An 86,418-nucleotide genomic window follows, 5' to 3' on the forward strand; every position below is an offset into this window, starting at 1 on the left:
GTCAAGATTGAATTCCAGAAACACTCATCGCTTACGCGTTGAGGGTTTTTGTTTAAGTAGAAGTCACCAAAATTCGCTGGAACGTTACCTGCTAACGGATCAGCAACAGAATTTCTTGACGACCATAGAGCATTGGAACCACCTGATCCCATCCCGAACTCAGCAGTGAAACGATGTATCGCCGATGGTAGTGTGGGGTTTCCCCATGTGAGAGTAGGTCATCGTCAAGATTGAATTCCGAAACCCCTCATCGCTTACGCGATGAGGGGTTTTGTCGTAATGGGTCATCAAACAAAAAAGCCCGCTCAGGCATTCGCTCCGAGCGGGCTGCTGTGATGCAGCGTCAATCAGCCAAACAGGCTGCGCACGTTACTCATTGCGCCATCTGCAAACCCCTGAAGAAACGCCTCGAATGCATCCCCTTCAGGCCCTCCCTCAACAGGGTCGGCAACAATCGTCCAACTGGCGATGCAGGTATCGCCATCACCACTGGCTTCAACGGTCATTGCCGCCCACAGATTGCTGACCGGCAAGCTGGTGTGGATCAGTGACCAGGTCATATAAAGCGCCTGATCGTCCCTGGAGTTCAGTTGTTCGATGGCCACGTTGCCATCCTTGAACAGCTTGCTGCGGACCGAGCCTGGACCTTCACCGGTGACCTCGATGCTCTCCAGCGCCGGTATGAATGCCTGGAAGCCGCCGAAGTTGCCGACAATAGCCCACACGCTGGCCGCGTCACCGGAGACGTCCACGGCGGACACCACTCGGCACGCCACCGGGTTCTTGATAAGGGTGTCGGGTTTCAGATTGCTGTGAAGTGTGTTCATGTCGTTCTCCATTTATCTCAGTGGGTAATGGCTCAGATGAAGTCGATTTCTTTCAGGTAATCGCAGCCCCTGCGCAGCAACGCTGGAGTTTTCTGCGGGTATTGCTCGCCCATGCAACGAATGCCGTTCAGGGTGTTGCGGTGCTCGATCATCGAGATATCGCCGATGTCTTCTTCAAACCCGTCGAGGTAGAACCCCAGCACGCCAAACAGCGCGTTCTGGCTGTCGACGCGTCGGAGTTGCGCCTGCCATTGCTCGACGCTGACCAGCTCGAACTGACGCCCTGCCTCGCGGAAGGCGTGCACGTAGTCGCTCCAGCTCAAGGGCTCGGGGTTATGCAGATTGAACACCGCGTGTTCTGGTTGGTAACGGCTGGCATGGAAGCCGATGAAGCGCGCCAGAAAGTCCACCGGCATCAGGTCGAAGTTGATGGCGAATGCCGGAACCTGACCCAATTGCAGCGAGCCCTTGAGCATCAGCATCAAACGGTTTTTCTTTGGCTGACACACACCGGTAACGCTGTTGAAGGCGATGTTGCCGGGGCGATAGATATTCACCCACGCACCTTGGTCGCGGGCACATTGCAGGATGCGCTCAGCCACCCACTTGGAGAGGTTGTAGCCGTTCTTGATGTAGATCGGCGGGGTCGCGGCAGCGGGTTGTTCAAGCACATTGCCGACGGCATCGATGGCACTGCAGGCCGACAGCGTCGAAACGAAATTGAAGACCTTCTTACTGCGCCCCTCACACAGCTTCAGGCATTCAAAAACCGGGGCCACATTGTCTTTGATCAGGGTTTCATAGTCCTGAACATGGTTCACATTGGCAGCGTTGTGCACCAATGCACCAAACTTGAGATCCAGTCGTTCATACACGGCTTCACTGAGCCCCAACCGAGGCTTGGTCAGGTCAGCGGGGTAGACCTTCACGCGACTCAGGTCAAGGTGATCCAGGCGGTTTTCCCGCAGGGCATGTTCGAAGCGCTGCTGCGCGCTTTGTCCAGAAGTCTCGCGCACCAGGCAGGCGATCTCGGTTGCCCCCCAGTCGAGCAGCGCTTCGACGATATGCACACCCAGGAAGCCGTTGGCACCCGTGACAATCACCTTATGAACATCACCCATTCTGCTGACAGGCAATGTAGCCAGCTGAAAGTCCGGGTTCGCATCCCGCAGGGCCTGAGCACTGAGGACTCCGGTAGAAGTGCCGTCACTGTAGATCAGGCTGGCCAGTGTCAGCACCGTCGGTGCTTCGATAAAACGATTGATCGGAATGCTGCGCCCAAAGCGTTCACGAACGCCCAGCAACAGGCGTGACAGCAGGATCGAGTGGCCTCCGAGATTGAAAAAGCTTTCATCAGTCGAGATGTCGTCTGGCGGCAGCTCCAACAGCTCGCCCCATAGCTCCAGCAGCGCCCGTTCCTGCTCCGTCTCGGGCTGGCGACGAGTGTGCTGCCCGATAAAGCTCAGCGGTATTTCCAGAAGCGCTTTGCGATCGACCTTGCCGTTGCTGGCGAACGGCAGGCCGGGCAACATCGTGTAGACGGCGGGATGCATGTAATCAGGCAACAGGCGTTGTACATGCGCCTTTAACGCCTGTTCGTCATGCTCAAGATACGGTTGAGCGAGAAACGCCAGAATTCGCCGCTGCCTGTCGATCACCACGGCGACCTGTCGATACAGTCCACTGTCGCGCAGGCAATGCTCGATCTCTTCTGGCTCGACCCGAAAACCGCGAATCTTCACCTGATTATCACGGCGTCCGCTGAGGACGATGCCGTCAGCCGTCCACTTGGCCATATCGCCGGTACGGTAGGCACGCATCAGTTGCCCATCCGGTTTCGTCAGCCACACATAACGCTCGGCGGTAAGCTCGGGGTTGTTTACATAGCCCAGGCACACACCGGGTCCGACGATGTACAGCTCCCCTTGAGTCTGCTCGGCCACGGGCTGCAGTTGCTCGTCCAGAATCCACGCCTGGCTGTTAGCGATCGGTCGGCCCAGATGGCGGTTGCTGCTGGACGGACTGAACTCGCAGGCGGTAACCAACACGGTGGCTTCGGTGGGGCCGTACAGGTTGTGGAAATGACATTGGCCGGTGAGTTGCGCAATCACATGCGGCTCACAGACGTCGCCTCCGGTCATGACATGCTCAAGCCCCAGCGGCTGGTCCAGCGGCAGGATGCTCAACAGCGCCGGCGGCAGGAATGCATGGGTGATGCCTTGTTGCAGCACGCGGACCAACTGCAACGGATCACGTCGCTGATTTTCATCGGGGACCACCAGTTCGGCACCACTTAGCCAGGTGGGGAAAATGTCGATGATCGACGAGTCGAAACTCAGCGTAGAGAATTGCAGCACCCGGCTGTGTTCGTTCAGGCTCACATGCTCGGCGTACCAGGCGGTGAAGTGGCTGAGATTGCGCTGGCTGAGCAATACGCCTTTCGGCTGCCCGGTGGTGCCCGACGTGTACAGCGCCATGCAGGGCGCATCCTGATCGACAGCGGCGCATGTATGCGCTGAAGCTCCATCCTCGACAGGCACCGCCGCGATATCCAGCGCCGGAAACTCCGCAGCCGCCAGCGGGTGCGAGCCATCGTGCAGCAACAGCATCGCCCCCGAGTTTTCCAGAATGTACTGCTGACGCTGCACGGGCTGGCCGGGATCAAGCGGCAGGTAAACTGCACCGCAACCCAGAATCGCGAGGATGCCGGCATACAGCTCGGCTGACTTGCGCAGGCAGATACCAATCACCGGAGGTGCGTCGGCTTTCGCGTGCGCCAGCAACGGCCGCAGCAAGCGCTGGATAGCAAGGCTGTGCGCGTGCAGTTGCCGATAGCTGAGCGTCTGGTTGCGAACGGTCAGTGCCGGGCGTTCGGCAAACGTGAGCAACGCCTGCTCCAGCCGCTCGATGATGGGTATTTCGGCCAGTTTCAGCAGGTGCGGTTGATCTGTCTGATTGAGGCGATGCTCGAACAGCAATTGATCAATCGCCTGCAAGCCATGCTGTCGATCGCTCTGGGCGGGTGTGGCGCTTGTCAGACCGTTGAAATAGTCGTCGTCTCTGGATAAACGGCTGATCTGCAATGTCGCCAGATCCACCATGGCTACGACAGTGGCATCCCGCAGTACGCGACCGTTGCCTGATTCCTCGACCGGCAGCCACTCACGAACGATCAAGCGTCGGGCCTGGGCAGCGCCATGCCAGCACAGCAGCTCCAGCCGAGGTAACCCGTACTCCAGCGCATTGCCGAAACCGACCCGAAGGCGCAGATGCGTGCAGTGGCCGAACGCATTCAGTTGTTCCTCGTAAACGTCCAGGCTGCCGTCTTCGATCAGCACGCCGCCATCAGGCATCTTCAACGCGTCCAGCGCCTGCTGATCAGACAGATGCCGCACGCCATGCCCGTGGTCCAGCAGCTCGGCATTCAGTTCACTCAAGGTCAGGCTGTGACCGATGAGCACAATCTCCAGGCGCTTCATTGCAGCGTCCCCTGCGCAGGCAGATAGTCCGCCAGCGCACGCTGTACACAAGGATCGTCCAGCATCGAGCTGTTCTTGAAGAAGCGCACGATGTTGGCCACCAGTGGGTGATGGCGGTTGACTGGAAAACTCACAGCCCTGGTCTCCTCCCTGAGCGCGTGCTTGATGGTGTCCGGCACCTGCAGGTGGTCGATCAGGGTGAAGTCGAAGCCATTCTGAATATCGTTGGTCAGGTATTGAGCGATGAACACCGGCATGATGCGGGCGATGGCCGCCCGGTCCTGCTCGGCTGCGGTGTGCCAGTAGATGCGTACCAGCCGCGCCCAGAAACCCGAGTGACGACCCTCGTCCAGCAAGTGGTCGGCCATCAGACCCTTGACCGATTGCTTGACCGATTCGTCCTTGGCGAACGCCGCCACGTCATTGGTCACGGTGTTCTCCGCGATGGCGACACAGATCAGCTCCACTGCGCTGCGCAGATGCTCGGGGGCCAGAGCCAGTGCGGCGGGAATGGCCCGGCTGAGTTCAATCTCGTCCGGCAACGGGATAGGTTCTATGCCCGTCAGGGCAATGGTCTGTTGCATGAAGTCCATCGCGACCAGTGCGTGATAGTCCTCATCGACCACCACCGTCATCGCGTCATAGCGACAGGCAAACGGGAAGCGAATCGTGAAGTGGTCCTTGGCGATGCTGCGCGCGGTCCTGTCGACGATTTCGGTCTCGAAGATCACCACATCATTGATGAACTTGTAGAGGCTCTGCACCAGCGCGTAATCGCGCAAATGCGCACACTCGCGGGTGAACGTGTCGCTGAGCACCAGCGGCTGGCGGCTGAGGGGGTAGATCAGTTTGTCATCGTTCTCGACCATCCTGCGTGGGCGAGTACGAATGGTGGCGCGACCTTCCCACGCATCGATGAACGACATGTAGTCTTCTGCTTTCATGATGGCTTCCTTGTAAAGGCTTCAGGGTGTTGCGGGCGGGTCTTACGCGCTGGCCTGCACGAGCGGCGTTCGCATGCTCAGGCGCAGCGTGTCCCACAGCTGGATCCTGCTTTCCACAGCGGCGATGGCGGTCTGATAAACCTCTCGTTCGCGCTGCGCGTCGCCGGCAACCAGACGAGCCAGCAACTGCTCTGCTGCCGGACCGTGGTCCTCGGCGTCCACTTCGATGTGGCGCTCCAGGTAGTAGCGGAAGGTGGGTGCCTGGTGGGCGGTGATGCCCCAGTCATCGAGGATGGTCTGGAACATCTGCGGGATGACGCTCTCGCGTCCATGCAGAAAGGCCGCAGCAACGCTGTGTGCCGGCGCATGCAGGGCGATGTCGAGGGTGTGTGTCACGAATGCCGTCGCCGCCTGCCCCGCGTCGACGTGTTGCAGCGCGCTTGTGTAACGCATGCCCTGTCTCTGCAGTTCGATGAAGCGCTCGATCTGTACCGTGCTCGCGCCAATCTCGCGCATCGCATCCAGATACAGCTCGAAGTGGCTGTAATGACCCGCGCCCAGTCGATTATCGGATTCCTCACCCAGAACGATCTCGTTGATCAGGCGGGCAGCGGAAGCATCTGTCGGCGGCAGCCACGGCAACTGGGTGCAGGTCAGCTCCTGTTGCAGGCGCTTGGTCAGCGACATGAAATCCCAGACAGCGAATACGTGGGTCTCCATAAAGCGCCGGAGTACATCCAATGTGGTGATTTCTGCAAAGATCGGATGACGGCCAAGTTCAACTTTCTTGTGTGCGAGCAGCGTTTTTTCACAAGGCATGATGACGGTCCTATTGAAAGAGGGCGGTAAGTAGCACTGCAGTTTTCTACGATATAAACGTGTCGCCAGTGCCGCGATAAAACGCAATGAAATGCCGAGTGCGAGGCGAACACGGGCCTGAGTGTGAGGGGCCTGTTCGCCGCAAACACGCATCGGTTATTTCAATTCGAGACACCCTGCCGCGTTGGCTTTTCGAGCGCCAGCCCTTGTATAGCAAGAGGTCCCGCCCGGTGAGCCGCCGACATCACTGACGACGAAGAAAACTTAAAACAAACTTATCAAGGGCTGCAATCATTTTTTAATAATATTTAATAGGTTGTTTTTTTAGCATGTAAGTTGCCATATAAAACGGCGTGAATACGTTTTATAGGCGTGCAGACAACCCTCCCGACTGATTAAGTCAGAATTATTAATAATGAGCGAATGCCTCGCCCAGCGTTGCCGATGTGCTGAATAATCAGGGTTCTGGATTTTTTAATGGGCGAAGTTGGAAATGACTTCCAATGTCTGTTTGCCCCGTTCAACAACTCCTTATCCATTGAGTTCAGATGAACAGAGAACCGCTCCAGTCCTGTGCGAGCCGTTCAGCCGTAGCCAGGGAACATCCTCCGGTTGGTTTCCTCAGCGCCACGGCCGAGTTTGCCTCATTCCGGCGTTGTGCCATCCGGCAGATCAGGAAAATAGCGATAAAAACGCCATGCCGAGGTTGAGCCTGGCAATGCGTCGAGGAGGTGTGAAGAGGAGGGCGGGAGGTGCAAGCGGCCAATCCGCAGACGTTGTGTCATCGCCTGCTGGATAGACCGCCTTGATGATTCAGGCGGGGTTTTTCTTTACTGCACGGGTCGACTTGGCCGTAGTGGCCTTTTTGCTGTTCAGGTATTGAGTGACGGCCTGAACACCACGGTTGAGGTGATGCTGCAGTGCTTCGACACAGGGCTCGATCGCTTTCTGCTCGGCGAGGCGCAACAGCTGCCAATGGTCATCCTGAGAAAGCTTGCCCAGGCCCATGTCGGAAAGATTGAAACGCAGGAAGCGTTCTTCTTCGTTCAGGCCTTCTTCAACCAGACGCATGAGACGCTTGTTGTGGGTTTTGGCATACAGCGAAAGGTGGAACATCCGGTTGAGTCTGCCGATCTGGCCGAAATCCGTCTCGACCTCAAGCTGCTCGATATAGCCCTTCGCCGCCGCCAGATCATCGGCGTCCAGCAATGGGATAGACAGGCGCAACGCTTCGGATTCCAGGAGGATGCGCAAGGAATAGGCATCCACCGCGTCTTCGGTGATCAACGGTGCGACCACCGCGCCCTTGTGCGTTTCGACACGCAGCAGCGACTGCGCCTCGAGCTGGCGCAGTGCTTCGCGCACAGGCATGCGGCTGACGCCAAACAGCGTCGCCAGTTCCTGCTGGCGCAATGCCGTGCCGCTTGGCAGGCTGCCATCGATAATGGCGTTTCGCAGCTTTTCTTCAATCACGGTTCTGGCAAGGTGCGCCGGAGGCTGCTCATTGCCCAGTACGGAGCCCAGAAAGGCTTCTCTATCTGATTTGCGCATTGACCTACTTCTTCATCAACCCTGGCTGGACAACGTCCAATTAATCGCTTTGTTGCCGACAGACTAGCCAAGACTTGCCAGTCCGTCGCGAAAATACAAACATCATTATGTTTAACGGCGAGCGCCGGACCGCGCTGCAGCCCGGTGAGCTCGACAAAATAGGCGTCTATCTTAGCGCTCATCGACCCCACGTACCGAGTTCGCATTCATAGGTAACAGGAGTTTCACGTGTTGTTTTTATGACAGCGCGCTCTGAAACGACCGTTCCAGAGCGCAACAGTGATGCGCTCGCGGCATAAGGCCGCAGGCGTGATCGTCTCAGCGCGTCAGGCGGCCGGAAACGAAGTGCTGAACGTCATTGAAGCCTGGCGTCGACGCATGGCCGGGTGTCACCAGCGAATCGATGAACGCTTCGTCTTCAGCGGTGATCTCCACCGTGAGTGCCCTGGTATAACCGTCCCACTGCTGCTCGGTCCTTGGTCCGACGATGGCTGAGGTCACGGCCTGGTTGTTGAGCACCCAGGCAATGGCGAACTCGACAATGCCGACGCCTTTGTCCTGCACATACGCCTGAATTCGCTGCGCGATACGCAACGACTCCATGCGCCATTCGGTTTCCAGCAGCCGCTTGTCCTGACGTCCGGCGCGGCTCTCGCTGTCGGGAGCGATGTCCGGAGCGTACTTACCGCTGAGCACACCGCGGGCGAGCGGGCTGTAGGGCACGACGCCCAGGCCATGGTGTGCGGCAGCGGTGATCTGCTCGACCTCAGCCTGGCGGTTGACGATGTTGTACAGCGGCTGGCTGATGACCGGCTTGTCGACGCCCAGGCGTTGCGCGACGTTGACGATTTCGGCAATTCGCCAGCCGCGGAAGTTCGACACGCCCCAATAGCGGATCTTGCCTTGCCGGATCAGATCGCCAATCGCCGACACCGTCACTTCCAGCGGCGTGTCGTGATCTTCCTTGTGCAGGTAATAGATATCCACATAGTCGGTATCCAGCCGCCGCAGGCTGTTCTCGATGGCATTGAACATGTGCTTGCGATTCAGGCCGGCGCGGTTGGGCACGCCGTCGGCCGGGCCGATGGCGACCTTGGTGGCCAGCACCCAGTCACTGCGCTGCGCCGCGATGGCCCGACCGACGATTTCCTCCGAGCGCCCGGCGTTGTAGACATCCGCCGTGTCGATGAAATTGATGCCCTGATCCCTGGCCTTGTCGATGATACGCAGCGACTCGTCGGCGCCGGTCTGCTCACCGAACATCATCGAGCCGAGTGTCAGTGTGGAAACCTTGAGGCCGGACTGGCCAAGGGTTCGATAATTCATGCTCAGCATCTCCATGTCATTCAGACGAGCTCAGGCAACCCCCACGCCTTGAGCGGGAAATCGGCCAGCGAGCCCAGCAGCAGGTCCGCATGCTCGTACTGCTCGACCGGCATGTGCGAGTCCGGCACGGCGACGGCGTACATCCCGGCAGCCTTGGCGGCGGTCACACCGAACGGCGAGTCTTCGAAGACCAGGCAATCGGCAGGCGAGACGCCAAGACGGCGGGCGGCGACCAGAAAGATGTCCGGGGCTGGCTTGGCAGCGCCGACTTCCGGGTCGTCGGCGGTGACGACGGTGTCGAACAGCTCGAACCATGCGCGGTGCAGAGTGGTCTTGGCCTCGAAGTAATGCACCGACGAACTGGTGCCCACAGCGATCGGAATATTATGCGCAGCCAGATGGCGGACCAGCGCTTCGGCACCGGGCATGGCTGCGGCGCGCGGGAAACGCTCTTCAAGCATGGGCTCCCTGACTTCGAGAAACTCGTCGATCGACATCGGCAGCTCCAGCGCCTTGATCACGTAGTCCGAGAAGTCCCGGGCACCGCGGCCAATGGTGTGCTGCTTGACGGACCAGTCGAAGGTGCGACCGTGGCGACTGGCAATCAAGTGGGTGACTTCGGTGTACACCCCCTCGGTGTCCAGCAACAGGCCATCCATGTCGAAAATGACGGCCTTGATCGGGCCTCGTTGTGTTTGCTGCTCGCTCATGTCATCACGTCCTGTTCGCAAATTCGTTTCAGCCTAACGTTTCCGGGAAGGCTGTGGCTAGGGTCTGTTTCAAAACCTTTCCGCGGGATTGGCGTGCGCAACAAAAGGCACAAGGCCATGTCCAACGCGCTTACAGAAGGGCGACGCGCCCACAGAAATGGCCATGAAGGCTGGGCTGTCGGGATCTGCCGATGATAGTCTCTCGCGGCTTTCAATCGGCGCTGCCGGTCCCGGTACGATTTTCCCATCATCAGAACGGATATCTTCACGTCACTATGAATAAATCAGCAGGTATAGCGATTGGCGTCATCGTCGTAGCGGGCGCACTGGCTACGGCCGGTGCCTGGTACACCGGCAATCAACTGGAAGGCGCGCTGAACGACTCGATCAGCAAGGCCAATCAGGAACTGGCGAAGTCATTCAAGGGCACGGACACCAGCGTCAAACTGGAAATGCTCTCGCTCGATAAGCACTTCTTCAGCAGCACGGCGCACTACCGCGTCGACATCCAGAACCTGTCCGATAGCACCCAGGGCGGCCAGTTTCTGTTCGTCGACCATATCGAGCACGGCCCCATTCCGCTGTCGCATCTGAAGACCCTGAACCTGCTGCCGGTCATGGCCCTGAGCAATTTCCAGATGGAAAAAAGCCCCAGCGCCGAGAAATGGTTCGCCATGAGCAAGGACGTTCCACCGCTCACAGGCCAGGCCAGCATCGGCTATGACCGCGCCACCAAAGGCACGTTGCAGATGGCCCCGCTGGAGATGACCGACGTCGACGGCACGTTCCGTTTTTCAGGCCTCAACCTGAATGCCGAGTCGTCGGCCGACGCGGAAAAATTCAGCCTTGCGGGCAACATGGACAATTTGCAACTCAATGTCGCGTCGCCTGACGGTCCGGTCAGCATCGAGATCAAAGGCATGACCTTCGACACGGGCGGCACCAAAGGCAAGTCCGGTTTCTATCTGGGCCACACCAACATGAAAATCCAGAACGCGGGTTTCCAGGTGGTGGGCAAGCCACAGGTACAGATCCGCGATTTCACCAACACCAACCTGGCGCAGGAAGATGCCGGTAACCTCGCAGCGCAGATCAACTACGATGCCGGCATGATTGCCTACGCGGGCAAGGACGTCGGTTCTGCGCACATGGGCTTCAAGATCGCCAATTTCGATGTGCTGGCGACTCAGGCGCTGTATCAGTTGTATCAGGATAAAATCCTGCCTCAGCAGCAAGAGGCCGCGCAGGAGAAGCGTCCGTTCCGCCTGGAGCTGAGCCCGGCTGATCAGGAGCTGATGAACACCCAGATGAAAACGCTGCTGGCAGCCAAACCGCACATCGAGCTGGAAAAGCTCTCGCTCAAGACCAGCAACGGTGAAAGCCACATGCGTATCGCCGTGGACCTCGCCGATCCAGGCACGCTCGATCAGCCTTCCGATGCGCTGCTCATGAAGAGCCTGGGCGAAGTCAACGCCAGGGTCGTCCTGTCCAAACCGATGATTCGCGATCTCGCGACCCAGCAAGCCATGCGTGAAGGCCAGACCGACCTCAAGGTCATCGCCGATCAGGCCAAGGCCGCTGGCGACATGGCCAGTGCCATGGCCGAGATGATGCAACTGGCCAAGGTCGACGGCGACAACATCGTCTCCGACCTGCATTACGCCAACCAGATGGTCGACTTCAATGGCCAGAAAATGACCGTGCAGCAGTTCATGAGCAACGTCATGGGCAAGGTCGGCGTGCTGGGTAACCAGTAAGCCGCCTGTAACACGGTCTGCTGTCAGGACGGGCCATTTGCCGTCCTGACAGCAGGCGCTGCTACTGAGTCAGGCCCCGCAGGGTGTCCGCCAGTTGCCGGGTACGCTGCGAGGTGCCCGCCGTCATGTCACTGGAGCCTTCCAGCTCCGACAACAGCCCCGTCAGCGTTCCGACTTCAAGGGACTGCTCCTCGATGTGCTGCGCCACCTTACGAATTTCCTCGGCCAGGCGCTCGATATCGGTGCCGATGTCGTTGGCGTTCTGCGACGTCTTCTGCGCAAGCTGGCGCACTTCATCGGCCACCACGGCAAAGCCACGTCCCATTTCACCCGCCCGTGCCGCCTCGATGGCAGCGTTGAGCGCCAGCAGGTTGGTCTGCCCGGCGATCTGCTGGATCGTCTGCACCACCGACTGAATACGCAAGCTGGACTTGGCCAGCTCCCGCGAGCCCAGCACCACCTCGTCCGCCTGACTGACCAGGCTTTTGACGGTGTTGCCCGCTTTGTCGATAACCGTTTCCTGCTGGGTGATGGTCTGCGACAGCTCGTCCATCGAAACATGCAGCTCGCCAGAGTAGTGGCGCAACTGAGCGGCGATTTCTTCCTGATCATGATGGGCCTTGACCAGCACATCGCCCAGGTCGCTCAGGCCACCGAACACCGGACGGATCTGCTCGTCCAGACCGCTCGGGTCAATGGTTTGCACGAAGTTGCGCTGCTTGAACTGATCGATCTGCTTGACCACCACATGGCTCAGACCGGCCAGCTTCTTGATCTGCCGACGCAGAAAGAACGCCTTGAACTCTCCGTAATAGGCGATGAAATTATCGATGTAGTCGTCGCGGAACGGCTGCCCTTCGGGCACCTTGAAGAAGAACACGGCGGTGAGCGTCTGGTTGAGGTTCAACCCCAGAATCTCGCCAAAGGTCGAGAAACCCACCACCGGCGTCGCACCGAACACATCGTTCATCCGGCCCAGTTCACTGCCGTTGTTCAGGCGCCGCAGGATGCAGTCGCTCAACAGGCCGAGCAGCGGCTTTCCGGACTTGCCCTGCAGAAAGCGCGCGAAGTCCTTGCGCGTGGTGTCGATCATGGATGTTCGTTTGACCATCACCAGCTCTTCGCCGGGCGCCACGTCGCAGAACAGGTGAACCCGCTCGCTTTCATAATCGATGCGCGCAATCGAACGCACGAACAGCTCCTCGCCTACCCGGATGGCGAACGAGTACTGCGCCAGCTTGCCTTCCAGCTCATGCCGCTCGCACTTGAGCGCGTCACACAGCGCCGCAACCATCGTGGTGATCTCGCCTCTGGCGTTGACCACCTGGCTGATGTAACGCTCCTCCAGGGAGGCCGTCAGCACGCTAAGGCTCAATGGCGTCGGCTCGAAGTTCTGGCTCTTGAAGACACCGAAGCGCACGTTTTTCGCGCTCTTGAGAAACACCACCTGGGCATGATTTTCGTAGCTGCGTTTGCCGTCGTGAATCAAGGTCTTCTTGAAGTCGCCTTTGCCACCCGCAGAACCGCCGACGAACAGGCACGGAAAGCGCCCCGACTCATACAGCGCTTCCATGAAGAACGACTCCGACGCCGACAGCCCGTCGAACGTAACGTAGGCCAGCGTATCGCGGTGGTCGATGGGGGTGTTGATCTGCGTGCGCTTGATCGAATCGGTCAGGCGCGCAATGCGCTCACGCATCGACAGTCGCTTGCCCGCGCCGCGAATGTCTTCGCTGTGCAGCGGAATGTGCACCACCTCCGCACTCTTGATGACGCTTGAGTCGAACAGCGCGAGGACAATCCGGTCCCACTGGTTATCTGCCGCGCAGTACAGCGAATCATTGCCCGAGCACAGTTCGCCTGACGTTGTGCACAGGCTGATCTTCGCGTTGGGAAAGCGCGCAGCGACAGACTTGGCCACCTGATCGAAGTCGACGTGCGGCGAAACGAAACCGGTCAGATAGACCGGATCGAAGTTCAGCGCAGACAGCTTGGCGTTCAATTCTCGGGCGGACGTAATGACACTGATGGCGCCTTCGGTCCGCGATGTGCCGGCCCGAAAACGAGATAAAAGGCTCATGGTTAAACCCGTAAGGATAAAGAGCAGAGGCCACGCGGAATATGGACCGATCCTTATTGATCGGCTGCCAACAGGTTCGGGTGAGCTTGAAGGGCGATGAATTTTGCCTATGCGTGCCGCTCAGGACAGGTGCAGCATCAACGCTCTGATGAGTGCAAGGGTCTGGCGATGCACTGAATCATAGTGATCATTGTGGCAATAGGGCCGTACCGACAGGGTGATGGAGTCGGCTGTCGTAGAGGACAGGTGCACATCCACTGCAGGGCTGCTCAGTACGTTGGGCAGGCGGGCTATCTGATCCTTGAGACGCGGGATGATCTTCTGCTCGTCGGCGCTGCCGGGCAATATCGCGGTCAGTTCGACACTGCGAAAGGCATTGCTGGAAAAATTGACGATCGTGTCAGAGAAGATCTTGTTGTTGCCCACCAGATTCAGCACGTTTTCCGAAGTATTGATCGACGTGACGAACAAACCGATTTCGACCACAGTTCCGGTCACGCCCGCCGCCGAAATCAGATCGCCGACCTTGAAGGGCCGCAGCACGATGATGAAACCACCTGCGGCCAGATTGGCCAGCAAACCCGACCAGGCCATGCCGATCGCCAGCGCCACGGCCGCCAGCAGCGCCGCAAAGCTGGTGGTCTCGATGCCGCAATAGCTCAGAATGGCGATCACCAGAATGATATTCAGCGTCACCGTGATGAACGAGCCGACATAGCGCAGGACCGTCGGATCAAACCGCTGCCGCGTCAGCGAACGCTGCGCCATCCTGACCAGCACACCGATCAGCCAGCGACCGACAATCCACAGCAACGCGGCGATCACCAGTCTCAAAACAACAGTCGCTCCGTACTGCATAACAGTGTTGAACAGCGAGTTGATTCCGTCAGTGTCGATATTGATGACATTCAGCGCATCCATCACCGCTACTCCCGACTGCTGGGCTCGCCCGGCAGATGGCCTGACGAGCGGAGCCGTACATTGAAGGGCAAAGCGGGTTGGTGGCTACTGGTAGTTTTGACTGGAGGCAAAGGGCCTTTACGGTGTCACGCGCAGCAGCGCCCGGCATCCACAGTGAATCGAGCCGCAGGCAAGGGCGGCGGTATTAAGCCTGATGAGTTATCGCTAAACTCGCCACCTCACAAGGACGACTCAAGGACCTGGTATGCCGCTCTCTTCTGACACCCTGCGCCGTACGCTGGTGATCTGGCTGTATGCCGTCGCAGTTGCGCATGTGCTGGGCAGTCTGGTGTTCACCTGGGCAGGCTTTTCCGGCTTGCTCGATGGCTATCTGACTAGCCTCGAGCAGGCGTTCTGGACCGAGGCGGTTCCCGCCGCTGCCCGCGCGCAACAGGTCTGGTGGATGGCGCTGTTTGGCGCAACCTTGCAAACGTATTCCGTGTACATGCTGGCGCTGGTGCACCTGGGCAATCGCCTGAAAAGCGCCATGCCCTGGGGCTGGCTGATTGCGGGCCTGCTGCTGTGGGCGCCTCAGGACATTCTGATTTCCGTACGTGGGGGCGTCTGGTCGCACGTCTGGCTCGATCTGGCGGCGCTGCTGGCGTTGTTGCCGCCGCTGATCTGGCTGTATCGCCATGATCGCCGCACTTCGGCTGTTCACGCGTCGAAGGAGCCTCGTCATGTCTGACTTGCCGCTGCTGTATCTGCTGGCGGGCAACGGCAGCACTGCCGAATGGTGGGACGACGCGCTGCCGCATTTTCAGCAGCATCAGGTCGTGCCGCTGGAGCTGCCAGGCTTCGGCAACAATCCTCAGCCACCCTGCGAAGACCTCGCCGCCTACGCCGATGCGCTGTTGGCGGCTACCGTGAAGGGCAGCGCCATCGTCGCTGTGGGGGTCAATGCCTTGCTGGTCATGCATGCGTTGCAGCGCCAGCCGGGGCACTTCTGCAGAAGCGTGCTGCTGGCCCCGGTGGGGGCTTTTCTGTGGCAGCGGCGCTTGCCTGCGCTGATGTCGCCGCTGCCCATTCGCAAGACCATTCACTGGCTGCTGGCCAACAAGCCCACGCTGTTTGCGCACAAGTTTTCCAGGCAGACCTGGCCTGCCGCGCACTACCAGCGCATGGGTTCCGGTTACGCCCGCTGCCGTGCTTTCGTGCCGTATTGGGACCTCTTGCGGGCCGACACCGCGCTGCCGCTGCTGGAGTGGGTGCAGGATCCGATAGAGCTGGTCTGGGGCGATCAGGACAAGGTTCTGGGCATCGAGCAGGCAGCGGCGTGGTCCGCCATTCTGGCGCGTGCCGACCTGACCATCAGCCTGAAACCGGGCTGGGGTCACTACCCGTGGATCGACGCGCCGGCCGAGTTTGCGCAGTGGCTGGAGTCGGGCGAGCGCGGCTTCGTTGCGCACACCAAAGGCGGCCGTCTGCGTCTGGCGGCCATCGCCGGGCAACCGGTGCCCGAGGCACTGTCTCTGGAACAGGGCGATGACTCGGCCTTGCCCGCGTTTCTGGCCCGTCAGCCTGACGCTATATGGGCCGTGCGCTCGTCCAGCTTCGGTGAGGATCAGGCCGATGCGGCCAATGCCGGTCTGAGCACCACTTTTCTTCGCGAGCCCGACCACAACGTGCCCGCGCGCGTCGCAGAGCTGCACAACGCTGGCGTCGAAGAGGTCGTGGTGCAGCGCTTCATCACGCCGGTGCTTTCCGGCATCGCTTTCGTGCGTCACCTGTCGGTCGAGCTGGAGTGGGTGCAAGGGCATCTGGAGTCGCTGGCCGACGGTCAGGCAAGCCCTGAGCGAGCAATCATTTCCCGCCTCGGCGCGGCCTGGAGCAGCGGCAACTTCAAGCCATCCCACGGTTTGACTGAGGAGGCGCTCTGGGACTTCCTGCAGGGCGTTCTGCGCGTATTCCACTACGTGCCGGGCGACGTCGAGTGGGCCTGGGATGGCCGCCAGCTGTGGCTGCTGCAGTACCGACCGATCAGTGACTACGGCTGGCGCCGCCACCTGACCGCCGCCAATATTGCGGAGATCCTGCCGCCACAGCCCAGCAGGCTGGTCGAGTACGCACAGCGGCGTGCCGCAGGCAGCATCCCGGCGATCATGGCGCGTTGGGATTCGCGCGTGTTGCAGGACAACGAGCCATTCACCGCACTGTTTGGCGCAGCTTCCTACATCAACAACGATCTGTTTCTCGCACGCCTGGCTGACTGGGGCATCGCCTCCAGCAGCTACGCCGATGAGGTCGGCGGTGCGACCCCGCATCTACCGTGGCGACCGCTGCGTCTGGTGCGCTCATTACCGGTGTTTCTGCGGATGCAGCGTGTCGCGCGCGGCCACTTGTTGACCCTTGAAAAGCAACTGCATCGCTTCGACCGAGAGCTGCACGCCCTGACGGCCCAAGGTGCTGACGGCCAGCAACTGGCTGACTGGTTCACCCGTTTCTACGTATTCGTCGTGCAAGGCAACCTGTGCATCGCCACCTCGCTGGCCAGCAGCGGCGGAGACCTGCTGGGACGTCCGCCGACCGCTTACGACGACCTGGAGCACTGCCCGCACCGGCTGCCCTGGGAAACCGACCCCGCGACCCCGCGCCCGGCAGCCACTGACCTGCCTTTACAGGCCTTCCCGACCTGGCCGGGTTTCATACGCATCGCCCACCGCGCAGGCCTGCCGGGCATGCGCGGCTACTACCTGCAAGTGCGCGAGTGGTATCGCGACAACCTGATGCGCCTGTTCTTCCGCCTGCATCACGCCATGCCCGGCGCCGACCGGGAACACTGGTTTGCGCCCCATCCGGACATTCGCAGCCGTGCCGGCAGCTTCTGGCAGGACGGCCGCGAAGGCACCGAGCAGGCCACCGGTTTCATGATTTATCCTGGCCAGGTCCAGGGCATTCTGGGTGACGACATCCTGCTGGAAGACACCCTCGACCCCGGACGCCACGCGCACTACCAGAACGCCCGCGCGGTGATCGCGCGCATGGGCGGACGTCTCTCGCACGGCTCGACATTGCTGCGTGAACTGCGCAAACCCTCGGCCGTGCTGCCGCAGGTTGATCTGGCGTGGGTGGGGCGTGAAGTGCTGTATGTGGATGGGGAGTTGCGGCTGGTAGAAGGGCAGGCATGCGATCAGGTCCGCGTCGACAAGGTATAGCCAAACGCTTACACGCGGTGGAGGGATTTGGCCATTTCCGAACTGGTCCTTCCTCCGTATTATTGGATCCATCAAGTGGTGAGCAGGAGTTCACCAGGATCAAGGATGATCGACCATCGCCTCGGAGGCAGCCGACAGGAAGTCGGGATGGTCTTGGAAAAACCCGCTTCGGCGGGTTTTTTGTTGGGCGCGATAAAGTCCTCGTCGATCTCGGATCATGTGCGCGGTGCCTTCCGCTTGCGCAGGCCCTGACGATGTTTCTCGAGGTCTTTACGGCGATGCATCTCCCGACGGATCTCCTTGCGCTCGCCCCCAATGCACACGCAATTCGCGACCGTGCCGGCTGTTGAGCGATAAAAGGCCCAGCGATGGGAAAAGCAGACAAACAATATCAGTGCGGTCATGCCAGAAGTCACAAAGCTTCTGGCTCTGAGTTAGTCAGGTGATGTTCGTCACCTGCGTGTCCTGCCCCATACTGCGCAAGAACTTTCGCTGCTGCCTGAGCAACTCACGGTAGTCGATGCAGCGATAGTGCAGACCGTGGCGGGGTGCCAGGTCGGCGATGATGTTTGCCAGCGCCGGGTAGTGTCGATGACTCCAGCCAGGGAACAGGTGATGAGTCAGATGAAAGTTCAGCCCGCCCACGGCATGGTGCAGCCAGCGTGGAGAGGTTTGCCAGTCGCAGGTTGTCGCGAAGTTATGTCGATACCAGCCGTGTGGCATCAACGGGCTGTCTGATGGCTGATAGAACTCCGCTTCTGCCCAGTGCGTACCGAGCAGCAGAAATACCACCCAGAGAGAGGCGAGCATCTGGCTCAAAAAATACGCGATCAGCACCGTCGTCCAGCTGCCCTCGAATATCACCAGCGGCACTATCAGTACCAGCAGCAGATGGCATGCCTTGCTGGCCAGAAATACCGCCCAGCCTTTGTTTCCCGGAAGAATGCTTTTGGCTTTGAGCGGCGTCTTCCCAAGGCGGTCCGACCAGTCGAATATCCATGAGATGTAGGGCAGCGACAACGCCGCGACCATGGGCCAGTAAAGATGTTGATAACGCATGTGCTTCCGCCAGCCCTGGAAGGGCGTCTGTCGCAGGACGCCATTTTCCTCGGTGTCCAGATCGTAATGTTCAACGTTGGCATAGGCATGATGAAACTGCACATGCCTGACTCGCCAGTAATCCGGATCAATCCCGAGCGGCAAGGTCATCAATCTGCCCACCAACCGGTTTGCCCAGGCCGCCCTAAAAAAAGCATTGTGGGCGGCGTCGTGAAACACCATCACGTTGAGTAGCATGCCTGTCAGGACAAACAGGAAATAGCAGCCCACGAATGCCCACGCATTGTGTTGCATAAGGCTCGAGGCATAAAAACCGCCGCACAGCACGATGAGGAGCAATGCCGTCACCTTTTGCCGAATGCTTGCGTAGCGATGGTCGTCTGCCAGGTAGGCGTGGGCCGCCTGCTTGAGGGCGTGATGAAATGCCTGTTCGCCATCGGCAGGAAATGACAGGGGGGCAAGTGACTCAGCCATGATGTTTTTCCACCGGATTTGCGGCTGAAAGGTTGTAGCCGCGAGAAGACACGGCCACCCATGCGCCGTGCAGGGCGAGGGCGACCATCGGCAATTGCCAGTAAACCTGCGACCAGCCGTAATAACCCAGAAACAGCAACGCCAGCCCCAGGCTGACTATCAGCCAGACGGGAACACTCCAGGTCCTCGCTTCGGTCATTCCTCCCAGCGCCACCGAGCCCGCCACGAGAAAAACGAACAGGACGACCTGCGGCCAAGTGATGTCGCTGTAGCCATAGCCGTATTGATAGATATAGCCCACCACCAGCGCGAAGAGCAGCAACGCGCCACTGAAAATGCTCAAACCCGAAATGCGCGAGCGGGTAGGTTCGTTCGATTTTATCGACAGTCGCAGGTAATGCAGAAAAGGTACGTTGCTGGCCCAGAACGGGTTCGCGGAAGAGCGAGGCCCTCCGATTCCAAACGTATAAGGCACATCGGGCAGCCTGGAAAATGTGCCGAACAGCTTGTCCCAGAAAATGAAAGTACCGCCGAAGTTCTTGTCTGAGTAGGCCCGGTCTTTGACGTGATGCACGCGATGATGGGTCGGAGTAACGAAAATCTTTTCCAGCACACCCAGCCTGGGTGTCAGCGCATTATGGTTAAAGAACTGCATCGAGTAATGCAGGATCGACACTGCGACAAACACATGCAGGGGCACCCCCAGCACGGCCAGCGGAATGAAGAACGGAATCGAGGTGAGTGACGAATACCACGAATTACGCACGCCCAGGGACAGGTTGAAGTGCTCGCCCTGATGATGCACCACATGCACGGCCCAGAGCACGCCAACGTGGTGATGCAGGCGGTGCAACCAGTAGAAACAGAAATCCCAGGCCAGCAATGCGAACGCCCAGACCCATAGTGGCGGCCATGTATCCAGCAGGCCAAGGCTCAAGTACGTGGCGACAAGTCCGTAACAGATGACTTCCAGTCCACGGAACAGCCACAGCATGAGGTGGCCGGAATTCAGATTGAACACCACGTCATGCCAGTCAACCGGCTTGCGCTGCATCCACTGCAGAATGACGGCCTCGCCTGTTACGGCCAGCAGCATGATGATGATCGGAATGGCCAGATCGCTCATTGCATATTCCCTTTGAGTGCGACTGGCCTGCTTCGGCCGAGCGCATCGACCAGCATACCCGCCACCAGTGCGAGCACGGCGCCACTGACCACGTCGATGAACAGATGACGGCGCAATTGCAGGATCGAATAGGCAATGGCGGCCACCCATAAGACAAACACTGCAGTACGCGCGCTACGCCTTGCTGCACTGATCCCCCAGACTGCCAGCACCATCAGGGCCATGTGCAGGGATGGCAGGCAATTCTGGGTCGAGTCCACATAGGTCAGTGCTGCCAGCAGTGTAGAGCTTAACGTTGTGCCCTCATCGACTGGGTAAACCATCGTTGTCGGCCACAGCAGATAGACCGTTCCGGCACCCAGTGCGGTAAAACGCATGGCGCGAGACAGCCAGCGCACCCGATCAAGCGGGGTCATCAGATAGCCCAGTGGAACAACCGCGAAGAACGACAGGTACAGCCAGATTGCGTGCGGCGTGAATGCGATCATTCGGTCGAGCGGCGAGGGTGTCATGACCTGGCCGGTGCTCTGCAAATGGTCGGTCAGCGTATAGATCAGACCGACCGAACCCCAGCCAAGCAGCATGTGCCACAACCGAAACATCATGGGGTTGTTCATGCTTCTGCCTGCCGGACAATACGGCGTCGTTTTCGATCGAAGTTCGGCATCACGTTCTGCACCGTCAGTTGCCATTCAAGTTTGTCAGTGGCAATACCCTGTTGTGTGAACAGGGCGACAAGTTGTCTACGGCTGTGCTCCAGTTCGGTTTGCGTACAGTCTGCAATCAGCTGCAGCCGGGTTTTCGAAAGCTGAATCAAGCGGTAGTCACTGGTCAGTGGCAGTGCATTGGCAATTGCCCGACTGCACAGGTCGGCAAAGATAATCTGCATCTCACCGTGCTGGTCGGGCAGCGAAAGCTGATCGTCGCGGCGACCTTCTATTCGGGAAATTGCCATCGAATGCTGACCGCACGGGCAGGGCTCGGATTGCCTGACCAGTACATCATCCAGTCGGTAGCGTACGATAGGTTGGGTGCTGCGAGTGAAGTCGGTGATCAACGGCGTGAAGCGCTGCTCATCAAGCCACTGGGGCTCGATATGCACGAACTCTTCGTTCAAATGCAGTGTGCCATGAGAGCACGTGGCCGCCAGAAAACCTTCAGTTGCCTGATAGACCTCGCCGACCTCGCGGAACACCGTGTTCAGCAACTGGCGATCCTGCGCATCCAGGACTTCGGCGACGGAGATCACTTTCTTTACTTCGAGTTGGATCTGCCCGCCCAGAACGGCCAGGGCCAGGGCGCGCAGCACCTGTGCTGGCGCAACGATAATGGTCGGCGCCTGTGCTTGTAAGCGAGGCAACTGCTCAGTGAACGGCGCGAAGAGGTCATAAAAGGCCAGGCTCAGCCAGCGATTGTCGACGCTGTGGTACAGGTTATTATCCGCACGTAAAAACAGCGCGACTCGCTCACCCGCGAAAATACCGTCTGGCAGCATCTTGGCAAGCATCCCGCCCGCCCAGATCTGCTGTTCCTGCGGGCTCACGACGAAAACGCCGCGCTGCCCTGACGTGCCCGAGGACAGCCCGACGCTAAAGCGGCCGATGCGTGGCGTGAAGTCGCGTTCGGCTTCGCCGCGCCTTGCGCAGGCCAGCAACTGATCACGTTGCAGACCTGCGGTGTTCATCTGGTCGAACTGCGTCATCATCAGCGCTTTGTCCATCAGCGGCCATTCGTTGAATGGCAGAGCGCTGTAAGCCCGAAAATAGGGACTTTTGGCCAGCACCCTACGGGCAAAGCGTTTCAGTTGCCTGTCCTGAAAATGCTCCAGTGCCTGGCGACTGGAAAAGCGCAGGCGACGCGCTCGCCAGTAGTGCCAGAGCGTCATTACCGGGATCATAAATCGCCCTCGTGGCACAATCGGATATCCACATGGCCTGCTGCCCACAACAGGTTCAGACGGTTCAGCGTCTGATAGTAGGCCTTGCTGTCGTCCATCAGCACGTTGGCAAGCACAGAAGGCCCGCGCAATTCTTGATAGCTCAGCGGCGACCATGCGGAATCACTGGCCAGCAGTGTCCAGCCATCGTCGGTGAGAATAAATGCACCCAGGTGTCCAGCGGCATGACCTGGTAGCGGCACCAGAACAATCTGCCCGTCACTGCCCGGTAGTTCGTAGCCATGTGTAAACGGCGCCAGTTGCTCGGTCAGGCTTACCAGCTCAAAGCCCTCGACGAACTGCAACGCTGCCTCGAAACCTTCCGGAATCAGTCCCGGTACGAAGGCGCGCTTGAGTGCGGCGATGCCACGTAATGAGCGGGTTTTCTGCCAGCCTTCGCCCGAGCAGATAAAGTCGAGATGACTGAAGTCCCGCAGGCCGGCAATGTGATCGGCATGAAAGTGGGAAATGATCAGCGCCTGAATATCGTTGGCCGCGTAACCCGCATTACGCAGCTGATCCAGCAGCGTTTCACCCGCATCCAGGTATACCGGGGTAACCTGGCTGTAGATGCGGAACACCCCCGACCGGGTATGCTCCTGAAAATGGTTGGCGTAGCCGGTATCCCATAACCAGCGGCGATCGCCAACCTCCAGCAGATACGCTCTGGACGGAAATTTGCAGACTCGCAGGCCCGCGCCTTGCAACGCCATACAACCGATATGCGTGCAGTAACCCACTTCAAAGGTGGTAATGCTAGCCATGGGGCTTCACCGCATGAGACTTAAGCCACTCTCCCGTAAGCTGAACGCCTTCTTCCATCGAGTACCGAGGCCGGTAGCCCAGCTCTTCAATGGATCGCGTCTGGCTCAGGGTCATATCGAAGTTCACCGCCGCCACACTGTATCGGGTCAGCACGGGCTCCTTGCGCGTTATACAGGCCAGCAGCTCGAGTGCCGTCGCCAGCGAGTGCAGCAATCGATAAGGCACGCGCTGCACACGATATCGAATGCCGAGTTGTTCGTGCAGTAACAACTGTAAGGTATCCACCAGTCGCATGGGCTGATGATTGGTGACGTTGTAGGCGGCACCTGAGGACAAAGAATTGTTATGGCTGGCCAGGTCCATGGCGTGCACAACGTTCAGTACAAACGTCAGGTCCAGTACCGCCTGACCACCACCGGGCAAACGCAGCACGCCGCGGTCGCGTTCTATCTGGCCCAGAATCCGGGGCAGAATCACCCGGTCATGGGGGCCGAACAAGCCACGGGGCCGCAGGATAATAAATGTGGTCTGTGGATAAAGCGGTACCAGCGCCTTTATGGATTGTTCTGCCTGGTACTTGCTGCTGGCGTAGTGATTGGCGAATCGTCGGGCACGGTATTGCTCGTCGATACGCTCATGGTCTTGAAAGTCGAAATAGATCGCAGGCGTGGATATGTGCACGAAGCGCGAAACGCCGCAGCGGCCCGCTGCCTCGGCCAGCTTTTCTGTGACGACTACATTGGCCTCATGAAACTCGGCCTCGCTACCCCAGGGAGAAGACTTTGCCGCGCAGTGCCAGACCACGTCACTGCCGAGCATCAATTGCTCGCATTGCTGTGCTGTAGCCCGGGTCAGATCCAGGGCGGTGAACGCCGCTCCTTGTTCTCGCAGCAGATTCCCTACTGCCGGGTCACGTCCGGTGGCATGTACCCTATGGCCCGCGTTCAACAGCCACTCTGCCGCATTGCGTCCGAGGCCACTGGTGGCGCCGGTCAGCAGAACCTTCATGGCAGCAGCACCATGCCCGCCAATGTCAAACCGGCGGCGGTACCGATCAGCATCACGGGTTTGCCGGGTGTAAAGCGGCCGGTGGTAAAAGCAGTATGCAGCGCCGTCGGAATCGATGCCGAGACCTGGTTACCGTGATAGCGATAAATATCCACCAGTACCTCAGGCCGTACTCCAAGCCTTTTCCGCATGTGCTCAAGCGAAAGATGGCTGGCCTGATGGGGGACCACGGTGGCGATCTCGGCAAGCGTCAATCCGCTCCTTTCCAACAAACGTGCGAGGTAGCCCTCGATCAACGCGGCAGCCTGACGAAACAGCTGCTTGCCCTTCATATGGAACAGAAAGTCGCTGTCAGTCATGCCGGCACGTGGATTGCGGCGTGTACCGCCTGCTTGAATCTCGCACAGGTCGCTGCCCTGTGGATAAGTCTCGGACAGGCTGCTCAGAATGCCGCTGCTGCCGTCACCGCGTTCGACAATGGCGCAGGCTGCTCCGTCGCCGAGGATCAGCGAGCTTTCTTCGTCATTCCAGTCGATACCGCGCGAAACGAGATCTGCCGACACGACCGCAATGCGTTTGTAGATCCCGGCATTGAGCAAGCCGGCAGCGACCTGTAGCGCCGTAATGAAGCCGACGCAACTGCTGTTGATATCAAAGCCGGGCGTACCCGATGGCAGGTGGGCCGCTTTGAGAATCAATGCTGCCGTGCAGGGTAAGGCCTGCATGGGTACTGCCGAGGCCGAGATCAACAGATCGATCGAACTCGCCGGGATCTGCTCTCTTCTCAAGGCATCCTGAAGTGCTTGTGCTGCAAGTTCGGCCTGGCTGGCATCGAGTGTTGCGTGAAAACGGCAATGCACGCCCGAGCGCTTTTCTACATAACCCGCAGGCTTGTTCAATAACGTGTCCAGCGCAGACGAGTCCACTCGATTTGCTGGCACCGCTACGCCAGTCGCAATAATTTTCAGTGGCAGCAAGGCTGCGGGGGAGTAGGGCGCTGTCATTGGAGTCCTGGCTTCGCATCCATGTGGCAATTACCTGAATGACTGATTCAAATATAACGCTGGCTGAACATGGCATGGGTCGATGCACCGCGAACCCTCATGCTCGGCAAGAGGACGGTGTCATCGGTTATCTTTTCGGGTTAAAGGCGCATGCCTTTGAACGGGTTCCAGCCTTGCTCGCCTTTTACTTCTTTGAGGTAGTACGAATAATTGACGGTCAAGGCATACATCAGCGAGAAGGCCACATTCAAACCTCCCCCCAGCGCGTAAGGAACCTCGGTTCCCAAAAGCGTGCATACCAGAAGGATCAAGGCGTTGGTCGCGAGCATTATGCCAATCAACGCAATGCCTTTTTTCCACAGGCCCAGCACGAAGAAATAAATGGGGCCAAAGAAATACGCGATGACGTTGAAATTGATCCGCATTTTCTTCCTGAAGCCAGGAAGTGACTTCAGGCCAGCCTTGAAGCGTGGATCGTTCGGCGCACCATACGTCTCGAAGAAATTGAAGCGCTCCTGCCACTTGGCGCTGTAGGTGCCAGTGTTGCGCGTCTGATCTGCTGTGCTCATGGTGCTGCTCCTGATGTTCCATTGGGGTGACGTCTTTCTTCCGGGAAATCCTGTGTTCTGGCGTTTTTATGATCAGGGTGCTGAGTGTATGGAGTTTTCGGGTGGTGTACTACGCAACCGCGTAACCTGGGCGCTAAATCGCCACAATTCTTTATCTGGTCAGCCTGATAGGCAGCCATTGACTGGAGTCGCTCGTTTTTCTGGTCAGGTTGCGGCCAGATTATCGGCTGTCGTGGCTGGTCCGTCCCCATGGCTGGACGCGCCTAAAGCGTCTTGCCAAGGGATCCGCGCCACGAACCCCGCTTGGCAAAAATGAGTATCTGGTTTACCGAGGCATCCCTGGCGAGCAGTTCTAAGGCAGTCGGGCTTCGTAATATTTTACCGATGCAGCATGCTGCAAACGCTCAAGTACGTGGCGCAGCCACGTATAACTCTCCTGAGCGTTGAGTTTGGCGGTCTCTACCCGCTGTAGATCTGGGCGCTGGCAGTGGCGCCTTTGATTGTGTCGCTGAACCGCCAGGCTTTTCGCACGATGGCGTACGGTCGGATTGCCGTAGGCGTCGTAGTCGTAGTGTCGGTCGCCCTGCATCAGCAGGCGGTTGCCTTTGACGTTGGCCAGGTTTGCAGCCGGTTGGTCGCCTTGGCCGAGCAGGTTGCCTGCGGGGTCGTGGGCGAAGCTTTCCGGGGTGGTGCCACGCACGTTGATCAGACGGTCGAGCGGATCGTAATGATAGCTGCGGTTGCCTTTTCGGCTGTCGTTGACGCCTGCCAAGTTGCCGTTTGCGTCGTAAGCGTAGTGGCGGTGGAACAGATGTCGGTCCTGTTGGCTGACGCTGTGCGCCTGCAAGCGGCCTTGTTCATCGTACTGGTATTGGCTAAGCAACAGCCCCTGTTGGCGCAGCTGTTCGCGGCCTGCGCTGAACTGGTGGGTGGTCAGGCGCGAGCCGTTGAGGTCGATGCTGCTCAGCTGTCCGCCGCGTTGGTGGTGGTAATCAAGCTTGCTCCCGTCCGGGAGGCGGCAGTGTTTAAGTTGGCCGACAGTGTCGTACTCGTAACGCAGCGTGCCCCAGCCCTGATGCTCGGTGATCAGGCGGTCTTGCAGATCGTATTCGTAGGCGAGAGGCCAGTTTCCGTCATCAACGTTCACCAGGCGCCCAAGCGCGTCGTAGCGGTAGTGGATTTCCTCGCCATCGGCGAGGGTTTTGACCAGCAGACGGCCAGCGCTGTCACGCTGATATTCGGTAACGAGTTCGCTGCCGTCGTCGCCGAATTCGGTTTTCTTCAGTAACTGGCCGTTGAGGTCGTATTCGTAGGCGGTACTGCGGCCGTCGAAGCCGGTTTCTCGCTGGATCAGGCCATTGCTGTAGTAGTCGAGGTGATAGTGCTCGCCGCGCTCGTTTTCGATCTCGGTAAGCAGCAGGCGGGCGTTGTTGTAGCGATAACGCAGTTGGCTGCAATCCGGGTTGATGCGACGGCTGACCAGATGCAGGTTGTCGGCGTATTCGTAACGGGTAATGCGGCCCAGTTCGTCGCGCTCGGCGGTGACTTTGCCGTAGGCGTTGTAGGTGAACGCGCGGGTGGCGCCGCCGGGCAGGGTGATCTGCGCCAGGCGGTTGGCTGCGTCCCACTGGTAATGGGTGATGGCGCCGGTTTCTTCCTGACGGGTGATCTGCCGGCCAAGTGCGTCGTAGCGGTATTTGCGCTGGCCGCCGTCAGGCAAGCGTTCTTCGAGCAACTGGCCAAGGCCGGTCCAGCCCAGCGTGTGACGACTGCCGTCGGGGTGACGGATTTCCACAAGGCGACCGTGCAGGTCGTAGCTGTAATGGGTTTCGTTGCCGTCCGGATCGATCTGGACGGTGATGTCACCTTGACGATTGCGATCGTATTTCCATCGCGCTTCGCCGCGTTCGACGCTTACCAGTTGGCCGTCGAAATAGCCGTAATAGGTTGGAAGTCCTTCAGAGGGGACGAGGGCGATCAGGCGTCCGGCGTCGTTGTAGCGGTATTCAGTGACGGCGTCGAGTGCATCTTTTTCTGCAATCAGACGCCCTTGTTCGTCGTAGATTTTCTGTGTTTTTGCGCCATCAGGATCGGTCTGGCTGACCAGCCGGGCATTGGTGTCATGCACGTAAACCTGTTCGCTGCCGTCGGAATTGACGACCGTGGCTGTGCCGTTGTCATCCCAGACGTAGCGTATGTCCATCTGCGAGTAGTTGGCCCACTGGCGCACGCAACGCGAAGCCTTTCCTTCGCGTTCCCATTCCCAGTGGAAGCTGGCACCACCGGCCAATTGCCGTTCGAGAATGACGTGCTGATCGTTGTAGCGATAGTGCTCGCTTTCCCCCGCTGCGTTTGTGGCGCGTACCAGTTGATGGTGCTCGTTGTAGTGATAGGTGACCAGGGTCTGTACGGTCAGCCACGGATCCTGCCGCTTGCCTTGCTCATCATATTCCGGACGTTGTTGCTGGTAGTCGACCGAGGCGATGTGGCGGTCGTCGTAACGCAACAGCAGCGAGCGTCCTGCGCCGTTGTCGATACGCTGGATGCGGTCAACCAGGTCGTACTCGATATGTAACTGGTTGTCGTAGGCATCGCTGATGGTTGTCAGTCGACCCGCGCGGAAATGATAGAAGCGCGGCTTTTGCCCAGCCTGGGTCAGAATGAGTTCGCCCGGCGCATCGCCGACGAAAATTGCTGCACTGGCCAGGCTGTTGGTAATGGCCGGACGTTGTTCGGTTGGCATCGGAAAGCGGGTCTGACGATTCTCATTGTCAGTCCAGAGAACACCCTCATCGTCCAGTTGCAGACGATGGGAAAGCGAATGGCTCCAGCCGTGGCCCAAGCGGCTATCAATTTCGACTGCGCTGGTCCGGTACAGACGTGTCCACTCGAGATTCAGCAGTCCGCCGAGCTCACCGTCGGTGAGGGTCAGAAGCTCTTCCCCCGTGACCATTGAAACAGGGTCGCCGTTGGTACAGGTTTTCTTCGCAGGTTCTGCAGGTTCATCAGCCGGGTTCTTCGACTGTTCAGGCGCATCATCGACTGGCTCTTTCTGTTCAACCTTTGTGGCGTTCTTCTTCTTGCCCCGTGCCTGAACCTGCGCGTCCGCTTCCACCGCGCCGGAAATGGGCGGTTTTTTCTTCGGTGCTGTAGCCGTGACAGCCGGTTTTGGAGGTGCGATGGCGACGTCGGCCTTGCGCGCCGGGTTCAGCCTGGCATCCGCATTCAGCAGCAGGGGCTTGGCGGTTTCGGCGTGAGCTTCTGCGTTTTTAACAACCAGATAGAGACGCTCCCCAACCTGCAATGGCCGCTAAGCCAATCAGACCTGCGGAGTCAAAAGATCAGATCGCATACGCACCTGCCTTACATTTCTCACATTCTTCACAGAACGGCGCGTTACGTTTCAGGGTGGGATCTGCTCCGGGGTCAGAGCCGCACCGGTCTTATAACCGTGCTGATCGCAGTGAATTTCTTCGCCTTATAGATTTGTAACTAATTAAGGAGTAGTTAAGTTACTCGTAAAGCCCCATAGACGAATTCAGAGCGTTCAGCAATTCCTCTTCGGATATTGAGTGCTGACTAAGATTGGCGGCATCCAAGTCCCCCCATTCCTGATCATCTTCTATTTCTAAGAGAAATAGAGGGCAGCTCTTTTTATTGAAAAAGTCAATTATGTCTCGAAGATCTTTTTCGCGCTGAACGTGGTCGTTTCCATAGAGATCGCACGTATAAAAAAAACCTTTGTCGCCCATGGCCAGTTTCTTTTGAGAGCCAATAAGTGACATCTTGAAACGTTGATGTAGGAATTTTGCGATTTCAATGTCATGAGTTGGAGATGCAGGGGCAATACTTATTTTGATCATGATTTAAAAACCCTAAAAACTAGTGGGTTAAGTGACTTTCCTGTTATCTAATTTTGAAAGTTACCAGCATGCCACCTTTAGAGAGCAAATGGGATTTGAAAATATTTCTATTGGAGTGAGTTAAGCCAGTTTTTAAAATATTCTGATTGCATGGTGGGCTCGTTAGTCAAGTTTTCTTCTTCATGATCAAAAATATTAACCAGATTTTCTCTGCGGGCTTGTTTTCCTAGCTCAAGTTCGTATGCCATTAATCCAGCTGACATTTGTAATGACATTCTGGACGGATGTACATTACGTTTTGCTCCTTTGCAAAGAAATTTAATTTCGGGTAGCTCTTGCCTTAGCTTAATGAAACAGGAAAATAAGTTTTCACCATGGCAGATTCTTTCAAGATTTTTGAATCTAAAGATTATAGATGGTTGTTCTACATCGTAATATATAGTTGCTTTTTCTCGAAGCCCATTATGTATTAAGGTGATTTCTCTATTGTCCATTTGTCATTTTCTCGCCGGATTGGGTATTGAATATCCTTCATAGCTACCATCTGATTTCAAAGGTGTCACCCCCAAAATATCTTCTGTATTTATTTGCCCGGGTATTGCAATTTCTTTTTCTTCTGGGAAAGGAATCTTTGATCCCAGCTCTCTATTGACGTCTCGACCATCTATTCGTCCTAGAGTGTAAAGATTTCCGGTTTTCGTTCTATAAGCTGTTCCGAAGTCTATCGCCACATCAGGGGAGGTTGATGTGCTAATGAAATTGCTTGGAGGGGTGTTGTTGTCAAATGCATGGAGTTCTAAGTCCATGCTATCAGGAGTACGAGTCAGGTAATTTCTGAAGCGTTACAGATTTCTTGTAAACTCCAATTGTGGTGGTATATTTATAGCACTGTGATACATATAAAAATCTCGCAGACTTGAATCATTCCTCTACGGGGATAAATAAAATAACACCAAAGCTAATTTTTTATTTTTCATAGATCGATCCTTTTTTTCGTTACTATTTATTGTTTTGCATTTAGTTGGAGAGCGCAATCTCGCTAAGGTAAGTCAGCATATTTTCGTATTTTGTTTTCTGCCAGCTTTCAGTTTCATGGTCGAAAAAGTAAACGTCTGGCAAACATTGATTTTCTTTGATTTTAAATCCGTAATAATCACCTACTCCATTTTCAGAGAAAAGAATATGATCTTCTCTTTTTTTAGACTCGGCTTTATTTATTTCTAAAATATTAAAGCTGCTGTCTTTATCTAGTGAGTAGACTATGCCGAATGCAAAATATCCGCCGCCATATCGCTTCACAAACTGGGCGTATTCATGAGGCAGAGTTGCGTTTAGTTCCTTTTGAGCGAATTCTATACTTTCTTCGCTTGCAAGGCTATCTGGATCCAAACCAAACCAAACTGGATTGGCCAGCTTTTTTTCATTTACAAATTCTTCAAATTCGTGGAAGTTCATTTTTTGGGGCCTTTATTGTCATAAATCCATTCTGGTAGCTTTTCATCTGCACCCTGTTCTCTCGCACGATACCACCAGTGGAGATTTCGATCCTGCTGCCTCATTTCTAGAGTTACGCCCTGATTGAACTTGTTAGGGTGAAGTGTTTTGTTACCGCGATGCTCCGCTGGCAATATTTCATGAATTGCTGATCCCGGCATTTGATCCGCATGATGAAGGTCAGGACTTCCGAGTCCTCTCGGTGGGTGGCCAAGCAGTGCTTGTTTCAGATCATTTGTAGACCAGTCACCTTCAATCCTCACTGCTGGATCATTAGGGCCATAGCCCGTAGAAGTGGGGGCGTCGGGTTGGCCTTCGTCGACCGCCGGTTTTGTTGTAGCGTTATCGGCGTCAAAGCCTGGCTTGCTCCCATCCGCACCCGGACAATTATCCAACCCCAACGGATCCACCCACCCCGTAGGGTTAGGCACATACTGGTAGTTGTTCAACCCACCCGCCAGCTTGATCGGATCCGGGGTCAAAAACCGGCCAGTGCCCGGATTGTAATAGCGATGCCGGTTGTAATGTAAGCCCGTTTCCGCATCGAAGTACTGACCCTGGAAGCGCAGCGGGTTGTCGATTTCGGCGATGTCGAGGGTGGCGAGGTTGCCGTAGGCGCGGTATTTCGCCGACCACATGATCTCGCCGCTGTAGTCGGTGAGTTCCTGCGGCGTACCGAGGTGGTCAAGCTGGTAGTAGAACGGAGTTGCTTTCAGCGGGCCTTCGCCGTCCAGCATGGCCAGCGGGCGGAAGGTGCCGGGTTCGTAGATGTAGGTGCGATACCGGTTGTCGGCGCTTTCGGCTATCAGGCGTTCGCCTTGCCAGAGAAATTCGGTGGTGTGGCCATCGACGGTCTTTTCGATGCGTCTTCCGAAGGCGTCGTATTTGTAGGACGTGGTACTACCGCCCGGCAGGCTGACGCCGATCAGTCTGTGCTGGCAGTCATAGCGGTATTCGGTGACAAGCTTCTGTCCGGTCCCGCGTCGTTCACGGATCTGATTGCCGTAGGCGTCGTAGTCGTAGTGTCGGTCGCCCTGCATCAGCAGGCGGTTGCCTTTGACGTTGGCCAGGTTGGCCGCCGTTTGGTCGCCTTGGCCGAGCAGGTTGCCTGCGGGGTCGTGGGCGAAGCTTTCCGGGGTGGTGCCACGCACGTTGATCAGACGGTCGAGCGGATCGTAATGATAGCTACGGTTGCCTTTTCGACTGTCGTTGACGCCTGCCAAGTTGCCGTTTGCGTCGTAAGCGTAGTGGCGATGGAACAGGTGGCGGTCCTGCTGGCTGACACGGTGGGCCTGAAGGCGGCCCTGGTCATCGTACTGATACTGACTGAGCAACAGGCCTTGCTGGCGTTGCTGCTCGCGGCCTGCGCTGAACTGGTGGGTGGTCAGGCGCGAGCCGTTGAGGTCGATGCTGCTCAGCTGTCCGCCGCGCTGGTGGTGGTAATCGAGTTTGCTGCCGTCAGGCAGGCGGCACTGGCTCAACTGGCCAAGCGCGTCGTACTCGTAGCGGGTGGTGCCCCAGCCCTGATGCTCGGTGATCAGGCGGTCCTGCAGGTCGTATTCGTAAGCCAGCGGCCAGTGGCCGTCGTCAACGTTAACGAGGCGGCCAAGCGCGTCGTAGCTGTAGTGAATTTCTTCACTATCAGCCAGGGTTTTCACCAGCAGACGGCCAGCGCTGTCACGCTGATATTCGGTAACGAGTTCGCTGCCGTCGTCGCCGAACTCGGTTTTTTTCAGCAACTTGCCGTTGAGGTCGTACTCGTAGGCGGTGCTGCGGCCATCGAAGCCGGTTTCTCGCTGGATCAGGCCATTGCTGTAGTAGTCGAGGTGGTAGTGCTCGCCGCGCTCGTTTTCGATCTCGGTGAGCAGCAGGCGTGCGTTGTCGTAGCGATAGCGCAGCTGGCTGCCGTCGGGATTGATGCGGCGGCTGACCAGATGCAGGTTGTCGGCGTATTCGTAGCGGGTGATGCGGCCCAGTTCGTCGCGCTCGGCGGTGACTTTGCCGTAGGCGTTGTAGGTGAACGCGCGGGTGGCGCCGCCGGGCAGGGTGATTTGTACCAGGCGGTTGGCTGCGTCCCATTGGTAATGGGTGATGGCGCCGGTTTCTTCCTGACGGGTGATCTGCCGGCCAAGTGCGTCGTAGCGGTATTTGCGCTGACCGCCGTCGGGCAGGCGCTCTTCGAGCAATTGGCCAAGGCCGTTCCAGCCCAGCGTGTGACGACTGCCGTCGGGGTGACGGATTTCCACAAGGCGACCGTGCAGGTCGTAGCTGTAATGGGTTTCGTTGCCGTCCGGATCGATCTGGACGGTGATGTCACCTTGTTCATTACGCTGATATTTCCAAGTTGCTTTACCCCGACGAACATAACTAACGAAGCCGCGATGGTATTCGTAGGCAACCGGTTCGTCTTCCGGTGGAATCAACGCGATCAGCAGTCCGTCTTCGTCATAGCGGTATTCAGTGATCGCACCCAGCGGGTCTTTCTCCGCGATCAGTCGGCCTTTCTCGTCATAGGCTTTTTGCGTCTCGGCTCCATCAGGGGTTATTTCACTGATGAGGCGCGCATTTTCATCGTGTACGTAAACCTGTTCGCTGCCGTCGGCATTGAGAACAGTGACCTGGCCTGCGTCGTCCCATATGTAACGCGAGTCCATCTGAGAAAAGTTGGCCCAATGATGGGTGCTTCGCGATGACTTGCCTTCGTTCTCCCATTCCCAGAAAAAGCTCGCGCCTCCAGCCAGCTGGCGCTCCAGGATCACGTTTTGTTCGTTGTAACGGTAGTGCTCGCCTTCGCCTGCGGCGTTGGTTGCGCTGACAAGCTGACCTTTCACGTTGTACTGGTAAATCACCAATGTCTGTACGGTCGCCCAAGGGTCTTGCCGTTCGCCCTTATCGGTATAGTCGGGCCGTTGCTGCTGATAATCCACTGCGACGATATGGCGATCTTCATAACGCAGAAGCAGAGAGCGTCCGGCGTTGTTGTCGATCCGCTGCACGCGATCTACAAGGTCGTAAGTGATTTGAAGCTGGTTGTCATAGGCGTCGCTGATAGTAATCAGGCGCCCGGCACGAAAGTGGTAGAAGCGTGGTTGGTTGCCAGCTTGAGTCAGGATCAGCTCGCCGGGCGTAGTGCCGAGATAGATCGCCGCTTTGGCCAAGCTATTGGTGATAGCAGGGCGATGCTCGGTCGGCATCGGGAAGCGGGTCTGGCGGTTTTCATTGTCTATCCATACCACTCCCTCTTCGTCCAGTTGAAGACGATGGGATAACGCATGGCTCCAGCCATAGCCGAGACGGCTGTCAGTTTCTGCCGCGCTGGTGCGATACAGTCGCGTCCATTCAAAGGGCAGCAGGCCATCGAGTTGCCCATCGGTCAGGGTGAGCAGTTCTTCCCCTGTCACCATTGAAACCGGGCAACCGTTGACACAGGTATCCTGAGCCGACGCTGCGCTTTTGCCGTCATGTGTCCTGGATTGGCTAGCCGCGTCGTCGAGACGCGCACTGCCTCTGACGGTGGTGTTTTTCTTGCCATCAAAACGTAGTTGGGCGACGCCTTGCTTAGTGGCTGATACAGCGCCGCGAGCTGCTACCGCGACGTATTTGCTCACATAGCCCATGAAGCCTTTGATGATATTGAACACGGCTTTTACAAAGCCGGTGACCGCGTTGAGGATGATCTTGCCGTACTTGGCCAGGCGTGCGGCCAGATAAAACAGACCTGCACCCTCGGCTGCCAAGGTCAACACGACGGATATGACAATGTCGATCAGGATGCCGATAGTGGCTGCCGAGGTCATTTTCGCCGTCTGGCCTGCAGCCTGGGTCGGCGGTAATCCGGCCACCCATATCGAGGCGCAGCGAACCATCAGGAAAAGCGCCGCCTCGTCGCTGGCAAGCAACATGGCTTTTTTCATGACGTCCGGTGCTTCTTTGGCCAGCTTGATCAGCTCGTCTGCACCTGCTCCCAAATCGTCTACAAACTTTTTAGGGTTTTGCAGGATATCGAGCGCTTTGGTGATGCCATCCCAAACGCCCTTGATCGCCTCCCAACCGCCCTCAAGAATGCCCGCACCGATGGCCATGGCTTTCGCAGATGCGCTTTGATTGGACCACTGGGGTTTGAAGCCTGCCCACTCTTTGCGCAGGAAGCCTTCCAGGTCAGCACTCAGACCGTCATAGGATTTGAACAGGGCATCAATCTGAGCGGGGGTGACTTTGTCATGGACATGAATCTTATAAGCTTTGCCCGGTTGCCCCTGAAAGCTGCCTTTGCCTTGCTTGTCCAGCATCACGGTGGTCTTGGCACCACCGTCAACTGCAATGACATCAACCTGAATGTCACCGACAGGAATGTCGTACAACGACTCGAACTTGCTCTCGATCAAAAGCGGGCCGACGAGAGGGCACTTGGCGACGTATGAGAAGTCATCGTCATTCATGCTGACCGCTTTACTCGATCCCCCTGCTTTGATGACGCGCTCCATGCCTAGCAGTGAAGGCATGTCTGTCGCGCGGCTGCCTTTGTCGGCCAGCTCTGCATACCATGTCTTGGTTTGTTCACGGTACAGCGTCAAACTGTCTTTGAACGAGTCCAGTTGTGCTTCGATATCGGCAACGCGATCCATCAGCCTTGCTCCAGAATCAGGTGGTTAAGCAGTGCTTCGTTGAGAGATGTTGAAATGTCCGTGCGGCGCACAAAGTGGTCGATTTTGTGGCGCAATATGGACTCTGGAAAGGCGACATAGATGTCTGGCCGCTCTTCGCTCAGCCATTGCATCAAATTGTCGATCAGCGCTACTGGGTCCTTTGTCGTCAACTGATCCAAAAGAGGTTGAGGCACCTCCCACCAAGGCCAGTCCTTTACCGCTGGCAACGCCGCTGATCCGGTTTCAAGCGTTCTGCCGTTGATCAAATATCGCTCAAATACTGGGATGAGGCCGCTGGCAGAGTCTCCCAACCCTTCCAGAATCGGATAAATATGCCGCCCATCCCAGAACCGGAAAAACACCTCGGCCCCGTCCGGCGTCTTCACCTGGGTCAGGCTGCGGAGATGTTCGAACACCACTTGCGGCGCACACGTCGAAACCGCCAGCCAGCCCCAGTCTTCGGCATCGGTTTCGGCTACCCAGGTCAGGAACGCTGATCGAGGCTTGAGCTCGCTCAGGTAAGGCATCACCGGTTGCCAGGTGTCATAAGGCGTGCCGCCCCAGATAGGGATGAATCCCGCGTCTGGCTCGGCCATGTGCAGGGTTTTAAGCGCGTCGGCATCACTGGCGGCGCTGACGACCACGTACAGGTGTTCGTCCTTGCGCAGCGGTTGTTGCGTCAGCCAGTCTTGTGGCGTGAGTCGGTCAGATCGCACAGGCACCGTCCTTGCACTTCTCGCATTCTTCACAGAACGGCGCGTTGCGTTTCAGGGTGTTGATCTGCGCCGGGGTCAGAGCCGCACCGGCCTTGTCGGCATCGGCCTGCAGCAAAGGGCCTGGCATCAGCGGGGCCGCCGGGGTTCCGCTGCCGGGGCTGCCGCCTTCGTTGACGCGGATCACCGGGCCGCTCAGGGTCACGCCGCTAGCATCGATCTTGATGAAGCTGCCCCCAGCCTTCAGGGTCAGTTCGCTACCGGCTTCAAGCACCACTTTCACGCCGCTGCTCAGATGGATCTCCTGGCCTGCTTCGATGAACTGGCCGGTGCCTACCTTGACGTGCTGGTTCGCACCCACGGTAAGGTGATCGTCAGCCCGTCCTTCGACTTTGCGGTCGGCGTAGACGGTATGGTGCTCTTCGGCCTTGAATTCGCTGTAGCTGTTCTGTTCGACCGTGTCGTGTCGCTCGTTGCCGACGCGTATCTTCTGATCGTTCTCGACGTTCTCGTCCCAGTCGCGCTGGGCGTGCAGGAATATCTGTTCCTGGCCTTTCTTGTCTTCGATACGCAGCTCGTTGAAGCCGCCACCACCGGGTGAGCTCAAGGACTTGAAGGTGCTGCGGGTTTTGTTAGCCGGCAGGTCGTACGGAACCACGTTTTCCTTGTGGTACAGGCAGCCACTGATCAGTGGCTGATCGGGGTCGCCTTCAAGGAAAGTCACCAGCACTTCCATGCCAATGCGCGGGATGGCAATGCCGCCGTACATCGCACCTGCCCAGGCCGAGGAGACCCTCAGCCAGCAACTGGTCTTGTCGTCGGACTGGCCTTCGCGGTCCCAAGGGAACTGCACCTTGACGCGGCCGTACTGATCGCAGTGAATTTCTTCGCCTTTGGGGCCCGTGACCACGGCGTTTTGGCTGCCGAGAATGCGCGGCTTGGGATGGTTCAGTTGCGGACGGTTGGGCACGTCCCACGGGGTGGCCTGGAAGCGGTTGCGGTAGCCCTGATGGAAATCATCCTTCAGGTCGGTCGTGTCGCTGGTGACCGACTCCTCCAGTACCTGCGGCTGTTTGCCTTCGTGCAGGATTTCGGTCAGCAGCCACAGATCGTTCCATTTGGCTTTGGGGTGCTGGGTCAGCGCCAGAAAGTGGCCGCTGACCAGCAGCGGCTGATCGCTCTTGCCCATGGCCAGTTGGTAGTCGCTGCGATGACGTTCCAGTGCTCGTTTGGCCAGTTGCTTGCCGCGCTCGCGATCCACGAAGCGGCCAGGGTAGTCATAGTCCTCGAGGTCGGGGATGGCATCGCCCCGGTTTTCGCTTTCCAGCGTCAGGCGCGGTTTCTCGAAGTCGTAGTCGCGGCGTGTCGTGCGGCTAGTACGGGTTTCCAGACGCAGGTCGAATCGCTTTATCACCGGATCGGTGGCGACCATGCCTGAGTCTTGCTGGTAGGCCACTGGTGCGAGTTTCGGGAACACCGTCTGGTCATCGCCGAACACCAGCGTGTGGCCGGTGGTGCTGTGCTGGAAGTGGTAATGGATACCTTCCTCCTCGCACAGGCGTTGGACGAAGTGCAGGTCCGATTCATCGTATTGAACGCAGTAGATGCGTTCGGGATAAATCGTCCCGACTTTGAATTCGTAGGCGTTGCTTTGAATACCGTGCTCTTCGAGGACCATACCGATGATTTTCGGGACGGTGAGGTTCTGGAAGATACGCTGGTTGGTGCGGTGGGCCAGGTAGGCCAGCTGCGGGCGCAAGGTCACGGCGTAGCGGGTCAGCCGCTTGCCCGAATCGCCCTGTGAGGCGCGGTAGATCTGCCCGTGAATACCGCTGCCGTCAGGCGAGAGTTGCAGAAAGGCCGGTTTGTGTAGCAGTGTTTCGAGGTCCAGAGACGGCTGTTCACTGACCAGATCGACCTCAAACAAAAAGGGCTGGCTGATGGCTTCCCGACCTTGCAAGGCAAGCACCTGCAGATCATTGGAAAGGCCTTCTATGGTCAGGGCGAAGTGAGTCTGATTGGCCGGCGCGAACATCCCTTGTTCCTCGTGCAGTGCTGCTGCGTGCGTCGGGGCTCAAAAAAATTGCCCGGCACACGCGAAATTCTGGAGCTGCGTAAACAACATCGACCAGCAGAGCTGGCCGATGCTTGAAGCGGTCGGCGTGACTTAGCCGGCGACCGGGGAACGCCAGTCATCGGAACCCGAAGTACCGGATACTTCGTGGGTCCAGGTGATTTTGCGGTAGGTGAATTCTACGTCTTCCAAGTGGGTGAAATGCGCGTTCGCCGGGTCCTGGCAGTTGTGCATGTAGTCCTTGATGTCGACGATGATCGCGTCTTCAAGCTTGGTGGTGTAGTAGTGCTCCTGGGTGCCGGCAGCCGAGGTGCGGTACCACTGGATGGTGATTTCGGTCAGACGCTCGCCCGACGTCAGTGCTGCCAGCAGCAGTGGCGAGGACTTGTCGAACACCTTGGTGATCTTGACTGGCTTGTGAACGCGCTGACCGGTTGGCTGACCGGACTGCGGGTCACGCGGGATGATGACTTCGTGGCTGAAGCCCTGAACCATCACCTGGTCTTCGTGACCTTCTTGAAAGGTGTTGCCGACCGAGTCAGCAGTGAAGGCACCGGCGGTGATCAGGCCTTGTTTGGTGCCGGTGATGGACATGTACGCTGGCGTAGCCATGGAGGTGCTCCTTGCTGGATAGATGTAGTAACCCGGGAGGCGAAATCGCTCATTGGGTTTAACTCCTCTTCCAATCATCATGCCAGGTTACAAAAAACTAGTTAAATCAGCTGAATACACTCGCCGTTGCGGCCGTTTGACCTCTTTTCGTTGTAAAAAAGCTTTTGGCTTGCGCAAGAAGTTGCGCACTGTTGCGCAACTTCTTGCGCACTCGGCTGCGCCCCTTGATAACTAAGTGCTGTGGCGATATATCCACAGGTTACTAACAGTTTTGGTGCGCAACTTTCTGCGCAAGGTGGCGTTGTGCTTCTGCGTATTTTGTCGCTGCGAAATACGCAGCAAGATGAATTTCAGACATTTCGTACACCGTTTTTGATGTGTCGGTAAAGAGATTTTGTAATTATGGATGCTTGATTTTGTATCATTTTTAATCGCTTTTTTAGACGTGATCCTTTTTTTGAGCGGTTTTGGACGTCTGGATCCTGCTGAGGTTTTCATGAGTAAATCTATATTTTTCAATGGCTTATGGTTTATTTTTAATTCGCTTATATAGCCAGGTCATACAGAGGTGTAGCCATGTACAGAAATTTCCTACAAAAAAAGAAGGGTATTCACCTTGATGTTTAATCGAATGCTTGCTAGTGGCCATTACCGTGAGTAACATGGCGACTTCTTTGGACGCGCACAATTCTCGACCGGCCAGGCCGCGTCGCTACCCTTTCAGTTTCCTTGTGCCATTTTATCTAATGGCCGTAGGTATGATCGTATTGAAGGTCATGGATGTCCTACTCAAGTAAGCTTTCTGCCCATTATTTAGAACTCGCCAAGGTTCCTGTTTCGCCTGCGAATTTTGCTGGTGATGACGTCCGCTTTTCGGTTGAGTTCGAGTCGCTGGAAAGCGAGCTGGGGAAAGCTCAGTCCATGCACGAAGCAGGGCAGATCGACTGGCTTAAAATCCGTGAAAACAGTGAGAGCCTGCTTCGCACCCAATCCAAAGACTTGCGGGTAGGCGCCTGGCTTGCATGGGCGCTGTATCAGCGAGAATCCTTCCAGGGCCTGTTGGCCGGTCTCGGTGTTTTGCACCATCTTTGCGAACAGCACTGGGCTGACATTCATCCGAAAAAAGCCCGCACTCGTGCCGCTGCCATTGGCTGGCTGGTGCCGCGTCTTGAGCAGGTGCTAAACGAAAACGTCGCGCTCAAGGAACAGTTGCCGATGTTTCGGCGTCTGGTCGAGCACCTTGAAGGCCTCGATAAAGCGTGTACCGAGCATTTGGGCGACGACGCCCCCTTGCTGCTGCCGATCTCTCGCCGTCTGAAAAGCATGGTCCAGCGCGCTGCTGATAACCAGCCGGAGCCTGGTGTGGTCGGCGCAGCGGTTGCCCAGGTCAAGCAGGCTGCCGCACAACTGTTCACGCCCGGCGCCCCTATCGATAACGAAAAGGAAGCGCACAAGGCCTTGCGCGCCCAGCAGGAAAACGCTCGTCCTTTATGTGCCTGGTGGCTTAAACAGAAAGCAAGCGATCTGCGAGCCTTGCGGCTTAATCGCACCCTGCTGTGGCTGCCGATCGATGCTGTTCCGGAGCGTAACGCGGAGCAAATCACCGCCCTGCGAGGCCTGCCTGCAGACAAACTCAAGGCTTATCGGGATCGCTACGAACAGGCTCAATATGCCGATCTCCTGGTCGAGCTGGAAGCGAGTCTGGCGAAGGCGCCTTTCTGGTTCGACGGCCAGCGAATGGTATGGGAGTGCCTGCAAGGCCTGAACGCAGAGATGGCGATGCGTGAGGTGGAAATCCACTTCGCGCTTTTGATTCAGCGTCTGCCCGGCATCGTCGAATTGCGCTATCACGATGGAACACCGTTCGCCGACCCGGCGACCCGCGCCTGGATCAGCGCAAGCGTCTTGCCGCATCTGCAAACCAACAACGCACCGCGCAAGGTTGAAGTCGCCGATACCCAGCCAGTCTGGGAAGTGGCCCTTGAAGCGGCGTTGCTCGTCCTGCGCAAAGAAGGCCTGAAACCCGCTGTGCAGTTCCTCAAGCAAGGGCTGCAAAAAGCGCAGGGCGGACGCGCTCGATTTTTCTGGCAGTTCGCTCTCGCCCGACTGTGCTTCGTGGCCAAGAAATACGAACTGGCCAAGGCGCAACTTGAGACGCTGGATCAGACATTACAGGAGTCGGGCCTGCATGCATGGGAGCCTGATCTTGCTCTGGAAGTGCTGCATCTGCTGCATAGCTGCTGTGAGCTGCTACCGCAGAACCAAGTGGTACGCGAACGCAAGGAAGAGATTTATCGCAGGCTGTGCCACCTAGACCTCGAAGTGGTACTCGAATAGGCCTTAGGGCCACAACCGAAAGGAGAAAAGCCATGGCCAAAGAAGGCTCTGTAGCCCCCAAGGAACGCATCAACGTCACCTTCAAACCCGCTACCGGCGGTAATCAGGAAGAGATCGAGCTGCCGCTGAAGTTGTTGGCAATCGGTGATTACACCCATCGCAGGGACGAGCGCAAAGTTGAAGATCGCAAGCCGATCAGCATCGACAAGACGACCTTCGACGAAGTGTTGGCCAAGCAGGAGTTGGAGCTGACCCTGAACGTGCCTAATCGTCTTCAGGACGAAGAAGGCGTAACGGAAGAGCTGCCCGTGAAACTGCGTGTCAACTCGATGAAAGACTTCAACCCTGCCAGCTTGGTCGACCAGGTTCCAGAGCTGAAAAAACTGATGGAACTGCGTGATGCGTTGGTGGCGCTCAAAGGCCCGCTGGGTAACGCGCCTGCGTTCCGCAAAGCTATCGAAGGCGTTCTTGCCGACGACGAATCCCGCGGTCGCGTACTGGGTGAACTGGGCCTGAAAGCCCCAGCCCCGGACGCTTGAGTCCCTATCAGCCAAGGAAGTCAAATTCATGCCAAGCAATAGCTCAGCAAAGCAAAAAAGCGTTGAGACAAGCGAACACAGTATTCTCGACAGCATCATTGCCCAGACCAGTCTGACGCGTGACGACGAAGCCTATGACATCGCCAAGCGTGGCGTATCGGCCTTCATTGAAGAGCTGCTAAAGCCGCAGAACGACGGTGAGCCGGTCAAGAAGGCAATGGTCGACCGCATGATCGCCGAGATCGATGCCAAGCTCAGCCGCCAGATGGACGAAATCCTGCACCACCCAGACTTCCAGTCCCTGGAATCGTCGTGGCGTGGCCTGCAGTTGTTGGTCGATCGCACCAACTTCCGGGAAAACATCAAGATCGAAATCCTCAACGTCTCCAAAGATGATTTGCTGGAAGACTTCGAAGACTCGCCGGAAGTGATGCAGTCGGGCCTGTACAAGCACATCTACACCGCAGAATACGGCCAGTTCGGTGGTCAGCCAGTGGGCGCGATCATCGCCAACTATTTCATGTCGCCAAGCTCGCCGGACGTGAAACTCATGCAGTACGTATCCAGCGTAGCCTGCATGTCTCATGCGCCGTTCATTGCTGCTGCCGGCCCGAAATTCTTCGGTCTGGAAAGCTTCTCCGGCTTGCCGGACCTGAAGGATCTGAAAGATCACTTCGAAGGTCCGCAGTTCGCAAAATGGCAGAGCTTCCGCCAGTCGGAAGATTCCCGTTATGTCGGCCTGACCGTTCCACGCTTCTTGCTGCGCAACCCGTACGACCCGCAAGAAAACCCCGTCAAGTCGTTCGTGTACAAGGAAACCGTCGCCAACAGCCACGAGCATTATCTGTGGGGCAACACGGCTTACGCGTTCGGCACCAAGCTGACCGACAGTTTCGCCAAGTTCCGCTGGTGCCCGAACATCATCGGCCCGCAGAGCGGCGGTGCAGTTGAAGACCTGCCGTTGCACCATTTCGAAAGCATGGGCGAAATCGAGACCAAGATCCCTACCGAGGTTCTGGTCAGCGACCGTCGTGAATACGAACTGGCTGAGGAAGGCTTCATCTCTCTGACCATGCGTAAGGGCAGCGACAACGCGGCGTTCTTCTCCGCCAGTTCCGTGCAGAAGCCGAAGTTCTTCGGTAACAGCGCTGAAGGCAAGGCTGCAGAGCTGAACTACAAGCTGGGCACCCAGCTGCCGTACATGATGATCGTCAACCGCCTGGCTCACTACTTGAAAGTGCTGCAGCGCGAGCAACTCGGTTCGTGGAAAGAGCGTACCGACCTTGAGCTGGAACTGAACAAGTGGATCCGTCAGTACGTCGCCGACCAGGAAAACCCGAGCGCCGAAGTGCGTGGTCGTCGCCCGTTGCGCGCCGCCCAGATCACCGTCAGCGACGTCGAAGGCGAGCCCGGCTGGTACCGCGTCAGCCTGAACGTGCGCCCGCACTTCAAATACATGGGTGCTGATTTCACCCTGTCGCTGGTTGGCAAGCTGGACAAAGAGTAAACGGAGTTCACTCATGACCGGATACGGCAGCCTTTTCGAACGCCTCAATGGCGATGCGGAAAAACGCGTCAGTTGGAGCCGCGAGGTTTCAGCCACGGCGTCCGTGGCTGCCCATCTGGCCAAGATGCTCAGCACCCGTGCGGGCAGCGTGCAAACGCTGTCCGACTACGGGCTACCCGATCTCAATGACATGCGTCTGAGCCTGCACGACTCTCTGAGTCAAGCCCGCCTGGCCATCGAAAGCTTCATCGAAGCCTACGAGCCGCGCTTGAGCAATGTGCGTGTCATTTCCCTGCCGCGTGATCACGATCAGCTTCGCTTGTCCTTCAGTATTGAAGGCCTGCTGGAAGTCGAGGGTTTCAAGCGTCAGGTCAGTTTCGCCGCTCGCCTGGATGGTAGCGGTCAAGTAAAGGTCAACTAAGGAGATTCGTATGTCCGGAAAACCAGCAGCACGCGTCACCGACCCAACGGCTTGCCCGCTCCCCGGCCACGGCACCAATCCTATCGTTGCTGGCTCCAGCAACGTGTTTTTCGACGGCCTCCCGGCCGCCCGCCAAGGCGATGCCTCGGCGTGTGGGGGTGCGATGTCGGGTGGTTTGGCGACCACCGTGCTGATCAACGGAAAACCGGCTGCCACGGTTGATTCCGTCGGGACCCACGGCAACAAAGTGATTGCCGGTTCCGGGACTGTGATTATCGGGAATTCCCATACGCCGGCGCCGTTTGTGGCGCCGTTGCCGGTGGACATCAAGTGGCCGTTCACTCAGCACTTCGTGGTTCGTAGCTCCAGAACCGGAGCACCAGTTGCTGAGCGGCCTTACATATTGCGTACAGCCTCTGGTAAAGAGGTCAAGGGCGTTACTGATGCGCAAGGCCGAACGAGTGACATCGCTTCCCACCTTGCTGAAAGTGTCACGCTTATCGTCGAAGAGCAGACTTCGCTCGTGATTGCTTAAGGGACTACAAGATGCCGGCACCCATTCCTGTAACAGCTCAACTCACCCCATCCTCTGATAAGAAGCCAGCGGAGGCGGTTGTCGATCACTTTCAGATCACAGATATTCCGAATGTGATGAGAAAAATGGGCTGGAAGGAAAGCGCTCGACTGATGCAGCGTTGGTTCGACGGTGCGCCTTTTGTGATGTCCTCAAGCGAGAAGCGGGGACGTCTTGCCGTTGACAAGATCACTGAAGAAAAGCTGTTTGATGATTTGGATTTCGAATGGCTCACCTCCTCCTCGCCCCACACAGGTGAAACCATCAAGGAGCTTATTGCGAAGGCGACAAGCCCCAGTCAATACAATGAGCTTCTGGGTCGTCAAAAAGGACTAACACAGTTAGCACCGGGACTTTTGCAATTTATGACTTGCATGAGAACACTCGGAGTTCTTGATGAAACCAACCAGGATCTCGTAAGCGGCGCTTATGACTACAGTGCCCTGAGTGCAAGAATGCTTGAGTCCGCTACCCAATATAACTTTCGGTCTATTGGGATTACTAATTCGGAAAAAAAGAATAATACACTGGATGATGTGTACGGTACTTTGGGTGGGTTTGTTGTTAAGTTTGCAGTAACGAAATTCAGTACTACCCCCAAGACAAAAAAATTAGCTGCCACATTAACCATTGAAGAGATTGGGTGTTATGTTCGTGATACCTATGAATTTTTGAATGAGGATGGTGACGATCAGCTACTCGGATACTGGAATCATGACGGTGTTGTCAGGCCTAGCGTTTATGCATATTTAACTTCACCAGAAACATACGAGTCTGAAGGAAAGGTCTACTTCAAAGTTACCAACGACAGCTATAATAATTATCGCAGTAAGTTTGGCAAGGGGGGCGATTTGTTTGTTTACTCTACGGTCAAAAAAATCCCTGTATCAATTCATCATCGTTTTACATCTGCAGATTTTTCAGAGTTTTCGCAGCGATCAATCAAGCCTAAGGCAATGGCATGAAAGCTTTATTTAGAAAGAGGGTTTTAATTCTTTTGCTGTGCATGCTTGTGCCAGTTTCGGCCCTTTTGGGCATGAAGGTGGTTAGCTCGATGGGCGCGGAGCCCTTGTACACAGATTGGAACGACTCTGGTAATTGCTATATCGCTACATATGCACCCAATTACAATTTTTTGGGCGTGGTGGTTGGGCGTATTTTTAAGTATTTCAGCAGTCCATATTTTTATCGTGTATATACAAAGGATAATGATTTACTAAAAACATCAGAATGGTATCTTTGGCGGGAGGAGGGGGCGCCCGGTATTTCCGCTGAGTTTCGTGGAGAGATGATTGTTTATCCAGGTTCTGAGGGCTGGGAAAGTTGGATAGTCTCGGAGTGCCTTTAATGCCTGATTTCAGGAATAAGGCGGCCTCGCCACCTGAGAAAGTGGGAGGTCGGCAACCATGGATCCGATGAGCTTCAAGGGGTATCTGGTCGTCGTTGCTAACGAGGCGCTGGAACTTGGTTGGCATATTATTTTTATTTTGAAGTTTTGGTTTAAGGTAGGGGTAATGATTAAGGAAGTCTCGCGAAAATTGTTAGCGCGGGGAGGGTTCGTCATGGCATTGTTTGTAGTCATGGTTTACTCCTGCGTAAAAACAATGCTGGGCTGTCCTGCAGATCTTTCTATTCTGAGCCCGTCGGGACGCTATGAAATTCAGAATGTTCCGGTTGGAAAAGTTTTAATGTTTGGTGGGATGGCTTATCTGAAGGTTATAGATAAGCAAAATCCGGAAGCTGTCTATCGTTCTCCTCTGTATGAAGTGCAATCTTTGGATATGCGCGCCTTTGAGAGTGAAGATAAAGTAGGTATTTATTGGGTCAGCTTTGATCGCGAGAAAAAGGCATTTACTGTTTCAATGCCGGAATGGAAAGAAAGTTTGTTTAATGCGTTTATTAGCAATACTCCATATACACATTTGGAGAATAACTGATGCTTGCTCCTGACTCACGCGATGACCTGATCGGCGGTTACGTGTGTGCCGGTGTGACAGTCGCGCTCTACAGGACTGCCGTGAATTTCAGCCAATTGGGCCGGGGTGAGCGGTACGGTGCGGTGTGGCGCCTTTGGGCTGGTGAAGAAATGATGTTTTCTAAAAAAATGAAAATTATCTTGGTTCTGTTAATTGCCGTTATTGGTGTATTTGTCGGTTCTTTAAATAATATTAAGCATCGTCAGGCCAGCAGCTTCGTGGTGAGTGACACTGGCAATTATCTCATTGAAAATGTTTCGGCTCGGGGATTTCTTGTGCCGTTCGAGAATCTGTCATATCTGCGCATTACAGATAAGAGAGATTCAAATACAGTGTTCCGTTCCCCACTATATCCGAGCGGTTCGCTCGATATGAACAGCCATGAGGACGAAGTGATTGTTGGTATTGTGTGGCTTGATTTTTATAAGCGCGATCAGCATTTCGTTCTCAGGTTTCCCGAGTGGGAAACGCATTGGTTGAATTTTTTTATTAGCAATACTCCATATGAAGTGATCGGGGAGTAGCGGAACAGTGAATCGTTTAGATAGAGTAACCTCGGTTCATTATTCTTTTTCCAGATTCCCTCTGGCAAAAGCGTTCACCTTGATTACGACTCCGCGGGCCAAGCTAGGGATTTTGCAATGGTGAACAGTATTGTTTTATGCGCAACGGCCCCGGATAAACCGCTTCTGGCTCTTTTCTACACCGCAGCTAAATCCTATTTGGCAAGGAGCTTTGGATCAGTATGGAGAGAGGGAAAGATGATTGCCAAATTAGCGCGAAGTTTGCTCATACATTTTTTTGCCTGCGTCATTTATATCGTTGCTAATTACTATGGGGTTTCTCTCTATAAAGTGATCTTTGGTAGTTTGACCTCTCGGGGTGCTTCCATTGGGATTGCCATGTACATGATTTTTTATCTATTTGTTTTTTTGAATTTGGTGATTGCTGTAATTTCTAAGCGACTTTTTAAGTGGTGCGCTGTTATTTTAATGGTTGTGTTGATATTAGTTTATCTGCTGCCACTTTACCCTGTTCGAGCGATAACTTATAGCGTTTTGGCGGGTGGGCTTACTGCTCTGGCAATAGCGGTGGCTGGCAAATTCGAAAGGTTCTGGCTCTCTCGTGACCTCAAATAAAATTCTTTTTCCATATTTGTCGCACTTTGGATATAAGGTAGTCATGAGAAAAAAATCGTTAACGTTGGCCTTTATTAGTGTTTTGCTCTGCGCCTTAGGCGCTACTTGGTTGTACGTTAAACAAGGAGCTGCTTCGGCGGCCATAATGTATTCAATAACATGGAATGACGCGAAAAATTGTTATATTAACTCATATATTCCCCAGTATTCGAGGTTTGGGGTTGTTGGGGAGTTTTTAAAGCTTTTCACCAGCGAAGCTTTCTTTCGAGTATATGCCGATAAAGGAGAGCTGCTGAAGTCGTCTGAGTGGCTGCTTTGGCAGAGTGAGTTCACGACGGATGAGCGTTCGCAGTGGGTTCATGGTCATGCGATTTATCCAACTTCAACCGGGTATGAAGGTTGGAATATTTCAGAGTGCGCGTCTTTAAACGACAGTAAAGAGAACGCGTTAAACGGAGGTTTCACCGCCCGTGTCGCATGGTCCGACTCTGCTCGTCGTGGGCCAGGTAGTGCCAGGTCTGACGCTCGCGTTCTACAAGACAATTTTTCAATGAGTTCTACTACCAGGCAGGTAACCCGTGTCCTTTAACCACTACTACCAAAGCGAACTCACTGCACTGCGCCAGCTTGGTCGTCGCTTCGCCGAGCGTAGTCCGGCGTTGGCGCCGTTTCTCGGGCAGGCCGGGCGGGATCCGGATGTGGAGCGGTTGCTCGAGGGCTTTGCGTTTCTGACCGGGCGGTTGCGTCAGAAGCTGGATGACGAGCTGCCGGAACTCAGCCATTCGCTGATGCACCTGCTGTGGCCCAATTACATGCGGCCGTTGCCGGCGTTCAGTATTTTGCAGTTTGATCCGTTGAAACGTTCGGGTCCTGCGCTGACGGTCGAACGTGATACACCGGTCGATAGCAAGCCGATTAATGACGTGCGTTGTCGCTTCCGTACGTGCTACCCGACCGAAGTTCAGGCGCTGGATCTGACCGCGCTGAATTACTCGGTGAAAGGCGGTGGTTCGTTGCTCAGCTTGCGCCTGGAGATGAGCGCTGAAGGTCACCTGGGTGAGCTTGAACTGAGCCGTCTGCGTTTGCATTTTGCAGGCGAGCGCTACATTAGCCAGATGTTGTACCTCTGCCTGCTACGCAATCTTGAGGGTATCGAGCTGATCCCGCTGGACGGTACCGGCAAGCCCATCAACGGTGTCAATGGGATGCCGATGGCGTTCACGATGCCGGGCGATCGCGTGCAGCCGGTAGGGTTTGCCGAAGAAGAAGCGCTGATCCCGTATCCGCTGAACACGTTTCGTGGCTATCGCTACCTGCAGGAGTACTTCGCGTTTCAGGACAAGTTCCTGTTCGTCGACATCAACGGTCTGGATCTGCTCAACGCGCTGCCAGAAGAGACACTCAAACAAGTGCGCGGTCTTGAGTTGCGCTTCGATATTCGCAAGAGCGGTATTCAGCGTCTTCGTCCCACCCTGGATAACGTAAAGCTGCATTGCACGCCGATCGTCAACTTGTTCAAGCACGACGCCTTGCCGATTCGCCTTGATGGCAAGCAGGACGAGTACCTGCTGCTGCCAGCCGAATATAACCTGGAAACCTGTGGCGTCTTTTCGGTTGAGACCGTGACCGGTTGGAAGCCGGGAGGTCTTGGCTATCAGGATTATGTGCCGTTCGAATCCTTCGAGCACGACCCCAGTTTCGACGTGCCCAACAGCCGTCCGCATTACAGCATTCGCCAGCGTTCTTCTTTGCTGCATGAAGGCCTCGACACTTACCTGAGCTTCGGCATTCGCCACACAGAAGCGCACGAAACCCTGTCGATCGAGTTGATGTGCACTAACCAGAACCTGCCACGCAAACTCAAACTGGGCGACATCAACGTGGCCTGTGAAGACACGCCGGAGTTTTTGAGTTTTCGCAATATCACACCCGCCACTTCCAGTTTCGCGCCCCCGCTGAACCGTGACTTCCTGTGGAAGTTGATCAGCAATATGTCGCTCAACTACTTGTCTCTGGCTGACGTCAATGCGCTGAAAGTGATTCTGGAAACGTACGATTTGCCCCGGTACTACGACCAGCACGCGGAAAAAGTCAGCAAGCGCCTGCTGGGCGGTTTGAAATCGATCAAGCATCGACACGTAGACAGACTGCACCGAGGGTTGCCGGTACGCGGGTTGCGCACTGAGCTGACCATCGACCCGGAAGGCTATATCGGTGAAGGCGATATGTTCGTATTCGCTTCGGTTCTCAACGAGTTTTTCGCGCTTTACGCCAGCCTCAATTCGTACCACGAACTGCGGGTAAAAAGCACACAGGGAGAAGTGTACCAATGGACACCACGTATGGGCCTCCAGCCCCTGCTTTAAGCGGGCTGACCCTGGGTATACGCGAGTACTCGTTGTTTCAGGCCGTGCTGCTGGTCGTTGACCGGCTGCGCGATGTGCACCCGCACCTGAGCGAAGACGACCTGTACGACCAGCTTGAATTTCAGGCCAACCCCAGCCTTGGCTTCCCGTCGAGTGACGTCAATCGCGTGGAGTTTTTCCACGAGCATGGGCAGATGCGCGCGCGCATGCAGTTCAACCTGATCGGTCTGGTCGGTTCGGGTTCGCCACTGCCGGCGTTCTACGGTGAGCAGGCGCTGGGCGACAGCGAAGACGGCAACCCGACGCGCAACTTCCTCGACCTGTTCCATCACCGTTTGCAACGGCTGATGTTGCCGATCTGGAAGAAGTATCGCTACCGGGCCAGTTTTGAAAGCGGCGCGCTCGATCCGTTTTCCGCACAGCTGTTTGCCTTGATCGGCCTGGGCGGCGAAGAGATTCGACGTGCTCAGGAACTGAACTGGAAGCGTCTGCTGCCCTACCTGGGCTTGCTCAGCCTGCGTGCGCACTCGGCTGCGCTGATCGAGGCAGTGCTGCGTTATTACTTCAAGCACGCCGAACTGACCATTGAGCAGTGCATCGAGCGCCGCGTGGAGATTCTCGACGAACAGCGCAATCGCCTGGGGCATGCCAACAGCATGCTCGGTGAGGACCTTGTGTTGGGCGATCACGTGCGTGACCGCAGCGGCAAGTTCCGCATTCATATCCGCGAACTCGACTGGCAACGCTTTCACGAATTTCTGCCGATCGGTTTCGGCTATCAACCGCTGTGCGCGCTGGTGCGTTTCACGCTGCGTGATCCGCTCGACTACGACATTCGACTGGTTCTGCGCCAGGAAGAAATCCGCGAACTGCGTATAGGTGAACAGAACGCCTGTCGCCTGGGATGGACCAGTTGGCTCGGTCGCGAAAACGCGGACGGTGTGGTGACCTTGGGCAGCAAAATTCATTAAGGATCAATGACTGATGAGCAACGTAGACCTGCAACAACTTATTCAAGCGCTGGACGCCGAAACCCGCCGTGATCTGGAAAGTTCTGCGGAGCGCTGTGTCGCCCGTGGCGGCAGCAAGATTCTGGTTGAAGATCTGTTGCTGGAGCTGCTTGAGCGTCCGCAAGGTCTGCTCTCGCGTGCCCTGCAGGATGCTGAAGTGGATGCGGGTGAATTGAGCGCCTCCCTGCAATCGCGAGTCGAGCACAGTGCTTCACGCAACCCGGTGTTTGCTCCGGAGCTGGTGCAGTGGCTGCAGGATGCCCTGCTGGTGGCCAACCTTGAATTGGGTCAGACCCAGGTCGAACAGGCTGCGCTGATCCTTGCATTGCTGCGCAACCCGATGCGCTACGCCGGTAGCCGCTATCAGCCTTTGCTGGCCAAACTGAATATTGATCGGCTGAAAGAGTTTGCTCTGTCCCAACAGGAGCAGCCTGCCAACGGCAAATCGGCCGCCCAGGGTGAATCGCTGTTGGAGCGCTTCACTCACAACCTGACCCAGCAGGCCCGCGACGGCAAGCTTGATCCGGTGCTGTGTCGCGATGGCGCGATTCGGCAGATGGTCGACATCCTGGCTCGGCGCCGCAAGAACAATCCGATTGTGGTCGGTGAAGCGGGTGTCGGTAAAACTGCCATCGTTGAAGGTCTCGCATCCCGCATTGCTGCAGGTGAAGTGCCGCAGGCGCTCAAGGGCGTTGAGCTGCTGTCGCTGGACATGGGCCTTCTGCAGGCCGGTGCCAGCGTCAAGGGTGAGTTCGAGCGTCGTCTCAAAGGTGTGATCGACGAGGTCAAAGCGTCGCCGAAGCCGATCATTCTGTTCATCGACGAAGCCCATACGCTGATCGGTGCTGGCGGCAACGCCGGTGGCTCCGATGCAGCCAACCTGCTCAAGCCGGCGCTGGCGCGTGGCGAGCTGCGCACCATCGCGGCCACGACCTGGGCGGAGTACAAAAAGTATTTCGAGAAAGACCCGGCACTGGCCCGTCGTTTCCAGCCTGTTCAATTGCATGAACCGACCGTCAGCGAAGCCGTCACGATCCTGCGCGGCCTGGCACAGGTCTATGAGAAAAGCCATGGCATCTACCTGCGCGATGACGCCGTAGTCGCCGCTGCCGAGTTGTCTGCACGTTATCTCGCTGGCCGCCAGCTGCCTGACAAAGCCGTCGATGTCCTCGATACGGCGTGTGCGCGAGTGCGTATCAGCCTGGCTGCCGCGCCGGAGAGCCTCGAGCGTCTGCGTGGCGAGCTGGCTGAAGGTGGTCGCCAGCGTCAGGCACTGCGTCGCGACGCCGAAGCCGGTCTGCTGATTGATCACGAGGCGTTGGAAGCGCTGGAAGCGCGCCTGCAAGCTGCCGAAGAAGAAAGGGCTGTGCTGGAAGCGTTGTGGCTCGAACAGAAAACACTGGCTGAGCGCTTGCTGGAACTGCGTCAGCAACTGGCCAAGGCGCGTGAAGCAGAAGCTGCCGAGCCAGTCATTGAAATCGCAGAGGACGACGAGGGCACGGTCATCGAAGCTGTTGCGCTCGATGAGACGCAAAGCGTAGAGGCGCTGACCGCAGCCCTGAACGAGGCACATGTCTCCCTGGTCGCACTACAGGTCAAGGAGCGACTTGTGAGCTTCGAGGTCTGCCCGCGTCTTGTGGCTGAGGTGATCAGCGCCTGGACCGGTGTCCCGCTGGCCCAACTGGCTCGTGAGCACAACGCCAAGGTTGCCAGTTTTGCCAAGGACCTTCGTATTCGCATCCGTGGTCAAGAGCAGGCCGTTCACGCCCTTGATCGCTCCATGCGCGCCACTGCCGCTGGCTTGAACAAGCCCGATGCGCCGGTTGGCGTGTTTCTGCTGGTGGGGCCGAGCGGCGTTGGCAAGACTGAAACGGCACTGGCGCTCGCCGATCTGTTGTACGGCGGTGATCGTTTTATCACCACCATCAATATGTCCGAGTTTCAGGAGAAGCATACCGTTTCGCGCCTGATCGGTGCGCCGCCAGGTTACGTCGGTTATGGCGAAGGCGGCATGCTCACCGAAGCCGTGCGTCAGAAGCCGTACTCGGTCGTGCTGCTTGATGAAGTCGAGAAAGCCGACCCGGATGTGCTCAACCTGTTCTATCAGATCTTCGACAAGGGGGTGGCCAACGACGGCGAGGGACGCGAGATCGACTTCCGCAATACGCTGATTCTGATGACATCTAACCTCGGCAGCGACCAGATCAGCGCACTGTGCGAAGACGGCGCGCGGCCAACCGCCGAAGTGCTTGAGGAGACCATCCGCCCAGTCCTCAGCAAACACTTCAAGCCAGCGTTACTGGCACGTATGCGCGTAGTGCCTTACTACCCGGTCAGCGGGCCGGTGTTACGCGAGCTGATCGAAATCAAACTCGGTCGCCTGGGCGAGCGCCTCAACCGTCGTCAACTGGAGTTCACTTACTGCCAGGACCTCGTTGATCACTTGGCGCAGCGTTGCACTCAAAGCGACAGCGGTGCGCGTCTGATCGACCATCTGCTGGATCTTCATGTCCTGCCGCTGGTAGCTGACCGCCTGCTTGATGCCATGGCTAGCGGAGAAAGTCTGAAGCGTGTTCATGCCACGCTGGACAGTTCCGGCAGCGTGACATGTGAGTTTGCCTGAGGTGGGTGTGATGTTCACTCAGATGCCGCAGCCGCTGGCGTATGCCGAAGCCTTGTTGGCGCAATTCGCCAGCTTGGCGCGGGCGGTGAATGGCGCCGAATTGCTGGGGGATTTTGTACGCGGCCTTGCTGAGCTCAGCGGCTGCGAGTTGTCGCAGCTTTATCTGCTGGACGCCACTCATAAGTGTTTGAAGATGAGAGCCGAGTGTCTGGACGGGATGCTGCAACCAAGGGAAGCGGCAAGCCTGCCGGTGGATTACAACGGCGAACAGTTGTTGCAATTTGCCCTTTGTCAGAATCGTGTGGTTTGCCTTGGCGAACTGGGCAGCAGCCTGCACGAAACCAGTTTTCTGCCGACGCAAAGTACGCCGTGGCAGTCGCTGCTGTGTGTCCCGGTCGTCAACCATCAGCAAGCTGTCGAAGGCCTGTTGTTATGCGCAAGTCGCCGACATGTCGATCTGCAGGGTTTTGCTGATTCCCTTGGTCAGTTCGGCTCGTTCGTACTGGGTCAACTCAACCTGCTGCAACGCTTGCATAAGCCTGTGGATGAGGTACGACCGGCAGTGATCAGTACGCCAAGCGTCAGCGGATACGGTTTGATCGGAAAAAGCGCAAGCATGCGTCAGACCTACACGATGATCAGCAAGGTGCTGCACAGCCCGTACACGGTATTGCTGCGGGGAGAGACCGGCACCGGCAAGGAAGTGGTCGCCCGGGCTATTCACGACTTCGGGCCGCGTCGCTCTCAGCCTTTCATTGTTCAGAACTGTGCGGCATTTCCAGAGCACTTACTTGAAAGCGAGCTTTTCGGCTATCGCAAAGGCGCCTTTACAGGTGCTGACAGTGATCGTACCGGGCTGTTCGAGGCTGCCAATGGCGGCACGCTGTTACTCGACGAAATCGGCGACATTCCCATGCCGCTGCAAGCCAAGCTGCTGCGCGTGCTGCAAGAGGGTGAGATTCGCCCATTGGGTTGCAACGACACGCGCAAGATCGACGTGCGCATTCTTGCAGCAACGCATCGTGACCTGTCGGCGATGGTCAGCGAAGGCAAATTCCGCGAGGACTTGTATTACCGTCTTGCGCAATTTCCTATTGAGCTGCCTGCCCTGCGCAATCGAGAGGGTGACATTCTCGACCTGGCGCGGCACTTCGTCGACAAGACGTGTGCGTTCTTGCAACGGAGCCCGTTGCGCTGGTCGGACGCAGCTCTTGATCTCCTGTCCGGTTATACGTTTCCCGGCAATGTGCGCGAACTCAAAGGCCTGGTCGAGCGTGCTGTTCTGCTGTGCGAGGGCAGCGAGTTGCTGGCGGAGCATTTCTCACTGCGCCCGGCAGTCATGGCTGAAGGCAGCAGCCCCAATCTGCGCGAGCGGCTGGAGCAGGTAGAGCGCAGCCTGTTGCTCGATTGCCTGCGCAAGAACGACGGCAATCAGACTCTTTCTGCGCGTGAACTCGGTCTGCCTAGACGCACGCTGCTTTACCGTTTGGGGCGCCTGAATATCAACCTGGGTGACTTCAATGGTTAGGCAAAAGCACTTGTTTTCACCTTATTCGCTTCTGACAGCGTTTCCCGAAAGGGGCGGCGCTTTTTACTCACTTCTGGAGACCATCTGATGTCTGTTCGTCACTGGCAAGCCGTCCTGCTCACTGTTGTCGTTTTATGCGGCGTCGGGGGCTGCAGCGGCAACTACAAATTCAACGACAACACTTATCGCCCATTGGGTGATCCGCAGGCGGTCAACCGCGGCAAGTGACCGCAAGGAGCATCATCATGGAACTGGTTTTCGAAATGCTGAACACCAAGCAATTCGTACCCACTGACTTGTGCCAAAAGACCTTCAAGCAGGCTGGCGGCGTGATCGGCAGAGGGGACGATTGCGACTGGATAATCCCGGACCGCAAGCGGCACCTGTCCAATCATCACGCGCTGATCAGCTATCGCGACGGCTCGTTTTTCCTGACCGATACCAGCAGCAATGGTATTCAGGACAGCACGAACGGCACGCGCCTGCGCAAGGGTGAAGCGACACGCATCGAGCATGGCAGTGAATACACTCTGGGCGATTTTGAGATTCGTGCCCGACTGGTACGCGACCCGGCGGCTTTTGACGTAGAAGTCGGTCGCCCGCAGGCTGCAGGCAGCATCATTCCGGACGACGCGTTTCTGGATCTCGATCCGCTGAATGCCCTTGATCAGCAAGAGCGCGTTTACTCGGAAATCGAAGAACTGATCTCACCGAGTATCGCCGTTGATGATGGCAAACAGCGTGCTGACTATGCACGTATCGATATGGAAAGCCTGCTGGTGCCGGAACTGGTCGAGGTTCCAAAAGAACCTGCACCTGCGCCACCGCCACCACCGGTTGAGCGTCAGAGCGACGGCTTCTGGGAAAAATTCGGTGCAGCGCTGGGCGTAGATCTCAAAGGGCTCGATCACGATGCTAAAGAAGCGTTGGCCTTGAATGCAGCTCGCTTGCTCAAGCAAAGCGTCGGCGGTTTACAGCAGAGCCTGCGCACTCGCAGCGAACTCAAAAACGAACTGCGTCTTGCGCAGACCATCGTGCAAGGTACGCAGAAAAACCCGCTGAAGTTTGCCGTCGATGCCGGTGAGGCGCTGGACATTCTGTTGCACGCCAACAAGCCAGGGCAGTTGCCGGCCGAGCAGGCGATCTCCCGTGCATTCCGTGATTTGCAGGCTCACCAGGTCGCCTTGCTGACCGCCAGCCGTGCGGCTGTTCGAGGCACCCTCGAGCACTTCTCGCCGCAACAGCTCATGCTGCGTTTCGAGCGCGATAACAAGCCGCTAATCGCCACTTCCGGCAGCCGCTGGAGAGCTTACGGGCGTTATCACCAAGCGCTGCGCCAGGATACCGATTGGAGCGAGCGCCTTCTGACCCGGGATTTCGCTCAGGCCTACGAAGAGCAGATTCGTTTGATTTCCACACTCCACACTGACCACCAAGGATGATGCGCATGTCTCGCCGCTCGACTGCTTTCTTTAACATGCTGGCTGCGCTCACCGCCGTGTTGGTGCTGGCCGGCTGCTCTGCGTTGTCGCCTTACTCAAACGTCACCAAGCTCAACCTGAAGCTGACCGCCAGCGACCAGGTGAACCCGGACCTCAACGGTCGCCCGTCACCCGTTGTTGTGCGCCTGTTCGAGCTCAAGCACCCGGTAGCGTTTGAAAACGCAGATTTCTTCAGCTTGTATGAGCGCGCAAAAGAATCTCTGGCCCCGGACATGGTAGCGTCTGAAGAGCTGGAACTGCGTCCGGGTGAAACCGTCGAGCTCAAGCTCAGCCTGCAGGAAGGCAGCCGTTACGTTGGCGTTCTTGCAGCTTATCGGGATCTGCCGGACAGCAGATGGCGCTACACGCTGCAGGTAACACCGGTAGGTATCACTGATGCTGACCTGACTCTCGATCAGAACGGCATTCGTAACACTCATGAACCGCTCGCCAAGGCAGATGACTGACCATGAAATCCCATAAAGTCATTTGGCAGGAAGGCATGTTGCTGCGTCCGCAGCACTTCCAGCACAACGATCGCTACTACGATCACCAGATGAAAACCCGTACCCAGCTATTGGGGAGCTACACGTGGGGTTTTCTGAGTCTGGACATCGACCTGCAGTTTCTCAATATGGGCAAACTGGTGATAAGCCATGCTTCGGGAATCCTTCCGGACGGCAGCCTGTTCGAGTTGGGGGGCAACACTGAGCCGCTGGCGCTCGATGTGCCGCCCAATACCGGTAATACACCGATCTATCTCGCGCTGCCGCTGGTCACGGGTAACCACATCGAGTCGCGTCGTCCCGAGCAATCCGACGTGCTGGCGCGCTATACCGCCTACGAGACTGAGGTGTCCGACTCCAACGCTGGTGATGACTCCTCGAGTCAGGTCAGTTGTGGTCGTCCCGACTTCAAACTGTTGCTTGGCCAGCAGCAAAGCGATCAGGCTTACGTGAAGCTGAAGGTCTGTGAAGTGCTCGACACGACGCCGGATGGTGTGATCAGCCTTGATCCCGATTTTGTACCGACTTACCTCCAGGCTCACGCTTCCAGCTACCTGCTGTCTTGCCTCAAGGAAGTCATCAGCATGCTCAGCCACCGGGGCGACACCATCGCTGACCGGATCCGCTCCAACGGTAAAGTAGGTGGTGCCGAAGTCGGCGACTTCATGATGCTGCAACTGATCAACCGTACCGAGTTGCTGCTGCGTCACTACCTGGACCTCGAGCAGGTGCACCCTGAAGAGTTGTATCGCACGCTGCTGACCATGCTTGGCGATCTGGCGACGTTTTCGAGCGATAGCAAGAGACCGCGTCTGGACAGCCGCTACCAGCACAGCGATCAGGGGGCCAGCTTCCGCAAGCTGATGGAGGCGATCCGTCAGGTGCTGTCGATGGTGCTGGAACAGCACGCCATCGAACTGGTTCTGCAGGCGCGTCAGTACGGCATCATCGTATCGCCGCTGCATGATCACAAGCTGTTGGGATCGGCGTCGTTCGTTCTGGCAGCCAGCGCAAATTGCGACTCCGAGGAGCTGCGTCACCGTTTGCCAGCGCACCTCAAGGTCGGTCCTGTGGAGCGTATCCGCCAACTGGTCAACCTTCATCTGCCTGGTATCAAGGTCAAGCCATTACCAGTGGCCCCGCGGCAGATCGCGTTCCATTCCAACAAAACCTATTTCATCCTCGAACTCAGTTCCGAAGATCTGGCGCAACTCGAGCGCTCCGGCGGCTTCGCGTTCCATGTGTCCGGCGAATTTGCCGAGCTTGAACTGAAATTCTGGGCTATCAGGAACTGACCGACATGAGTAAGGATACGAATTACAACCAGGACGATAAAACCGTCCTGCTCGATCGCCAGGGCCACGGCCCCGCGGCGAGCCCGCTGACGGACTTTGCTGCTCCGCCACGGTTCGAGCAACTGGAAGAACGCATGATTTACGCGGCACGCCTGCGCCCGGCCGAGGCCTTCAACATTAGCCTTAATTCGCTGGTCGCGGCTGGCTCCGACCTGCTGTCGGAAGTGGTACGCCTCAAGCACAGCGACACGCGTGAAGACCTCTATGCGCTCAACGAGCGTCTGACTGCAGGTCTGAAGCTGTTTGAAGTCCGCGCGTTGCATAACGGTGCTGAAAGCAGCCAGGTGATGGCCGCTCGTTACGTGTTGTGCACGGTGGTGGACGAGGCGGTGGTGACCACCCCGTGGGGTAACGAAAGCGAGTGGTCGCAGATGAGCCTGCTCAGCAGCTTCCACAATGAAACCTTCGGTGGTGAAAAGTTTTTTCAGCTGCTTGATCGGCTGTCGAAAAACCCGGTCAAGCACCTGCCGATGCTGGAATTGATGTACCTGTGTCTGTCGCTCGGCTTCGAGGGCAAGTACCGGGTGCAGGCGCGCGGCATGCTCGAGCTTGAAGGTATCCGTGATGCGCTGTATCGCCAGATTCGTCAATTGCGCGGTGATGTGCCACGTGAACTGTCACCCCATTGGGAAGGCTTGAACAATCGACGTCGCAGCTTGGTGCGCATCGTGCCTGCCTGGATGGTGGTGTTGTTTACCCTGGTCTGTCTGGCAGTGATGTATTTCGGCTTCGCCTGGGTACTGGGCGATCAACGCGAAACCATCTTACAACCATATCAGCCGTTTGATCCGGCGGCGGTCCAGCCGCAGTCGCAGCCGTAAACAGGGACGCATGATGAAAAACTTCTTCAAGAAAGTCGGCGCATTCCTGCGCAAGACATGGGTCTGGACGCTGCTGCTGGTGCTGTTTGTTGCGCTGTTGGTGTGGTTCGCCGGGCCGCTGCTGGCGGTAGATGATTACAAGTTCTGGGAAAGCTCCACATCGCGACTGCTGACCATCAGCGTGCTGTTCCTGATCTGGGGCCTGACGATGGTTTTCGTCAGTTGGCGCGCGGGTGTTCGCAAAAAAGCCATCGAAGACAGCGAAGACGGCCAGGATCGCATCCGCCGTGAAGAGCAGATCGACGAAGAGCAGAAGGAACTGAAAACGCGCTTCAAGGCTGCGTTGAAAACGCTGAAAACCTCGAGCCTTTATCGCGGCCGTAGTGAACGCTGGCGCAGCGACTTGCCTTGGTACCTGCTGATAGGTCCGCAAGGCAGTGGCAAAACCAGCCTGCTGGATTTCTCGGGCCTTGAGTTTCCGATCAACAAGATTGAACGCAAACTGACACGGGACACTCTGGGCACCCGTCATTGTGACTGGTACTTCGCCGATCACGGCGTGCTTATCGACACCGCTGGCCGCTACCTGACCCAGCCTGACGCCGAAGTCGACGGCAGTGCCTGGAACACCTTGCTGGAACTGCTGCGCAAACGTCGCCGCAATCGTCCGCTTAACGGTGTACTGGTGACCATTCCGGTCGAAACCCTGCTGAACGACAGTGAACAGAACCTTGAAACACTCGCTCGTCAGGTGCGTGCGCGCTTGCAGGACGTGCATCAGAAACTGCACGTCGATGTGCCCATCTATCTGGTCCTGAGCAAGGCCGACCGTTTATTGGGTTTTGAAGAGTTCTTCGATCAACTGACGCGTGAAGAAAGCGATCAGGTCCTCGGCACGAGCTTCCGCAAAGAGCAGATGGGTACTGATGTGGCGGTGTTGCGCACCGAGTTCGAAGAGCTGCTGCGTCGCCTGAACAGTCAGGTGATCATGCGCATGCATCAAGAGCGTGACACGCAGCGTCGTGGTCGAATTCTCGACTTCCCGCATCGACTCGGGCAGATCGGCGAGCGCCTGTGCCTGTTTGTCGATCTGGCATTTACCGGTAACCGCTACCAGCGTGTCAGTCAGTTGCGCGGCTTTTACCTGACCAGTGCGCCACATCTGACAGAGGAAATGGACGCTACTACGGCTGGCATCGGCGCCAATCTGGGTATGAATGCCGGAGTGTTGCCTACCCTGCGCAGCGGCCGATCACGATTTATCCACCATCTGCTCAGCCGGGTCATCTTTCCGGAAGCCGATCTCGCGGGACTGGACAAGCGTGAGCGCAGTCGCATCCATTGGGGCCAACGTGCGTTGTACGTGGGCGCGCTGGCAGCGTTGGCGCTGTTCGGCGTACTGTGGGCTGGCGGTTTTTCGGCCAACTATTCACGTCTGGAAAACCTGCGCAGTCTGGCTCAGACCTGGACTCAGCAACGTTCGGCGCTGAGCGCTCGCGATGACTCCATGGCGGTGCTCAAAACCCTCGACACCAGTTACGCAGCCACTCAAGTCTTCCCGGAAAAAGGTGACGTGAGTTATCACGAGCGTGGCGGTCTGTATCAAGGCGAAGACGTCAATCCGGTGGTCAGGGTCGCTTACGAACGTGAGCTTCACGACCAGTTGCTGCCCCGTGTTGCAAACTTGCTGGAAAGCCAGATCCGCGCCAACACCAAGGATCGCGACCGCCTGCTCAACAGCCTGCGTGCGTACCTGATGCTGAACATGACGGATCGCCGCGACGCTCAGTGGCTCAAGGATTGGGTCGCTGCCGAATGGTCCCAGCGCTATACCGGCAACACTGCGGTACAGAACGGCTTGAACACCCATTTTGATCGTTTGTTGAAGCAGCCATTCAGCTACCCGCTGAATGATCCGCTGGTGGCTCAGGCGCGTCAGATTCTGCGTAGCGAGTCTCTGGCGACCGTGGTCTACCGCATGCTGCGCGAGCAGGCCCGCAATCTGCCTGAATACACTTTGGGCCAGCACCTTGGCCCTCAGGGTGCGCTGTTTGTCGGTACCGATTACACGATCCCCGGCTTCTACACCCAACAGGGCTACCAGCAGTATTTCTCGGTTCAGGGCACCAAACTGGTCACTGACATCCTGAGCGATAACTGGGTTCTGGGTGAAGGTGCCGGTCTCAGCACGATGGACTTGCGCCGCCTGATGGTTGAACTGGAGCAGCTGTACTTCCGCGACTACGCCAACTATTGGGGTGAAGCGATAGGCGAGGTTCAACTGCCAGCAATCAATGACTTCGGCGAAGGCGCCGAGCAGTTGGCCGGCCTGACGTCAGCCAACTCCCCGGTCATCCAGTTGCTCATAGAGGTGCGTGAAAATACTCGCTTCCCGGTGGTTGCCGATTCAGCAGAAGAAGCTGCCGATGCAGCAGGGCAACTGACAGAGAATGGTGGCAAGCTTGGCAAACTGGCAGTTGCTGCAGCAGGCAAGGCATCGGATGCATTGGCGAAAAAACTGCCGGATACCGCGAGGAAGTCTCTGCAAAGTCGCTTCGAGCCGTTGCACCGCTTGCTGGATGACAACAACGGACCGACTGCCGACCTGACGCCTGCCCTGGCCGCTCTCAATGAGCTGCAACTGCAGATGGCGAGCCTTGCACGTTCCAGCTCGCCGGATCAGGCCGCCTTCGAAATGGCCAAAAGCCGAATGGGTGGCCAGCGCGATGCGTTGAGCAATCTGCGTACGGCGTCCGGCCGTTTGCCGCGTCCGGTAGGCGTGTGGTTCAACGTTCTGGCTGAAGACACCTGGCGCCTGGTGCTGGGCGATTCCTATCAGTACCTTAACCAGCGCTATCAGAGCGAGCTGTACAGCTTCTATGGCAAGGCGATCAGCAAGCGCTATCCCTTTGACGCGCACAGCGCCAGCGACGTGGCAATCAGTGACTTCCGTGAGTTCTTCAAGGCTCAGGGCATTGCCGATCGCTTCTTCGATAACTACATGCGTCCGTTCGTGAGTGGCGATGCAGGCAACTATCGCATGCGCAGCGTCGATGGCTACAGCCTGCCGGTTTCCAAGGTCTATCTCGACCAGATGGCCGCGGCACTGGTGATCCGCCAGAGCTTCTTCGCCGACAACCCGGCCGAGCCGCAGGTGCAGTTCAAGCTGGAGCCTTACACCCTTGACCCGTCTGTCAGTCGCTCCGAGTTCAAGTTTGGCGACAAGACCATTGAATACCGTCACGGTCCGATCGTACCGGTGTCCTTCAAATGGCCTACAGATGCGGAAGACGGTCGCACCAGCCTGGTACTCGACAGAATGGTGGGTCGTCCGCTGGGGCTTGAGAAGAATACCGGTCCATGGTCGCTGTTCCGTCTGTTCGACCTGATGCAGACCGAATACCTGACCGGGCGCGACGTGTTGGTGCTCAAGGCTGACGTGGGTGGTTTGCGCGCCAACTACCTGTTGACCAGCCAGCGTACGCCGAACCCGTTTGACATGGGCGCACTGCGCACCTTCCGTATGCCGGGGCAGCTTTGATGCTGGCCAGCCCTTGGCGCAGCGCTGCGCGCACCGATGCCGGCAAGGTACGGGCGCGTAACGAAGATGCTTTTCTGGATTCCCCGCAGCATGGGCTGTGGGTGGTCGCGGATGGCATGGGCGGTCATCAGGGTGGCGATGTTGCCAGTCAGTTGATCGTCGCCAGCCTGGCGGAACTGCCTGTGCAGGAAGCCTTTGACGAACGCCTCAAGGGCATTCGTCAATGTCTGCACTGGCTCAACCGCCGTCTGGGTCAGGAATTGACAGTCACTGCGGGTCGCCATGACAGCATCATGGGCAGCACGGTAGTGGCGCTGATGGTTGAGGGCAATCGCGCCGCCTGTATCTGGGCGGGCGATAGCCGTTGTTACTTGTGGCGCGGACAGCGTCTGTACCAGCTGTCCAAAGACCACTCGCTGCAACAGCAATTGATCGACGAGGAGAAAATGAGCGTCGAACAGGCCAGAGCTCATCCATCCGCGCACGCCTTGACGCGCGCGGTCGGTGCGGCAGAACAGTTGACCCTGGATGTATTGGAGCTAGAGGTATATCCCGGCGACGCATTTTTGCTGTGCAGCGATGGCCTGTATCAGGGACTTGGCAGCGATGCACTCGGTAGCGCCTTGAGCCTGACCGCGCCACAGGTGGCGCTGGAGCGCTTGTTCGATGGCGCCTTGCGTGGTTCTGCGCGAGACAATCTGACGGCCGTGGTGATCCGCAAATGACTGAACTCATGCGCCCGAACGACGACCTGCCGGTGAGCGAAGAGCAGGACAGCAACCTGACCTACTTCGCGTTTGCCAAATCACACAAGGCCGAATCTGTGCTGGCGCCGACCAAGGCCAGTATCGGTGAGATGCCCGACGTGCTGGCAGGTCGTTATCGTATCGAGCGACTACTCGGTGCCGGTGGCATGGGCGCGGTCTACCGGGCCAAGGACTTGCTGAGCGAACAGTTTGGCGAGCCTGATCCTTATGTTGCGCTGAAAATTCTCAGCGAAGAATTTGCCGAGTCGCCGGATGCAAGCGCCTTGCTTTACAGCGAGTTCGCCCTGACCCGACGCCTTCGTCACAACAACGTACTGCGCTTGCACACGTTCGAAGTGGACACTCACTGCCAGCGGGCCTTCATCACCATGGAGCTCATGCGTGGGTTGACCTTGGACAAACTGCTATGCGAACGGCCTTTGGGCCTGCCGTGGAAAGAATTGCGTGACATTGCACTGGCGCTGCTCGACGCACTGGCTTATGCCCATGCCCGCGGCGTGTTGCATGGCGACATGAAGCCCAGCAATGTCATGCTCAGCGAAGAAGGCGTGCGCCTGTTCGACTTTGGCCTTGGCCAGGCCGAGGAGGGCGTAATGCCGGGCCTGCCTCACCTGAGTCGCGACCGTTTCAACGCTTGGACTCCGGGCTATGCAGCCCCGGAATTGCTGGAAGGCCAGGCACTTTCAGCCAGCGCCGATGTGTATGGCGTTGCCTGTGTGATTTTTGAACTGTCGGGAGGCAAGCACCCGTTTCGCCGCTTGCCGTCGACCCAGGCGCGTGACGAGCGTCTTGAGCGTGAGTTGAAGGCACCCAGGAATTTACCGAAACACTGCTGGCCCGCTTTGCGGTCGGCACTGACATTCGATGCACAGGATCGCAAGATCACTGCCAAACAACTGCGTGACGCTTTCGCCGCCACCTCGTCCAGGCTGCAACGCTTGATACCTTGGTGTAACGGATGACGACCGAACAGGGAGCAAACAATGTTCAATCCTTCTAACGAAACGCACTTCAGTCTGACCGTCAAAGATTTTTCAGGCGACCTGCAAGTGTTGTCGTTTACAGGCACTGAAAGCATCAGCCAACCGTTTCGTTTCGACCTGGAACTGGTTAGCGAAAACCCCGACATCGATCTGGAGACGCTTCTGCACAAGCAGGCATTTCTGGCCTTCGATCCACAAGGGAATGGCATCCACGGGCAGATCTACCGCATCGCCCAAGGCGACGCTGGCAAGCGTCTGACGCGTTACACCCTGTCGTTGGTGCCGCAGTTTCAGTACCTGCATCACCGGACCAACCAGCGCATCTATCAGCAGATGTCGGCGCAGCAAATCATCGCGCTGATCCTGGAAGAGCATGGAATCAAGGGCAACGGCTACAGCTTTCAGCTCGGCCAGCCATGCCCGGCGCGCGATTACTGCGTGCAGTACGATGAAACCGATCTGCACTTCGTCCAGCGGCTGTGCGAGGAAGAGGGGGTTCACTACCATTTCCAGCACAGCCAGGAAGGGCACGTGCTGGTTTTCGGCGATGACCAGACTGTCTTCCCCAAGCTGAGTCAGCCCACAGCTTATGTGCAAGGCAGCGGTCTGGTCGCTGACGTGCCGGTGATAAAGGGATTCCAACTGCGTCTGGAAACCCGAACCAGTCGCATCACCCGTCGCGACTACGACTTTGAAAAACCCAACCTGCAACTCGAAGCGGCCTACAAGCCTGCTGGCGACAGCACCGAGCCAGACCTGGAAGACTACGACTACCCAGGCCGCTTCCTGGATCGTGCGCGGGGTAAATTCCTCAGCCAGCGCGCCCTTGAGCGCCATCGCGCCGACTATCAGCAAGCCGAAGGCTGGGGCGATCAGACCACGCTCAAGAGCGGGCATTTTCTTCCGTTATCCGAGCACCCACGCGCGGAGTGGAACGACTTGTGGCTGCTGACCGAGATCGTCCATGAAGGCAAGCAGCCGCAAGTGTTGGAAGAGTCGGTGACCAGCGACACCACCAACAACAAGGACGACTTCCACCACGGCTATCGCAACCGATTCCTGGCAACCCCGTGGGCCGTCTTTTATCGCCCGGCACTGCAACACCCCAAGCCTCGCGTGCTCGGCAGCCAGACCGCCGTGGTCACCGGGCCCAAGGGTGAAGAGATTCACTGCGACCAGTATGGCCGTGTGAAGGTCCAGTTCTTCTGGGACCGCGAAGGCCTGGCCGATGACAAGACCAGTTGCTGGCTACGCGTTTCCAGCAGTTGGGCGGGCGATCGCTACGGCGGCATCAGCATCCCCCGCGTAGGGATGGAAGTGCTGGTGTCATTCCTTGAGGGCGACCCGGACCAACCGCTGGTGACCGGCTGCCTGTATCACAAGGAAAACCAGGTTCCGTACCCGCTGCCGACCAACAAGACCCGCACGGTATTCAAGACCTTCAGCTCCCCTGGCGGTGGCGGCTACAACGAACTGCGTATCGAAGATAAAAAAGGGGCGGAACAGATCTTCATCCATGCCCAGCGGGACTGGGACGAAAACATCGAGCACGACCAGAAAATCCGCGTCGGCAACGAACGCCACGACACGGTCGAAAAGAACACCTACACCGAGCTGAAAGCCGAAGAACACCGCACCACCCACGCCGACCGCAAGACCGAAGTGCGCATGGACGACCACCTGACCGTCGCGCAGAACCAGCACGTGAAACTAGGCACCGCGCAACTGACCAGCGCAGGCACCGAGATTCACCTGAAGGCCGGCGAAAAGATCGTCATCGAGGCAGGCGTGGAGCTCACCGTGAAAGCGGGCGGGAGCTTCATCAAGCTCGACGCGGGCGGGATAACCATGATCGGCCCGATCGCGAAGGTCAACGCTGGAGGCTCCGCCGGAACCGGCACCGGGATAGGCATCAAGCCGCCCAGGTTGCCGGGGGTTGTGGATAAAGATAAGGCGGGGAGTTTGATGGATCCGGCGTTGGTGAATGCTCCGCCTGAGAAGGTTGAACCGAAGGCTTTTTTTGCGTTTTCTGAATAAGGATAAACTCATGATTAACACTAATTCACAGTCGACGCTGAGACGCTTAAAACTGACCTTTTCTGTTTTAGCGCTGGTCACTATAAGTGCATGTTCTAATACCACGTTGGAAGAACAATTCCGTGGAATCGAAGCTTGCCAGATCAAGAATATCTACCTTGATCCTGTGACGAAGAAAGCCAGCGGTGCGTATTTTACTGAACGAAAGCTAGAGCCTTGCAGAGTCGATGAGGCTGCTTTTTACTGCGTAAATGATACGTTCTATGGATTGGCAGTAAATCAAATAGCCATACCCTATAAAGGACCATTTAGTGTTCATGCTATATATTTAAAAGACAGCCCTGCGACCGTTGAGGCTACACTTAAAGCTAAATTTACGAATATTAAGCTCAATCAAAAAGACGGTATGTCGCCTGTTTTAATAGCAAATCCGAAGCAACAAGGAAGTTCAGTTTTCTACTGTGATGAGTACAGTGAGTAATAATATGGAACTCTATAATCCAGGTGCATCTTTTCGTTATACAAGCGAGTGGAATCCTACACGTACTCACCCTGTCAGTGGAGAGGTTCGTCCGCATAGAGGCGAGGACTGGGGCGCTCCCGTAGGCACATCTATCCCCGCAGCTGGCGCCGGGAAGGTGGTCTACAAAGGCGTTATGGCTGGATACGGGAATCTGGTAGTCCTAGAGCACGCTAACGGCACAGAAATTGTTCACACCCTATATGCGCATATGAGCGCGCCATCTCCACTAGCATTGGGGGCATCCGTTGCCAAAGGAGCAACCGTTGGCCCTTGCGGAAATACCGGTATAGGGACAGGCGCGCATTTACATTTTGAAGTACTGAGAAACGGAACTAAAGGCCAGCCAAATCTAGCACGCGGACATGCGACAGTTGATCCTCGCGGATTCGACATTTCGAACTTGGCCAATCCGGATGGCGTCAGTCCAGCTGCCCCCGCGCCTGCTGAAACCGTAGCGGCGAGCGGCACTTGGCAATTTCCCATTCGCAAGGCGGGAGGAGCGCAGTACAAGGACGCGGAAGAACTGTTTGCCGCTCTGGAGAAAGAAACGTCAGGCCATTATCTCTTGGGTAGTCACAAGTTCTGGCACGGCGGCATCCACATCACCGATCAGAGTTCCCCGCAATGTGTGCGAGAAGAGCCCGTTCGCTGCATAGGCAACGGCGTGGTGGTCGCCTACCGTCTGAACAAAGATTATCTGACAAGCGAATTTGCCGGTGCCGAAGCAACGCAATCCCTGAAATACTCCAATTCGTTCTGTCTTGTGCGCCATGACTATAAGTCACCCGCCAACACTGAGGTGCAGCCTGGCACCAGCAACGAACTGACGTTTTACAGCCTGTACATGCACTTGCTGCCGTTTGACCGATACCCGGTTTCCCAAGATGAAATACCGGCTCTAAGAATCAAGATGATTGCGAGCGGCTTCAGGGCGAGAAGTGACATCAAAGGCGCTCCCGATTGCCAGGAATATGGAGCCATCTCCGCGGGTGCCGAAATTGAAATTCTGGAAGAACACGCTGATCGTGTTCATGCGAAAGGTAAACTCATAAAAGGTACAGTTGGCGGGCGCACCGAAGGGCAGGAGTTCTGGTTTGCCTACAAACAGAACGGTACTTCCTACCCCAAATCGGATGGCACGCCCAGCTGGCAAGAAGTCGTCCCGCCAGAGAGAACCAAGCCCGGATACTGGAAAGGAAAAGTCAGAGCGGTCGTCACCGCCAGCGGACTGACCCTCCGCCACCCGCCGGCGACACTCACTCACGGTGCGGCGGCGGGGCAGCCCATAAGCGCGGCAACGACACAGAGTTCAAATCAGGGCCTGGTGCTATGCACGAACAGTACGATCGAGTTCGATAGCGCAAAAGTGCTCAATCTCAAGATCGGAACCAAGACGTTACGAATGGCTGAATGTACGTTTATTCCAAGCACTTCAGGTCCGACGACGGGGTTGAAGGGCCATTCCTTGCCAGTGCCGTCTTCTTTCTGGGCTTGCGTGGAGGATGTCTCCCCCAACCGCTTTGTTCAGTGGCAAGCGCTGACGCCTACTGTTTTCGATGCAGTCGTTCCAATGGAGACAGCCATCAAGGCGGGAGATCCAATTGGCTATTTAGGGCTGAACGAGAACATAGCAGGACCAACGGGTGGGGTTTCCAGCAAGTATCAGGTGCACGTGGAGGTCTTTTCGGCTGATCCTAGAATAGAGGATTTTTTGAAGAATAAGGCTGGTGTGAAGGAGGGTAAGCAATATATCTACCTGACGGCCGATACCAAGCTAAATAAGAAGGCTCCTGAAACCGGTCAGATCGATTTGAAAAAAGAGCATGTGGTTGATCTGGCTAAAGCCACCCCGTTTAAAGATACTGTTGAGTGGTACGAGGTTTCTGTATTGGATGAAACTGTGACTAAAACGGGGCTCATTAAAAAAAGTGAAGCCAAGTTTATTTCGCAGCATGATTGGGAAAAGTTAGGCTTCCGAATTGTAAAAGAAGAAAACGCCAACGCTGACGGCTTTTTAGATCCTGACGACATGCCAGCGTTTTTTAAAGAGCTTTACACAAGCTTGGACAAGCTGGGAAATTCCGATGGGAAAGTCACATCAGATGATCTCACACAGGCGCTAAAAAATAGCGAGCTTAGAGACCAGTGGTCGAAGCTGGTTGCTTATCATCCTACAGAGTGGAAAGACAGCGCCGATAGTCCAAAGTGGGCTCGCTTGCCTGAATTGCTAAAAGATAGCCCTAACGTACTGGAACACGAAAAAAAGCGTATCGACAGTCTGGTTTTTTGGAAAGATATTGGATCGCAGTCAGCGCCTTTCAATGAAGGTATTTTATGGCATTTACATCCAGTTTCTTTCGTGAACAATATGATAAGTAAAGGTGGGAAAATAAAAATAACAGTCGACATGTTAAAGAAGGTATTTGAAGATCTGAAGAATAATGCAATAAAAGACGATTTATTGGCAGAAATTGCTTCGCAAATAAATGAGAACTCTGAGAGATATAAGCTCGATACCGTATTGCGTATAAGTCATTTCTTCGCTCAAGTTCGTCAGGAAATTGGATCTAAATGTAAGGTTGAGGAAGATTTTACATATGGTGTAGCAGGACTGAAAGGCACCTTTGGTTATTTTGCTAGAAATCCTGACGAAGCTACTATATACGGGTACACCGGAACCAATAAATATGTATCTCCTGAAAATCAAAAAGCTATCGCGAATAGAGCATATTCTAATAAGTTAGGCAATGGAAGTGTGGCGTCTGGTGATGGTTGGAAATACAGAGGCAGAGGGCTGAAACATTTAACTGGTAAAGCTAACTATGAAACTTTCAAAATCTACCACAAGACATTTTGGGGTGAGGATATAGATTTTGTCCAAGAGCCGGATTTGTTGCATACGAATTACAAGTACTCAGTAAGATCTGGTGTGTATTTTTGGCTGAAAAACAATATTTTTATGGAAGCAGATAAGGGTGAGGATAGAGCGAATGTCGATGCGGTGACGAGGATAATTAATAGAGATACGAAGAGTTACGATGAACGCTGGAAGAACTTTGAAAGGATATACAAAAATGAAAAGATTTTTGAAGGCATCTAAAAAATTGGGGCTTTGTGCTTTGTTTTTTGGGTTGCACGTTCCAAATACTTGGGCTGTGGATAGTCCATCAATAGGGCAGCTGCATCCACCAGTGATAGCTTCATTGGGGCAGCAAAAGGTTTCGGTATTCTTTCTGAAAAATAATTTGAAAGATAAAGTTAGTAATATGCATGTCGCAGATGCGGAAATATTTTATACGCCAATTAATTTTGGTGGTCCGGAATTAAGCTATATATGGAAGGTTGAAGGTGAAGAGATTGCATCTATTTTTTTCTTTGAAAAAAAATCAGCAGATGTCGCCGGTAAGTCAATGTATCTACTTACAAGAAGTCACGTCGAAAACAAAGGGTTTCGAGGTTTGACATATTCAGTTATGGAAATGCCTATTATAAAAGAGGGAGATAAAATTTCTATAAAGTACTTTCCGGGTGATCCACTAGATTCCGTTCTCCAAAACTGCAATGAAGGGCAGGATTTAGTAACCGGAAAGGCTGTTACCTGCGATTACAAGGATGCTGCGGCGATAAAAAAGTATCTAGCTGGCCAGGACAGATAGACTTAAGTTTATTGCGAGACAAGGTTTGCTTATGGATTTAATGCTTGTTTCATTAAGTTTTTAGGCAGACCCGCTTCTCGCTAACGGGTACGGGGTACGGATATTTACAGTGATCAGGTCCGCACCGAGATTAAAGATAGCGCTGATAGTCTAAGGTTAATTCGTTTTTCTGAATTATTAAAGGTAGCCTAAGCGTACCAAAGCATAGAAGAAATGTATCGGTAGTTCAATTTTGGAAAGAACTGGGCTTGCAGTCTAGTGCTAAAGCTGAACATTGCATTTTTTTGCGGGGTACTGATAAAGTCAAATGGATGGTTACTATAAAGAATATCCTAAGTTAATGAAAGATCTAGGAAGAAAGAGCCTGATACCTAAGAGGGTTTTGGAACCGGCGCCGTCATCACGGTATATTAAGTACGATATTGCCGGGAGGGTGGATAAGGACAGGTCGGAGAGTTTGATGCATCAGAAGTTGGTGAGTGCACCGCCTGAGAGGTTAAATCAAAGATTTTTTGTTTTCCGAGTAAAAGATAGGATATTCTATGAAGATTAATTTGGTTCTCCGGTTTGTTGCGATGATTTCTATACTGACTGCCTTCGCCATGGGGGCTAATGCGGCCAGCAGTGGGCAAGCATTATGCCCCTCGAAGGATATCTCCAAGTTCGTGGATGTCTTTGCAGAAAACGCAGCTATTCAAAAACAGTTCACAAATTATCCTCTCAAAAAACTGGTGACAGTAGTGGCTGAACCAGAGCCTAAGCAAGAGACTCAGCGGCTTGCCAAGGAGAAAATATCCTTTCCCGTTGTCCCTGAAATAAGCGTGCGTAAAGAGCGTGGGCTCACGCTTGAGGTCATCGAGAGTGATCAGAGAAAAGCCACGGTCAAACTGGAAAAAACCGATACAGACTATCAGGTTTTATACGTGTTCAAGTTAAGCAGTTGTTGGTTTTTAATCGAAGTAAAAGATAATAAACTTTGACGCGTGGTTGAAATGAAATTCAGATTATTCTGGGATGGGAGTAGTCATGAATATCACGATAAAAAGATTTGATTGCAAGTTGAGCTTTGAATTTTGAAAAGATCTTGAAGGCAACCTCCATTGCGTCAGAGAGTAAATAATATGAATATCTTGAATGTTTTTTTGATTTTATGCATGTTTGGCAGTGCGGCTGCAACAGCATCTGATATAGGGATAGGTAATGAAGTGTACGAGGTAGACAGCACCAATAAAAACCTGAAGATTAGCTGGCCAGGAAATTCGGCTTTAATAAAGGGAGTTGTTGGAGATACAGGAGAAATCACTAGGAGAATCGCTAGTTTTGATGGAAAAAAGGCTTTGCATTACGAAAATTTAGCTTCACGTTCACAGTTCGAGGCCTATGTGACCTTGAAAAGAGTGGATAACATTTTTCTTGTTGACTGCATTTATGGCAACATTCGCAGCGAACAAAACGGTGCACTTATTAACAAAGCTGTATGTGGCATAAACGAGAAAGTATTAGCGGATTATGAAAAGCTAATTTATAAATATTCAGAGATGTGGAAGAAAAATATAGAGTCAGTTGATACATCACCTCTGATGCAAGATCCGCCAGTGGTCATATCAATTGAAGATGGTTTTCTTAATGGTCTTAAGATATTACGGATCTATGAGTCGCAAGATGATTTTGATGTTAGTTCGCCACGGGCTGTTGTTCAAGAAAATAAGCTCACACACGATTATGGTCGTAGTAAAGTGTTTACGGTTTACAAGAAAGATAAGCTAGATACGCCGGATCATATCGAGGTTGTTTCAAAAGACCTTTCTGAAAAGTTTGAGAGTTTTAACTACAAAGATTTAAAAAATCTGATGAGGTAGCAATAAGTATGTTTGCTTGTATTTTATTTAAAAAATAATTTTAAATATTTGAAATGCTTTATGACTACCTAGGCCGCTTCGTCGATCGCGCGCGGGGCAAGTTCCTCAGCCAGCGTGCGAAAATCCGGTTGAAAAGAACTGGTGTTGTTAACAAAAGAGCGATAGTAGGCGGGCAAGGATAAATAAATTTAAACTTGTTTGGGGTGGGGGTTAAATGAGTATGAAATGCAGTTGGAGCGGAAAGTCAGGTCTAAATACTTCGCTATTTGCTGTTATTGCTTGTTTGTGCGCTGGGCCGTTAGATGCAGGCCAGACAGATGTAGACAGTTTGGGTATGACTTTATGCGCAGCTGAGGAGGACGTTTACTTTAGTTGCCCTTTGCCTGGAAATAAAATCGTCTCGGTGTGTGCGTCTAATAATAAAGCTCCGGGCTCTGGTTATGTTCAATATCGATATGGAACACCCGATAATATGGAGTTGTTGTATCCAAATAAAAAAGCTCCTCCAGTGGGTAAGTTTTTTTTGGTGGACGCTTCGGAAGGAAGTGTTAACAAAGGTATCATTAAATTTAAGAATGGTCGATATACATATTTGCTGGCGCAGGCATTTGTTAGCTATTTGACTGTTTTGAAAGATGGTAAATTGTTACTGAGGAAGAACTGTGAGGAAGGTGGCTATGCGTTTATTAGCAGGAAGGCTGATCAAGGCATGGAGACCGTGTCTAAAAGTGCCGAAGATTTCAAATGACTATACTCACATTCAAGTATAGCGATTGCTGGACCTTAAGCTATATTGAAGACTGGTCGCTCGAAAAAGTATTTGATGCCAAGACCCAGGCGGGAAATTATCGCTGTCTGCGAGAGCTTTTAAACGAGGAGAGTTTTTAATCAGTTAGATACGGAGACTCAGTCATCAGCTCAACTTTATGTATCAGCATCGGACAGCTAGCTAGATGATGCGGAGCACGGTTCTGCAGAGGCCGCTTTTGCTGCTGTGGCAATAAACTGGTCTGACCAGTCACTCCGTCTCGAAGGTCAGTAAGATCAAGGAGGCAATGAAATGAGGCTTTCTATAGCGTGGAGGGCTCTAATAATTTTTTTCCCGGTACAAGCTTGCGCGCAATTTGACGACGTACTCATCAAGTCAGGAGTAACGCAAAAAATAAGAGCTGCGTGTGTTGGTAATAAAAATAGCCTACAGCTTAAAAATGGCAGTATTGGAGTGGTCAAAGTTTCTGGGGAGGTTTATGGCTTAGATATGGAAAAGCAAGAGGGTGATCTGTTTGCTTATTATGGCTCCGTAGGAAAAGAAGAGCCTTGTGTTATTGCACTCCAGTATGCAGAAAACTCTGTTAATGAAAGTTATTACCTGTTCGTTTTTGACCAAAAAACAGATAAATTTAAAAAGTCAGTCGTGCGTTCGATAGGGAGCCCGGACTTTGTCTCTGAAAAAATCTTAAGTAGCTACAATGATGGTCCCATCAAGCACGATGACGCTGTTTGCTATTCTCGTATAAAAAAAGATTATTATTTTTGCGAGAAGAGAACGCAGTTTTCAGAGCGCTTGCAAAAGCTTGAAATTTGCAATGAAACATCTTGTTCCGAGCCAAAGATTGTTAAGGAAAACACGATGGAGCAGGCACCCGCGCGCGTGGTTGTAGGAAAGTCATATTTTTTTAATAAAAGTGGTTCTTCTAGTTTTGTTAAAAGAAAGGCTTATCTTGTAAAGGGCGATATTGTAGAGTTGCAAGACTATTATAGTGATGGTAATGCCTCCTACTTTAAGGTGATTTATTCGGGAGCTAAAAAAACTACCGGTTGGATTCTTGAGGAATCCATCGCTTTAGATGAGTGAACCGCACACGCGTGCCGACGCCGCCACCGGTGATGCTGTTTTGCATGAAGGCGCTCGTGTGCATGGGCTGCTGTTAACCCTGTTTATCGGCTCTTTACTGGCGCTGGGTACTTTTCTGTTGATCCAGTGGCTGTCCTTTCCGCCAACTATGACAGGCAAGCGAAACCACCTGCTGATCGCCGATTACTTGAATACAGGCGTCGCGCGGCATTTGCTGCAGCAGCATTTTGAGAAATGCTTAGGCGGTAGGGCGGTGTGACCGCCCGACCTTCCTGCAGACAACAAAAAACCCGCCGAAGCGGGTTTTTCCAAGACCATCCCGACTTCCTGTCGGACGCCTCCGAGGCGATGGTCGATCATCCTTGATCCGGGTGAACTCCTGTTCACCCCTTGATGGATCCAATACTACGGAGCGCGAGCCGGGTCGGAAATAGCCAAATTCCTCCAGCGCGTGTAAGCCTTTCGCTATACCTCGCGGGCTCAGCTTCGAACGGCCCTTTGAAGAGCGGGAAATCTGGCGTCAGGAAAAATCTTGAGGCGGTATGGCTGCTGACGGCAAAAATCGCAGGCAATAAAAAACCCGCCGAAGCGGGTTTGTACCAAGACCATTCCAACTCCCTGTCGGCTGCCTTCCCGGCGATGGTCGATCGTCCCTGATCCTGGCGAACTCCTTGTTCGCCAGTTGTTGGATCCAATACTACGGCTCTGACGGCAGGTGCAAAATAGCCATTCGCTTCATTGCGTGTAAGCCTTTGGCTATACATGTGTCCGTTTTTGCGGATTCTCAGATGCACGGCCATGCATCGGGAACGTAGAAAAAACCGGTGAAACTGCTGTGCCAGAGCGGCGCAGGCTTGTTTTCAAGGTGAGAAATTTGCGGTCACTTCACAATAGCGCTGTTGGGCGTTTTTACTGTCCTCGTCGCGGTTTCTCGCCGCGCGTTTGGTCCACTCTCGGCACTCTTCTCTGAAATTGACCTCCGCTGCCTTGCGACACTCGCGCCGTTCGAATGAACGAATAGCAAAGTTTTCGCAGACGCTGTCGCCATCGATCGTGTTGCCGTAGACCCGCCACTGCGCGCGGTAGCGGTTTCTGCCGTCCGCTTCGCGGATGGAGGCCGTCGCTACGCTGTAAGGCCTGGAAGAACGCGCAGAGTTGCGTGAAGCATTGGCCTTGAAATCGGCCATGTAGTCGGCAGACACCATGCCTGTTGCAGGTTCTGCCTGAGCGGGGCGTGGAGCCTGGCCGAATCGACAGTTCGCCACCGCCTCATCGATGACGTTGCCTTTTTTCATGCAGTCATCCAAGGGCTGCACAGGAGCAGGCGGCGCTACAGTGGCCGCGATCGGCACAAGCTCTGCGGTTTTTCGAATGTGTGCGGGCGCAGGATCGGCGGCGGCTGCGGGCTGCGCCTCGGCGTCGACTGTCTGGGTTTCAGGTGCGGATTGCACAACAGGCGGTATTGCCAGCGCTTTGGGGTCTCTCGCATGTGAGGTGATCAGTCCGGCCACGCAGGCTGCAGCAATAAGGCACGCCAGCCACAGGCCATAAGGGCGTGAGCGGCGAGGCGCATCGACGCGCTTGCGGCGTGGATGCGAGCCCAGCACCACATCGACCTGACCGGGCACGAGGCGCTGAATGAGGATGATCCCGTCGTCCTCGGGTTGCTGTAGGGAATCCATTCCTGCTCCTGATCAAGCGATGTTCGGTGGTGATATTACAATGATATCGGCCGGTGGGTAGAGTTTCTGCAACGCTTTGGTGCTATGTGCATCCGGCCTGGCGCGTTAAGGTTGAGGCCGTTTTTTGACTGATGGATGGACCGCGAATGCACCAGCGTCTCGAACAGGTATTCGGCTACACACAGTTCCGGCCGGGGCAGGAGGCTGCCATCAGTGCGGTACTGGCCGGACGCTCGGCTGCGGCGATCTTTCCGACTGGCTCGGGCAAGTCGCTATGTTACCAATTGCCTGCCTTGATGTTGCCGCATTTGACGCTGGTGGTGTCGCCGTTGCTGGCGCTGATTCAGGATCAGCTTGCCTTCCTGCACCGCCATGGCATTTCGGCGGCGAGCATTGATTCGGCGCAGAGCCGCGACGAGATCGCTGACGTGATGGCGCGCGCACGCTCCGGCGAGTTGAAGATTCTGATGATCTCGGTCGAGCGCCTGAAGAACGAGCGCTTCCGCAATTTCATCGCTCAAGTACCGATTTCCCTGTTGGTGGTCGACGAAGCGCACTGCATCTCGGAGTGGGGGCATAATTTCCGCCCCGACTACCTGAAACTGCCGGACTACCAGCGCGAATTCAATATTCCCCAGACATTGCTGCTGACCGCCACGGCGACCCCGCAAGTCATCATCGACATGCAGGACAAATTCGCCATTGCCCCCGAGGATGTCATCACCACCGGTTTCTACCGCGCCAACCTGCACCTGTGGGTCAAGCCGGTCAGCGGACGAGACAAACGACGCCTGCTGGTGGAGTGGCTCAATGAACGTCGCGGGCAACCGACCATCGTTTACGTGACCCTGCAAAAGACCGCCGAACATATCGCCGCGCACCTGGAACAGAATGGCCTGCCCGCCAGCGCCTACCATGCCGGGCTGCCCAACGATCAGCGCGAGTCGATCCAGAAGCAGTTCATGGGCGGCCATTTGAACTGCATCGTGGCAACCATCGCGTTCGGGATGGGCATCGACAAGAGCGATATCCGCAACGTAGTGCATTTCGACCTGCCCAAATCCATCGAGAACTACAGCCAGGAAATCGGTCGGGCAGGGCGCGATGGTGCTGCTTCGGATTGTCTGGTGCTGGCCAACCGCGACAGCCTCAACGTGCTGGAAAACTTCGTGTACGGCGATACGCCGGAGCGCGAGGGGATTGCCCGTGTGCTGGAAGACCTGCTCGGGGCGCGTCATGACGGGCAGTGGGAATTTCTGCTGGGGCCACTCGCCGACCTCAGCAACATTCGTCAATTGCCGTTGAAGACCCTGCTGGTGCAACTGGAGCTGCGCGGGATCATTGCGCCGCGTTACGCGTATTTTGCCGAGTACCGCTTCAAGTTTCTGCTCCAGCCGCAAGACCTGATGGCGCGTTTCGAAGGGGAGCGACGCGAGTTCGTTCAGGCCCTGATCGACACCTCAAACCGGGCACGGACCTGGGCCACCGTCGATTTCGAGGCGATGTACCAGCAATACGGCGCCGAGCGCGGGCGAGTGGTCAAGGCGCTGGATTACTTTCAGGAAAAAGGCTGGATCGAGCTTGAAAGCAAACAGATGACCGAGGTCTACAGCCTGTTGCGCAGCGACTTTGATGCACAGGCCTTGAGCATCGAATTGCACGATTATTTCGCTCATCACGAAGCCACTGAAGTTGCGCGCATTCACACCATGCTGGACGTGTTCGCCAGTGACCAGTGCCTGACCCATCGGCTGGCGCGGTACTTCGGTGATCACAATGCGCCTGAGCGTTGCGGGCATTGCTCGGTCTGCCTTGGCGAAGTCGCCCACCTGCCCGAACCACCCGCGCTGGAGCCCTTGGCGAATCGGGACTTTCAGCAACTGTGCAGCGAGTTTATCCACAGGCACCAGGACTACACCGGCCAGCGGCCAAGCGCTGACTGCCTGACGCGTTTTCTGTGCGGCATCAGCGTGCCGCTGTTCACCAAGCTCAAAGCCCGCGCCACCACCGGTTTTGCCGTGCTGGAGGACTATCCGTACGCACAGGTGAGGACGTGGGTGCAGGCGATGGCTGGCAACTGACTACGCGTACAAAGTGATCTGACCAAGGGGGCGATGCTCTGCATCCAGTCCTGAGCCTGCGTTGCGACAGACAAATGAAAACCGGCCGCTCAAGAGCGGCCGGTTTTTTGTGCTTCAGCAACTGACGGTGGTATCAGTCACGATGACGGCGATGGCCGTGGTGCTTCGGGCGATGGCCATGGTCACGGCCACCACGATAATGACGATCGTCGCTGCGGCTTTCGTTGCCCATGTAGTTGCCGAGTGCAGCACCGCCGCCGCCACCTACCGCCGAGCCTACCAGGCTGCCGGTGTTGCCGCCGACGCTGCGACCCAGCACGTTACCGCCCGCTGCGCCCAGACCGCCGCCAATGGCTGCTTCTGTGCGGTTGCGACGATCTGCGCCTACAGCGCCACCGGCTGCGCCGCCGACACCCGCGCCAATTGCTGAACCAGTGCTGCCGCCGACCTGCTGGCCGACGACCGAACCGAGTACCCCACCCAATGCTCCGCCTACGCCTGACTCGAGGTTGCCTGCAGACGCTGCACCGCCGATCAAGGTAAGAGACAACAACAGTATCGAGGAATACTTCATGTATGGAATCTCATAGGGATGACGCCGCGATCTTGGTGTCAAGTGAAGAATGTAGCAATGCAATTCCGACGAGTAACACGATTGCCACACAAACTGCTAAGTTATTGTTTTGGCTAAGGAACTTAAGTCGGAAAAGAGAGTCTGAGGTTACTTGCAAAAGGCCCGCTTCCAGTGAAGCGGGCCTTTTTTGTGGGCGTCTTTCAGGGACGTCAGAGGATGCGTGCCGACTCTGCCGAGCGCTCGAGGCGAATGGCAACGAACTTCGATGTCGGCGTGCTGCTGCCATCACCCACGCTTTCCAGAGGCACCAGCGGGTTGACCTCTGGGTAGTAGGCGGCAGCCTGACCGGCCGGAATATCGAACGGCAGCAACGTGAAGCCTTTGACGCGGCGCTCGCGGTTATCACTCCAGATCGAAATCAGGTCCGCCTTCTGCCCCGGCTGGAAGCCCAGACGGATGATGTCGGCTTCGTTGACGAACAGCACGTCACGCTGACCTTTAACGCCGCGATAACGGTCGTCCAGGCCATAGATGGTGGTGTTGTACTGATCGTGCGAGCGCATCGATTGCATGATCAGGTCCGGGATCTGCCCCGTCGAGCTGACGTGTTCATTGATCAGAGTCAACGGCAGCGCGTTGGACTTGAAGTTGGCGCGGGTCGACGCAGTGTTCCAGCGACGTGCGCCAGCAGCGTTACCCAGGTAGAAGCCACCCGGGTGCTTGACGCGCTCGTTGAAATCCTTGAAGCCGGGGATGGTGTCGGCGATCAGGTCACGAATCCGGTTGTAGTCCTCGACCAGCCACAGCCAGTCGACAGGCGTCTTGCCCAGCGTTGCGTTGGCGATACCGGCGATGATCGCAGGCTCGGAACGCATTTGCTTCGAGGACGGCTTCAACTGGCCGTTGGAAGCGTGGACCATGCTGAACGAATCTTCCACGGTGACGGCTTGTGGGCCGTTGGCCTGGATATCGATGTCGGTACGGCCGAAGCACGGCAGGATCAGCGCGTCCTTGCCGTGGAACAGGTGGCTGCGGTTCAGCTTGGTGCTGATCTGTACGGTCAGATCGCACTTGCTGAGCGCTTCGGCGGTGCGATGGCTGTCCGGGGTGGCTTGGGCGAAGTTGCCGCCCAGCGCGATGAACACCTTGGCGCGGCCTTCGGCCATGGCGTGAATGGCTTCTACGACGTTGTGGCCGTTTTCGCGGGGCACTTTGAACTGGAAGCGTTTTTCCAGCGCATCGAGCAGGAACACCGGTGGGCGTTCGTTGATGCCCATGGTGCGGTCGCCCTGCACGTTACTGTGACCGCGCACCGGGCACAGACCGGCACCCGGACGACCGATGTTGCCGCGCAGCAGCATCAGGTTGGCGATTTCCTGGATGGTCGGCACCGAGTGGCGGTGCTGGGTGATCCCCATTGCCCAGCACATGATCACGTTCTTGCCCTTGGCGTACATGCGTGCCGACTGTTCGATGTCGCTCAGCGGCAGGCCGGACTGCTCGACGATGGCGTCCCAGGACGTGTCATCGATGGCGGCCAGGTATTCGAGTACACCTTCGGTGTGTTCGTTGAGGAACGCATGATCGAACACCGAAGGTGCGTTGTTGGCCTGCGCCTCGCGCTCCCATTGCAGCAGGAACTTGGCCATGCCGCGCAACAGCGCCATGTCGCCACCCAGGGCAGGGCGGAAGTAGGCGGTGTTGGTCGGGCGGTCGCCGTTGGTGAGCATCTCGACCGGGTGCTGCGGATGCTGGAAACGCTCCAGGCCGCGCTCTTTGAGCGGGTTCACGCACACTACCTGGGCGCCGCGCTGGACCGCTTCACGCAAAGGCTCGAGCATGCGCGGGTGGTTGGTGCCGGGGTTCTGACCGAGGACGAAGATGGCATCGGCGTGTTCGAAATCCTCGAAGGTCACGGTGCCCTTGCCGACGCCGACGCTTTGCGACAGTGCTACGCCGCTGGCCTCGTGGCACATGTTCGAGCAGTCCGGGAAGTTGTTGGTGCCGTAGGCGCGCACGAACAGTTGATACAGGTACGCCGCTTCGTTGCTGGCGCGACCCGAGGTGTAGAACTCGGCCATGTTCGGGCTGGGCAGGTTCTTCAGGTGCTTGGCGATCAGCGCAAACGCGTTGTCCCAGCTGATCGGCTTGTAACGGTCGGTTTCCGCGTCATAAGTCATCGGCTCGGTCAGGCGACCCTGATACTCAAGCCAGTAATCACTCTGCTCCATCAACGAGCTGACGCTGTAGCGGGCGAAGAAGGCCGGGTCGACACGGCGCTTGGTCGCTTCCCAGTTCACCGCCTTGGCGCCGTTCTCGCAGAACTTGACCATGCCGCTTTCCGGCGAATCACCCCAGGCGCAGCCCGGGCAGTCGAAACCACCGTTCTGGTTGGTCTTGAGCATCATGCGCAGGTTCTTCAGCGCGTTGTCACTGCCCAGCCAGTGTTGCGTCACGCTGATCAGTGCGCCCCATCCGCCTGCCGCACCTTTGTACGGCTTGTAGCGAGGGGTTGGTGTCTTGTCGGCTTGATGATGAGTGCTCACGCTTGAATCTCCATCGCAGGGCTATAGACCCGCGGCGCACTGTGCTGCGGCAGGTGAATTAAATTGAGGTTATGACGGCGGGCCCATTGCAGGGCCAGGCCGGTGGGCGACGACAGGCTGACCAGCGTCTGGATGCCGGCGCGCAATACTTTCTGAATCAGTTCCAGGCTGCAGCGGCTGGTCACGATGGCGACGCCGCCGGCCAGGGGGATGTCCTGGCGGATCAAGGCGCCGATCAGTTTGTCCAGCGCGTTATGGCGGCCGATGTCTTCACGGCCCAGCAGCAACTGGCCGTTGCCGTCCATGAACACCGCCGCGTGCACAGCGCCGCAATGGCGGCCAAGCGGCTGGAACTCGCCGATGCGCTGACGCAGGCCTTCCAGCCATTCGATCGGTGGTAGGGGCGCGCCGGGCAGGGCCTTCAGATCAGGCAATGCCTGCTCGACGGCTTCAACGCCACACAGTCCGCAGCCGCTGGTGCCAGCCAGTTGCCGGCGCTGCTGCTTGAGTTCCCAGAACGCGCGGCTGGCGATCTCGACCTCGGCCTGCATCGCCGAGCCGCAACCGCTGAGTTTGAAGTCGTAGATTTCGTCATGCGAGGCAATGATGCCGCTGCCCAGGCTGAATCCGACGATAAAGTCTTCCAGATCGGTCGGGCTGACCAGCATGACCGCCTGGCTAATGCCGTTGTAGGCAATCGCCAGTGCCACTTCTTCGGCAAGTTCGTTGCGTGCAGAGGCCGTGCCCTCGAGATTCGAGTAGCTGTAGGACTGGCTTGCTTCGGGGGCTGGCGTAGCAAAGGACGCCGAGCTGACCTTGCGCGTAACGGGCATGGGCTGAAATACCGGCAGAATGACATCTGCAAGACTAGGCCCGTTATGTGAAATCGTCTAATCGCTAGTGCTGATGCCCCGATAGATGACGTCGATCAGCGCCCTAACGCGGTATTTCGGCTACCAGCGCAAAACAGGCTTCAGCCAGTGCCGAGCGCGGCGCACTGCGGCGCATGATCAACCCCAGCCGGGCCAAAGTCCGGGAGTCGGCAATCGGATGCAGGCGCAGATGTTCGGTGAGCGTTTCCAGTCCGCCATCCAGCGGCATGATCGCGCAGCAAAAACCGCCATGTACGGCTTGCAGCAACTGATGAACGGCATCGGTTTGTATCAGCGGGTTGGGTTGCAGGCCGCGGCTGTGGAAGTTGTGATCGATCGACTGGCGAAAATGCATGCCGCTGGTCAGCATGCCCAGTGGAAGCTCGACCAGATCGGCCCAGCTCAAGGGATCGTCGCCAAACGAAAAGTGCCGACGGTCGTACAGCAGGCCCATGCGCGTGTCGTCCAGGGGCAGCGAATCGAAACGCTCGTTGTCCAGCCGCTCCAGGTACGAGACGCCCAGGTCGATACGATTGCTTGCCAGTTGCTCCAGCACTTGCTCGGAGCTGAGTGACGACAGCTCGAAACGCAGATTGGGGTGCAGATGGTGCAGTCGGTGCAGCAATGGCAGCGGATCGAAGCTCGACAGCGGCACCACGCCCAGGCGCAGCGTCCCGACCAGATGACCGCGGCAGGCGGCCGCTTCAGCCTGCAGGCCGTCGTAGGCAGCCAGTACCGTGCGTGCCCAGGCCAATACGCGTTCGCCTGGTGCGGTGAAACCTTCGAAGCGCTGGCCGCGATTGACCAGTGGCAAGCCAAGCTCTTCTTCCAGATTGCGCAGGCGCATCGACAGCGTCGGCTGGGTGATGTTGCAGCGCGCAGCCGCCTGGCCGAAGTGCCTCGTCTCGTCGAGGGCGATCAGAAATTTAAGTTGCTTGATGTCCATGTTCACTCCGATGAGCCGTCCAGACAGCCGATTCTACGCGCTCAGGCTGAACGATGGTCGAGCTACGTTGGTCGGAAGCCTGCAGCCCTTGATTTACAAGGGCTACACTCATCACGCTATTCCTTAAACCTACTTACGGAGAACCAGAAAATGAGTCTGATCAGTTTCATCAAGGAAGCAGGCGAGAAAATTCTGGATGCACTTCTGCCAGATAAAGCCAACGCCGATGAGTTGCTGAGAAAGCATATCTCCGAAGCCGGTCTGGGCAACCCCAATGTGCAGACCGAAGTCAACGGCAGCACTGTCACCGTGAAAGGCCAGGTCGCCAATCAGGAGGAGAGGGAAAAGATTGTCGTGACGCTGGGTAATATTCATGGCGTGGATAAAGTCGACGACCAGATGACTGTTGCGGGCGGCGAGACTTCTGAATCCGAATACGTCGAAGTGATGCCGGGCGACACCCTCAGCGCTATTTCCAAGCGCGTGTATCACGATGCCAACCAGTACCAGAAAATCTTTGAAGCCAACAAGCCGATGCTCAAGAGCGCGGACAAGATCTATCCAGGTCAGAAGCTGCGCATTCCGAAGTGATCTGAAGACGCTGCCCGCCTTTTCAGGCGGGCACATGGCGTTGCTTACAATCCCTTGCTCAGCTCCCGATAGTCGTCCACTGCGGCGAACTCTTCGGTGTCTTTCGGGCCTTTCTGGCTGTTGGGCTGGCTGACTGCCAGCAAATGAGCTACACCGAAGTGTCGAGCGCTGCGCAGGATCGGCAGGGTGTCGTCGATAAACAGACTGCGTGCCGGGTCGAACGCTGTTTCGGCCTTCAGGGCGTCCCAGAAATGCTGGCTTTCCTTGGGAAAGCCGTAATCGTGAGAGCTGATCAGGCGTTCGAAATAAGGCGCCAGCTCGATTCGCTCCATCTTCAGCGACAACGAATCACGGTGCGCATTGGTGATCATGATCACCCGCTTGCCGGCTTTTTGCAGGGCCGCCAGAAACGTCTCGGCGTCCGGGCGCAGCGCAATCATGTGGGCGATTTCGCGTTTCAGGTCGCGGACCGACAGGTTAAGCTCGGCGCTCCAGAAATCCAGGCAGTACCAGTTGAGCGTGCCCGCGTTGTTTTCGAACAGCGGTTTCAATTCCAGCCAGGCCATGGCGAAACTGACGCCGTGCAGTTCGGCGTAGCGCTGCGGCAGGTGCTGCATCCAGAAGTGTTCGTCGTAATGCAGGTCGAGCAACGTGCCGTCCATATCCAGCAGGACGGTATCGATTTCGCTCCAGGGCATGGAAAGCATTCTGGCCTCGTCAGGGGGTTGATAGCGGGTAAGCATATCCGACACAGACATCGGGAAAAGCTCGGTATAGTACCTCGTTCATGTAAAGGAGCCTGTCATGCGTCAGAAACCTACCGTACTTGCCCGCGCAATCGTCGCCAGTAGTCGTCTGTTCCGCGTTGAAGAGCTGCAATTGCGCTTTGCCAATGGCGTCGAGCGGACCTATGAGCGTCTGGCCAGCAAAGGCACGGGCCCTGGGGCGGTGATGATCGTGGCCATGCTCGATGCCGATCACGCTGTGCTGATCGAAGAATATTGCGGCGGCACCGATGCCTACGAGCTGTCCCTGCCCAAGGGCCTGATCGAGCCGGGCGAAGACGTGCTGGCGGCCGCCAACCGTGAACTCAAGGAAGAGGCCGGGTTCGGTGCGCGGGAGCTGGAATTGTTGACCGAGCTATCGCTGTCCCCGGGCTACATGAGCCAGAAAATTCAGGTGGTGCTGGCCACCGACCTGTACGAAGAGCGGCTGGAAGGCGACGAGCCCGAGCCGATCCGGGTCGACCGGATCAACCTGCGCGAGCTGTCGAGCCTTGCCCAGAATGCCCAGTTCAGCGAAGGCCGGGCGCTGGCCGCGCTGTACCTCACACGTGACCTGCTGACCCAGCGTGGATTGTTCCAGCCATGACCGACTCGTTGCACAACCTGCCACATCCGCTGCTCGCCCCGGTGATTGAACTGACGCGACTGGCGGGCGAAGTGATCCTGCCGTTCTGGCGCGCCAATGTCACCGTGACCACCAAGACTGACGACTCGCCGGTGACCGCCGCTGATCTGGCCGCCCATCAGGTGTTGGTCGAGGGCCTGCAGGCGCTTGACCCGGACATTCACGTGCTCTCCGAAGAGGACGCGGACATCCCCTTCAGCGAGCGGGCAAGCTGGGAGCGCTGGTGGCTGGTCGATCCGCTGGACGGCACCAAGGAGTTCATCTCCGGCAGTGAAGAGTTCACCGTCAACGTCGCGCTGATCGAACGCGGCCGCGTGGTATTCGGCGTGGTCTCGATGCCCACCAACAACCGCTGTTACTTCGGCGGTGCCGGGCTGGGTGCCTGGCGCAGTGACGGCGTCGACCACATCCAGCCGATCGCCGTGCGCAACCAGCTTGGCGAAGGGCAGACCTTTACCGTGGTCGCCAGCCGCCGCCATTCCAGCCCCGAGCAGGAGCATTTGCTCGCCGGCCTGTCGAACGGGCTGGGTCATTTGCAACTGACCAACATCGGCAGCTCACTGAAATTCTGCCTGCTGGCCGAAGGCGCCGCCGACTGCTACCCACGCCTGGCCCCGACCTCGCAATGGGACACCGCTGCGGCGCAGGGCGTGCTTGAAGGTGCAGGAGGCGAAGTGTTGCAACTGGACGGCCAGCCGTTCAGCTACCCGGCGCGCGAATCGCTGCTCAACCCGTTCTTCCTGGCCCTGCCGGCCAACGCCGAATGGCGCGACAAACTGCTGGTGCTGGCGCAGTCCTGAGGCCAGCTTCAAGGCCTCTGCCCGGCGAGCGTAGGCGAACCGGGCGACACTTCGCTTGCTCGCGAAGGCGATGGTTCAGGCGACGAATTTTTGCCGGTTGCACCGGCCTCTTCGCGAGCAAGCTCGCTCCCACAGGTCTGCGTACAACGCTGAGACAGTTTCACCAGTGCAAAGGCGCACGGCGTGTTCTTCGCTTGATACAAGTATGCAGGGTCAGGCGCGTTCTTGTGGGAGCGAGCTTGCTCGCGAAGGCGATTGTTCAAGCGATGAATTTTTGCCGATTGCACCGGCCTCTTCGCGAGCAGTTGGCTCCCACAGGTCTGCATATGGCGCTGAGACAGTTTCACCAGTGCAAAGGCGCACGGCGTGTTCTTCGCTTGATACAGGTATGCAGGGTCAGGCGCGTTCTTGTGGGGAGCTTGCTCGCGAAGGCGATGGTTCAGGCGATGAATTTTTGCCGATTGCACCGGCCTCTTCGCGAGCAAGCTCGCTCCCACAGGTCTGCGTCCAGTTCATCCACTATGCGCAGCCTCACTGGCGCAACACGAACTGCCCGACAAA

The 86,418-nt window shown here is 56.3% G+C and carries 69 protein-coding genes, 1 rRNA gene and 5 pseudogenes; 40 read left to right on the forward strand and 35 right to left on the reverse strand.

Annotated features, from left to right (window positions below; all coding sequences use genetic code 11):
- Positions 1–114: 114 nt before the first annotated feature.
- A 5S ribosomal RNA gene (gene rrf / locus GE543_RS18645) occupies positions 115–230 on the forward strand.
- A gap of 117 nt (positions 231–347) precedes the next feature.
- On the opposite strand, the gene GE543_RS18650 is transcribed toward rrf, so the two are convergent.
- From GE543_RS18650 to GE543_RS18680, 7 genes are all read right to left on the reverse strand, one after another.
- Positions 348–827 carry an SRPBCC family protein gene (locus GE543_RS18650; protein WP_032700031.1) on the reverse strand — a complete coding sequence of 160 codons (480 nt, stop codon included), beginning with the start codon at positions 825–827 and terminating at the stop codon, positions 348–350.
- A gap of 32 nt (positions 828–859) precedes the next feature.
- Positions 860–4,306, reverse strand: coding sequence for a non-ribosomal peptide synthetase (locus tag GE543_RS18655; RefSeq protein WP_153222110.1), 3,447 nt, complete (start codon positions 4,304–4,306; stop codon positions 860–862).
- A complete protein-coding gene (locus tag GE543_RS18660; RefSeq protein ID WP_153222111.1) occupies positions 4,303–5,250 on the reverse strand; it encodes a diiron oxygenase in 948 nt (315 codons plus the stop codon). Before GE543_RS18660 ends, GE543_RS18655 begins: the two co-directional genes overlap by 4 nt.
- A 42-nt stretch (positions 5,251–5,292) precedes the next feature.
- Entirely contained in the window at positions 5,293–6,069 is a 777-nt protein-coding gene (locus GE543_RS18665; protein WP_153222112.1) for a DUF3050 domain-containing protein, read from the reverse strand.
- Positions 6,070–6,882: 813 nt separating this feature from the next.
- Positions 6,883–7,620 (reverse strand): GntR family transcriptional regulator, encoded by a 738-nt coding sequence (locus tag GE543_RS18670; RefSeq protein ID WP_003413733.1) that lies wholly within the window; start codon positions 7,618–7,620, stop codon positions 6,883–6,885.
- A 318-nt stretch (positions 7,621–7,938) separates the two neighbouring features.
- Entirely contained in the window at positions 7,939–8,946 is a 1,008-nt protein-coding gene (locus GE543_RS18675; RefSeq protein WP_153222113.1) for an aldo/keto reductase, read from the reverse strand.
- 20 nt (positions 8,947–8,966) lie between these two features.
- Complete coding sequence (locus GE543_RS18680) at positions 8,967–9,656, reverse strand: HAD-IA family hydrolase (RefSeq protein ID WP_003413731.1); 690 nt, start codon at positions 9,654–9,656, stop codon at positions 8,967–8,969.
- A 275-nt stretch (positions 9,657–9,931) separates the two neighbouring features.
- On the opposite strand from GE543_RS18680, the gene GE543_RS18685 reads away from it, so the two are divergent.
- On the forward strand, positions 9,932–11,413 hold the full coding sequence (locus GE543_RS18685) for a YdgA family protein (RefSeq protein WP_046236902.1): 1,482 nt from the start codon (positions 9,932–9,934) through the stop codon (positions 11,411–11,413).
- 61 nt (positions 11,414–11,474) lie between these two features.
- Here the strand turns inward: GE543_RS18685 and GE543_RS27985 are convergent.
- From GE543_RS27985 to GE543_RS18695, 3 genes and pseudogenes are all read right to left on the reverse strand, one after another.
- A pseudogene (locus GE543_RS27985) lies at positions 11,475–11,831 on the reverse strand (methyl-accepting chemotaxis protein); the annotation flags it as partial.
- A gap of 555 nt (positions 11,832–12,386) precedes the next feature.
- A pseudogene (locus GE543_RS27990) lies at positions 12,387–13,493 on the reverse strand (FIST signal transduction protein); the annotation flags it as partial.
- A 120-nt stretch (positions 13,494–13,613) separates the two neighbouring features.
- On the reverse strand, positions 13,614–14,414 hold the full coding sequence (locus GE543_RS18695) for a mechanosensitive ion channel family protein (RefSeq protein ID WP_103689860.1): 801 nt from the start codon (positions 14,412–14,414) through the stop codon (positions 13,614–13,616).
- A gap of 244 nt (positions 14,415–14,658) precedes the next feature.
- On the opposite strand from GE543_RS18695, the gene GE543_RS18700 reads away from it, so the two are divergent.
- Together GE543_RS18700 and GE543_RS18705 are read left to right on the forward strand one after the other, a co-directional pair.
- Positions 14,659–15,141 (forward strand): hypothetical protein, encoded by a 483-nt coding sequence (locus GE543_RS18700; protein WP_016569309.1) that lies wholly within the window; start codon positions 14,659–14,661, stop codon positions 15,139–15,141.
- Complete coding sequence (locus tag GE543_RS18705; RefSeq protein ID WP_153222116.1) at positions 15,134–17,608, forward strand: PEP-utilizing enzyme; 2,475 nt, start codon at positions 15,134–15,136, stop codon at positions 17,606–17,608. Before GE543_RS18700 ends, GE543_RS18705 begins: the two co-directional genes overlap by 8 nt.
- A gap of 438 nt (positions 17,609–18,046) precedes the next feature.
- On the opposite strand, the gene GE543_RS18710 is transcribed toward GE543_RS18705, so the two are convergent.
- From GE543_RS18710 to GE543_RS18795, 19 genes and pseudogenes are all read right to left on the reverse strand, one after another.
- The gene (locus GE543_RS18710; RefSeq protein WP_153222117.1) at positions 18,047–19,141 is read right to left on the reverse strand and encodes an acyl-CoA desaturase; all 1,095 of its coding nucleotides are present in this window, start codon (positions 19,139–19,141) and stop codon (positions 18,047–18,049) included.
- Positions 19,134–20,267 (reverse strand): sterol desaturase family protein, encoded by a 1,134-nt coding sequence (locus GE543_RS18715; protein ID WP_153222118.1) that lies wholly within the window; start codon positions 20,265–20,267, stop codon positions 19,134–19,136. The genes GE543_RS18710 and GE543_RS18715 overlap by 8 nt, the downstream gene beginning before the upstream one ends.
- The gene (locus GE543_RS18720; protein WP_046236909.1) at positions 20,264–20,884 is read right to left on the reverse strand and encodes a phosphatase PAP2 family protein; all 621 of its coding nucleotides are present in this window, start codon (positions 20,882–20,884) and stop codon (positions 20,264–20,266) included. Before GE543_RS18720 ends, GE543_RS18715 begins: the two co-directional genes overlap by 4 nt.
- Positions 20,881–22,164, reverse strand: a complete 1,284-nt coding sequence (locus GE543_RS18725; protein WP_153222119.1) for a F390 synthetase-related protein — start codon at positions 22,162–22,164, stop codon at positions 20,881–20,883. Before GE543_RS18725 ends, GE543_RS18720 begins: the two co-directional genes overlap by 4 nt.
- Complete coding sequence (locus GE543_RS18730) at positions 22,161–22,967, reverse strand: MBL fold metallo-hydrolase (protein ID WP_024652719.1); 807 nt, start codon at positions 22,965–22,967, stop codon at positions 22,161–22,163. Before GE543_RS18730 ends, GE543_RS18725 begins: the two co-directional genes overlap by 4 nt.
- Positions 22,960–23,976 (reverse strand): NAD(P)-dependent oxidoreductase, encoded by a 1,017-nt coding sequence (locus GE543_RS18735; RefSeq protein WP_153222120.1) that lies wholly within the window; start codon positions 23,974–23,976, stop codon positions 22,960–22,962. Before GE543_RS18735 ends, GE543_RS18730 begins: the two co-directional genes overlap by 8 nt.
- Positions 23,973–24,980, reverse strand: coding sequence for a 3-oxoacyl-[acyl-carrier-protein] synthase III C-terminal domain-containing protein (locus tag GE543_RS18740; RefSeq protein ID WP_153222121.1), 1,008 nt, complete (start codon positions 24,978–24,980; stop codon positions 23,973–23,975). The genes GE543_RS18735 and GE543_RS18740 overlap by 4 nt, the downstream gene beginning before the upstream one ends.
- A gap of 140 nt (positions 24,981–25,120) precedes the next feature.
- On the reverse strand, positions 25,121–25,549 hold the full coding sequence (locus tag GE543_RS18745) for a DUF2628 domain-containing protein (RefSeq protein ID WP_065350905.1): 429 nt from the start codon (positions 25,547–25,549) through the stop codon (positions 25,121–25,123).
- Positions 25,550–25,901: 352 nt separating this feature from the next.
- A pseudogene (locus GE543_RS18750) lies at positions 25,902–26,101 on the reverse strand (transposase domain-containing protein); the annotation flags it as partial.
- A pseudogene (locus GE543_RS18755) lies at positions 26,097–28,808 on the reverse strand (DUF6531 domain-containing protein); the annotation flags it as partial. The pseudogenes GE543_RS18755 and GE543_RS18750, both read right to left, overlap by 5 nt.
- Before the next feature lie 82 nt (positions 28,809–28,890).
- Positions 28,891–28,994 (reverse strand): annotated as a pseudogene (locus GE543_RS27995) (Rhs element Vgr protein); the annotation flags it as partial.
- Positions 28,995–29,061: 67 nt separating this feature from the next.
- Positions 29,062–29,412 carry a hypothetical protein gene (locus GE543_RS18760; protein ID WP_153222122.1) on the reverse strand — a complete coding sequence of 117 codons (351 nt, stop codon included), beginning with the start codon at positions 29,410–29,412 and terminating at the stop codon, positions 29,062–29,064.
- Between the two features lie 107 nt (positions 29,413–29,519).
- Positions 29,520–29,906 (reverse strand): hypothetical protein, encoded by a 387-nt coding sequence (locus tag GE543_RS18765; RefSeq protein WP_153222123.1) that lies wholly within the window; start codon positions 29,904–29,906, stop codon positions 29,520–29,522.
- Positions 29,907–29,909: 3 nt separating this feature from the next.
- Positions 29,910–30,218 carry a hypothetical protein gene (locus GE543_RS18770; RefSeq protein ID WP_152092401.1) on the reverse strand — a complete coding sequence of 103 codons (309 nt, stop codon included), beginning with the start codon at positions 30,216–30,218 and terminating at the stop codon, positions 29,910–29,912.
- 211 nt (positions 30,219–30,429) lie between these two features.
- Positions 30,430–30,867 (reverse strand): SMI1/KNR4 family protein, encoded by a 438-nt coding sequence (locus GE543_RS18775; protein WP_153222124.1) that lies wholly within the window; start codon positions 30,865–30,867, stop codon positions 30,430–30,432.
- Complete coding sequence (locus GE543_RS18780; protein ID WP_256664779.1) at positions 30,864–35,531, reverse strand: RHS repeat-associated core domain-containing protein; 4,668 nt, start codon at positions 35,529–35,531, stop codon at positions 30,864–30,866. The genes GE543_RS18775 and GE543_RS18780 overlap by 4 nt, the downstream gene beginning before the upstream one ends.
- On the reverse strand, positions 35,531–36,268 hold the full coding sequence (locus GE543_RS18785; RefSeq protein ID WP_046271628.1) for a DUF4123 domain-containing protein: 738 nt from the start codon (positions 36,266–36,268) through the stop codon (positions 35,531–35,533). Before GE543_RS18785 ends, GE543_RS18780 begins: the two co-directional genes overlap by 1 nt.
- Entirely contained in the window at positions 36,258–38,300 is a 2,043-nt protein-coding gene (gene tssI / locus GE543_RS18790; protein ID WP_046271627.1) for a type VI secretion system tip protein TssI/VgrG, read from the reverse strand. Before tssI (GE543_RS18790) ends, GE543_RS18785 begins: the two co-directional genes overlap by 11 nt.
- 132 nt (positions 38,301–38,432) lie before the next feature.
- A complete protein-coding gene (locus tag GE543_RS18795) occupies positions 38,433–38,951 on the reverse strand; it encodes an Hcp family type VI secretion system effector (protein WP_003413701.1) in 519 nt (172 codons plus the stop codon).
- 780 nt (positions 38,952–39,731) lie between these two features.
- Between GE543_RS18795 and tssA the strand changes: the two genes are divergently transcribed.
- The 32 genes from tssA to GE543_RS27490 all read left to right on the forward strand — a co-directional run bounded on the left by tssA (position 39,732) and on the right by GE543_RS27490 (position 74,614).
- Positions 39,732–41,288, forward strand: coding sequence for a type VI secretion system protein TssA (gene tssA, locus GE543_RS18800; protein ID WP_003413699.1), 1,557 nt, complete (start codon positions 39,732–39,734; stop codon positions 41,286–41,288).
- A gap of 32 nt (positions 41,289–41,320) precedes the next feature.
- Complete coding sequence (tssB, locus tag GE543_RS18805) at positions 41,321–41,827, forward strand: type VI secretion system contractile sheath small subunit (protein WP_003413697.1); 507 nt, start codon at positions 41,321–41,323, stop codon at positions 41,825–41,827.
- A 28-nt stretch (positions 41,828–41,855) separates the two neighbouring features.
- A complete protein-coding gene (gene tssC / locus GE543_RS18810) occupies positions 41,856–43,334 on the forward strand; it encodes a type VI secretion system contractile sheath large subunit (protein ID WP_003413696.1) in 1,479 nt (492 codons plus the stop codon).
- Positions 43,335–43,347: 13 nt separating this feature from the next.
- Positions 43,348–43,755 carry a type VI secretion system baseplate subunit TssE gene (gene tssE, locus GE543_RS18815; RefSeq protein ID WP_003413694.1) on the forward strand — a complete coding sequence of 136 codons (408 nt, stop codon included), beginning with the start codon at positions 43,348–43,350 and terminating at the stop codon, positions 43,753–43,755.
- Positions 43,756–43,765: 10 nt separating this feature from the next.
- A complete protein-coding gene (locus tag GE543_RS18820; RefSeq protein ID WP_058418379.1) occupies positions 43,766–44,290 on the forward strand; it encodes a PAAR domain-containing protein in 525 nt (174 codons plus the stop codon).
- Between the two features lie 11 nt (positions 44,291–44,301).
- The gene (locus GE543_RS18825; RefSeq protein ID WP_153222125.1) at positions 44,302–45,294 is read left to right on the forward strand and encodes a DUF6402 family protein; all 993 of its coding nucleotides are present in this window, start codon (positions 44,302–44,304) and stop codon (positions 45,292–45,294) included.
- The gene (locus GE543_RS18830; protein ID WP_058418377.1) at positions 45,291–45,677 is read left to right on the forward strand and encodes a hypothetical protein; all 387 of its coding nucleotides are present in this window, start codon (positions 45,291–45,293) and stop codon (positions 45,675–45,677) included. The genes GE543_RS18825 and GE543_RS18830 overlap by 4 nt, the downstream gene beginning before the upstream one ends.
- 58 nt (positions 45,678–45,735) lie before the next feature.
- Positions 45,736–46,266: a hypothetical protein gene (locus tag GE543_RS18835; RefSeq protein WP_153222126.1), complete on the forward strand. Its 531-nt coding sequence runs from the start codon at positions 45,736–45,738 to the stop codon at positions 46,264–46,266.
- Positions 46,266–46,829 (forward strand): hypothetical protein, encoded by a 564-nt coding sequence (locus tag GE543_RS18840; protein WP_256664780.1) that lies wholly within the window; start codon positions 46,266–46,268, stop codon positions 46,827–46,829. Before GE543_RS18835 ends, GE543_RS18840 begins: the two co-directional genes overlap by 1 nt.
- Before the next feature lie 117 nt (positions 46,830–46,946).
- A complete protein-coding gene (locus tag GE543_RS18845; RefSeq protein WP_256664781.1) occupies positions 46,947–47,444 on the forward strand; it encodes a hypothetical protein in 498 nt (165 codons plus the stop codon).
- Positions 47,431–48,033, forward strand: a complete 603-nt coding sequence (locus GE543_RS27165; RefSeq protein ID WP_178118635.1) for a hypothetical protein — start codon at positions 47,431–47,433, stop codon at positions 48,031–48,033. The genes GE543_RS18845 and GE543_RS27165 overlap by 14 nt, the downstream gene beginning before the upstream one ends.
- Positions 48,023–49,810 carry a type VI secretion system baseplate subunit TssF gene (gene tssF, locus GE543_RS18855; RefSeq protein ID WP_024652733.1) on the forward strand — a complete coding sequence of 596 codons (1,788 nt, stop codon included), beginning with the start codon at positions 48,023–48,025 and terminating at the stop codon, positions 49,808–49,810. The genes GE543_RS27165 and tssF overlap by 11 nt, the downstream gene beginning before the upstream one ends.
- Positions 49,774–50,781: a type VI secretion system baseplate subunit TssG gene (gene tssG, locus GE543_RS18860; protein WP_003413682.1), complete on the forward strand. Its 1,008-nt coding sequence runs from the start codon at positions 49,774–49,776 to the stop codon at positions 50,779–50,781. The genes tssF and tssG overlap by 37 nt, the downstream gene beginning before the upstream one ends.
- Before the next feature lie 13 nt (positions 50,782–50,794).
- Positions 50,795–53,443: a type VI secretion system ATPase TssH gene (gene tssH / locus GE543_RS18865; RefSeq protein WP_003413680.1), complete on the forward strand. Its 2,649-nt coding sequence runs from the start codon at positions 50,795–50,797 to the stop codon at positions 53,441–53,443.
- 10 nt (positions 53,444–53,453) lie between these two features.
- Positions 53,454–54,971, forward strand: a complete 1,518-nt coding sequence (locus tag GE543_RS18870; RefSeq protein WP_057457106.1) for a sigma-54-dependent Fis family transcriptional regulator — start codon at positions 53,454–53,456, stop codon at positions 54,969–54,971.
- Positions 54,972–55,058: 87 nt separating this feature from the next.
- Complete coding sequence (locus GE543_RS18875; RefSeq protein ID WP_017702037.1) at positions 55,059–55,199, forward strand: hypothetical protein; 141 nt, start codon at positions 55,059–55,061, stop codon at positions 55,197–55,199.
- A gap of 17 nt (positions 55,200–55,216) precedes the next feature.
- A complete protein-coding gene (tagH, locus tag GE543_RS18880) occupies positions 55,217–56,413 on the forward strand; it encodes a type VI secretion system-associated FHA domain protein TagH (protein WP_003413677.1) in 1,197 nt (398 codons plus the stop codon).
- A 5-nt stretch (positions 56,414–56,418) separates the two neighbouring features.
- Complete coding sequence (gene tssJ / locus GE543_RS18885; protein WP_003413673.1) at positions 56,419–56,919, forward strand: type VI secretion system lipoprotein TssJ; 501 nt, start codon at positions 56,419–56,421, stop codon at positions 56,917–56,919.
- A gap of 2 nt (positions 56,920–56,921) precedes the next feature.
- The gene (tssK, locus tag GE543_RS18890; RefSeq protein ID WP_003413672.1) at positions 56,922–58,253 is read left to right on the forward strand and encodes a type VI secretion system baseplate subunit TssK; all 1,332 of its coding nucleotides are present in this window, start codon (positions 56,922–56,924) and stop codon (positions 58,251–58,253) included.
- 5 nt (positions 58,254–58,258) lie between these two features.
- Positions 58,259–59,134, forward strand: coding sequence for a type IVB secretion system protein IcmH/DotU (gene icmH / locus GE543_RS18895; protein ID WP_003413671.1), 876 nt, complete (start codon positions 58,259–58,261; stop codon positions 59,132–59,134).
- A gap of 13 nt (positions 59,135–59,147) precedes the next feature.
- Positions 59,148–62,675, forward strand: coding sequence for a type VI secretion system membrane subunit TssM (gene tssM / locus GE543_RS18900; protein WP_046236926.1), 3,528 nt, complete (start codon positions 59,148–59,150; stop codon positions 62,673–62,675).
- Positions 62,675–63,400, forward strand: a complete 726-nt coding sequence (locus GE543_RS18905; protein WP_178118636.1) for a PP2C family serine/threonine-protein phosphatase — start codon at positions 62,675–62,677, stop codon at positions 63,398–63,400. Before tssM ends, GE543_RS18905 begins: the two co-directional genes overlap by 1 nt.
- Positions 63,397–64,404: a serine/threonine-protein kinase gene (locus GE543_RS18910; RefSeq protein ID WP_024652740.1), complete on the forward strand. Its 1,008-nt coding sequence runs from the start codon at positions 63,397–63,399 to the stop codon at positions 64,402–64,404. Before GE543_RS18905 ends, GE543_RS18910 begins: the two co-directional genes overlap by 4 nt.
- 21 nt (positions 64,405–64,425) lie before the next feature.
- Complete coding sequence (gene tssI / locus GE543_RS18915) at positions 64,426–66,462, forward strand: type VI secretion system tip protein TssI/VgrG (RefSeq protein ID WP_153222128.1); 2,037 nt, start codon at positions 64,426–64,428, stop codon at positions 66,460–66,462.
- Between the two features lie 10 nt (positions 66,463–66,472).
- Positions 66,473–66,943: a hypothetical protein gene (locus GE543_RS18920; protein ID WP_046236929.1), complete on the forward strand. Its 471-nt coding sequence runs from the start codon at positions 66,473–66,475 to the stop codon at positions 66,941–66,943.
- Positions 66,944–66,947: 4 nt separating this feature from the next.
- Positions 66,948–70,085 carry a peptidoglycan DD-metalloendopeptidase family protein gene (locus tag GE543_RS18925; protein WP_153222129.1) on the forward strand — a complete coding sequence of 1,046 codons (3,138 nt, stop codon included), beginning with the start codon at positions 66,948–66,950 and terminating at the stop codon, positions 70,083–70,085.
- The gene (locus tag GE543_RS18930) at positions 70,060–70,641 is read left to right on the forward strand and encodes a hypothetical protein (RefSeq protein WP_153222130.1); all 582 of its coding nucleotides are present in this window, start codon (positions 70,060–70,062) and stop codon (positions 70,639–70,641) included. The genes GE543_RS18925 and GE543_RS18930 overlap by 26 nt, the downstream gene beginning before the upstream one ends.
- A gap of 542 nt (positions 70,642–71,183) precedes the next feature.
- Positions 71,184–71,621, forward strand: a complete 438-nt coding sequence (locus GE543_RS18935) for a hypothetical protein (RefSeq protein ID WP_153222131.1) — start codon at positions 71,184–71,186, stop codon at positions 71,619–71,621.
- A 141-nt stretch (positions 71,622–71,762) separates the two neighbouring features.
- Complete coding sequence (locus GE543_RS18940) at positions 71,763–72,500, forward strand: hypothetical protein (protein ID WP_153222132.1); 738 nt, start codon at positions 71,763–71,765, stop codon at positions 72,498–72,500.
- A 214-nt stretch (positions 72,501–72,714) separates the two neighbouring features.
- Positions 72,715–73,248, forward strand: a complete 534-nt coding sequence (locus GE543_RS18945) for a hypothetical protein (protein WP_178118637.1) — start codon at positions 72,715–72,717, stop codon at positions 73,246–73,248.
- A 312-nt stretch (positions 73,249–73,560) separates the two neighbouring features.
- Positions 73,561–74,355, forward strand: a complete 795-nt coding sequence (locus GE543_RS18950; RefSeq protein ID WP_153222133.1) for a hypothetical protein — start codon at positions 73,561–73,563, stop codon at positions 74,353–74,355.
- On the forward strand, positions 74,348–74,614 hold the full coding sequence (locus GE543_RS27490) for a hypothetical protein (RefSeq protein ID WP_046271616.1): 267 nt from the start codon (positions 74,348–74,350) through the stop codon (positions 74,612–74,614). Before GE543_RS18950 ends, GE543_RS27490 begins: the two co-directional genes overlap by 8 nt.
- Before the next feature lie 601 nt (positions 74,615–75,215).
- Here the strand turns inward: GE543_RS27490 and GE543_RS18960 are convergent.
- On the reverse strand, positions 75,216–76,037 hold the full coding sequence (locus tag GE543_RS18960; protein WP_153222134.1) for a hypothetical protein: 822 nt from the start codon (positions 76,035–76,037) through the stop codon (positions 75,216–75,218).
- A gap of 146 nt (positions 76,038–76,183) precedes the next feature.
- On the opposite strand from GE543_RS18960, the gene GE543_RS18965 reads away from it, so the two are divergent.
- On the forward strand, positions 76,184–78,118 hold the full coding sequence (locus GE543_RS18965; RefSeq protein ID WP_178118638.1) for an ATP-dependent DNA helicase RecQ: 1,935 nt from the start codon (positions 76,184–76,186) through the stop codon (positions 78,116–78,118).
- A 133-nt stretch (positions 78,119–78,251) separates the two neighbouring features.
- Here GE543_RS18965 and GE543_RS18970 read toward each other — a convergent pair whose 3' ends face one another.
- The 4 genes from GE543_RS18970 to GE543_RS18985 form a co-directional block, all read right to left on the reverse strand.
- Positions 78,252–78,692, reverse strand: a complete 441-nt coding sequence (locus tag GE543_RS18970; RefSeq protein ID WP_153222136.1) for a glycine zipper domain-containing protein — start codon at positions 78,690–78,692, stop codon at positions 78,252–78,254.
- Positions 78,693–78,901: 209 nt separating this feature from the next.
- Complete coding sequence (locus tag GE543_RS18975) at positions 78,902–81,238, reverse strand: FdhF/YdeP family oxidoreductase (protein WP_371927196.1); 2,337 nt, start codon at positions 81,236–81,238, stop codon at positions 78,902–78,904.
- Positions 81,235–82,071, reverse strand: coding sequence for a formate dehydrogenase accessory sulfurtransferase FdhD (fdhD, locus tag GE543_RS18980; protein WP_003420321.1), 837 nt, complete (start codon positions 82,069–82,071; stop codon positions 81,235–81,237). Before fdhD ends, GE543_RS18975 begins: the two co-directional genes overlap by 4 nt.
- A gap of 103 nt (positions 82,072–82,174) precedes the next feature.
- Positions 82,175–83,056 carry a LysR family transcriptional regulator gene (locus GE543_RS18985; RefSeq protein ID WP_153222137.1) on the reverse strand — a complete coding sequence of 294 codons (882 nt, stop codon included), beginning with the start codon at positions 83,054–83,056 and terminating at the stop codon, positions 82,175–82,177.
- A gap of 150 nt (positions 83,057–83,206) precedes the next feature.
- Here GE543_RS18985 and lysM point away from each other — a divergent pair, with 150 nt between their 5' ends.
- Positions 83,207–83,647 (forward strand): peptidoglycan-binding protein LysM, encoded by a 441-nt coding sequence (gene lysM, locus GE543_RS18990; RefSeq protein ID WP_153222138.1) that lies wholly within the window; start codon positions 83,207–83,209, stop codon positions 83,645–83,647.
- 44 nt (positions 83,648–83,691) lie between these two features.
- Here the strand turns inward: lysM and yrfG are convergent, their stop codons facing one another.
- Entirely contained in the window at positions 83,692–84,354 is a 663-nt protein-coding gene (gene yrfG / locus GE543_RS18995) for a GMP/IMP nucleotidase (protein ID WP_003343604.1), read from the reverse strand.
- A 97-nt stretch (positions 84,355–84,451) separates the two neighbouring features.
- Here yrfG and nudE point away from each other — a divergent pair, with 97 nt between their 5' ends.
- Positions 84,452–85,018, forward strand: a complete 567-nt coding sequence (gene nudE / locus GE543_RS19000) for an ADP compounds hydrolase NudE (protein ID WP_003372295.1) — start codon at positions 84,452–84,454, stop codon at positions 85,016–85,018.
- On the forward strand, positions 85,015–85,857 hold the full coding sequence (gene cysQ, locus GE543_RS19005; protein WP_153222139.1) for a 3'(2'),5'-bisphosphate nucleotidase CysQ: 843 nt from the start codon (positions 85,015–85,017) through the stop codon (positions 85,855–85,857). The genes nudE and cysQ overlap by 4 nt, the downstream gene beginning before the upstream one ends.
- The last annotated feature ends 561 nt before the right edge of the window (positions 85,858–86,418 follow it).

The sequence above is a fragment of the Pseudomonas sp. SZ57 genome, assembly GCF_009495975.1.
Lineage (GTDB): Bacteria > Pseudomonadota > Gammaproteobacteria > Pseudomonadales > Pseudomonadaceae > Aquipseudomonas > Aquipseudomonas syringae.

What these genes read in the sequence shown, in the direction of transcription:
- yrfG (WP_003343604.1), bottom strand. Translation starts at nt 84,354, where the DNA reads ATGCTTTCCATGCCCTGGAGCGAAATCGATACCGTCCTGCTGGATATG.
- tagH (WP_003413677.1), top strand. Translation starts at nt 55,217, where the DNA reads ATGGAACTGGTTTTCGAAATGCTGAACACCAAGCAATTCGTACCCACT.
- GE543_RS18775 (WP_153222124.1), bottom strand. Translation starts at nt 30,867, where the DNA reads ATGAACTTCCACGAATTTGAAGAATTTGTAAATGAAAAAAAGCTGGCC.
- GE543_RS18735 (WP_153222120.1), bottom strand. Translation starts at nt 23,976, where the DNA reads ATGAAGGTTCTGCTGACCGGCGCCACCAGTGGCCTCGGACGCAATGCG.
- tssI (WP_046271627.1), bottom strand. Translation starts at nt 38,300, where the DNA reads ATGTTCGCGCCGGCCAATCAGACTCACTTCGCCCTGACCATAGAAGGC.
- cysQ (WP_153222139.1), top strand. Translation starts at nt 85,015, where the DNA reads ATGACCGACTCGTTGCACAACCTGCCACATCCGCTGCTCGCCCCGGTG.
- GE543_RS18835 (WP_153222126.1), top strand. Translation starts at nt 45,736, where the DNA reads ATGGATCCGATGAGCTTCAAGGGGTATCTGGTCGTCGTTGCTAACGAG.
- GE543_RS18710 (WP_153222117.1), bottom strand. Translation starts at nt 19,141, where the DNA reads ATGGCTGAGTCACTTGCCCCCCTGTCATTTCCTGCCGATGGCGAACAG.
- icmH (WP_003413671.1), top strand. Translation starts at nt 58,259, where the DNA reads ATGAGTAAGGATACGAATTACAACCAGGACGATAAAACCGTCCTGCTC.
- GE543_RS18825 (WP_153222125.1), top strand. Translation starts at nt 44,302, where the DNA reads ATGCCGGCACCCATTCCTGTAACAGCTCAACTCACCCCATCCTCTGAT.
- GE543_RS18665 (WP_153222112.1), bottom strand. Translation starts at nt 6,069, where the DNA reads ATGCCTTGTGAAAAAACGCTGCTCGCACACAAGAAAGTTGAACTTGGC.
- GE543_RS18760 (WP_153222122.1), bottom strand. Translation starts at nt 29,412, where the DNA reads ATGATCAAAATAAGTATTGCCCCTGCATCTCCAACTCATGACATTGAA.
- GE543_RS18670 (WP_003413733.1), bottom strand. Translation starts at nt 7,620, where the DNA reads ATGCGCAAATCAGATAGAGAAGCCTTTCTGGGCTCCGTACTGGGCAAT.
- GE543_RS18940 (WP_153222132.1), top strand. Translation starts at nt 71,763, where the DNA reads ATGAATATCTTGAATGTTTTTTTGATTTTATGCATGTTTGGCAGTGCG.
- tssI (WP_153222128.1), top strand. Translation starts at nt 64,426, where the DNA reads ATGTTCAATCCTTCTAACGAAACGCACTTCAGTCTGACCGTCAAAGAT.
- GE543_RS18820 (WP_058418379.1), top strand. Translation starts at nt 43,766, where the DNA reads ATGTCCGGAAAACCAGCAGCACGCGTCACCGACCCAACGGCTTGCCCG.
- tssA (WP_003413699.1), top strand. Translation starts at nt 39,732, where the DNA reads ATGTCCTACTCAAGTAAGCTTTCTGCCCATTATTTAGAACTCGCCAAG.
- GE543_RS18875 (WP_017702037.1), top strand. Translation starts at nt 55,059, where the DNA reads ATGTCTGTTCGTCACTGGCAAGCCGTCCTGCTCACTGTTGTCGTTTTA.
- tssM (WP_046236926.1), top strand. Translation starts at nt 59,148, where the DNA reads ATGAAAAACTTCTTCAAGAAAGTCGGCGCATTCCTGCGCAAGACATGG.
- GE543_RS18720 (WP_046236909.1), bottom strand. Translation starts at nt 20,884, where the DNA reads ATGAACAACCCCATGATGTTTCGGTTGTGGCACATGCTGCTTGGCTGG.
- GE543_RS18830 (WP_058418377.1), top strand. Translation starts at nt 45,291, where the DNA reads ATGAAAGCTTTATTTAGAAAGAGGGTTTTAATTCTTTTGCTGTGCATG.
- tssB (WP_003413697.1), top strand. Translation starts at nt 41,321, where the DNA reads ATGGCCAAAGAAGGCTCTGTAGCCCCCAAGGAACGCATCAACGTCACC.
- GE543_RS18970 (WP_153222136.1), bottom strand. Translation starts at nt 78,692, where the DNA reads ATGAAGTATTCCTCGATACTGTTGTTGTCTCTTACCTTGATCGGCGGT.
- GE543_RS18730 (WP_024652719.1), bottom strand. Translation starts at nt 22,967, where the DNA reads ATGGCTAGCATTACCACCTTTGAAGTGGGTTACTGCACGCATATCGGT.
- GE543_RS18765 (WP_153222123.1), bottom strand. Translation starts at nt 29,906, where the DNA reads ATGGACAATAGAGAAATCACCTTAATACATAATGGGCTTCGAGAAAAA.
- GE543_RS18650 (WP_032700031.1), bottom strand. Translation starts at nt 827, where the DNA reads ATGAACACACTTCACAGCAATCTGAAACCCGACACCCTTATCAAGAAC.
- tssK (WP_003413672.1), top strand. Translation starts at nt 56,922, where the DNA reads ATGAAATCCCATAAAGTCATTTGGCAGGAAGGCATGTTGCTGCGTCCG.
- GE543_RS18705 (WP_153222116.1), top strand. Translation starts at nt 15,134, where the DNA reads ATGTCTGACTTGCCGCTGCTGTATCTGCTGGCGGGCAACGGCAGCACT.
- GE543_RS18725 (WP_153222119.1), bottom strand. Translation starts at nt 22,164, where the DNA reads ATGATCCCGGTAATGACGCTCTGGCACTACTGGCGAGCGCGTCGCCTG.
- GE543_RS18655 (WP_153222110.1), bottom strand. Translation starts at nt 4,306, where the DNA reads ATGAAGCGCCTGGAGATTGTGCTCATCGGTCACAGCCTGACCTTGAGT.
- GE543_RS18870 (WP_057457106.1), top strand. Translation starts at nt 53,454, where the DNA reads ATGTTCACTCAGATGCCGCAGCCGCTGGCGTATGCCGAAGCCTTGTTG.
- GE543_RS18770 (WP_152092401.1), bottom strand. Translation starts at nt 30,218, where the DNA reads ATGGACTTAGAACTCCATGCATTTGACAACAACACCCCTCCAAGCAAT.
- GE543_RS18965 (WP_178118638.1), top strand. Translation starts at nt 76,184, where the DNA reads ATGCACCAGCGTCTCGAACAGGTATTCGGCTACACACAGTTCCGGCCG.
- GE543_RS18920 (WP_046236929.1), top strand. Translation starts at nt 66,473, where the DNA reads ATGATTAACACTAATTCACAGTCGACGCTGAGACGCTTAAAACTGACC.
- GE543_RS18715 (WP_153222118.1), bottom strand. Translation starts at nt 20,267, where the DNA reads ATGAGCGATCTGGCCATTCCGATCATCATCATGCTGCTGGCCGTAACA.
- lysM (WP_153222138.1), top strand. Translation starts at nt 83,207, where the DNA reads ATGAGTCTGATCAGTTTCATCAAGGAAGCAGGCGAGAAAATTCTGGAT.
- GE543_RS18905 (WP_178118636.1), top strand. Translation starts at nt 62,675, where the DNA reads ATGCTGGCCAGCCCTTGGCGCAGCGCTGCGCGCACCGATGCCGGCAAG.
- GE543_RS27490 (WP_046271616.1), top strand. Translation starts at nt 74,348, where the DNA reads ATGAGTGAACCGCACACGCGTGCCGACGCCGCCACCGGTGATGCTGTT.
- GE543_RS18695 (WP_103689860.1), bottom strand. Translation starts at nt 14,414, where the DNA reads ATGGATGCGCTGAATGTCATCAATATCGACACTGACGGAATCAACTCG.
- tssH (WP_003413680.1), top strand. Translation starts at nt 50,795, where the DNA reads ATGAGCAACGTAGACCTGCAACAACTTATTCAAGCGCTGGACGCCGAA.
- GE543_RS18685 (WP_046236902.1), top strand. Translation starts at nt 9,932, where the DNA reads ATGAATAAATCAGCAGGTATAGCGATTGGCGTCATCGTCGTAGCGGGC.
- tssC (WP_003413696.1), top strand. Translation starts at nt 41,856, where the DNA reads ATGCCAAGCAATAGCTCAGCAAAGCAAAAAAGCGTTGAGACAAGCGAA.
- nudE (WP_003372295.1), top strand. Translation starts at nt 84,452, where the DNA reads ATGCGTCAGAAACCTACCGTACTTGCCCGCGCAATCGTCGCCAGTAGT.
- GE543_RS18675 (WP_153222113.1), bottom strand. Translation starts at nt 8,946, where the DNA reads ATGAATTATCGAACCCTTGGCCAGTCCGGCCTCAAGGTTTCCACACTG.
- GE543_RS18745 (WP_065350905.1), bottom strand. Translation starts at nt 25,549, where the DNA reads ATGAGCACAGCAGATCAGACGCGCAACACTGGCACCTACAGCGCCAAG.
- GE543_RS18930 (WP_153222130.1), top strand. Translation starts at nt 70,060, where the DNA reads ATGAAAAGATTTTTGAAGGCATCTAAAAAATTGGGGCTTTGTGCTTTG.
- GE543_RS18740 (WP_153222121.1), bottom strand. Translation starts at nt 24,980, where the DNA reads ATGACAGCGCCCTACTCCCCCGCAGCCTTGCTGCCACTGAAAATTATT.
- GE543_RS18680 (WP_003413731.1), bottom strand. Translation starts at nt 9,656, where the DNA reads ATGAGCGAGCAGCAAACACAACGAGGCCCGATCAAGGCCGTCATTTTC.
- tssG (WP_003413682.1), top strand. Translation starts at nt 49,774, where the DNA reads ATGGACACCACGTATGGGCCTCCAGCCCCTGCTTTAAGCGGGCTGACC.
- fdhD (WP_003420321.1), bottom strand. Translation starts at nt 82,071, where the DNA reads ATGCCCGTTACGCGCAAGGTCAGCTCGGCGTCCTTTGCTACGCCAGCC.
- GE543_RS18795 (WP_003413701.1), bottom strand. Translation starts at nt 38,951, where the DNA reads ATGGCTACGCCAGCGTACATGTCCATCACCGGCACCAAACAAGGCCTG.
- GE543_RS18945 (WP_178118637.1), top strand. Translation starts at nt 72,715, where the DNA reads ATGAGTATGAAATGCAGTTGGAGCGGAAAGTCAGGTCTAAATACTTCG.
- GE543_RS18845 (WP_256664781.1), top strand. Translation starts at nt 46,947, where the DNA reads ATGGTGAACAGTATTGTTTTATGCGCAACGGCCCCGGATAAACCGCTT.
- GE543_RS18660 (WP_153222111.1), bottom strand. Translation starts at nt 5,250, where the DNA reads ATGAAAGCAGAAGACTACATGTCGTTCATCGATGCGTGGGAAGGTCGC.
- GE543_RS18780 (WP_256664779.1), bottom strand. Translation starts at nt 35,531, where the DNA reads ATGGATCGCGTTGCCGATATCGAAGCACAACTGGACTCGTTCAAAGAC.
- GE543_RS18700 (WP_016569309.1), top strand. Translation starts at nt 14,659, where the DNA reads ATGCCGCTCTCTTCTGACACCCTGCGCCGTACGCTGGTGATCTGGCTG.
- GE543_RS18985 (WP_153222137.1), bottom strand. Translation starts at nt 83,056, where the DNA reads ATGGACATCAAGCAACTTAAATTTCTGATCGCCCTCGACGAGACGAGG.
- GE543_RS18840 (WP_256664780.1), top strand. Translation starts at nt 46,266, where the DNA reads ATGCTTGCTCCTGACTCACGCGATGACCTGATCGGCGGTTACGTGTGT.
- GE543_RS18925 (WP_153222129.1), top strand. Translation starts at nt 66,948, where the DNA reads ATGGAACTCTATAATCCAGGTGCATCTTTTCGTTATACAAGCGAGTGG.
- GE543_RS18935 (WP_153222131.1), top strand. Translation starts at nt 71,184, where the DNA reads ATGAAGATTAATTTGGTTCTCCGGTTTGTTGCGATGATTTCTATACTG.
- tssE (WP_003413694.1), top strand. Translation starts at nt 43,348, where the DNA reads ATGACCGGATACGGCAGCCTTTTCGAACGCCTCAATGGCGATGCGGAA.
- tssJ (WP_003413673.1), top strand. Translation starts at nt 56,419, where the DNA reads ATGTCTCGCCGCTCGACTGCTTTCTTTAACATGCTGGCTGCGCTCACC.
- GE543_RS18960 (WP_153222134.1), bottom strand. Translation starts at nt 76,037, where the DNA reads ATGGATTCCCTACAGCAACCCGAGGACGACGGGATCATCCTCATTCAG.
- GE543_RS18910 (WP_024652740.1), top strand. Translation starts at nt 63,397, where the DNA reads ATGACTGAACTCATGCGCCCGAACGACGACCTGCCGGTGAGCGAAGAG.
- GE543_RS18950 (WP_153222133.1), top strand. Translation starts at nt 73,561, where the DNA reads ATGAGGCTTTCTATAGCGTGGAGGGCTCTAATAATTTTTTTCCCGGTA.